The organism is Streptomyces sp. NPDC051664, assembly GCF_044453545.1.
Lineage (GTDB): Bacteria > Actinomycetota > Actinomycetes > Streptomycetales > Streptomycetaceae > Streptomyces.
In genome coordinates this window covers 193,699-308,526 of sequence record NZ_JBITCU010000007.1, presented here as the reverse complement: position 1 = coordinate 308,526, position 114,828 = coordinate 193,699, and the positions used below count along the sequence as shown (strand labels likewise).

Here is a 114,828-nt window from a genome sequence, read left to right as displayed (position 1 = left end):
TCTCGTCCATGAACATCTGGGGTGGGTGGCCGTGAGCGCGTTGCACCGGCGGCTCGGCATCCCGGCGGGGGTGACGGCGGTGCTCACGGTGGCGCTGATGCTGGGGCTGGCGTGGCTGCTGCACCGGTACGTGGAGCGGTGGTGCACCCCGCTGCTGCGCCGATCCCTGACGGGCGGGTCGGGCCGCCCGGCCTGACCACCGATCAGCGCACCCCGTACCGCGCCTCGATCCCTGCGACGATCAGCCGCAGGCCGTCCTCGAACCGCTCCTCGTAGTGGGCGAAGATCTCGGCGCCGGCCGCGGCGGCGAGCGGGTACTGCACCATCCGCTCGGCGCGCTCGCCGATGTCGTAGCCGTCCCGCCGTTCGCCCGGCATCGGGTGGACGCCCTGCTCCTCGCTGACGAAGCCCATCGTGTACGCGTACGCGGTGGTGCCCGCCCGGACGGCCTGCCAGAGTTCGAAGCCGGCGTCGACCATGGTCCGCAGATGGGCCTCCAGGCCGTCGGCATGGTCGGTGCCGGTGAACCTCGCACCGCCGTACACCTTCGCCCCGTCCCGGTAGCGCAGCAGCACGGCGCGCAGGGCGCTGTGGTACGCGACCAGCTGGTCCTGCCAGCGGTCCGGGGCCGGGCCCGGCAGATCCTCGTCGAGCATCCGGCGGTACATCACCGTGGCCATCTCGTCGAGCAGTGCCTGCTTGTCCTTGAAGTGCCAGTAGAGCGCGGGCGCCTTGACGTCCAGCTCCTTGGCGATGGCACGCAGGGTGAGCCCGTCGAGGCCCACTTCGTTCAGCAGCCGCAGCGCGGTGTCGGCCACCCGCGCCCGGTCGATCTTCGTCGTACCCACCTTGACAATTTAACAGTGTTAAGCACACACTCCCGACCATGGAACTTAACAGCGTTAAGGAAACCGAGGTGCTGATCGTCGGCGCCGGCCCCTGCGGCCTCGCGCTCGCCTGCGATCTGACCCGCCGCGGCGTGCGCGCCCTCCTCGTCGAGAAGGCGTCCGCGCTCTTCCCCGGCTCCCGTGGCAAGGGCATCCAGCCGCGCACGCGAGAGGTCCTCGACGATCTCGGAGTCGGCGACGCGGTGCGTACGCATGGCGGCCCGGCACCGGTCGGGATCGTCTGGCAGGACGGGCGGCGCCAGGGTGAGCACGACATGTTCCGCCGGGCGGCGCCGACAGAGGCCGAGCCCTACGGGGAGCCGTGGATGATGCCGCAGTGGCGCACGCAGGAGATCCTGCTGGCACGTCTGCGCGAGCTGGGCGGCGACGTCGCCTTCTCGACCGCGCTGACCGGACTCGACCAGGACGCGGAAGGTGTCACGGCACACCTGTCCACCGGCCCGGTGCGCGCCTTCTACCTGGTCGCGGCGGACGGCGGCCGGAGTACGGTCCGGCGCGCGCTCGCCGTCACGATGACCGGTGAGACCGTGGACCCGGCGCCGATGCTGGTCGCCGATGTCCGGGTCGCCGAGGATGCTCTCGACCGGCTCAACTGGCACGTCCTGATGAGTGACGCGGGCTTCGTCACTCTCTGCCCGCTGCCCGGCACGGCGGACTTCCAGCTGGTGGCGCAGTTCAAGGAGGGCGAGCCGGACACCTCCGTCGAGGGTGTACGCGCTCTGGTCGCCGCCCGTACCCACCTCGACGTGGACGACATCACCGAGGTGCGCTGGTCCTCCGACTTCCGGCCGCGCGCCGCGCTGGCCGACCGGTTCCGGGAGGGCCGCGTCTTCCTGGCGGGCGACGCCGCCCATGTCCACTCCCCGGCGGGCGGCCAGGGGCTCAACACCAGTGTTCAGGACGCGTACAACCTGGGCTGGAAGTTCGGCCAGGTACTGCGGCACGGCGCGCCGGTCGCGCTGCTCGACAGTTACGAGGCGGAGCGCCGGCCGGTCGCAGCCGACGTGCTGGGGCTCTCCACGCGCATCCACCGCGGTGAACAGGAGCGCGGCGCGGCAGCCCAGCAGCTGGGGCTCGGCTACCGCGAGGGCCCGCTGTCGGCCGGCCGTGCGGGCGCGCTGGTGGCGGGCGACCGGGCCCCGGACGGACCGGCCGGAGACGGCCGACGGCTCTTCGACGTGTTCCGGGGACCGCATTTCACGCTGCTGATCGTCGGCACGGACGCGGAACCCCCCGCGTTCGACGGCTCGTCGAGCGCCGCGGTCCACGTCCACCGCACCGACGCCTACGAGGCGTACGGGAAGGGCCTGTTCCTCATCCGCCCCGACGGCTACATCGGCTGGGCGGGCGAGGACGCCTCGGGGCTCGGCGCATATCTGGCACCGCTCGGCCTCGGTCTCCAACGGGGTTGAGTTCCCGCGTTCGAGGCCGTGGAAGGACGAGCGCGGGGATCCACCGGGAGATCCCGGACGAGGAGTACGTGGGCGCCCTCAAGCTCCTGCAGCGCATGATCCACAACGTGGGCGACGACGCGTGGCACCGGTGAACCGGCCCGCCCGCCTCACACGCTGCTGAACGAGAGCTTCGCCGCGAAGCCGAGGAACAGCACACCGGCAGCCGAAGTCGCACCCGCCGACAGCCGATTCCGGCGACGGAACGCGGCGGACAGCCGGGTGCCGCCGAATATCAGCGTCGACAGGTAGAGGAAGCTGGCGATCTGCAGCAGCGTGCCCAGCAGCAGGAAGGACAGCGCCGGATAGGCGTACCCGGGGTCGACGAACTGCACGAAGAAGGAGATCAGGAACAGGATCGCCTTCGGGTTGAAGAGGCTCACCACCAGCGCCCGCCGGTACGGCCGCTCCACCGCCCCGGCCGCCGTCCTCGCCCCGCCCGGTCCGGCCGCGTCGTCGGTCAGCTCGGCGATCTGCCGGTGCCGCTCGCGCCACATGGACACCGCGGCCCGCAGCATGCCTATCGCCAGCCAGGTCAGATAGCCCGCGCCCGCGTACTTGACGATGGCGAAGAGCACCGGCGTGGTCTGCAGCAGGGAGGCGGCGCCGAGCGCGGACAGTGTCATCAGCACCGTGTCACCGGTCCACACACCGGCCGCCGCCACATACCCGGTCCGCACACCGCGGCGGGCGGCGACGGAGAGCACGTACAGCGAATTCGGCCCCGGCAGCAGAACGATCAGCACGAGGCCGACGAGGTAGGTCGGAAGATCAGTGACACCCAGCATGAGAAGGAGTGTCGCACGCGGGTACGACACTCTCCTCGGCTGGTGTTCCCGCCCGGTGACCGTCCGGACGGATCAGAACGCGTCCGTCGGCACGTACGTCCCCCACACCTCCCGCAGTGCGTTGCACACCTCGCCGACCGTCGCCCGCGCCGCCAGCGCGTCCTTCATCGGGTAGAGGACGTTGTCCGTCCCCTCGGCCGCCTTCTTCAGCCGGCCCAACGCCTCGTCGACCGCGCCCTGGTCGCGCTCGGCCCGCAGCTTCGCCAGCCGGGCCGCCTGCTGGGCCTCGATCGCCGGGTCGACACGGAGCGGCTCGTACGGCTCCTCCTCGTCGAGCTGGAAGCGGTTGACGCCGACGACGACGCGCTCCCCGCTGTCCGTCTCCTGGGCGATCCGGTAGGCGCTGCGCTCGATCTCGCTCTTCTGGAAGCCGCGCTCGATCGCGTCGACCGCCCCGCCCATGTCCTCGACCTTGAGCATGAGGTCCCTGGCCTCGGCTTCGACGGCATCCGTCATCGATTCGACGACGTACGAACCTGCGAACGGGTCGACGGTGGCCGTGATGTCCGTCTCGTACGCCAGGACCTGCTGGGTGCGCAGGGCCAGCCGCGCGGACTTGTCGGTCGGCAGCGCGATCGCCTCGTCGAACGAGTTGGTGTGCAGCGACTGCGTACCGCCGAGAACCGCGCCGAGCCCCTGGACGGCGACGCGCACCAGGTTGACCTCGGGCTGCTGGGCGGTCAGCTGGACACCCGCGGTCTGGGTGTGGAAGCGCAGCATCAGCGACTTGGGGTTCTTCGCACCGAACTCCTCCTTCATCACCCGGGCCCAGATCCGGCGGGCGGCGCGGAACTTGGCGACCTCTTCGAGGATCGTCGTACGGGCGACGAAGAAGAAGGAGAGGCGTGGGGCGAAGTCGTCGACGTCCATGCCGGCCGCGACGGCGGTACGGACGTACTCGATGCCGTCCGCGAGGGTGAACGCGATCTCCTGCGCGGGCGAGGCACCGGCCTCCGCCATGTGGTAGCCGGAGATCGAGATGGTGTTCCACTTCGGGATCTCGGCCTTGCAGTACTTGAAGATGTCGGCGATCAGCCGCAGCGAGGGCTTGGGCGGGAAGATGTACGTACCGCGGGCGATGTACTCCTTCAGGACATCGTTCTGGACGGTGCCGGTCAGCCGGTCGGCCGGAACGCCCTGCTCCTCGCCGACCAACTGGTACATCAGGAGGAGCAGCGCGGCGGGCGCGTTGATCGTCATCGAGGTGGAGACCTTGTCGAGCGGGATTCCGCCGAACAGGATCCGCATGTCCTCGACCGAGTCGATCGCCACCCCGACCTTGCCGACCTCTCCGGACGCGATCGGCGCGTCGGAGTCATGGCCCATCTGGGTGGGCAGGTCGAAGGCGACGGACAGGCCCATCGTGCCGTTGGCGATCAGCTGCTTGTAGCGGGCGTTCGATTCGGAGGCCGTGCCGAACCCGGCGTACTGACGCATCGTCCACGGCCGGCCGGTGTACATCGACGGGTAGACACCGCGGGTGAAGGGGTAGGCGCCCGGCTCGCCCAGTTTGTCGTCGGCGTTCCACCCGTCGAGTGCGTCCGGCCCGTACACCGGCTCGATGGGCAGTCCCGACTCCGACTCGCGCGTCATCTGCTGTGCCTCCCGCTGGAGCTACTTACTGGTAACCGACGGCCCTCGCGACGGACTGTAGCGGCGGGCGTGCGACCGATGGAGAGGCACGGGCTGGGACCTTGCTCACAAGGTGCGTCCTACGGCCTTCCCCACCGCACTCACCATCATGCGCGGGCTTTGGCAACCGAGCAGAGCGGGAATTCGTCCCAACAGATACCGAAGGAAGCAGGGGGCCGAGGATGACACACAGAACCGGGCACGGTGCAGGAACGATTGGCCGGACAGCAAGGCACCCGGGCGGTGCAGCGGTGGCGGCCGTCGCCCTCCTCGCTCTGACCGTCACCACCGCGGGCTGCAAGGCACAGCCCGCCAACGGGTCCCCGGCGGCCACGTCGTCACCGCCGAAGACCTCCGCCCCGGCGACCGACGACGCCAAGCCCGCCGCGACCGCCTCGAAGCCGACGGCCTCACCGACACCGTCCGCCACGCCGAAGCCCGACCCGCAGGGCAAGACGCTGATGGCGACCGGCTCCCAGGGCAAGCAGGTACGGGAACTGCAGGCCCGGCTCCGTCAGATCGGCCACTTCGACCGCACCCCCACCGGTTACTACGGCACTCTCACCGTGGCCGCCGTGCAGTCCTTCCAGGGCAAGCGCGGACTGTCCCGTACGGGCAGGACGGACACGCTCACCTGGCAGAAGCTGCTCGCCATGACCCGGAAGCCGACGGCCGCCGAGCTGAACCCGCCGGCCTCCCGCCCCGTCGCCAAGCCCGACAAGCGCTGCCTCACCGGCCGGGTGCTCTGCATCAGCAAGAACAGCCGGACCCTGTCCTGGATGATCGACGGCCATGTCGTCTCGACGATGGACGTACGGTTCGGCTCGCAGTACACGCCGACCCGCGAGGGCACCTTCTCCATCTACTGGAAGTCCCGGCACCACGTGTCGACGATCTACCACACGGCCATGCCGTACGCGATGTTCTTCAGCGGCGGCCAAGCCGTGCACTACTCGGCGGACTTCGCGGCCCGGGGCTACAGCGGCGCCTCGCACGGGTGTGTGAACGTCCGGGACGAGGGGAAGATCGCGGCACTCTTCGACCAGGTCCGCACCGGCGACAAGGTCGTCATCTACTGGTGAGGGCGAAGAAGGGAAAGGGGCGCGGGCGGGACCGGGGGAACGTGTCCCGCCCGCGCCAGGTGCGCTGAGCCGAAGGTACGGGGGGAACCCCGGCTCTGTGCGCTGCCGATGACCAGTCGGCTCACTCTCTACTGCGCCGACGGCTCAGAAAATGTCACACCCGGTGGCAGCGGAGCGGCCGGCGCGGCTCAGCGAGTGGACGCAGTGGTGCCCGGGACGACCGAGAGCACGGGGGCCGACGGCGGCGCAGTGGCGGGTTCGAACCAGAGCGACCGGACCGCGTCCGGACCGTCCTTGCCCGTCCCCTCGCCGGAACCGCTGCCGTCGCCGCTGCCCTGTTGCGCGTCACCGCCGTCACCGTCGGGCCGCTCCAGGACGCGCTTGCAGAATCGGTCCAGGTTGCCGGCGCCCCTGGCCATCACTACGAGCCGGCGCCTGCGGTCGGCGTCGAGGTCACCTTCGCGGTAGTCGCGGCAGGCCCTGACGGTCCGGCCCAGCCATTTGCCGGACGTGCCGTCCCGGCCGCCGCCGGAGGTGCTGTCGCGGGCGGTCCCGTCACCGGAACGGGGGGCGGCGTCGACGTCATTCCCGTGACCGTCGCCGTCCGTGCCGCCCCGACCGTCCTGGTCGTTCGCACCCCCGTCGCCCGTGCGGGTTCCGTCGCCGGGGGCGGACGGGACGGCCGGGTCCGGGGAGGAGTCCGGGCCCGGGGAAACCGGCGACGGGACGGGCGTCCTGTCGGACGTGGGCCCGGATCCCAGCTCCCCCGGGGAGGCGGGCGCCGACACGGAGGAGGCGGGCAGCGGGTCGGCGTGCCCGCCGAACGGCCCCGGAAGCACGCCCGTACCCGCGGCGACGGCGACCCCGCCGAGCGCGAAGCCCGCGAGAGAAGCGGCAAGACCGAAGTGGAGGGGCCGTCTCCAGCGCCGCGGACGCATGCCGCCGCCGGAGGAGGCGAAGAAGGACGAGGAGGACTGGGCGGAGGAGGCGGGGCGGATACGGATCGCTCCGAGCGTCTCGGGCAGTCCCGGATGCACACCTCGTCCTGGCTGCCCCGTCTGCTCCGGCTCGCTGCTCTGCGTGGCGTGCCCCGTCGCCTGCGCCGTCCCGGCCGCCTGCGTCTCGGACCGTGCCCGCGTGCGGGAGGCGCGCGGCACTGCACGGAAGGCGGCCAGCGCGGCGGCCTCACCCGGCAGTTCGCCGTCGGCCGGCCGGGCTCCGCGGGCGGCGGCCAGTGCGGCCATGAGCCGCGCGGCCTCGGTACGCGCGTGGCCGTCGACGGGATCGACCGGTTCGCCGCGGAGCAATCTCTCCGCCGCGTCCTTGTCAAGCCATTCGTACTGTTCGTCGGCCATCACATGTTCCTCTGCGTCCACGGACGCGAATGCGTCACACCGGCGGACGCCCTCAGTCCGGTGCGCGAGACGCGCTGCGCGGGTACGGCATCGAGCTCCACCGCCTGCCCTGCCGCGCTCCCGAGCGGGTGGGAAACGCCGCGCCCGTCGCCGTTCGTGCCGGTCTCGCCGCTGTCGGCATGGAGCAGTTCCGCCAGCCGTTTCAGCCCGCGGTGCGCCGCCGTACGAACCGCCCCCGGCCGCTTGCCGAGCGTCTGCGCCGCACTCTTCGCGTCCAGGCCGACCACCACTCGCAGCACCACGGCCTCGGCCTGGTCCTGCGGCAGCTGGGCGATGAGGGACATGGTGCGGCCGGTGGCCAGGGCCTCCATCGCCTCGTCGGCGGTGTCGGACTCGGCCGGCTTCTCGGACAGCTCCGTCTCGTCACCGCCCACCGCGGGGCGCCTGCCGCGCATCCGCAGATGGTCGAGGGCGCGGTTGCGGGCTATACGCGCCGCCCACCCCCGGAACCGGTCGGCGTCGCCGCTGAACCGGTCGAGGTCCCGCGCTATCTGCAACCAGGACTCGGACGCCACGTCCTCGGCGTCCGGCTCCCCCACCAACGTCCGTATGTAACCCAGCAACCGCGGCTGCACTGCGCGGTACACAGTACGGAAAGCGTCTTCGTCCCCGTCCTGTGCCGCGAGCACCGCGGCGGTCAGCTCCGCGTCGTCCCCCAGCACTCCCTCAACCTGCCCTGCTGTCCTGAATCGCAGCTGGTCACCACTGCCGCGCCACCCTGCGCGACTCAGCACGCTACGTCCTTCGAAGGGGCCACGTCCATGACTTGTACAACCCGCAACCTTTCAGGGACATCGTGCGGTGTGACAGAAAACGCAGTCGCGGCGCTGAGATGAGTACGGGGTCGCCCTGCGGCCCCGCGGAAGACGACCGGGGCCTCTCCTGTGGGGGGTGGCGGCCCCGGTCGTCCTCGTCAACTTCGCGAGCGTGTGCGGCACTCCGTCGCCCGAGCGGGCTCGATCACGCCGGCCCGCGCCCGCGCGCCCGCCGCGACGTCGCCGCACGGAGCACCCGCTGTCCCTCGGTCGAGACGTCAAGCACCTGGCGCAGCCCCGCCCCCGCGGTCTCCGCCAGCATCTCCAGGATCCGGATCTGCCGGCGCACCTCCCCGGCGACCAGCGGCCCGGCCCCGGTCGGACCGTCCTCGCGGCAGCGTCGCAGCAGATCGTCCCCGGCAGCGGGCCTCGCGTCCTGCCCGAGGTGGACCTCCAGGACCAGGAGCGAGCAGGCATCCGCCCAGGCCCGCAGCCCCGGATCCGTCCGCTCCGCAGGCGCGTCACCGAGCAGCTTCCGTATCGCCGGTACGGTCCCGTCCGCCCCGGACGGCACGTCGTTCAGCGCCGCGCGGGCCTCGGCCAGGCGGTCCGGCCATTCGTCACCGTTGGCGCAGCCCGCCCAGAGCGGACGCAGGGGGTCGGGGTCGGCGCCCCCCGCAGGCTGCGGCAGGCATCGGTCGAGGCAGGCGATTCCACTCGCGACCAGGGCCCGCTCGTCCGCGGCGGCGATCAGTTCCAGCAGGCTCATCGGCTTCTCCCCCGTCGGCCTGTCCCCGTCCGGGTGCACGGGGACGCGGCGCTTCCCGCTGCCGCATACCGCTTACAGCGTCGAATGGCTCAAAATCGTCACTGCTGGAGTCCGGAATCGCCCCCCAACGGGGGTTCATCCCCGCTGAGGCTCAGCCGGTTCGTCCTCAGCTGAGCGGATACACGCCCAGCGCCGCCCGCTCCCCCTGCATCCGGGTCAGTTTGCGCACGAAGAGGATTGCGAACACCGCCGCCACGATGCCGAACGCATCGGCAGCCAGCATCTGGCCGGCCGCGTCCATGACCTCCTGCGCCTCCTCCGCCTTCATGTACTGCTGGGAGGAGTAGCGGGAGAAGAGCACCGAGCAGACCCAGGCCCCCCACCACAGATTGACCGGGGCAGCGGAGACGGTCCGCCAACTGCCGTCGGTGTGGGTCTGGGCGCTCGCGGTCCAGATGCCGCCGGCGATCCGACGCGGCAGCACCAGGTTGGCGAGCGGGACGAACCAGGCGCCGACCGCCCATCCGGGCTTCATCTGCTGCATGCTCGCGTCGAACACCTCGGCGTTCAGCCGCACCCGCCGGAACCAGAGGATGAAGACGACGCCGGTGGCCAGCATCACCAGGAGCTGGAGGACCCCCGAGGCCGCGTACAGGTTGTCGGCGCGATCCGCCTCGGCGTCGTCGAGCGTGGCGAGGCCGCTGCCCAGCGCATCGCCGAGCAGGCTGCGGATGTTCAGCCCCGCGAGCACGGCAAGCAGGTCGGCCGCGGCGGAGACCACGAGCAGGATGACGACGGCCTTCGCGAGCCCGTCGGGTGAGCGCAACTGCTGCTGCGGGGACGCGAAGGGTGGAGCCGCAGGCATCGGCGCCGGCGCCCCGGCCGGCCCGGCGCACAGGATGCAGAGCCCCTCCGCGGTGACCGGCGGTCTGATACGGCAGGTTGAGCACAGCATGAAGTGGACCCCCCAGGATTCTGGTCTTTCCGCAAGAACGCGCGCCTCTTCCCCAGGAGCGCGCGGCAAGCGGAATGTAGCCCCGGCCCACCGTGATGTCCATCGACATCCGGTACGGCCCGCTCAGCCCGTCTTGTCGATCGCCCCGGCAAGCGCCTGGAACTGACCCCAGCTCAGCGCCGGCTTCCGCGGATCCCAGAGTTTCTGGGCCGTGGCCCGCAGTGGCATCCGGATCCCCGCCGCGACCTGCGCCTGGGTCTGCGCCTGCGGCAGATCGCCCCAGACCGCGAACCGGCCGCCCAGGATCTGACTCGAGTAGCGGGCCGGGACCGGCTGGGTGCCGCGCAGGACGAGCGGCGTCCACAGCTCGTAGATGCGCTTCCCCGTCGGGTAGACGAACGCATTGGGCTGGCCCAGCACGTAGTAGAGGAACTCGTCGTTCAGGTTCACCACCCGGCGGCCCTCGCTCAGGTACTCCTCCGGTGGCCGGGCGCCGTACTCCTTGCCCGTCCAGTACTCGACCTCGATGCCCTTGTCGGCCCGGACGATTCCGTCGCGGAAGAAGCCGTCGTTCCAGGCCTTGGGCTGCAGGCCGTGCGGGCGCACCACCGCCGCCCGGTCGTTGAGCCATCCGGTGGCGAGGTCCTTGATGCCGGCCGCCGCGCCGTACTTCAGCTGGGCGGCGCGCTGCAGCTGCGGGTACGAGGCGGCGGGGTTCTGGACCGTCAGCGCGCGGTACTCGTCGCCGCCGAGATGCCAGTACCTACCGCCGAAGAGCTCCGCGAACTCGCCGATCAGCTGGTCGATGAGTTTCGCCGCGTCGGGACGGGAGATATCGATCGACCCGGTCGAGCGCACGCCCGCCGTGTTGCGCAGCTGGAGTTCGGGGTGGGCGCGCAGGACGGCGCCGAGATGGCCCGGGGAGTCGATCTCGGGCACGACATCGATGTGCAGTCGGCCGGCGAGGGCGAGGATCTGGCGGACCTCCGCCTTGGTGAGATGTTCCGGCGACACGATCTCGGGGTGGGTGTCGGACTCGATCCGGAATGCCTGGTCGTCGGAGAAGTGCAGGCCCAGCTGGTTGAGCTTGAGGTCGGCCATCTCGCGCAGCCGGTCCTCGATCCACCCCACGCTGTAGTACTTGCGCGCGATGTCGAGGTTGAGCCCGCGCTGCGGCCGGTCGGGGCGGTCACGCACCTCCCCCTCGGGCATGGTGCCGTCGGCGCGCAGCGACTGTTTCAGGGTGCGGGTTCCGTAGAAGACGCCCGCCTGGTCGGGGCCGGTGATGGTGACCCGCCCGTCGTGGGTCTTCAGGGTGTACGACTCGGGGGCGCCCTTGCCGGGAGCTCCGAGGGCCAGCTCGACATCGCCCGCACGGGCGGGGACGGCACCCCGGTAACGGATCTTCAGCTCCTCGGCGAGCAGCTGCGCCTCGTCCGCGAGCGCCCCGCTGCCGTCGCCGATCACGACGGAGCTGGCCGGCCCCGGCTGCCAGCCGGGGCCCCGGGCGGGGATGTGTTCGCGCACGGCGGGGATGGTGCGGGGTGCGGTGGAGAGCGGGTAGCTACGGGTCGGCGAAGGGGACGAGTGCGACGGCGTGCTGGCCACGGCCGTCCCCCCCTGGCGTCCGGTGTCGGATACGTCCGGCCAGACGACGACGGTGAGCGTCACCGCGGCCGCCGCGGTGAGGGCAGCGCCGGCCACGAGCGCACCGCGTGAGGGCGACATCGGTCAGAAACCTCCGGTATAGGGGGCAATCAGGCAAAAGCGTGGAGATAGCCGGGCATTCTCCTCGGGGATTCGTCCATCGGGCGTTCCGAAACTCTCACTTCCGGGTGATATTCGCGCATCCGTCGGACGGCCGTTACCCAGCCTCGCTAGCGTTGGATCACATTCATCTCTCCCTCACCCTGCGTCCCCTGGCCTCTCCCGTCCCATCACCCCAGGGTCACAGATGCCGATGATCCGAGGAGCCCACGCTGTCCAGGCCCAGCGAGTCCCACGCCGGCCTCCCCGAACCACCGCCACGACACGACGTCCGGCCCGCCGTGCCCGTCCAGAACAGCCGTCCGGCCCCGGCCCGCGTCAGCGCCCCCTCGCGCGGCCTCGACCGGTTCAACACCACATCACCCGCCGCCGCCGAAGCCGCCATGCTCGGCTGCTGCGGCAGCCACCGCTGGGCACAGCGGCTGGCCGCCCACCGCCCGTATCCCGATCTGGGCGCATTGCTCGCCGCAGCCGACGAGGCGGGGTACGACATGGCCCCGGCCGATCTCGCCGAGGCACTCGCCGCCGAGGACTCCCCCGGATTGCACCACGCCGCACCACCGTCCGCACATCTCGCACTGAGTGCCGCGCATGCCGCGTACGAGTGCCGCTTCGGCCATGTCTTCGTGATCTGCCTGGACGCCTTTCTGCCCTCCGAGCGCCCGGACCAGGTGCTGGCCGGCATCCGGGCCAGGCTGGGTCACGAGCCGGACGAGGAGCGGGTGGTCACGGCGGACGAGATGCGCAGACTGGCGCGGGGCCGCATCATCGAGCTGGTGACGGACAAGGACCCGGCGGACACGCCCTGAAGGCCGGGGATCTTTCGTTTGGATCGGGCTGGATCAGGGAGTGGCCCGCCGCGGAGCGGCTGATGTCACCGTGGCGCGCGCAGCCGCAAGGCGGAGGAAGGAGCCCACGCGGAGCGAATGAGGTCTCCCCTGCTCGAGCGAAGCCGAGAGCTCGGGGAAAACCGACGACAACGCCGCAGATACGCGTGCCGGACCCCGCGAGCCCAGCATGATCCGAACGAGAGGCCCTAGCCCGTCCGTGCCTGTTTGATTGCCACTTTGATCACACCAGAGGCCCCCGCGCGAACGAACCGACAAACCGTCGCTACGATGGCCGGGGCCGGTGGACCGTACCCGGCCGGGTCAGACCGACAGTCAAGCCGGCCGACCCCAATCCCCGCTCCCGGAGGGTTCTTCCGTGCCGGCTGGAACGCTGTACCGCGGCCGGGAAGGCATGTGGTCCTGGGTGGCTCATCGAGTCACCGGTGTCCTCATTTTCTTCTTCCTGTTCGTACACGTCCTGGACACCGCTCTCGTCCGCGTCTCCCCCGAGGCCTACGACGACGTCGTGGCCACGTACAAGACGCCGATCGTCGCGCTCCTCGAATACGGCCTGGTGGCCGCAATTCTCTTCCACGCGCTGAACGGTCTCCGCATCGTCGCCGTGGACTTCTGGGCCAAGGGCCCGCGCTACCAGAAGCAGATGCTCTGGTCCGCCGTGGGTATCTGGGTCGTGCTGATGGTCGGGGCCCTGTACCCCGTCCTCGGCCACGCCGTACGCGAAGTCTTCGGGAGCTGAGGCCAATGTCCACCGAGTCCTCCGCCGCGATCGGCTCCGTCGAAGGCGTCAGCCTCTACGACGTCGACCACCCGGCCCCGCTCATCGAGCCCCCGCGCAAGCGGACGGGCAAGAGCCCCAAGGCTTCGCGCACCAACTTCGAGATGTACGCCTGGCTCTTCATGCGCCTGTCGGGCATCGTTCTTGTCGTCCTGGTCATCGGCCACCTGCTGATCCAGCTCGTGCTGGACGGTGGCGTCTCCAAGATCGGCTTCGCCTTCGTGGCGGGCCGCTGGGCCTCGCCGTTCTGGCAGGTCTGGGACCTGGCGATGCTGTGGCTGGCCATGCTCCACGGCGCCAACGGCCTCCGTACGGTCATCAACGACTACGCCGAACGGGACAACACCCGCTTCTGGCTGAAGATGCTCCTGTACACCGCCACGGTGTTCACCGTCCTGCTGGGCACGCTGGTGATCTTCACCTTCGACCCGAACATCCGCTAGGCGCCGGGCCAGAGGGACCAGAGGAAATCATGCAGATCCACAAGTACGACACCGTCATCGTCGGCGCCGGCGGCGCCGGCATGCGCGCGGCCATCGAGTCGACGAAGCGCAGCCGTACCGCCGTGCTCACGAAGCTGTACCCGACCCGCTCCCACACGGGCGCCGCGCAGGGCGGCATGGCCGCCGCGCTCGCCAACGTGGAGGAGGACAACTGGGAGTGGCACACCTTCGACACGATCAAGGGTGGCGACTACCTGGTCGATCAGGACGCCGCCGAGATCCTGGCGAAGGAGGCCATCGACTCCGTTCTCGACCTGGAGAGGATGGGCCTGCCGTTCAACCGCACACCCGAGGGCAAGATCGACCAGCGTCGCTTCGGCGGCCACAGCCGTAACCACGGCGAGGCCCCGGTCCGCCGGTCCTGCTACGCCTCGGACCGCACCGGCCACATGATCCTCCAGACGCTGTACCAGAACTGCGTCAAGGAGGGCGTGGAGTTCTTCAACGAGTTCTACGTCCTGGACCTGCTGCTGCAGGAGGACCCCGAGACCGGGCTGAAGAAGTCGGCGGGCGTCGTCGCGTACGAGCTGGCGACCGGCGAGATCCACGTCTTCCAGGCGAAGGCGATCATCTTCGCCTCCGGCGGCACCGGCAAGTTCTTCAAGGTGACGTCGAACGCCCATACCCTGACCGGTGACGGCCAGGCCGCCGCGTACCGCCGCGGTCTGCCGCTGGAGGACATGGAGTTCTTCCAGTTCCACCCGACGGGCATCTGGCGCATGGGCATCCTGCTGACGGAGGGCGCCCGTGGTGAGGGCGGCATCCTCCGTAACAAGGACGGCGAGCGCTTCATGGAGAAGTACGCGCCCGTCATGAAGGACCTCGCGTCCCGTGACGTCGTGTCCCGCTCCATCTACACGGAGATCCGTGAAGGCCGCGGCTGCGGTCCCGAGGGCGACCACGTCTACCTCGACCTCACGCACCTGCCGCCGGAGCAGCTGGACGCGAAGCTCCCGGACATCACCGAGTTCGCGCGTACGTACCTCGGTATCGAGCCCTACACGGACCCGATCCCGATCCAGCCGACCGCGCACTACGCCATGGGCGGCATCCCGACCAACGTCCAGGGCGAGGTGCTGGCCGACAACACCACCGTCGTCCCGGGCCTGTACGCCGCCGGCGAGGTCGCGTGTGTCTCCGTGCACGGCGCCAACCGCCTGGGCACCAACTCGCTGCTCGACATCAACGTCTTCGGACGCCGGTCGGGCATCGCCGCCGCCGAGTACTCCGCGAAGAACGACTTCGTCGAGCTTCCCGAGAACCCGGCGCAGCTGGTCATCGACCAGGTCGAACGGCTGCGCAATTCGACGGGCACCGAGCGGGTCGCGACGATCCGTCTGGAGCTGCAGGAGTGCATGGACGCCAATGTGATGGTGTTCCGTACCGAGCAGACCATCAAGACGGCCGTCGACAAGATCGCCGAGCTGCGCAAGCGCTACCTGAACGTGTCCATCCAGGACAAGGGCAAGCGGTTCAACACGGACCTCCTGGAGGCCATCGAGCTGGGCAACCTGCTCGACCTGGCCGAGGTCATGGCGACCTCCGCGCTGGCCCGCAAGGAATCCCGCGGCGGTCACTACCGCGAGGACTACCCGAACCGCGACGACGTCAACTTCATGCGCCACACCATGGCGTACCGCGAGGTCGCCGACGACGGCACCGAGTCGATCCGGCTCGACTACAAGCCGGTCGTCCAGACCCGCTACCAGCCGATGGAGCGTAAGTACTGATGGCAACCCCGACTCTGGACAAGGTGGAGGCGGAGTCCGCCGCCTCCCCGTACATCACGGTCACCTTCCGGATCCGCCGCTTCAACCCCGAGGTCTCCGACGAGGCCCAGTGGCAGGACTTCCAGATCGAGATCGACCCGAAGGAGCGTGTTCTCGACGCCCTTCACAAGATCAAGTGGGAGGTCGACGGCACGCTGACGTTCCGTCGCTCCTGCGCGCACGGCATCTGCGGCTCCGACGCGATGCGGATCAACGGCAAGAACAGGCTCGCCTGCAAGACGCTGATCAAGGACATCAACCCGGAGAAGCCGATCACGGTCGAGGCCATAAAGGGCCTCACGGTCCTCAAGGACCTCGTGGTCGACATGGACCCGTTCTTCCAGGCCTACCGCGATGTCATGCCGTTCCTCATCACCAAGGGGAACGAGCCGACGCGCGAGCGTCTGCAGTCCGCCGAGGACCGCGAGCGGTTCGACGACACCACCAAGTGCATCCTGTGCGCCGCGTGCACCTCGTCGTGCCCGGTCTTCTGGAACGACGGCCAGTACTTCGGCCCGGCGGCGATCGTCAACGCGCACCGCTTCATCTTCGACTCGCGTGACGAGGGCGGCGAGCAGCGCCTGGAGATCCTCAACGACCGTGACGGTGTGTGGCGTTGCCGCACCACCTTCAACTGCACGGACGCGTGCCCGCGTGGTATCGAGGTCACCAAGGCGATCCAGGAAGTGAAGCGCGCCCTGATCACGCGTCGCTTCTGACCCTTCCGCTACGCCAGTTTGCACTGGAGGCCCCGCTTTTCCGCGCCAACGCCGCGGGAAGCGGGGCCTCTTGCTGCGCTCTTCGGGCCTTGACGGTACGGTCGTGCGGAACCGGACACCGGTTCGCCGCCCCCGGCGCAGCAAGGCGCGGGGCGCACAAGCTTGATCGAGAGCGGGGAACGTTGAGCGATCCGAATCCGTACGCGGACGACTCAGACAAGTGGGGACCTCCCCAGCAGCCGGGCAATCCGCCCACCGTCCCGGACGCCCAGGGGTACGGCTACCCGGGTGCGGGCACGCCGACGTACGGCTACCCGCAGCAGCTGCCCGACTCCGCGGCCCACCAGGGCCCCGGTTACGGCTACCCGAACGCGAATCAGCCGGCCGTCCAGCCGCCCCTGCCCGGTTACGGTTTCCCGCCGCACCAGGGCCCGGGTCCCGGCGGCGGTGCGCCGATGCTGTCGTTCGGTGACATCACCGTCATGAACGACTCGATCGTGACGCCGTCCGGCACGATGCCCCTCAAGGGTGCGGTGTGGACGGCCACCGACATGTCGCGCACCGAGGAGAAGATCCCGACGGTCGCGATCGTGCTCGCGATCATCTTCGCCCTGCTCTGCCTGATCGGGCTGCTCTTCCTCCTGATGAAGGAGAAGAGGACGACCGGCTTCATCCAGGTCTCGGTGACCAGCGGTGGCCGGCACCATTCGACGGTGATCGCGGCGACGGGCCCGGAGACCTTCCAGATGGTGATGGCCCAGATCAACACGGCGCGTTCGCTGAGCATCTGACGGTCAGTACGCGGGGGCGACACGGGGGCGGGGCCGGGCACCGGCAACGCCCCTGCCGACGTTGCGACGCAGTGCCGTTCAGGCAGCATGGGCCCCGACGGCACTCAGGCCCACCGGGCGCCGTCCCGGTCCTCCGCGACGACCATGATGCGCCGCAACATGTCGTTGAGCAGGGTACGTTCGTCCCGGTCGAGGACGCCGAGCAGCCGGTACTCCTCGTGGCCGAGGAAGTCCATCGCGCCGAGCCAGGTAGAACGGCCCTCCTCGGTGAGTTCCACGTTGACCCGTCGCCGGTCCGTGGTCGACGGCGTACGACGCACGAAGCCGCGCCGTTCGAGCGCGTCCAGCCGGCCGGTGACGGAGGCGGGGGCCAGGTCGAGGTCGGCGGCGAGCTCGGAGGGGGCCGCCCTTCCGCCGCGTCCGGCGAGCTTGTGGAGCGTGTCGAACTCCTGGCGGTCCAGGTCGAAGTCGACCAGGGACTGTTCGCGCACCCGGCGCAGATGGACCGAGAGCTTCTTCATGCGGGTCACCGCGCCCTCGACATCGGGATCGAGGTCGGGAAGCACGGGCTTCCACCGCTCCACATGTCCGTCGGTCCAGTCGCTTCGCTCCATGAGGAAAGGGTACGCCCGGAGCCCCGGCATACTTCGGTACCGGATATTTCGTTGGCGAATAGTTTGATGCCGAAATAGGTTCCTGCGCATGTCGCATCCCCTGCGCACGCGCGCCTTCCGCCTGCTCTTCATCGGACGCACCCTCTCCCTCCTCGGCGACGCCGCCATCCCCACCGCACTCTCGCTCGCCGTCTACCTGGCCACCGGCTCGACCGCCGCTCTCGCCCTGGTCCTGGCGTGCGCGATGGTGCCCAGGCTGATCCTGCTGCCGCTCGGCGGCGTCGTCGGCGACCGCTTCAACGCCCGTACGGTCGCGCTCACCACCGATCTCGTACGGTGCGCGACCCAGCTCTTCGTCGGGCTGCAGCTGCTCGACGGCGCGCCCCAGTTGTGGCAGATCGCCGTCGCCGAGGCGATCGGCGGGGCGGCGAGCGCGTTCGCCATGCCGACCGCTTCGCCGCTGATCATCGGAACCGTGGAAGCGCCGGCACTCCTGCGCGCCAACTCCCTGATGGCCGTCGTGAACAGTGCGACCCGAGTGGCCGGCCCCGCCCTGGGAGGGACCCTGATCCTCACCGCAGGTCCGGGCTGGGCCTTCGTGCTGGACGCCGCGAGCTTCGCGGTGAGCGCCGCGCTGCTGTCCGCCATCAAGGTCCGGCACGTGCCGATCCCGCACCGATCGGTACTCAGCGACCTGAAGGAGGGCTGGAGTGAGGTCCGCGGCCGAGACTGGTACTGGACGAGCCTGATCGCCCACGCGGCCTGGAACGGCGCGGCGGCCGTGCTGATGACCCTGGGCCCGGCCCTCGCCGTACGGGAGATGGGCGGCAAGACCGTCTGGATCGCACTGCTCCAGACCGGTGCGATCGGCCTGCTGCTCGGCTCACTGCTGGCCGGCCGCGCCCGCCCACGCCGCCCGGTCCTGGTCGCCAACCTGGGGCTCGCCACCTACGCGCTCCCGCTCGGCCTTCTCGCGGCGGGCGCGCCGGCTGTGCTGACCATCGCCGCGTACGGCGTCGCGCAGGCGGGTCTCGGCTTCCTCGGCCCGGTCTGGGACACCTCGGTCCAGTCCGCCGTGCCCGCGCACGCACTGGCCCGCGTGACGTCGTACGACTGGCTCCTCTCCCTCGCCGCAATGCCGCTCGGCTACGCCCTGGCCCCGCTCGCCGCCTCGGCCTGGGGGGCCGAAGTCCCGCTCGCCGTCGCCGCGGTGGCGGTCGGCGCAGCCTGTCTGGCCACCGCGGCAGTACCGGGCGTACGGCACTTCAGGGCGTCGGCCACGAAGTCCGGGACTGCCCAGGAGGACCATCCCGGGCTACCCGCTTGAACATGTTCAAATACAGGTCTACAGTCCATGACAACAGCTTTTGAACGCGTTCAAGGGAGGGTGGGGCATGGACCTCACTGTTGTCGCGTACGTCATCTACCTACTGATCAGCGTGGCGCTCACCATCTGGGTCGCCCGCACACTGAGCCGCAACGGCAAGGTCTTCCTCGCCGACGTCCTGCACGGAAACGAAAAGCTCGCCGACGCCGTCAACCACCTGCTGGTGGTCGGCTTCTACCTGGTCAACCTGGGCTTCGTCACCCTGTACCTGAAGAACTCCGACGCGGTCGCCGACGCCCGCGGGCTCTTCGAGGCACTCTCGGTGAAGGTCGGCGTCGTCCTGCTCGTCCTCGGAGTGATGCACCTCGGTAACGTCTACGTACTCAACAAGATCCGCCGCCGCGGTCTGATGGAGCGCGAGCAGACCCCGCCCGTACCGCCGCAGGGCTGGACAGGCCCCACCGGCCAGGGCCCGTGGGCCACACCCGCCACCGGCCGGTGACCAGGCAGGTCACGGCCCCGTTCGACGGGCGGCTGACGCCCGTCGAGCGGCTCACCGTGCTCTACGACGCGCAGTGCTCGCTCTGCGTCCATGTGCGCCACTGGCTGATGAAGCAGCGTCAGCTCGTCCCGCTCGATCTCGTCCCGGCGGCCTCCGAGGAGGCGCGGCGCCGTTTCCCCCGACTCGACCACGCCGGGACGCTCTCCGAGATCACCGTGATCGGCGACCGGGGGCAGATCTACCGCGGGACCTCCGCCTGGATCGTCTGTCTCTGGGCGCTGGCCGAACACCGGCCCAAGGCCAACTGGCTGGCCACCCCGGCGGGCCTGCCGTTCGCCCGGGCGTCGGTGCTGGCCGCCGCGAAGTTCCGGTCGGTGACGGCCGCACCCTGCGGGCCCGGGGACGAGGCCTGCCAGGTCCCGGACCTCGAAGGCTAGGCGCACATCCCCCGGTCCGGGCGGATACCCTCGGGGCGTGGTGAAGGAAGTGAAGGACGTGAAGGAAGTCAAGGCTCCCAAGAGCGAGCAGACCCGCACACTCATCCTCGAAACTGCGCTCCGGCTCTTCGAGGAACGCGGTTACGACAAGACGACGATGCGAGCCATCGCGCAGGAGGCCGGGGTTTCCGTCGGAAACGCCTACTACTACTTCGCCGGCAAGGAACACCTCGTCCAGGGCTTCTACGACCGGCTCGCCGCCGAGCACGAGGCGGCGGTCCAGCCGGTCCTGGCCGGTGACAAGGATCTGGCCGTGCGCATCCGCGGGGTGCTGCTCTGCTGGCTCGACGTGGCCGAGCCGTACCACCGCTTCGCCGCCCAGTTCTTCAAGAACGCCGCCGACCCGGAAAGCCCCCTCTCCCCGTTCTCGAAGGAGTCGGTCGCAGCCCGGGAGGCGGCGATCTCCATTCATGAACGGTGCCTGGCCGGTTCCAGCACCAAGACCGACCCCGACATGGCGGAAGAGCTGCCGCAGTTGATGTGGCTGATACAGATGGGTCTGGTGCTGTTCTGGGTGTACGACCGGACGGAGGGCGCCGAGCGCAGCCGCCGTCTCGTCGAACGCACTGCCCCGATCGGCGCACGAGCCATCGCGCTCTCCCGGTTCCGGGTGCTGCGACCGCTCGTGCGTCAGGTCCACGACGTACTGACGGAGTTCCTGCCCGGGACGGCCGGGTGACCGGCCGCGGGCCCCGCGAACCCAGCGTGATCCGAACCGGAGGCCCTAGATCCAGCTGAGTTCCCACAGCCGCCAGATGCCCGTGCCGTCCGACAGGTACTGCGAGCCGGAGACCTCGGTCGTGCTGACGACGTAGTCCTTCTTCTGCCACAGCGGTACGAGCGGCACGTCCTCGCCGACCAGGGCCTGAAGGTCCTTGAAGTCCCCCGAGGTGCGGCTGCGGTCGCTGTACTGCAGCGTGGCCGAGATCAGCTGGTCCATCCTCTTGCTCGTGTAGCCGTTGTGAAGGCTGGTGTCGCGGCCGACGAGCGGCTGGCTGAAGGTGTCGGGGTCCGGGTAGTCGGGCAGCCATCCGACGGTGTACGCGTCGTACTTGCCCGCCGCGTACCCCTTCTGGAACTCCTGCCATTCCACAGCCTTGACCGAGACCTTGAACAGTCCGTTCGCCTCCAGCTGGCGGCGCAGCTCGGCGGTCTCCTTGGTGTACGCGTCGTCGGCACGGTAGGCGAAGTTGATGTGCAGCGGGATCTGCACCCCGGCCTCCTCCATCAGCTTCCTGGCGCGCGCCGGGTCGGGCGTCGGGTAGTCGTCGAAGAACGGCGTGCTGTGCCCGATGTAGCCCTGCGGGATCAGCGAGTAGAGCGGCTCGACGGTGCCCTTGTAGACGTCGGTCACCAGCGGTCCGCGGTCGATGATCGACGCGATGGCCTGCCGGACCTTCTTGTTGGCGAGCGGTGCCCCGGGGCGCACGTTGAAGACCAAGTTGCGGATCTCGGCGCTGTCCGCCTCGGTGATGTGCATGTCGGGGTCGCCGGGGTTGAGGTCGGCGAGCGTGGCGGGCGGCAGCTGCCGGTGCGTCACATCGATCTGCCCGGACTTCCAGGCCGCCAGGAGATCGTCCGACTGCTTGTAGTAGCGGACGTCGACCGGGACTCCGGTCTTCTTCAGTGCGCCCTTGTACGTGGGGTTCGGGACCAGTTCGGCCACGGTGCCCGGCTCGTACGACTTCAGGATGTACGGCCCCGAGCCGTCGACCGTGTTCCCGGTACGGAGCTTGTCCGCCGGGTACTGGTCGCGGTCGACGATCGAACCGGCCCCGGTGGCGAGCTTCTGCGGGAAGGTCGCGTCACGCGAGGAGAGGTTGAAGGTGATCATGCGGCCTTCGGACACCACGTTCTTCAGGCTGGGGAACAGCACGGAGGGGCCGACGTCCGTCTTGATCCTCATCATGCGTTCGATGGAGTACTCGACATCGGCGGCGGTGACCTTGCGACCACTGGAGAAGGTCAGATCGTCGCGCAGCTTGCACTGGTACGTCTGCAGCTTCTGGCCGATGAACCCACAACTCTCGGCGGCGTCCGGCTCGGGGACGATCGCCCCGGACTTGAACGTCATGAGGGACTGGTAGATGTTGCTGTACATCGCCCAGGAACCGGCGTCGTAGGCACCCGCTGGGTCGAGTGAGGTCACCTCGTCCGTCGTGCCGACCGCGATCGGGTCCTTCTTCGCCTCGTCCGAGGGGAGCAACTGCCAGGCGCCGACGCCTGCGATGACCAAAACCGCGAGAATCGCGAGAATCCGTACCCGGATCGACCGCATTGCCGTGCTCTCCCTTACCAGCCCCACCCGGGCAGATGTGCTCAGAAACGCACATCACCACATGCGCGAACTCAGCCAATCACACGACTTTCACATCCGGAAGAGGAAATCCGCACCTCTTAGCCAAGTCTTTGGCAGTTGAAACCTCTGATGGGTCGAACGGCCGAAAAAGATGGAGGTGCTGTGTGGTTGTGCCGGGCAGTTGCACATGCGGTCCCGCGGGGCCCTGATGCGGTGCGGCAGTGCGGTGGCGCGCCGGTGAGGTTCCGTCCGCGACTACGCCTGTCGGGAGGCGAGCTGCACGACGGTGATGTCGGAGGGGGCGCCGACCCGCACCGGCGGCCCCCAGGCGCCCGCGCCCCGCGAGACGTACAGCTGGGTGTCGCCGTAGCGTTCGAGCCCCGCGACCGTGGGGTTGGCCAGTTCGGCGAGGTAGTTGCCCGGCCAGAGCTGGCCGCCGTGGGTGTGGCCGGAGAGCTGGAGGTCCACCCCGTGCGCGACCGCGTCGTCGATGACGACGGGCTGGTGGGCGAGGAGGACGGAGGCGCGGGTACGGTCCCGGTCGCCGAGGGCGCGCTCGAAATCGGGTCCCTGCCCCTCGCTCTCCCCGGCGATGTCGTTGACCCCGGCCAGATCGAATCCGCCTGTCTCGACCCGCGCGTTCTCCAGCGGGTGCAGCCCCAATTCCCTCACGTGATCAACCCATTGGGCCGCGCCGGAGAAGTACTCGTGATTGCCGGTGACGAAGAACGCCCCATGACGGGCGGTCAGTCCCGCCAGCGGTTCGGCAGCCGGGCCGAGGTCGGCGACGGTTCCGTCGACGAGATCGCCGACGACAGCGATCAGATCGGGCTGGGTCCGGTTGATCGTGTCGACGATCCGCTGGGTGTGGGCTCGGCCCAGGATGGGGCCGAGGTGGATGTCGCTGACGACGGCGATCCGGAAACCGTGCGCGGACCGGGGCAGCTTGGCGAGCGGGACGGTGACCCGCTTGACGCGCGGGCCGCGGAGCACGCCGTAGGTGCCGTATCCGACGGTACCGAGCCCGGCGACGGCGGCAGCGCCCCCCACGGCCCGCGCCACGAACAGGCGGCGGGACGGGTGGACGGCCGCCGACAGCGGCGCGGGGGCTTCGATGACGAGGGTGGCCGAGGCCGCAGCGACCCCACTCGCGGGCGCTTCAGCGGGAGATGAGCCTATTTCAGCCGCATCGCTCCCGGCAGCGGCACCGGCCCTGCCGGCCGTACCGCCATCCGCCGCGCGGCGCGCGAGCGCCCACCGCAGAACCGGCCGTACCGCCTCGCCCACCAGCAGAGCGAGCGTCAGATACAGGAGCGCCGCCAGCCAGAGAAAGCCCGGCCAGGCCAGCGTCTGCTGCAGCCGGAACGGCGCGCCCGCGCGCCCGGAGACCAGAGCACCGATGCTCAGCAGCGGCAGCAGCCAGGCTGCCACGGTGCCCGCCCGGCGCAGCGCGCTGCCCGGCGCCGTCGTGTCACCGACAAGACGACGCCACACATAGCGGTGCACGCCGACCAGCAGTGCGAGGACCGCGACCGCCACCAGAACGAAGACCACTGCCACTTGCGCTCCCACTCCGGTTCCGCACGTCTGTGTTTCGTACGCCTATGTCCGGTCGCCGCACGGCCGGTTATGCACGTTCGCGTCGCAGAGCCCTGAGCCCGCGCAACCCGATCACACCGACCGCCGTCCCCAGAAGAAAGGACGTGATGGCGAGCAGCAGATGCACCCAGAAGTACGCAGTCGGGTCACCCGCGTCGTCGAAGGCAAGTCCACTGCCGTCTTTCCATAGATTCTTGGCGAAAGTGACCCAAATGCACCAGCTCCACACCCCGAAGGCGAGCAGGAACCAGGAGACGGGACGGGTGAGCTTCATGAATCCAGTATCGCCACCGAGCTCCGGCCGGGGCGCTCGGGGTGGGCTGTCCCGGCGGTCCGGGCGGCCGGTCCGGCGGTCCGCATCCCCCTGCACATCATCTGCCTGTACGTTTCCGACCGTGCCTGCTCTGAAAAAGACCGTGTTGACGGTCACCTCTGCCGTCCTGCTGTCCACCTTTGTCGTCGGCCCCGCGTCGGCGGTCAGCAAGGACACCACCGACGACCCGAAGCCGACCGCCCCGATGTCGAAGGTCGGCGGCGGGCGGCTGGGCCTCGTCGGCACCCAGGTCGATCTGGGGCCGGGCGCCCCGGTGCTGCCGAAGGACCTCACCGGACGGTCCTGGATCGTCGCGGACGCGGAGAGCGGCGAGGTGCTCGCCTCGCACAACTCGCACTGGCGGCTGCCCCCGGCCTCCACGCTGAAGATGCTGTTCGCGGACACGGTCATGGACGCGCCCGAGCTCCAGCCGAAGACCCTGAAGCACAAGGTGACGAACAAGGACCTCGCCGACGTCGGCGAGGGCAGCAGCCTGGTCGGCGTCAAGGAGCGCCTGACGTACACGGTCCACGACCTGTGGCTCGGCGTCTTCCTGCGCTCCGGCAACGACGCGGTGCACGTGCTGTCCTCGATGTACGGCGGCGTCCCCAAGACCGTCAGCGCCATGCAGGAGCACGCCGAGGAGCTGCAGGCCCTCGACACACACGTCGTGTCGCCCGACGGCTACGACGCCCCCGGCCAGGTCTCCAGCGCGTACGACCTCACGCTGTTCGCCCGCAGCGGACTGCAGAAGGAAGACTTCCGCGAGTACTGCTCGACTGCCACGGCCGAATTCCCCGGCGAGAAGAAGGCCGGCAAGAAGCGCGAGGCCTTCCAGATCCAGAACACCAACCGGCTGCTCACCGGTGACGTCGGCGTCGAACCGTACAAGGGCATCGCGGGCGTCAAGAACGGCTACACCACTCACGCGGGCAACACCTTCACCGGTGTCGCCGAGCGCAACGGCAAGGTGCTGCTCGTCACTGTCATGAACCCGAAGTCCGACGAGAAGCACGCCGTCTACAAGGAGGCCGCGAGCCTGCTCGACTGGGGCTTCGACGCGGCCGGCAAGGTGACCCCGGTCGGCGAACTGGTCCCCCCGAAGTCCGCGGAGACCGGAACGGGCAAGGGCATGGAATCGGGCGGCGGACAGAGCTCGACCGGCGCCAACGGCGCGGCGGACGAGGGCAAGCACGGTACCGGCACCACCAAGGCGGCCTCGGCCGGTACGGGCTCCAGCGGGGTCGGGATCGCGCTCGGGATCGTCGGCGGGGTCCTGGCGCTGCTGGCCGGCGGGGTGTTCCTGGTCAACCGGCGCTGGCCGCTGCCGGACCTGGTGCGCCGCCTTCCTCGCCGCTGACGTCCCCGGCGCCCTCCTTCGTCTGCCGCCTGCTCGGCGTCGCCGTCCAGGCGGCGCAGAACAGCAGCAGTCTCGCGGTGAAGTTGATCCACAGCAGGAGGGCGATCGGCACGCCGAAGGCGCCGTACATGCTCTTCGACGCGACGCTCTTCATATAGCTGCCGAGCAGCATCTTGAGGAGTTCGAAGCCGATCGCGCCGATCACCGCGGCCGTCACCAGCCGGCGGTGCGGCGGCTGGACGCCGGGCAGCAGCGTCAGCAGATAGAGCAGCAGCAGGAAGTCGGCCAGGGCGGCCACCACCAGGGCGGCGGTCTGCAGCAGCACCCCGCCGGCCCCCCGGTCGGAGATGCCCACCAGTCGGGCGGTCCAGCCGACCGCGGTGGAGCCGGCCGTGGAGGCGGCGAGGGTGACGAGCGCCGCCCCGCCGAGGCCGACCAGCAGTCCGGCGTCCTTGAGCTTACGGACGACCGGATTGCCCTGGTCCGTGTCGTCCATCTCCCAGACCGCGCGCAGACAGTCGCGCATCGCACCGATCCAGCCGACACCGGTGAGGAGCAGCAGTACACCGGCGACCAGCCCGACCGTCCCCGCGTGGGCCACCAGACCGGCGATGCCGAGCTGGTCGGAGATGCCGGGCACCTGCTCGGCGACCTTGTCCTCGATCTTGTGCAGCTGCTCGGTGGAGAGCATCGCCGCGCCGATCGCCGCGCCGACCGCGATCAGCGGGAAGAGCGCCAGGAAGCTGATGAAGGTGATCGCAGCGGCGAGCCTGGTCCAGTGGACCCGGTCGAGCGTTTCGTACGAGCGCCAGGCGTGCGTCGTCATCAGCCACGAGACAGGTGGCCCGATGACGGGGAGTTTCTTCAGCCAGTCCATGACGTGCGCGTACCCTCCTGGGCGCGAAAAACCGGTGAGCGGTCCTCACTGCGCTCTTCCGATCGGCGGCGGACGGTTTGCATCCTGAATGGATGACATCCTTTCAAACACCCATTTCGGTGAGTGTTGTAACAAATCCCTCAAAGGTGTTTTCCCTGGCGATACGGTCACCATCATGTCCGTCGACACCGTGTCCCTGACCGGCTGGGGCCGCACCGCCCCGACGACCGCACTGCGGTTCCGCCCCCGTACGTACGAGGAGGCGGCGGTCGCGGTACGCGGCTGCGGACCCCGGGGTTCCATCGCCCGCGGCCTCGGCCGGGCCCACGGCGACGCGGCGCAGAACGCGGGCGGCTCCGTACTCGACATGACCGCGCTGAACCGGATCCGTACCATCGACGCCGCAGCCGGCCTGGTGGTGTGCGACGCGGGCGTGAGCCTGCACCGGCTGATGGAAGTGCTGCTGCCGCTCGGCTGGTTCGTGCCGGTGACCGCCGGGACCCGTTACGTCACGGTGGGCGGCGCGATCGGCGCCGACATCCACGGCAGGAACCAGCACGTCTCCGGCTCCTTCTCCCGACACGTACGGGCCATGGAGGTGCTCACCGCCGACGGCACGATCCGGACGGTGCGGCCCGGCACCGACCTCTTCGACGCGACCGCGGGAGGCCTGGGACTGACCGGGGTGATCCTGTCGGCCACGCTCCAGTTCCACCCCGTCGCGACGTCACTCATGTCGGTCGACACCGAACGGACCGTCGATCTGGACGACTTGATGGCCCGGCTCACCTCCTCCGACCACCGCTACCGCTACTCGGCCGCCTGGATCGACCTCCTCGCCCGCGGCCGGGCGACCGGGCGCTCCGTACTCACCCGCGGGGAGCACGCACCCCTGCATGTGCTCCCGGCGCGCGACCGGCGCACACCGCTCGTGTTCCGCCCGGGCCGGCTGCCCGCGGCGCCTGCGTTCGTACCGGACAGGCTGCTCGGCCGTACCTCCGTCGCCCTGTTCAACGAGCTCTGGTACCGCAGAGCCCCCAAGTTCCGCACCGGTGAACTCCAGAGGCTGTCCACGTACTTCCACCTGCTGGACGCCGTACCGTACTGGAACCGGGTCTACGGCCGCGGCGGCTCCGTGCGGTATCAGTTCGTCGTCGGACACGGGCAGGAGGAGGCGTTGCGCCGGATCGTCCGGCGGATCTCGCAGCGCCGCTGCCCGTCGTTCCTCGCCGTGCTCAAGCGCTTCGGGGACGGTGATCCGGGCTGGCTGTCCTTCCCGATGCCGGGCTGGATGCTCGCCCTCGATCTGCCTGCCGCCCTGCCGGGCCTGGCCCGCTTCCTCGACGGGCTGGACGAGGAGGTGGCAGCGGCGGGCGGCCGCGTCTGCCTGGCGAAGGACTCCAGGCTGCGCCCCGAGACGCTGGCCGCCATGTATCCGCGACTGCCCGAATTCCGGGCGCTGCGCGCCGAGCTGGACCCGAACGGGGCGTTCTGCTCGGACCTTTCCCGGCGCCTCGCGCTCTGAGCCCGTGCTACGCCCGCCGGCTCTCCTTCCCCCGCCTCTCACCAACTCGCGGTCCGCCGCCCCCGCTAGGAGTGTTTTCGTGAAGGATGCCTTCGGTGCCCCGCAGTCCCTGCTCCTGCTCGGTGGCACGTCCCGGATCGGGCTGGCGACCGCGCGCCGCCTGATCGCCCGCCGCACCCGCACGGTCTGGCTGGCCGGACGCCCCTCGCCCGGACTGGAGTCGGCCGCGGCGGAGCTGCGTGCCCTGGGCGCCCACGTCCGTACCGTCGACTTCGACGCCCTGGACTCCGAGTCCCACGAGACCGCCCTCGGCAAGGTCTTCACCGAGGGCGACATCGACATGGTGCTGCTCGCGTTCGGCATCCTCGGGGACCAGGAGCGCGACGAGGAGGAACCGCTCTCCGCGGTACGGGTCGCCCAGACCAACTACACGGGGGCCGTCTCCGCCGGCCTGGTGTGCGCCGGCGCACTCCAGGAGCAGGGTCACGGATCGCTGGTGGTGCTGTCCTCGGTGGCGGGCGAGCGGGCCCGCCGCGCCGACTTCATCTACGGATCGAGCAAGGCGGGACTGGACGCGTTCGCCCAGGGGCTGGGCGACGCCCTGCACGGCACCGGGGTGCATGTGATGGTCGTACGCCCCGGCTCCGTACGGTCGGGGACGACGGCGGGGATGGCCGGGGCGCCGCTCGCGACGACCCCGGAGGCGGTCGCGGACGCGATCGTGACGGGGCTGCGGCGGCGCTCGGAGACGGTGTGGGTACCGGGGGCGCTGCGGGTCGTGATGTCGGCGCTGCGCCATGTGCCGCGGCCGCTGTTCCGGCGTCTTCCGGTCTGAGCGGCGCGGTTACGGGGCCCGGCAGACCGCGGCAGCACGGTCGGCCGGCGCCTGAGGCCTCAGGGCTGCAGGGACGGCTCGTCCACGGAGCAGCCGCCCTGCGCGGGTACCGCGGGAGCAGAGCCCTCCGCTCTGAACGGGAACTCGTTGATCTTGCGCCAGACGGCGTCCGGACCCTGCTCGTACAGCGCGAAGGAACCGCAGGTCCAGGACGCCTCGTAGTCGGAGAGCTCCGCGTACGCCCGGTCCATCGCCTCCTCGGCGATGTCGTGCGCCACGGTCACATGCGGGTGGTACGGGAACTGCAGCTCGCGCATCAGCGGGCCGGAGGCGTCCCGCACCCGCTTCTGCAGCCAGCCACACGCCGACGCGCCCTCGACGACCTGGACGTAGACGACCGGCGACAGGGGGCGGAAGGTCCCCGTCCCGGACAGCCGCATCGGAAAGGGGCGGCCGCCGGTCGCGATCTGGGCAAGATGCCGTTCGACCGCGGGCAGGTCGGCCGCCTCCGCCTCGGTCGGCGGGAGAAGGGTGACGTGGGTGGGAATGCCGTACGCGGCAGGGTCCCCGAAGCTCGCGCGCCGCTCCTGGAGCAGGCTGCCGTAGGGCTCCGGGACCGCGATCGAAACGCCGAGCGTTACGGTCCCCACGTCGTTCTCCTCAATCTTCGAAGGTCGATGGCCGGCTTCGCGCCGTCACCGGAGTCGGTTTTCCCTTCGCCAGTGTGCCGCCTGCGGCCACCGTCCCGCCAGGGTCCTTGGACTCAGTGCTTCGCGGGCAGAAAGCCCATCCGGTCGTAGGTCAGCGCCAGGGTCTCGGCGGCCACCGCTCGGGCCTTCTCCGCGCCCTTGGCCAGGATCGAGTCCAGCGACTCGGGGTCGTCAAGATATTCCTGGGTGCGGGTCCGGAACGGTGTGACGAACTCGACCATGACCTCTGCGAGGTCGGTCTTCAACGCACCGTAGCCCTTGCCCTCGTACTTCTGCTCCAGATCCCCGATGCCGGATCCGGTGAGGGTGGAGTAGATGGTCAGGAGGTTGCTGACGCCCGGCTTCTCGGCGCGGTCGAAGCGGATGACCGTGTCCGTGTCGGTGACCGCGCTCTTGACCTTCTTGGCCGTGGCCTTCGGCTCGTCGAGGAGGTTGATCAGCCCCTTCGGGGTGGCCGCCGACTTGCTCATCTTGGACGACGGGTCCTGAAGGTCGAAGATCTTCGCCGTCTCCTTGAGGATGTACGGGTCCGGGATGGTGAAGGTCTCACCGAACCGGGCGTTGAAGCGCTCGGCGAGGTCGCGGGTGAGCTCGATGTGCTGACGCTGGTCCTCGCCGACCGGGACCTGATTGGCCTGGTACAGCAGGATGTCCGCGACCTGGAGGACCGGGTAGGTGAAGAGGCCGACGGTCGCCCGGTCGGCGCCCTGCTTCGCGGACTTGTCCTTGAACTGGGTCATCCGGGATGCCTCGCCGAAGCCCGTGAGGCAGTTCATCACCCAGCCGAGCTGGGCGTGCTCGGGGACATGGCTCTGGACGAAGAGCGTGCAGCGTTCCGGGTCGAGTCCGGCGGCGAGCAGCTGGGCGGCGGCGAGCCGGGTGTTCGCACGAAGCTCGACGGGGTCCTGCGGAACGGTGATCGCATGCAGGTCCACGACCATGTAAAAGGCGTCGTGGGACTCCTGCAGCGCCACCCACTGGCGGACCGCACCGAGGTAGTTGCCGAGGTGGAACGAGCCTGCGGTGGGCTGGATTCCGGAGAGCACGCGGGGGCGTTCAGAGGCCATGAAACTCATTGTCTCAGGTACGGAACCGATCTCCGGCAGCCGGTGTATGAAAGGTGTGAGGACGCAGGAGGGGGCCCTGCAGAGGGGCCGGGAGGGGGGCCGTGCCGTCGACGACGGGGGTACGGACCGCGCTCTCGGGCGTGCCGAGGGGCAGATCGAGGGACGGGCCGGGCAGCAGGCCGGGACTCGGGCCGAGGCGACAGCGAGAGCGCCGGCCGAGGGCGAGGCTGCGGTGATCGCTCGTGTGCGCGCCGGGGAGGCGGAGGCATACGCGCAGTTGGTGCGCGCCCACACGGGCGCCGCCCTGCGGGCCGCGGTCACCTTCGGGGCGAGGGCCGACGCGGAGGATGTGGTGCAGTCGGCCTTCTTGAAGGCGTACCAGTCGCTGGGCCGTTTCCGGGAGGGGGCGGCATTCCGGCCGTGGCTGCTGCGGATCGTGGTGAATGAAACGAGGAACACGGTCCGGTCGGCGGGCCGGGCGCGGGCGGTGGCCGGGCGCGAGGCGATATTGCGGGGCGCCGATCCGGCGATACCGGAGTCGGCGGATCCGGCGGTGGCGGCGCTCGCGGAGGAGCGGCGGGCGCTGCTGACGGCCGCGCTCGACGAACTCAGCGAGGACCACCGTCGGGTCGTCACGTACCGCTACCTGCTGGAGATGGACGAGGCGGAGACGGCACAGGCCCTGGGCTGGCCACGGGGGACGGTGAAGTCCCGGCTGAACCGCGCCCTGAAAAGACTGGAGAAGAAGCTCGGGACGACTACGGACGGTCGAGGGGCGGACAAGCGAGGGGCGGGAGGGGGTGAGGGGCATGAGTGACGCGGAGCGGGGGCGTGGCGGTGACCGGGCGCGCCTGCGGGCCGAGCTGCTGGCACTGGGACGCGGGATGGATGTGCCCGCGCGGGATCCCGAGGGCGCCGGACCGACGATGGCGGAGCGGGTGCTGGCGCAGATCGTCGCGGAGGCGGTTCCGGTGCCCGTCCCCGTTCCTCCGGGGCGGCTGAACCGGGCCGGGGCGTGGGTGCGGAGGCGGGCCCGCCTGTTGGCCGCGGCCCTCTCGGGGGTCCTGGTCGTGCTGGTGCTCACGCCTCCGGTGCGGGCGACGGTCGCGGACTGGTTCGACTTCGGCGGGGTCGAGGTGCGGTACGACCCGTCCGCGCCGGCCCCCGAGCGGCCGGGTGCGCCGGTGCCGGGCTGTGACACCCCGGTGACGCTGTCGGAGGCGGCGCGGCAGTCGGGCTTCCGGCCGGTCGTGCCGCCGGCGCTCGGCGCACCGGAGGCGGTGGCCGTGACGGGACTGCCGGAGGGCCGGTCCATGGTCACCCTGTGCTGGTGGGAGAACGGGCGGACGATACGGCTCGACGAGTTCTTGTCGAGACTCGATCCGTACTTCACGAAGCAGGTGCGGGAGCAGCCGGAGTGGCTGACGGTCGACGACGGCCGCGGCGGCCGGGTGGACGGGCTGTGGTTCGCCCGGCCGCATGTGCTGCGCTTCGGCATGATCGACGGGGACGGCAACCGGCGGACGCGGTCCCGACGGACGGCTGGGCCGACCCTGTTGTGGGTCGAGGACGATCGGCTGACACTGCGGCTGGAGGGCGTGGACGTGCGGGAGCGGGCCCGCGCGGTCGTCAGGTCCACGCTCGGACGGGCCGGCGAACGATAGTCCTGGGATCGGTGGGCGCCGGAGCGGAACCTGCGGGGCTCGAGCGGTGTACCAGAAGTGACGCGGTACGGACGGGCCGTAACGCACAGTGCGACAGCACAAAGGGGGACGGCATGGGAAAACCGCCAGTTGACGCGAGGGCCGCGGGTGCGTTCCGTGCAACGGCAGGAGGGTCGGGCCAGGCGGCGGCCGGGGGCCCGGTTCCTGCAGAGCTCGGCAGTGCTGGCGGTGGTGTGGGGGTTGTGTCTCTGCCTCGCGCCGAGTGCGGTGGCAGGCGGATCGACGACCGTGCTCGTCTCTTCGCCCGACAGCGGGGAAGCGACCGCACTCTCCGTCTCGGATCCGAGATATGCCGAGCTGGAGGCCCTTCTGGGTCCGGCCGGAAAGGGCGCCAAGCAGCGGCCGCAGAGCATGGACGGGGCGATGGGGACCCGGCAGATCAATGTGACGTGGATGGTCCTGGATCTGGAGCCGATGCGGACCGACCGCGTCTTCCCGGGCGACGATCCGGACACCATATGGATACACACGGCCTCCGAAGTCCCCTATACCTTCCGCGGGTACTGGCACCGGGCGAAGAATCCGGCGGGGCTGGTCAAGCTGTTCACGGAGCTCGGGCTGATGGGGAAGACGAACAACCAGGACGCGTACGCGAGGTTGTTCCCACAGGCCTGGGACAACAGGAAGATGTCCGCCCCGATGGACCCGCTGGCCGGCCTCGCACCGGAACCGGAGACTTCCCCGTCGGCTTCTGCGGTCACCGCCAGGGCCGCCGGCTCCGCCGGCCGCTTCGACGGCGTGTGGTGGGCCGTACCCGGACTGGTGGCGGGGGCGGCGCTCGCTCTGGCCCTGCGCCACCTGGCAGCCCGGCAGCGTGGTGGCGGCGGGGAAGGCGGAGGCTGGGGCGGCCGCGAGAGCGGCCCACGGCAGGAGCTCCTGGACCTCTGACTGCGGTATCTCACGGGCGCGCCATGGATTGAAGGTTTCCTCCCCGGAGATCCGACCGACGATACAAAGTGGGCACCACCCCAGCCCACGCCGCACGACGAACGGAGATCCCGTGTCGACCACGGAAACCGCCATCGCCTCCGCAGAGGCGCACAGCGCGCACAACTACCATCCGCTTCCGGTCGTCGTCGCCTCGGCGGAAGGCGCCTGGATGACCGATGTCGAAGGCCGGCGCTACCTCGACATGCTCGCGGGCTACTCGGCGCTCAACTTCGGCCATGGCAACCGACGCCTGATCGAGGCGGCCAAGGCACAGCTGGACCGGGTGACCCTGACCTCGCGCGCCTTCCATCACGACCGGTTCGCCGACTTCTGTACGCAGCTCGCCGAGTTGTGCGGCATGGAGATGGTGCTGCCCATGAACACCGGGGCGGAAGCCGTGGAGACCGCGGTGAAGACCGCCCGCAAGTGGGGTTACCGGGTAAAGGGCGTCCCGGACGGCATGGCGAAGATCATCGTTGCGTCGAACAACTTCCACGGCCGGACGACGACCATCATCAGCTTCTCCACGGACCAGGAGGCGCGGGCGGACTTCGGCCCGTACACGCCGGGGTTCGAGATCGTGCCGTACGGGGACCTGACCGCGCTGCGTGCGGCGATGACGGACAACACCGTGGCGGTGCTGCTGGAGCCGATCCAGGGCGAGGCCGGGGTGCTGGTGCCGCCGCCGGGCTACCTCCCACGGGTGCGCGAGCTGACCCGCGAGCGGGATGTGCTCTTCATCGCGGACGAGATCCAGTCGGGTCTGGGCCGGACGGGCAAGACCTTCGCCTGCGAGCACGAGGGTGTCGTGCCGGACATGTATGTGCTCGGCAAGGCGCTGGGCGGCGGCGTGGTGCCGGTGTCGGCCGTGGTCTCGTCGGCCGCGGTGCTCGGGGTGTACCGGCCGGGTGAGCATGGCTCGACGTTCGGCGGCAACCCTCTCGCCTGCGCGGTCGCGCTGGAGGTCATCGCGATGCTCCGCACCGGCGAGTTCCAGCAGCGGGCCGCGGAGTTGGGCGACCACCTCCACCAGGAGCTGGGGCTGCTGGTGGGTGGCGGCGCGGTGGAGACGGTGCGGGGCCGCGGGCTGTGGGCGGGAATCGATATCGCCCCGGGTCATGGCACGGGGCGGGAGATCTCCGAGAAGCTGATGGACCGCCGGGTGCTGGTCAAGGACACCCACGGCTCGACGATCCGGATCGCCCCGCCCCTGGTGATCAGCAAGGAGGACCTGGACTGGGGCCTGGAACAACTGCGGGAGGTACTGCGCGGCTGACGGCGCCGGGTCGGTGGGCCGGGTCGGTGGAGCCGGGTCGGTGGAGCCGGGTCGGCCGGCCCCACCGGGGTCGCTAGAGGATGACGTGGGGCAGGAAGCGTGCGTACTCGTCCGTCACCAGCCCCGCAGATTCCCGGATGCCGAGCCCCGCGGACTCGTCCTCGACGACCCAGGCGCCCAGCACGACCCGGTTGCCGTCGAAGTCCGGCAGCGGGGCCAGCTCCTGGTAGCAGCACGGCTCGTCCCGTATCACCACGGGGCTTCCCGGCTCATGGATCGTGACGCCGGCGCCCTCACGGCCGAGCAGTGGCTTGGCGACATAGCCGATGCCACCGCCACCGTTCCCGTCCCCGGCCAGTTCGCGAGGACCGTCGAGATAGGAGGGCAGCAGATTCGGGTGACCCGGATAGAGCTCCCAGAGGATGGCCAGCAGCGCCTTGTTGGAGAGGAGCATCTTCCAGGCGGGCTCGATCCAGCAGGTGGTGCCCGTGCCGCCGCCGTTGTCGAGGGTGTCCAGGACATGAGGGCCGAAGCTATCGGTCGCCAGCCACTCCCACGGGTAGAGCTTGAAGCAGCTACGGATGAAGCGGAGCCGATCGTCGACGAACCGTCCGGTCAGCCGGTCCCAGCCGATCTTTTCCACGGAGAGTGCCTCCGTGTCGATCCCGGCCTGTTCGGCGGTCTCGCGGAGATACGCGACCGTCATCAGGTCCTCGCCGAGTTCGTCCCCCTCGGAGTGGACGAAATGCAGCGGTCCCGGTGGCAGCAGTGCGGCCTGCCGCTTCCATGCCTCGACGAGACGTTCATGAAGGGAGTTCCACTGGTCGGCGTCCGGGAAGCGGTCCTCCATCCAGAACCACTGGGCACTGGCCGCCTCCACGAGTGAAGTGGGGGTGTCGGCGTTGTACTCCAGCATCTTCGCCGGGCCGGTTCCGTCGTAGCGCAGATCGAACCGGCCGTACAGGGACGGAAGTTCGGCGCGTCGCCGCCACGACTCGGTGATCAGAGCGGCCAGTCGCCGGTCGGTGATGCCGAGGTCGGCGAAGCGGTCCTGCTCGACGATGTGCGCGGCGGCGGCCAGGCACATCGTGTGCAGTTCCTCGACCACGTCCTCCAGCGCCTCGACCTCGGGCAGCGAGAAGACGTAGTACGCGCTCTCGTCCCAGTAGGGGCGCAGCGATCCGTCCGGGTAACGGGTCAGCGGATAGACGATCCCCTGCTCCTCGACGATCTCCTGCCAACCGGGACGCGGTTCGGTGGTGCGGCGTTCCATGACCGGTCAGCCGCCGCCCGTACCGGAGCAGCCGAAGCCGCCGCGATCGACGGCGGACTTGTCGAAACTTCCGCCCTGGACCTTGCCGCCCTTGGAGCTGCCGCCGTAGTAGTAGGTGCCGTGGCCGCTGCTGCTCTTGCACTCGTAACTCGGCAGCTTGGAGTGGGTCACCGGGTCCACACACCGCTTGTCCGGCTCCGATCCGCACGAGGTGATCGCCGCCGCGAGAACCCCCATGGAACCGAGCACCACCGTGCTCGACCTCAATCTGCGCTTAGCCATGCTTCCGTCTCCCCCATCGTTCCGTTCCAGCCATAGGACCCGTCCGTCAGATTAGATGGCCGCCCGGGAAGGCGGGAACCGGGTGCGGTGCAGACCGGCCCGCGGAGTCCACATGTGCCTTTGGGCTGATCTGCGCACCCGATTCCGCGGTGTGCTTCGGTACGGCCTCCGTTCTCCAGGCCGTTGCAGCGGGGGCCGCCGCGGGGCGGGGCCGAGGTCCGGAGCGGGTGTCGATCCGACGCTGTCGCTGCCCGCGGTGCGGGGGTGGCGCTGTGCCGCCGGACACGCGCTCGACGGCTTCGGCTTCGAGGTGTCCTGCCGATCGGCGCGGCAGCCGGACGGCTGCACGCGAAGCCGCGCACCCCGCTGCTGGGGCTGGGGAGGGATGCGGTTTCGGGGTGGTCGAGGTCGCGACGACGGAGCACACGGATGCGGGCGGCAGGACGCGCGGACGGCGGGTGCGGGCGAGGGTTGGGGTCCCGGTTCCTACGACAGCGCTCGGCAGAGTGCTTCCAGAGCGCCCGCCCAGGCGCTGTCGGTCGGGGCGCCGTAGCTGATGACCAGTGCGTCGTTTCCCGCCACCGCGTCCGCGTGCCGGAAGCGGGCCATGCCTTCCAGGGCCAGCCCCTGGAAGGCCGCGGCCTGGATCACCGATCGCTCGCTGCCGTCCGGGAGTTCGAGGACGGCGTGCAGGCCGGCGGCGATCCCGCTGATCCGCAGTGCGGGGGCCTGTTCCGCGAGCGCCGCGACGAGCTGGTCGCGGCGGCGCCGGTAGCGCAGCCTCATCGAGCGCACATGTCGGTCGTACGCACCGGACTCGATGAACTCCGCGAGCGTCAGCTGGTCCGGCGCGCTCGACACCCAGTCGATTTCGCCCTTCGCCTCCGCCACCTCCTTCACCAGCTCCTGCGGCAGCACCATCCAGGCCAGTCGAAGCCCCGGCGCCAGGGACTTGCTGGTCGTCCCCATATAGACGACCCGTTCCGGGTCGAGGCCCTGGAGGGCGCCGACCGGCTGCCGGTCGTAGCGGAACTCGCCGTCGTAGTCGTCCTCCAGGATCAGACCGCCCGTACCCCGTGCCCAGTCCACGGCCGCGGCCCGCCGGTCGGGATGGAGCGGTACCCCAGTCGGGAACTGGTGAGCGGGAGTCATCAGCACTGCGCCCACCCCGCGCATCCCGATCAGCTCCCCGGTCCGGGAGCCGAGTCCGTCGAGCGGCAGGCAGGGCGTGCGCAGGCCGGCGTCCGCGAGCAGATTCCAGTGCACATCCAGTCCGTACGACTCGACAGCCACCCCCCGCACCCGCCGCTTCCGCAACACCTTCCCCATCAGCATCAGCCCGTGGAGGAAGCCGGAACAGATCACGATCCGCTCCGGGTCTGCGTACACCCCGCGGGCCCGCGCCAGATAGTCGGCCAGTACGGTGCGCAGCTCGATGCGTCCGCGCGGATCGCCGTACCCGAAGGCGTCGTTGGGCGCGGCGGTCAGGGCGCGCCGGGCCGCCTTGAGCCAGTCGGCGCGCGGGAACGTCGACAGGTCGGGCGAGCCGGGCATCAGGCTGTAGGCGGGCCGGCCCCGCACCGGCCGGGAGCGCGGGGCCGTCGCAGCCGGTCGACGTGGCTCGGCCCGCTGCGCGACCCGGGTGCCCGAACCCTGCCGGGCGGTGAGCCAGCCCTCGGCGACCAGCTCGGCGTAGGCGTCGGCCACGGTGTTCCTGGCGATCCCCAGGTCGGCGGCGAGCGTGCGGGACGACGGCAGCCGGGTTCCGGGCGTCAGCCGCCCGGTCCGTACGGCCTCCCGCAGCGCGTTCATCAGCCCGGTCCGCAGCCCCGCCGCGCCTGCCGGGTCGATGTGCAGGTCGGCTCCGAAAGTGGCCCAGGAATCCGTCATGGAAATGGACCATACTCCTGCGCCATCCGCCCCGTAGCGTCGTACCCATGACGACGAACGAGCACAACCACCCGACCTCCGACTACGCCCCCGAACACAGCCCCCGTCTGCAGTGGGCCGAGCTCGCCCCCGATGTCTTCAAGGCCATGGTCCGGCTGGAGACAGCGTCCCGAAAGGGCCTGGACCCGGTCCTCGCCGAGCTGGTGAAGATCCGTTCCTCGCAGCTCAACCACTGCGCGTTCTGCCTCGACATGCACACCAAGGACGCGCTCGCGGCGGGCGAGTCGGTCGAGCGGATCGTCCAGCTCAGCGCGTGGGAGGAGTCGCAGCACTTCTACACGGAGAAGGAGATCGCGGCGATCGAGCTGACGGAGGCCGTGACGGTCCTGACCGACGGCTTCGTGCCGGACGCCGTGTACGAGAAGGCCGCAAAGCACTTCGAGGAGGCCGAGCTGGCCCAGCTGATCGCCGCCATCACGGTGATCAACGCCTGGAACCGTTTCTCCGTGGCCACTCGCATGGTCCCCGGCCACTACGCTCCCAGCGACACGAAGCACTGACCCGGACCGAGCCGCGTCGCCGCCCCGCCACCCCTCTCCTCCGCCTCGCCCTTCCCAGGAGTCCCGCGATGGCCGTCTCCGTCTTCCGCGACCTGCACCACGGCCGCACCCCCGGAGACCCGCTGGTCCTCCCCGGCCCATGGGACGCCGCGAGCGCCCGTGTCTTCGCCGACGCCGGCTTTCCGGCGCTCGCCACGCCGAGCGCCGGGATCGCGGCCTCGCTCGGGTACGAGGACGGGGCGACACCCGCCGCCGAGATGTTCGCGGCCGTGGCCCGGATCGCGCGCGCCGTTCCCGTACCCGTCTCGGCGGACATCGAGGCCGGTTACGGGCTGCCGCCGAAGGAACTCGTGGAGCGGCTCCTCGGCACCGGTGCGGTCGGCTGCAACCTGGAGGACTCGGCCGACGGCGTCCTGAATGACCCGCAGCGGCAGGCCGACCGGCTGGCGGAGGTACGCGCGGTCGCGGGCGATCAGCTCTTCGTCAACGCTCGCGTCGATACGTACGTACACGGTGTCCCGGACGGCACCGACCCGGAGGCGGAGACGATCGCCCGCGCCCGGCTGTATGCGGCAGCCGGTGCGGACTGCGTCTACCCGATCGCCGCACCGCCCGAGTCCCTTCCACGCCTTGCCGCCGCCATCCCGGCCCCCCTCAACGTCTTCGCCCTGCCGGACGGCCCGACCCCGCGCCGCCTCGGCGAACTGGGCGCCACCCGCATCACGTTCGGCCCCGGGCTGCAGCGCCAGGCCATGGCAGCCGTCCGCCGGATCGCCGACCGGCTGCACGCGCTGTAGCCTCCCGCCGCCCGCGCACCAAGGCCGCCAGGCCCTAGGGCCTCTCGTTTGGATCAGGCTGGGCTCGCGGGGTCTGGCACGCACATCTGCGGCGTTGTCGTCAGTCGCCGACGCTCCGCGTGGGCTCCTTCCTCCGCCTTGCAGCTGCACGCACCAGACCCCGCTCCCTGATCCAGCCTGATCCAAACGAAAGACCCTAGCCGTGGACCTGTCTGCCCCCGAAGGCAGCCAGGGTCCGTTCCAGCATCGGCATGGCCCGCACCACGTTGCGGGAGCGGATCAGGGCGTCCCAGGCGGGTTCGAACTTCTTCCAGCCGCCCGCGTACGCCAGGTGCCTCAGCCGCTCGTGCGTGCCCGGCTGTGCGGCCGCGCCGCGCCAGATGTTCGACCAGCGGTAGAAGTCCCGGTACGCACGCCAATAGCCGTCCTCCAGCTGACGCGAGGTCATCCCCTTCGGACGGTGGACGACATGCCGGGTGTCGTAGAGATCCCAGTCCCGGTGGACGATCCGGTCCTCGGCCTCCATCTGCTTCCACAGGCCGGTGGACGGATACGGCGTCATGATGTGAAAGGTGGCCGTCTCGATGCCCTGCTCGACGGCCCACTCCACCGTCCGGTCGAAGACGTCCGGGCCGTCGTGGTCGAGGCCGAAGACAAAGCTGGCGTTGACCATGACACCCGCGTCATGGAGCCGGCGGACGGCGGCCGCGTAGTCCTTGCCGATGTTCTGGTCCTTCCGGCGTTCGGCGAGATTCGCACTGTTGACGGTCTCGAAGCCGACGAACAGGCTGCGCAGTCCCGCGTCCACGGCCCGCTCCAGCAGGTCCGGCTGGAGTACGGACTTCACGGTGCCGGCCGCCTGCCAGAGCCGTCCCGTTCCGGCCATCCCGTCGAAGAGCGTCTCGGCGAAGCGCCGGTTGCCGAGCAGATGATCGTCGAGGAAGTACAGGTGCTTGCCGGGCAGCCGCTCGATCTCGGCGAGAGCGTCGTCCACGGCCTGGGTGTAGAAGGACTTGCCGCCCTCGAAGAACGCGTCCTTGTAGCAGAAGTCGCAATGGTGCGGGCAGCCGCGCGAGACGACGATCGAGTTGGGCACCAGATACAGGTTCCGCTTGATCAGGTCCCGTCGTACGGGCGGCAGTCCGGCCAGTGTGCGCAGCTTGGAGTCGTACCGGCGGCCCGGCACACCGTCCCGGAACTCCTTCAGGAACAGCGGCCAGGTGTCCTCCCCCGGCCCGGTGAAGACCGTGTCCGCGTGCGCCGCCGCCTCGTCCGGGAGCGAGGTCACATGGAGACCGCCCATGGCGACGTGGACACCCCGGGCACGGAAGTGGTCGGCTATCTCGTAGCTGCGCCGGGCGGAGGTGATGTACGGCTGGACGACCAGCAGATCGGGGCTGTCGAGCGCCTCGATGTCGACCCGTTCGACATGCTCGTCGAGGAGGGTCACCTCGTCGTCCGGATCCAGGTAGCCGGCGAGGGTCGCCAGGCCGAGCGGCGGGAAGAGCGAGTACTTGATGGGCCGGAAGAGCGGGCTGGTCGCCTCGGTCAGGGCCGGAAGAATCATCGTCACGCGCATGACAGCCCAGACTGTGCGCCCCGTGTCCGCAGTTCCCACCCACGGCCGTTCCTGCCGGCGGCCATGTGCGAACGCAGCCGCCCCCGGCAGCGACTGCTGCCGGGGGCGGTGAGGTACGCACCAGGAGGCGTACGGATCAGATCAGACCGAGCTCGCGAACCGCGTCGCGCTCCTCGGCGAGCTCCTGCACCGACGCGTCGATACGCGTGCGGGAGAACTCGTTGATGTCCAGGCCCTGGACGATCTCGTACTTGCCGTCCTTCGTGGTGACCGGGAAGGACGAGATGAGGCCCTCGGGCACGCCGTAGGAGCCGTCCGACGGGATACCCATCGAGGTCCAGTCGCCGGGGGCGGTGCCGTTGACCCAGGTGTACACGTGGTCGATGGCGGCGTTGGCGGCCGAGGCGGCCGAGGACGCGCCACGGGCCTCGATGATCGCGGCGCCGCGCTTGGCGACGGTCGGGATGAAGGTGTCGGCCAGCCACGCCTCGTCGTTGACGAGCTCGGCGGCGTTCTTGCCGGCCACCTCCGCGTGGAAGATGTCCGGGTACTGGGTCGCCGAGTGGTTGCCCCAGATCGTCAGCTTCTTGATGTCGGAGACGGCGGCGCCGGTCTTGGCGGCCAGCTGCGAGATCGCGCGGTTGTGGTCCAGGCGGGTCATCGCGGTGAAGCGCTCGGCCGGTACGTCCGGGGCGGCGGCCTGCGCGATGAGCGCGTTGGTGTTGGCCGGGTTGCCGACGACGAGGACCTTGATGTCGTCCGCGGCGTTGTCGTTGATGGCCTTGCCCTGCGGCTTGAAGATGCCGCCGTTGGCGGAGAGCAGGTCGCCGCGCTCCATGCCCTTCGTACGGGGGCGGGCACCGACGAGCAGAGCGACGTTCGCACCGGCGAAGCCGACGTTGGCGTCGTCCGTGATCTCGATGTTGCGCAGCAGCGGGAAGGCGCAGTCGTCGAGCTCCATCGCGGTGCCCTCGGCGGCCTTCAGGCCCTGCGGGATCTCCAGGAGACGCAGGTTGACCGGCACGTCCGGGCCGAGCAGGTGGCCGGAGGCGATGCGGAAGAGCAGCGCGTAGCCGATCTGGCCGGCTGCGCCGGTCACGGTGACATTCACGGGAGTGCGGGTCATGGCGATCTCCGTTAGACAGCTGGCGGTGGGGGTCCCTGCCCCTGGTGCTGGATATCCCTGAATCTTGATGTGAAGAGATATCCAGCGATCAGGCTATCCGACCCGGAACCTCCCGGCCGCCCGGCCCCCTGTGGCACCGCACACAACCGGTCACGCACCGCTCACCGCGACCGCGTCTCACCCGGCAGCGTCGGTGCATCCCTTCGTCCCGGACGCGAGCGTCGCGCAGGCCCTGGCGTCCGCGGCCTTCTTGGCGGCGACCATGGGGGTGTACGCGTCCGTGTCCGTGCCGGCGTCCACCGCGCCGTGCTGCCCCGCGGCCCCGCCTGCGGTGATCCGGACCGTGTCGCCCGGGGTGGCCCTGGTGATCCGCGCCCACGCCGCGGCACACGTCTCGCTGTAGCGCACCTCGACGAGACTTCCGCCGACCGTGACGCTCGCGGCCGTACGGGCGAACCTGCCGCCGCACCCCATGCCCTCCGGATCCTTCCCCGTGCAGTCGGCACCGCTGCATCTGACGCCGTCGGGCAGCTCGGGCGCGCTCGGGCTCGGCGACGCCGACGGGGCGGCCGGGTCCTTCCTGTCGTTGTCGTCACCGCCCGGGCCGGTCAGGAGTACCGCGGCGGCTGCCACCACCAGCGCGCCCACCACGCCGGCGAGGAACACGGTCAGCTTGCGGCGGTCGACCGGCTTCCGCGGACCGCCGCCGTGCTGCGGCCGCGACGGCTGTGGCGGCCGCCCTCCTGCAGTGGATCCGTATGTGTCTGTGTATCCGGCACCCGGGAGCGTCTGTGACTGCTGCGGCACGCGCGGGGAAGTCCCGCGCTGAATCGGTACGGACGGTGCGCGGCCCCCGTCGTGCCCACCCGCACCCCGATCCGTGCCCGGGTCCGTGGCTGTGCCGACGCCCGTACCGGTGACCGCTCCGGCGGAGCGGCGGCTCCCGTCATAGCCCACCGGGCTCGGCCCGAACTCGCCGAGCGCCGCACGCGCCTGGGCGATGCGGATGCCCTCCATCGTCATGTCGTGGCGCATCTCGGCGCGGCTCCAGGCCCGCTCCGCCAGCTCCCACATGGTCGTCAGATGCGCCTCATCGGTATCCGTGACCTCGGAGAGAGCGATGATCGCCCCCTTCGGCGCGAGCAGCCGACCGTTCAGATAGCGCTCCCACGACGTCTTGCTGTAGCCCGTGCGGTCAGCAACCGCGGCGATGCCCAGACCACTGCGGTCGATGAGTCTGCGAAGCTGGCCGGCAAACTCCCTCAGCTGTGGGTCGAGTTCCTCCGGTAGTGCCTTCCAACGAGGCATTAGGTCCCCCTCAGTTCCCCCGAACGTGCCTGATGTACCCCGCTCTGTCGTTCCCCCCTTGTCCCGGTACGGCGGTCTACCGTTCCGGACTACCCAGGAGGATGTACGAAGGCAGGCGGTCAGTTCCTGGAGAGAGAGCGCACCGAATCATTCGGGAGTTCGGCTCGCACCGTCGCGCGCCCCCTGCCCTGCGTTGCCATGCCGGTCCGCCGCCGTTGCGCGGCGATCACACCGTGGCGGAACGGTCACTTCCGTGCCACAGGCCACAGGGTTTCCTTGAAGCGTCGTCCCTCGTCGACGAGGCTGGATCCAGGTCAGGGCAAGGCCGCTCAAGTCACCACTTTCCGGAGCTCCTTCGCTCCTGTGGGCCCCGGCCGCAGGTGTCCGTCCCTTATCGGGGGAGGGGACGGACACCACCTGCTGGGCGGAAGGCCACCGCACAGAAGGCCGCCGGGCCGAGCTCAGGCAGAACTCAGCCGGATGCCATCTCCTTCTGGAGGTTGACGTCCAGCGCGTCCAGGAACTGTTCCGTGGTCAGCCAGGGGGCGTCCTCGGAGATCAGCAGCGCCAGATCCTTTGTCATCCGGCCTCCCTCGACGGTCTCGACGCAGACTCGCTCCAGCGCCTCGGCGAACGCAATTACCTCGGGCGTGCCGTCCAGCCTGCCGCGGTGCGCGAGACCGCGGGTCCAGGCGAAGACCGACGCGATCGGGTTGGTCGATGTCGGCTTGCCCTGCTGGTGCCGGCGGTAGTGACGGGTGACCGTGCCGTGCGCGGCCTCCGCCTCGACGGTCCTGCCGTCGGGCGACATGAGGACCGACGTCATCAGGCCGAGCGAACCGAAGCCCTGCGCGACGGTGTCGGACTGGACGTCGCCGTCGTAGTTCTTGCACGCCCAGACGTAGCCGCCCTCCCACTTGAGCGCCGAGGCGACCATGTCGTCGATCAGGCGGTGCTCATAGGTGAGTCCGGCCTTCGCGAACTCCGCGCCGAACTCGGCGTCGAAGACCTCCTGGAAGATGTCCTTGAAGCGGCCGTCGTACTTCTTGAGGATCGTGTTCTTCGTGGACATGTACACCGGGTACCCACGGTCCAGGCCGTAGCGGAACGAGGTGCGCGCGAAGTCGCGGATGGACTCGTCGTGGTTGTACATCGACAGTGCGACACCGGCGTCCGGGAACTCGTGGACCTCGACCTCGACCGGCTCGGAGCCGTCCTTCGGGGTGAACGTCATGGTGAGCGTGCCCGGGCCCGGGATCTTCAGGTCGGTGGCACGGTACTGATCGCCGAAGGCGTGACGGCCGACGACGATGGGCCTGGTCCAGCCCGGGACGAGCCGCGGCACGTTCTCCATGATGATCGGCTCGCGGAAGACGACGCCGCCGAGGATGTTGCGGATCGTGCCGTTCGGCGAGCGGTACATGGCCTTCAGGCCGAACTCCTCGACCCGGCCCTCGTCCGGGGTGATCGTGGCGCACTTGACCCCGACGCCGTACTGCTTGATGGCGTGGGCGGCGTCGACCGTGACCTGGTCGTCGGTGGCGTCGCGGTGCTCGATGCCCAGATCGAAGTACTTCAGCTCGACATCGAGGTACGGGAGGATCAGCTTGTCCTTGATGAAGGACCAGATGATGCGGGTCATCTCGTCACCGTCGACCTCGACGACGGGGTTGACCACCTTGATCTTGACCATGGAGTGGAACGTCCCTTCCGCGCTTCGGTCAATTTATCTCGATGCCAAGATACTCGACGTCGAGATAAATGACCACGGTCTGCTGCGCAAAAGCCGCGGCCCCCTCGCACCCGGGGTGGGTGCGAGGGGGCCGGTTCGGCGCTACGAGGAGTACGTGGCGTCCTGGACGCATTCGGCGCCGGACTTACTCGACGTCATACGGGAGTCAGCGGATCGTGAAGCGGACCGCATGCTCCAGGAACGGTACGTCCAGCCACGGCTTGGGCTGCGCCACGAGTGCGAGCAGCACGATCAGAACGCCCAGCAGTCCGTACGTCACCAGGTCGGTGAACCGGGAACGGACCGCCAGCATGCCCACCGAGGAAACCACGCAGCGCAGCACGGCTCCGCCGATGAGGGCGACGCCGATCAGTATCGTGCCGATCCTGAAGGCCTGGGCGAAGGGGTTGACGGCAACGATCAGCAGGCCGATCCCTGCCGTGCAGAGCACGGCGAGCAGCGGCCACTGGCGGGCCGGGGCGGGCGCGTCCCCGGACGCCGCCCTGCCGCCGCCCTCGGGGCGCGCAGTGTCCCGGGTGAACGAGGGGAACCGTCGCGACGGGCGGGGCTCGACACGCGGGCCACCGCTGGGGGCGGAGTCGCCGGTGACGGGTTCGACGTCAGCGGGATCGCTGCTGCCGGAGCCGACGCCCGCGGCTGAGGCCGTCGCCTCGGCAGCGGTTTCGCCATCCGCGGCTTCGGCATCCGTAGCCTCTTCGCCCGCAGGCCCGGCGTCCGGGCCCTCGGCACCGGCGCCCTCGACCGCAGCGCTCACACCCTCGCCCGGCACATCCTCGGCACGCTCATCCGCACCGCGCGCACCTCCGCCCGGCGCCACCGGAATCGCCCGGTCCGCCGCGGCGGCCGGGTCGGCCGGACTCGTACCAGCACCCATGAGGTTCCTTCCGGATCAGGTCGGTCGGCTCAGTCGGCGGAGACGGAAGCCGCGGCAGCCGCATCGTGCTCGGCCGCCTCGACCACATTGACGAGCAGCTGGGCACGGGTCATCGGGCCAACACCGCCCGGGTTCGGGGAGATCCACGCGGCGACCTCGGCCACCCCGGGGTGCACATCGCCGACGATCTTCCCCTCCTCGTCCCGGCTGACGCCGACGTCGAGCACGGCCGCACCCGGCTTCACGTACTCGGGCCTGATGATGTGCGGCGACCCCGCGGCGGCGACGATGATGTCGGCCTGCTTGAGCTGGGCGGCGAGGTCACGCGTGCCGGTGTGGCACTGGGTGACGGTGGCGTTCTCGGACTTACGGGTCAGCAGCAGCGGGATCGAGCGGCCGATGGTGACACCGCGGCCGACGACCACGACGTGCGCCCCGTTGATCTCGACGTCGTGGTGGCGGAGCAGCTGGACGACGCCCTGCGGGGTGCACGGCAGGGGGCCCGCCTCGTTCAGGACGAGCCGGCCGAGGTTCATCGGGTGCAGACCGTCGGCGTCCTTGGCCGGGTCCATCAGTTCCAGGACACGGTTGGTGTCGATGCCCTTGGGGAGAGGAAGCTGCACGATGTATCCCGTGCAGTCGGGGTTGGCGTTGAGCTCCCGTACGACGTCCTCGATCTCCTCCTGGGTGGCGGTGTCGGGGAGTTCGCGCTGGATGGAGCCGATGCCGACCTGCGCACAGTCACGGTGCTTGCCGTTCACGTACCACCTGCTGCCCGGGTCGTCCCCGACGAGCAGGGTTCCCAGGCCAGGGGTGATGCCCTGCGCCTTGAGGGCCGCCACGCGGACGGTCAGATCGGACTTGATCGCGGCTGCGGTGGCCTTGCCATCGAGAATCTGGGCAGTCATGGTGCCCATCCTCGCGGATGACCCCACCCGCATACCAATTCTGGGTCCGCACGGTGGCCACCAGATTGCGCTTGCACAACACATACGGCAATCGACTGGACAAAAAGCCGACGTCAAGACCACGATGAGCCGCGCAGTACCGCGGGCAGTGTCGGGGGGACAGACCGTTCTGATTGCGCATCATTCCTCCGCCCGGACCGCATCGTCCCCGCACTTTCGCAACGGAGGAATTTCGCCATGAGCAACGGCGACCCGAACAACCCCTACGGTCAGCAGCCGGGCGGACAGCCGGGCTACGGCTACCCCCAGCAGACCCCGCAGGGCGGGCAGCCGGGCTACGGCTACCCCCAGCAGGCCCCGCAGGGCGTGCCCCAGCAGGGCTACGGCTACCCCGCGGCCCCGCCCGTCCCGCAGTTCGGCGCCGCAGGCTTCGGCGGGGGCCCGCTGGAGATGCCGGGCGGCGTCAAGGCCGCCCGCGTCATGCTCTACGTGATCGGCGGCCTGCAGCTCATCGGCGCGATCCTCTTCGTCCTCAGCGCCGTGGCCGTGAACGCCGCCAAGAACGACGCGACACTCCAGGACGACGTCCAGTTCCAGCAGCTCGCCGACTACTCCGGCGGCGCACTGTGGGGCCTCTCCGTCCTCGTGCTGCTGTGGGGTGTCCTGGCCGTGTTCCTCGCCGCGAAGTTCGGCAAGGGCGGCAACGGAATCCGCATCACCGCCATCGTCTTCGGCTCGATCACCGCGCTTCTCGGTATCTACCCGTTCATCGTGGTCGGCCTCGTCCACACGGTTCTGTCGATCCTGGTCATCGTCTTCGTGGCGCGGGCCGACGGCAGCGCCTGGTTCAACCGTCAGCAGCAGCCGCAGTACTGAACCTGCCGGTCTGTCGTTCCCGCAGGGGAACAGGAAGGCCGTAAACCCGCACGCGCGTGGGTTTACGGCCTTCGGCGTTTTCCGGGTGCCGACCGACCCGCTCCGGGCGCGGCTCCCCGAACGGTCAGCGGTCAGCGCCGACGGCGTCTCCCGGAAACCGGCTCCAGGAGACGCCCTCGGCGTTCGTTCATACGGCTCGTTCGTTCATGCTGCTCAGTGGAAGAAGTGCCGCGTACCCGTGAAGTACATCGTCACGCCCGCCTTCTTCGCGGCCTCGACGACCAGCTCGTCACGGACCGAACCGCCGGGCTGGGCCACGGCCTTGATGCCGGCCGCGGTCAGGATCTCCAGGCCGTCCGGGAACGGGAAGAACGCGTCCGAAGCGGCGTACGCACCGCGCGCACGCTCCTCGCCCGCCCGCTCGACGGCGAGCTTCGCGGAGTCGACGCGGTTGACCTGGCCCATGCCGACGCCGACCGAGGCGCCGCCCTTGGCGAGCAGGATCGCGTTGGACTTGACCGCGCGGCAGGCCTTCCAGGCGAAGGCGAGCTCGGCGAGCTCGTCCTCGGAAAGCGCCTCACCGGTGGCGAGGGTCCAGTTGGCCGGGTCGTCGCCGTCGGCCTGGAGCCGGTCGGTGACCTGGAGCAGTGCCCCGCCGTCGATCGGCTTGACCTCGACCGTGGAGGTCGGGGCGTCGGGGCAGCGCAGCACGCGGATGTTCTTCTTGCGGGCGAGGATCTCGACCGCGCCGTCCTCGTACGCCGGGGCGACGATGACCTCGGTGAAGATCTCCGCGACCTGCTCGGCCATGGCGACGGTCACCGGGCGGTTGACGGCGATGACACCGCCGAAGGCCGACAGCGGGTCGCAGGCGTGCGCGTTGCGGTGCGCCTCGGCGACGTCGTCCGCGATCGCGATGCCGCACGGGTTGGCGTGCTTGATGATCGCGACGCACGGCTCGGCGTGGTCGTACGCGGCACGGCGCGCGGCGTCCGTGTCGGTGTAGTTGTTGTACGACATCTCCTTGCCGTGCAGCTGCTCCGCCTCGGCCAGGCCGCCGGTGCCGGAGGTGTAGAGCGCGGCGGGCTGGTGCGGGTTCTCGCCGTACCGCAGGACGTTGCTGCGCTCGTACGTCGCACCGAAGAAGTCGGGGAAGCCCGTGTCGTCGGCGGCGGCGTAGTCGTCCGCGAACCAGGAGGCGACGGCCACGTCGTACGCGGCCGTGTGCTGGAACGCCTCGGCGGCGAGCCGCTTGCGGGTCGTCAGGTCGAAGCCGCCCGCCTTGACCGCGGCGAGGACGTCGGCGTACCGGTCGGGGCTCGTGACGACGGCCACGGACGGGTGGTTCTTGGCCGCGGCGCGGACCATCGACGGGCCGCCGATGTCGATCTGCTCCACGCACTCGTCGGCGGAGGCGCCGGAGGCGACGGTCTCCTTGAACGGGTACAGGTTGACGACGACGAGGTCGAAGGGCTCGACACCGAGCTCGGCGAGCTGCTCGCGGTGGGCGTCCAGGCGCAGGTCGGCGAGGATGCCGGCGTGCACGCGCGGGTGCAGCGTCTTGACGCGGCCGTCGAGGCACTCGGGGAAGCCGGTGAGCTCCTCGACCTTGGTGACCGGCACGCCGGCGGCGGCGATCTTCCCGGCGGTCGAGCCTGTGGAGACGAGCTCGACGCCCGCCTCGTGCAGACCGCGGGCGAGGTCTTCGAGCCCCGTCTTGTCGTAGACACTGACCAGGGCGCGGCGGATGGGCTTATTCACCGACATGACCGAGATGAACCTTTCGTCCCTCAATGCGATAGCCGTTACGGGCGAGCCGCCCCACGACCTCGACGAGCAGCTTGCGCTCGACTTCCTTGATGCGTTCATGGAGAGCGGCTTCGCCCTCCGGCGTGTCCTCTTCGGTCACCTCGACCACGCCCTGCGCGATGATCGGACCGGTGTCGACGCCGTCGTCGACGAAGTGGACGGTGCACCCGGTGACCTTCGCGCCGTACGCGAGGGCATCACGCACCCCATGGGCACCGGGAAAGCTGGGGAGCAGGGCGGGGTGGGTGTTGACGAACCGGCCGCCGAACCCGGCGAGGAACCGCTTGCCCACGATCTTCATGAAGCCCGCGGACACCACGAGGTCCGGGCGGTGCGCGGCAGTGGCGGCGGCGAGCGCCGCGTCCCACTCCTCGCGGCTGGCGTAGTCCTTGACCTTGCAGACGAAGGTCGGCAGCCCGGCGCGCTCCGCCCGTTCCAGACCGACGATGTTGTCGCGGTCGGCGCCGACCGCGACAACCTGGGCGCCGAAGCCCGCAGGGTCGTCGCCGATCGCATCGAGCAGGGCTTGGAGGTTCGTACCGGAACCGGAGACCAGCACGACCAGGCGGGCCGGAGCGGTGGAGGGGGGCGGGGAGGCCACGGCTGGGCCCTTTCTCGCGTGGTGAAGCAGAGCGACGCTGTTTGTAGGGTCGTTATTTGTAGGGTCGTACGAAAGAATCGCGCCCCGCGATACGGGGAACTCTACGAAGGAGCCGACCGTCAGCAACGATACCGGCACATCGGGGGACCCCCACGGGACGGGGGTGAGGGGCCGGATCGCGGGGAGATCCGAGGGAGATCGAGGGGGAGATCGCAGGGGGAGTGGGTCTCGCGCGGCAGATATCGGCCTCCGGCGTCGCGCTCCCAGCTTTCGGCCCCTCCTGGCCGGGAGGTAGCGTCAGGGGACAGCGACCGTCCGTCAGGGCGGAAATGACGAGATGGGGAAGACGTTCACCATATGCCGGACCGACGCCGCCGCACCGCCTTCCGCCACCCGCTGCCCGAGCGGACCTCACTGCTGCTGCGGGAACGCCAGTCCCCGACGGGCTCCTCCTCGTCCTCGGATCCTTCGGATTCGCCGGATTCCTCGAACAAGAAGGACGACAACCCTTTCGCCGCACCGCCGGAGAACCGCCCCGACCAGCCGTGGCGGCCACGCCACCAGTCGCCCGGCACGAACGGGAACGGGAGCGGGGGCGACGGTTCGAACGGGAACGGTGAGGGGTCGCCCGAGGGCGGCTCGTCCGACGACCGGCCGGCCTGGGGCAGCCAGTGGAGCAGCCACCAGCCGGGCCGCCAGAGCGGCGGCTTCGGCGGCCGTCCGGGGGGCCAGGGCGGGCCGAACGGCCCAGGCGGTCAGGGCGGCCCCGATGGCGGCCCCGGCGGACTGCGCTGGGACCCGACCGACCCCGCCCAGCGGCGCGCCCGCTACGCGCTGCTGGGCGGAATGTGGGCCTTCTTCTTCGCGATCTTCGACTTCCCGGAGATCGCCCTGCTGCTCGGCGCACTCGCCGTGTACTGGTCGATCAGCTCGCTGCGCGCCAAGCCGAGGACTGCAACGGCGACGGAGAGCGCCGACCGGGCTGCCGCTGCGGGTTCCGGTTCCGCTCCGGCCGGGGGGCCGGCTCCCGGAGCCAGGACCGCCGCCCCGTACGCACAGGGCCAGGGCAGGCCGCAGACGACCGCTGCGGTCAGCGGTCTCGTCACGGCGCTGCTCGCGCTCTCGATCGTCGCAATGACGTTCACCGTGCAGTTGGTCTACCGCGACTACTACACCTGCGTGAACGACGCCCTCACCAAGTCCGGACAGCTGGCCTGCAACGACCTGCTTCCGAAGCCGCTGGAGCCGTTCTTCGGCGTCAAGAGCTAGCGCTTTCCGGACTGCTCGCCGGCCCAGCCTCCGGAGGCTGGGCCGGCGGCGTCCCGGGGTCCCTGGAGAGCGCTGCCCAGAGGAAACCCCCGGAGGTCCAGGGGGAATCCCCGGCCGGCCGCTCGTGCCACGGGTCGGTCGGCAGAAAGTCGTACGGCTCAGCGCCCGCATCCTCCTCGTACCAGGACGCCGCACCGGGCACGGGCGCGGACGCCGCGGGTGGCGAAGACGGAGACACGGATACGGAACCGATCCCGGCCGGGGATCCGGTTCCGGTTTCCGTGCCCGTTCCGGTGCCGGGTCCTGGCTCCGACGCCTCGGCCGCATCCTCGCCCCCACGCCTGCGCCACCACCGCCGACCGCTCCGCTGCCGCTCCGAAACCTCCACATCGGCCAGGAAGTCGAGCACCGACCCGGTCTCCCCTTCCCCGCTCCCGACCTGCCGCAGCCGCCAGGCCCTCAGCAGCAGCGCCCCGGGGACACCGATCAGTGCCGTCCACGCCGGCGCCGCCGCCCCCGTGAGCCACCAGACCGGGCCGAACTCGGCCAGCGCCCCGGTGCCCAGCGGTCCGCCCGCCGCAGCGGTCAGCGCCGCCGTCCCGACACCGCATCCCACCGCCGCCAGGGCTGCCGTCAGCGCGGTCTCCCACGGACTGCACGCCTCCCCGTTACGTCCGGTGAACCGAGCGATCACCACCCCGGCCGCGACCGGCACCGCCGCGGCCGCCCAGTTCAGGACCGTCCCGGGGCCGTGGGCCGGTACCGCTGCCAGTAGGGGGAAGGCCGGCAGCGCCGGTCGCCCGGTGAAGGCGAGCGGGGTGACCGTGGACGCCGTACCGAGTGCGAAGCCGGGCCCGAGCCCATAGGCAGCACCCCACACCGCCGCGTTCGGCACGAGCGCCGTCGCCAGCAGCAGCACCGCGAACCGGCCCGCCCAGTCGTCGGAGAGCCCCAGGAACGATGCCTGCACCTGCTCCGCATGCCACACCAGTGACGCCGCGACCAGCAGCGCGCCGCCGCCCAGCAGCACCGCCGTCCCGGCCGCCGCCGCCCGGAACACCGCCTCCGCCCGCCCCGCGAACCGGGTCCGTGCCATCGCCTCGTGCAGCCGAACCGGCGCCCAGGACGGTGGCGCGATCGGACGCCCGGCCGCCGTCCACACCCCTGCCCCCGCCGCACCCGCCACCGCGGGAACCAGCGGGAACAGGAGCGAAGACGGCCGCGCAGCCATCGAGCCGCTCTTCGCGTAGAACGCGACAACCGCCGCGACCAGCAGATATCCGCCCGTCACCAGGCAGAAGGCGCTCCAGGCCGAGGGCGGGGTGCGCCTCTCGTCGTCGGGCTCCATCACATCGCGGGCCGCCCGATGCACCAGCCACATCAGCACCGCGGTGAGCAGCAGCGGGACAACACCGACGGGGGCGGGGGCGCCGCTGAGGGTGTCGGTTCTGACGAGTTCCGCACCGTGCGCCAGCATCCAGATCCCCGCTGCGGCATGGAGGGCACCGCCGGGGCCGCTGTCGGAGGCCGGGGAGCTGATCCACACCATCATGACGAGCACAGCCAGCGAGCCGAGCCCGAGCCCCCCGGCAAGCATGCCCCGCAGAAAGGCGGAGACCAGCACGGCGGACCGGCCCTGCTCAGCCGACAACGGCGGGGTGCGTTCGGTCATTTGGGTCACATCGCAATGCTCCCAACGACACGCACTTTTTTCGTGTAACGGGCGAATAGCCGCTGTGTCGCTCAATATACGTTTATGTACTTTTTGGTCCAGCGTGGGTCCGCCAGGGGGCCTTCATGACTCACGGCGCCACCGATGCGGCCACCCCCTCCCCGCTGCCCTCCTCCTAGGAGCTACGCAGTCTCCGGCCGCCCGAACCCAAGCCACCGGGAGCACCACCATGGCCCCGACCGACCCCGGCACCACCCGGGACCAGCCCACCCCACCCGTCTCCTCCGCCCCCACAGCCGCCGCGGTCTCTACCTCGCTCGGCCCTACCCCCGCCGACGCGTTCGATGCCCTCTACGTCGGCCTCGCCACCGCCCTCTTCCGGCAGACGTATCTGCTGACCGGTCGCCGGAACCTCGCCAAGGAGTCCGTCGAACGGGCCTTCGAGCAGGTCTGGCAGCGCTGGCCCGAGGTAGCGGTCGACCGGGATCCGGCCGGCTGGGTGCGAGCGGCCGCGTACGAGTACGCGATGTCGCCCTGGCACCGGCTGCGCCGCGCCCACCGCCACCCCGACCCGCAGTCGGCAGCCGATCCCGGCTCGCGCGCCCTGCTCGACGCGCTGCTCGACCTGCCGCCGGCGTACCGGCGCACCCTGCTGCTCCACGACGGTGTCGGCCTGGACCTGCCGGATACCGCAGCGGAGACGGAGGCGAGCACCGCTGCGGCGGCGGGCAGGCTGGTGACCGCGCGGGCCGCGATCGCCGAGCGGATGCCCGAATCGGCGACCCCGCGCTCGCCCGACGAAGAGTCCGCGCTGCTGCACGAACAGCTGGGCACGCTCGCTCACGCCCAGCCCGTGGCCCCGCTGCTCACTCCCCATGCGGTCCGCACCAGCAGCGAGAACAAGGCCAGACTCTGGACGCAGGGGGCCATCGCCCTGACGGCAGTGCTCGTCTGCCTCGCGGCGGTCACCATGGTGACCGCTCCGCCGCGGTACGAGGCACCGCCGTCGCCCGCCGAGCAGGTCGGGGGCGTGCCGCCCCGCGGTGGTCCGCAGCGGCTGACGACGCAGGACCTGGAGATGCAGAGGAAGCTCGACGACGAGCTCGTGCACGGCCCCGCGCGGCTCGTCCCCGAAGTACGGTGACCGACCCGCATCACACCCGGATCGAACCCGAATCAGAACGGCGCGGGCCCGTACCCCCGAAGAGGGGTACGGGCCCGCGCAGTACACGCAGTATCAGCGATACAGCGGATCAGCTGCGATGCAGCTGTCAGGCACCGAGGATCTCGCGCGCCAGCTTGGCGGTCTCGGTCGGCGTCTTGCCGACCTTGACGCCGGCGGCCTCGAGGGCCTCCTTCTTCGCCTGGGCGGTGCCGGAGGAGCCGGAGACAATGGCGCCGGCGTGGCCCATGGTCTTGCCCTCGGGGGCGGTGAAGCCCGCGACGTAGCCGACGACCGGCTTGGTGACGTTCTTCGCGATGAAGTCCGCCGCACGCTCCTCGGCGTCGCCACCGATCTCGCCGATCATGACGATCAGGTCGGTCTCGGGGTCGGCCTCGAACGCCTCCAGGGCGTCGATGTGCGTCGTGCCGATGACCGGGTCGCCACCGATGCCGACGGCGGACGAGAAGCCGATGTCACGGAGCTCGTACATCATCTGGTAGGTCAGCGTGCCGGACTTCGACACGAGACCGATGCGGCCGGGCTTGGTGATGTCGCCCGGGATGATGCCGGCGTTGGACTGGCCGGGGGTGATCAGGCCGGGGCAGTTCGGGCCGATGATCCGGGTCTTGTTGCCCTTCGAGCCGGCGTACGCCCAGAAGGCGGCCGAGTCGTGGACGGCGATGCCCTCGGTGATCACGACGGCGAGGGGGATCTCGGCGTCGATCGCCTCGACGACGGCGGCCTTGGCGAAGGCCGGCGGCACGAAGAGGACGGACACGTTCGCGCCCGTCTTCTCCATCGCCTCGGCGACGGAGCCGAAGACCGGCACCTCGGTGCCGTCGAAGTCGACGCTCGTGCCCGCCTTGCGCGGGTTCACGCCACCGACGATGTTGGTGCCGTCGGCGAGCATGAGCTTGGTGTGCTTCATGCCGGTGGCACCGGTCATCCCCTGGACGATGACCTTGCTGTCCTTGGTGAGGAAGATAGCCATGGTGTTGGAGTCCCTCGTCCTTACTTCGCAGCCGCGGCGAGCTCAGCGGCCTTGTCGGCCGCGCCGTCCATGGTGTCCACGCGCTGCACGAGCGGGTGGTTGGCGTCGGAAAGGATCTTGCGACCCAGCTCCGCGTTGTTGCCGTCGAGGCGCACGACCAGCGGCTTGGTGACCTCTTCGCCCTTCGACTTCAGAAGCTCCAGGGCCTGGACGATGCCGTTGGCGACCTCGTCACACGCGGTGATGCCACCGAAGACGTTGACGAAGACGGACTTGACGTCCGGGTCGCCGAGGATGATCTCGAGGCCGTTCGCCATGACCTCGGCGGAGGCGCCGCCACCGATGTCGAGGAAGTTGGCGGGCTTCACGTTGCCGTGGTGCTCACCGGCGTACGCGACGACGTCCAGGGTCGACATGACCAGACCGGCACCGTTACCGATGATGCCGACCTCGCCGTCGAGCTTGACGTAGTTGAGGTTCTTGGCCTTGGCGGCAGCCTCGAGCGGGTTGGCCGCGGCCTTGTCCTCGAGGGCCTCGTGGCCGGGCTGACGGAAGTCGGCGTTCTCGTCGAGAGACACCTTGCCGTCCAGCGCCAGGATGTCGCCGGAGGCGACCTTGGCGAGCGGGTTGACCTCGACGAGGAGCGCGTCCTCGGCGACGAAGGTGTCCCACAGCGTCACCATGACCTCGGCGACCTTCTCGGCCACCTCGGCCGGGAAGTTCGCCTGGGCGACGATCTCGCGGGCCTTCTCGATCGTGACTCCGGTGTTGGAGTCGACCGGGACCTTCGCGAGGGCCTCGGGGCTCTTCTCCGCAACCTCCTCGATGTCCATGCCACCCTGCACCGAGGCCATGGCCAGGAAGGTGCGGTTGGTGCGGTCGAGGAGGTACGAGACGTAGTACTCCTCAAGAATCTCCGGCGCGGTCTCGGCGATCATCACGTTGTGGACCGTGTGGCCCTTGATGTCCATGCCGAGGATGTCGGTCGCACGGGCGACCGCCTCGTCGGGGGTGGCGGCCAGCTTGACGCCGCCGGCCTTGCCGCGGCCGCCGACCTTCACCTGCGCCTTGACGACAGACTTGCCGCCCAGCCGCTCGGTCGCCTCGCGGGCTGCCTCAGGCGTGTCAATGACTTCACCGGCCAGCACCGGTACACCGTGCTTGGCGAAGAGGTCCCTCGCCTGGTACTCGAACAGGTCCACGCGCGTCCGTCCCTTTTCAGTGGTCTCGCGGTTCGTTTTCTGCGTGGGCGTGCCGCGAGGGGCAACGTGACTAGCTCTGTCACAAGGAAAGCGCACACGGTGTCCGGGTACGCGGCATGTCCATCCCGCAGGTTATCCCCGAGCTCCACAGGACCCTAAATCGCGGCTCACACCTGGGCGGTGATTACGGTCACAGATCGTGCTGGTAGCCGGGTCGCAGTGGACAAAACGGCACGTGAGTGGTGGTGGAGAGAGGGGACCCGGGGCCGGGCGGTTCCCGCGGTCCGGACGGAGTGGTCCGAACACGACGGGGAACCGCCCGGCGACGGGCCGGGGACTGCCCTCAGAGGTCCGAGAGGTCTCAGATTTCCTGGGCCGGGTACTCCGGAGCGGTGAAGGACGGCACCACGTCGGTGACGAAGTCGGGGGCGACCGACGTCAGACCCTGTGCACCGTGCGCCACGTTGTCGACGGCCGGGCGCGCGTCGCCGCCCGCCGTGCCCGCGAGGCCGCCCGCGAACGGCTGCACCCGCGCGCCGACACCCTGCGCCAGCGGCATCACCTGGGTCGCGACGCCCTGTGCGAACGGGGCGACCGCGTCCCCGGTCAGCCCTTGAGCCAACGGCTGCACCTCGGAGACAACGCCCCCCGCGAACGGCTGCACGTCGGAGACGACTGCTCCGGCGAACGGCTGCACCTCGGAGACGACGCCCCCCGCGAACGGCTGCACGTCGGAGACAACACCCCCGGCGAACGGCTGCACCGCGCCGACCGCGCCGTACGTCAGCGGCTGGACCTCGGCCGTGACGCCGTACACGAAGGGCAGGGCGGCCTGCCCGACGACGCCGTCGGCGAACGGAGCGACCTCGGAGACCACACCCTGAACCAGGGTGCCGACATCTCCGAGCGCCTGGTCGACGACCGGCAGCACCGCGGAGACCGCCTCGGCCACGATGGGCGGGAGCACGGCGTCGGAGGTCTGGCCGACGACCGGCCCGGCCTCTGTGAGAGCACCCTGGGCGGTGCCCTGCGCGGTGGTCGCGGCGCCGCCGGCGGTGCTCTGCACGTAGCCGGGGATCTGGTCGATCGGGCCGAAGAGGTAATCGATCGGTGCGTCGGGCGCGGCCGGGACGTCGTGGCCGGGGAGGCCCTGCAGGTCCTGCAGGGCATTTGTGCCGGACAGACCGGACAGGTCCTGCACGGCCTGTGCGTCCTGGACGTCCACGCCGTCGGCGCGGTCGACGGCGCCCGTGAGCTTGCCTGTGACGCCGGTCACCCGGTGCTCGAGGCCGCCCGTCACGCGGTCGACCTGCCCCGCGGCTTTGGCGCCCGGGCCGGACGTCGCCTGCGCGACCACGGCCCCGGCAGCTGCCTTCGCCCCGGCGGTCTCCTTCTGCACGGTGTCCTTGAGCTCCGCGACCCCGTCTACCGCGTCGGCCGCGTTGTCGGGAGTGGAGAGCGGAACGGAGACAGGCAGCTCGTCCGCACTGGCTACGGCGGTCCCGAGGGCCCACATTCCGGTGGCCGTGGCGGCGACTGCTATGGAACGGCGGATGTTCTGGTGCATGTGTGTCAGATCCTTCGAATGCGTTTCGACGGTCCGGAGTCGTCCGGACAGCGGGCAGACCTGTTCCGCCCCCGCGCGGCAGGTCGAGGCGGGGGAACGGCCTGCCCTAGCCGGGGAATTCGAGGATGTCGCCGGACCTGTCGCGCATCGGGGCGACGGTCGCCGGAAGACCGGCACCGCGTATGAGCCCGAAGGAGGCACCGCCCGCGAACGGAATGGCCTGCTGTTCGCCGCCGCGCGGCCCATGGGCCTCGGTGGTGGAGGGGTGCCCGAAGCCACCACGGGGATCGAGGGGCGCCCGCTCGGGCGCCGGCCCGTACCGCGGCGCGGGTACTCGGCTGTCCGTCCCGCTCGCGGAGGTGCCGCTCAGCATGGTGACGAAGTTTCGGCCCTGGTCGGCCTCAGAGGTGTACCCGCAGACCGGACGCGGTGCGGGTGCGGCAGCGCGCGCGGCTCCGCCGCCGGAGGAACCGTGGCCGGGACGCCCATCGGCAGGGGCATCGACGGCTGTAAGGGGAAGCAGCAGCCGGGCGGGCAGCGCCCACACGTCCGGGAGCACGACGGCAGCGCTGTCGACGGCCGTGCCGACCCCCTCTACCGCCACGCCGACCGGCCGGGCGAGATACCGGACGGTGTCCCGCGTCGTCCTGACAACCGACCGGGCACCGGCAACGGCGACGGACGTCGCGGAGTCGGTGGAAACGGAGGTCGTGGTGGAGGTAGCGGAGGCGGCGGACGCGGAGGCGCTGGAAGCCGCGGAGGCACCGGAAACCGAAGTGGCGGACGCGGAGGCGGTGGAAGCGGCCCTCGGCCTGGCGCGCGTTTCAGTAGCCGGCGCGCCCGGTGGCGCTGCGGCCGGAACCGGAACGTGCGTCGGCGCCGGGGCGGAGGCGTCCGGAACCCCCGTCGCCGCTTCGGCCTTCGGGACATCCACGGGCTCGGCTGCCGCATCGGCACCCCTGTCCGTCGCCCCGGCCCCGTGCACAACTGTCTTCCCCGCGGCGGGAAGCGACGGAACGGGTGGCTGCGCCGCGTGTGCCTCGGCTCCGAAGACGAGGCCGAGGGCCAGCAGTCCGCCGAGGAACAGCACCACCTGCAGCGCGCGTCGGCCGACCGGCCCGCGCACCGGGCGCGGGTCGGCGACAGAACGAACAGCTGCAGCGGTCACGTCGGAGTGAGCCCTCCCAGATGGCGCGGGGTGCGGAACGCAGTCCTCCGCGGACGACGGGACGATGCTTGCACGACCCTCCCGGGTTGACGCAAGTCCCTTGTTACTGATGGGTCTCCTTGTCCGGTATGGGCAGTGGCCTCTTCTCCAGTGCGGCGGCCATCACCTCCGGGAAAAGATCCGGGGTGCACGCGAACGCCGGTGCGCCCAGTGCGCCGAGCGCCGCCGCGTGTTCACGGTCGTAGGCGGGAGCGCCCTCGTCGGAGAGGGCGAGCAGCGTCACGAACTGCACACCGGAGGCCTTCATCGCGGCGACGCGCTTCAGCATCTCGTTGCGGATGCCGCCCTCGTAGAGGTCGCTGATGAGGACGACGACCGTCTCGGCCGGGCGGGTGATCCTGGACTGGCAGTAGGCGAGTGCCCGGTTGATGTCGGTGCCACCGCCCAGCTGGGTGCCGAAGAGCACGTCGACGGGGTCGTCCAGCTGGTCCGTGAGGTCGACGACGGCCGTGTCGAAGACGACGAGCCTGGTCCGCAGCGTCCGCATGGAGGCGAGCACCGCGCCGAAGACGGAGGCGTAGACGACGGACGCGGCCATCGATCCTGACTGGTCGATGCAGAGGATGACGTCCTTCTTCACCGCCTGCGCGGCCCGCCCGTACCCGATGAGCCGTTCGGGGACGACCGTGCCGGCTCCGTCCCCGCCCGGAAGCGGCAGGTAGTTCTTGAGGTTGGCCCGGATGGTGCGGTCCCAGTCGATGTCGCGGTGGCGGGGCCTGTTGATCCTCGCCGAGCGGTCGAGCGCGCCCGTCAGGGTGGCCCTCGTGCGGGTGGCGAGCCGCTTCTCCAGGTCGTCGACGACCTTGCGTACGACGGCTCGTGCCGTCTCCTTCGTCGTCTCGGGCATGGCTTTGTCGAGCGAGAGCAGCGTTCCGACGAGATGGACGTCCGCCTCGACGGCCTCCAGCATCTCCGGCTCCAGCAGCAGTGCCGACAGACCCAGCCGGTCGATCGCATCGCGCTGCATGACCTGGACGACGGAGCTGGGGAAGTACGTACGGATGTCGCCGAGCCAGCGGGCGACGGAGGGGGCGGAGCCGCCGAGCCCGGCCGAGCGGTCGCTCCCGCCCCGGCCGCCAGGCCTGCCCCCGCCGCCGTACAGCGCGTTCAGTGCGCCGTCCATCTCGGCGTCCCGTCCGGTGAGGGTGCAGCCGGTGGTCTCGGCGCTGTCCCCGCCGAGCACCATGCGCCAGCGCCGCAGCCGTTCGTCGTCCGCCGCGCCGCGTCCGGCCCCTGCCCCGGTCCTCGGTGTGGCTGTGTCCGTGGCCGTCGTCATCCTGTTGCCCCCAGCGGTTCCATGGCGTTGCCGACGGTGTCCGCGTCGGCACCCTCTGCGTCCCCGGCGTCCATGCCCAGCAGCAGCCGCAGTACGGGCACCACCGCCTCCGCCCGTTCCTCGTCGAGGGCGGGGCCGAAACCGGGGGCTGTCGTGCCGGTGACGGTCCCGGCCTGCCCGCCGGTGGCCGGGCCGCGGCGTACGAGCTCGCCCAGCGTGCGCCGTACGCCCGGTTCGTAGGCCGAGAAAGTGCGACGCAGCAGCGGCAGTACATCGGTGAACGTGTCCGCGGGGACGCGGGCCAGCCAGGCGTCGACCAGGCCGAGCAGCCGCTCGTCGTGGACGAGGAGCATGCCGCCCCCGCCGGCCCCGCCGACGAAGCCCTCGATCCAGGCCGCCGCTTCGGCCGGGGGCGTGCCGGGCGACAGGGCGAGGCCCATCAGCCGTGCCGCGTCGTCCTCTTCGAGCCGCCCCTCGTCGAGCAGCAGCCGGGCCGCACGGCCCCGGATGACGCCGGCGACGGTGTCCCGGGCGGCCAGCTTGTGCAGCACGGCCGTCCAGCGCTCACGGAGCCCGTCCGCCGGTACCGCACCGGCGAGCAGCCCGATCGCGGTGTGCACCCCGTCCACCTGCCGGCGCAGTTCGGCGGCGCCGTCGGCGTCAAGTCCGGTACAGGCGGGCGGCAGCCCGACGCAGATCCGCTCGGCGAGCCCGGCCGCGACCTCGCCGAGCGCCGCCGTGTCGGTGGACCGTACGTCCCCGTACCGCAGGGTCCGGGCCAGGGCAGGCAGCGCGTCGGCCAGGTGTCCCACGTCGGCGTCGAGCGCGGCCCGGTCGGCGAGCGCCCGCATCACGACGGGCAGTGCGTCAGGCAGTTCGGCGAGGAGGCAGCGCTCGGCGAGCGCGGTGACCTCGGCGAGCGCGGTCGCCGACACGGCCTCAGATTCCGCTTTGGCGGTCGCGGCGGTCAGCACGGTGGTGCCCCAGATCCCGGCCTCGGCGACCTGCACGTACAGCTCGGGCTCCCACCGCAGCCGCCAGCTCTCCCGGAACGTGCCGGTGCTCCCCCGGCCGGCGGCCGGTTCGCCCCAGCGGACGGCGAGGAGCCGGAGCCGGTGCAGCAGGCGGCTGCGGGCCGCGTCGGTGTCCTTGCGGAGGTCGAGCTCCAACTCGCGGTCCAGCGCCTCCGGTTTGAGCCGCAGCGCGCGCTGGAGCCGGGCGAGGTCGCGCTGCAACGGCACGGCGGGGGCGGTGTCCGGCACCTCTCCGAGCGTCTCGCCGACGATGAGCCGGTCCTGTACGAGCGCGAGCGGCACGTCGGAGCCCTCGCACATCACGGCCCGGATCGCGTCGGTCGTCTCGCTCAGCCCGGCGAGCGGTCGGCCGCGCAGGGCGGCGAGGGTCCCGGCGAGCCGCACAGCCTCGATGACATGGGCGGACGACACGAAACGGTCCTCGTCGCGCAGGAGTCCGGCGACCTTGGTCATCCACCGTTCGATCGGGCGGTCGGGGGCGCAGAAGAGGTGCCCGTACCAACCGGGCGAGTCGATCCCCGCCCCGTAACCGCTGTGCCGGGCGAGCCGCCGATGGGTCCAGGGCACCCAGGTCAGCTCGGTCTTGACCTTGGGCAGCCCTTTGAGGAGGGCCTTGTCGGCGGTGACGGTCGTCCTCGCGCCGAGCGCGGGCACATGCCAGGCTCCGCAGACGACGACCACATCGTCCCCGAACTCCTTTCGCGCGGAACGCAGTTGGATCCGCATGTACGCCTCGCGGACGGCGTCGCGGGGGTGCCCGCCGTCCCCGTACACCTCGCGCAGTGCCGCCATCGCCTCGCCGAGCGCGGCGAACGGGGCCCGCGGGTCGACGAGCCGCCCGTCCGGTGCGCGGTGCTCGACGACGTCCTCCCACCAGCGCTCGGGGTCGTCGTACCCGGCGGCCTCGGCAAGGACCCCGATGGGGTCGATCGGAGGTGCGGCCACCGCCCCGGCGGCATCACCGTCACCTGCTCGTCCCTGTTCCTGGTCGTGGTCGTGGTCGTGGTCCGGTCCCGGGGCCGGGGAGTCCGTCATGGCCAGGGAGTGCGCCGCGGGCAGGTCGATGAAGCGGACCGGCACGTCGTGGCGGAGCGCCCAGCGGATCGCGACCCACTCGGGCGAGAACTCGGCGAGCGGCCAGAACGCCGCCCGGCCCGGGTCGTCCACCGCATGGGCGAGCAGCGCCACTGGCGGCCGCATCCGCTCGTCGGCGGCGAGCGGCAGCAGTGCGTCACCCTCGGGCGGCCCCTCGATGAGGACGGCCCGAGGTCCGGCGGCGTCCAGTGCGGCACGGACCGCGCGGGCCGATCCGGGACCGTGGTGCCGGATCCCGAGCAGCAGCGGCCCGGCGGCGGGCGCGTCCCCGGTCACGCGGAGACCTCGCGGCAGACGCGGTAGAAGTCCTTCCAGCCGTCCCGCTCACGGACCACCGTCTCCAGGTACTCCTGCCAGACCACCCGGTCCGCCGCAGGGTCCCGGACGACGGCGCCGAGGATGCCGGCCGCGACATCGCCGGGGCGCAGCACCCCGTCGCCGAAGTGGGCGGCGAGCGCCAGGCCGTTGGTGACGACGGAGATGGCCTCGGCCGTCGACAGCGTGCCCGAAGGGGACTTGAGCTTGGTGCGGCCGTCGGTCGTGACGCCGTCGCGCAGTTCACGGAAGACCGTGACCACCCGGCGGATCTCGACCATGCCGTCGGGGGCGGCCGGCAGGTCGAGCGAGCGCCCGATCTGGTCGACGCGCCGGGACACGATGTCGACCTCGGCGTCGGGCGTGGCGGGCAGCGGCAGCACGACCGTGTTGAACCGGCGGCGCAGTGCGCTGGACAGCTCGTTGACCCCGCGGTCGCGGTCGTTGGCCGTCGCGATGACGTTGAACCCGCGGACGGCCTGGACCTCCTGGCCCAGCTCGGGGAGCGGAAGCGTCTTCTCCGACAGGATCGTGATGAGCGAGTCCTGCACATCGGCAGGGATGCGGGTGAGCTCCTCGATCCGCGCGGTCATGCCCTCGGACATCGCACGCATCAGCGGGCTGGGCACCAGTGCGTCGCGGCTGGGCCCGTGCGCCAGCAACTGCGCGTAGTTCCACCCGTAACGTACGGCTTCCTCGGGCGTGCCCGCCGTGCCCTGGACCAGCAGCGTCGAGTCGCCGCTGACGGCGGCCGCGAGATGCTCGGAGACCCATGTCTTGGCGGTGCCGGGAACGCCGAGGAGCAGCAGGGCGCGGTCGGTGGCGAGCGTCGTCACGGCGACCTCGACGAGGCGGCGCGGGCCCACATATTTGGGTGTGATCACTGCCCCGTCCGGCAGAACGCCGCCGAGCAGGTAGGTGGCCACGGCCCAGGGCGACAGGTTCCAACGCTCGGGCCGCGGGCGGTCGTCGGCGGCCGCGAGCGCCTTCAGCTCGACGGCGAAAGCGTCCTCGGCGTGCGGGCGCAGAGCCTCTGCGCGGACGCCTGCGGTGGTTTCGGACACGGTCATGGATCCCCCTCCAGATCGGTCGACCGGATGTGGTTCCCACCGTGCACCACGCCACTGACAATCGGCCCTTCCCACAGCCTTTCCGCAGGTCGGAGCGATTGTCAGTGCCGCGCCCTACCGTCGTTGCCATGCTGCTAACTCACGGGGGAGAACCCATGCGCACCGCGGCTCCGGTGGTGCGCTGGACGGTGGAGCAGGTCCTGGCCCTGGCTCCTGACGAGTCGTCACGCAAGGCCGGCGGCAGGCTCGGTTCGGCCGGTCCGTGGTCCGGCGCGGGATGCGACGGATCGGGTGCGGTGTGGGGGCTGTGCAAGGGAAGCGGGAGCAAGCCGTACCGGACGGTGGTCGATACGACAGGCCCGGCGTACAAGTGCAGCTGCCCCAGCCGGAAGTTCCCGTGCAAGCACGCGCTGGGGCTCCTGCTGCTCTGGGCGTCGGACGAGGCGGCGCCCGGACCGGCGGAGGTGCCGGACTGGGCCGGGGAGTGGCTGGACGGCCGTCGCAGACGGGCGGCGCAGAAGGCCGAGCCGGCCGGGGGCGGCGCGGTCGGCACCGGTGCGGGCCCGGCCGACCCGGCGGCCGCGAGGCGGCGAGCCGAGCGCCGGGCCGAGCGGATCACCGGCGGCGCCCAGGAGTTGGAGCAGCGGCTGACAGATCTGCTGCGCGGAGGCCTGGCGGCGGCCGACCAGTCGGGGTACGGGCTGTGGGAAGAGACGGCGGCTCGCATGGTCGACGCCCAGGCGCCCGGACTGGCGGGCCGGGTGAGGGAGTTGGGGGCGATCCCGGCGTCCGGTCCCGGCTGGCCGGTGCGGCTGCTCGAGGAGTGTGCGCTGCTGCATCTGCTGGACACCGCGTGGCTGGGCATCGACCGGCTGCCGGAGCCGCTGGCGGCGACGGTCCGCACGCGGGTGGGGCTGACGGCCCCCGCCGACGGCCCACCGGTCCGCGACCACTGGCTGGTCCTCGCCCAGTACGACACCCCGGACGGCAAGATCGTCACACGCCGGATCTGGCTGCACGGAAGGGACTCGGGCCGCACCGCACTGCTGCTGTCCTTCGGGGCGGCCGGACGCTCCCCAGGCCAGGCCCTGCCGGTGGGCGTCACCGTCGACGCCGAGGTCACGCCGTATCGAGGGGCCGGGCAACTGAGGGCGGAGCTGGGCGGGCAGTTCGGTGCGCCGGTGCCGACCGGCACTCCCCCGCCGGGCTCCACGGCGACGGCCGCGGTCGCCGCGTACGGGCGCGCCCTGCGGGACGACCCCTGGCTGGAGTCCTGGCCGGTCACCCTGCGCGGGGTCGTACCGGTGCCGTCGGGCGACGGCTGGCAGCTGGTGGACGCGGCAGGCGATACGGCCCTGCCCGTCGCCCCGTCGGCACTGTCCCGGCCGGGTCTGTGGAAGCTCGTGGCGATCTCCGGCGGCGCTCCGGTCACGGTCTTCGGCGAATGCGGCCACCGCGGCTTCGACCCGCTCGCGGCCTGGGCCGACAGCTCCGACGACGGTGCGGCCGAGACCGTGCCGCTCATCTGACCCCTTGAGGAGGACCGATGCCCGGTACAGAACCGATGCCCAGTACGACCACCGCATGGGAAGAGCTCGTCACATCGGCGCTGCTCGGCACCGACCACCGACCGCTCGCGGCGGGAGCCGGGCCGGGGCCGATCGCGCTGCTGGATGCGGCGGCGCTGCACACGGTGCGACGCAGAGCCGGACTGCGGCCCGCCGCTGCGGCCGCCCGGCCCGGGACGGCGCCCGCCGACCCGCGGCCGCCCCTGCCGCCCGCCGCACGCCGCAGGCTCGCCCAGCTGCTCGCCGACCGGTCGGCGCCGAGCGGTGCGGGCGGCCGGCGCGGCGCGGCGCCCGATCTCACGGAGCTGATCCCGCAGTGGCTGGCCGCCGCCGATCAGCGCGGTTTCCGGGCCCCGGCGTCGCTGCTGCCATCCCTTCTGGACGCGGCCCGGGCACGTACCGACCTGCGGCCGCAGGCTCTGGCGTTCGCCGGGCCGCGCGGGCTGTGGCTGGCCGGGCTGAACCCCGAGTGGAAGTTCGCGCTGCGCGGCTCGTCGGGAAGCTCGCTGCTGCCCGATGTGACCGACGCCGATGCGGTGCACCGGCTGTGGGAGGAGGGTCTGTTCGCCGAGCGCGTAGGCCTGCTCGGGGCCGTACGGGCGCACGATCCGGGTGGTGCGCTCGCACTGCTGACCAGCACGTGGCCGACGGAGCGCGCCGAGGACCGGCTGATGTTCCTGGACTCGTTGCGCGCCGGGCTGTCCGCCGCGGACGAACCCTTCCTGGAGCAGGCCCTCTCCGACCGCAGCCGCAATGTGCGCGCGACGGCCGCCGAGCTGCTGTCCGCACTGCCTGAGTCGGCGCTGGCCGGGCGGATGGCGGCCCGCGCTTCGTCGTGCGTGAACCCTGACCTGACAGCGGGCGCCGCGACCGTCGCCGTGGAGGCGCCCCACGAATGCGACGCCGCGATGCAGCGCGACGGCGTGGTGGCGGTGCCGCCGTCCGGACGGGGCGAACGATCGTGGTGGCTCGGCCAGTTGGTGGAGGCGACCCCGCTGTCCGTCTGGCCGGCGCGGTTCGGCGGGCGTACGGCGCAGGAGATCGTCGCCCTGCCCGTCGCCGACGGCTGGGGTGAGGAGCTGCACGCCGCCTGGTGCCGGGCGGCGGTGCGGCAGCGCGACCCGCAGTGGGCGCGCGCACTGCTCGGCGCCCCTTCGCTCCCCCCGTCGAACGGGCCCGGTACGGCGTCGCTCGCCGAGCGGTCGAAGCTCCTCACCACGCTGACCGGTACGGAACGGGCCGCATGGGTGGCCGACTTCGTCGCCGCGCACGGCCTGTCGGAGGCGTTCCAGCTCCTGGGCGTCTGCCCGGTCCCCTGGGCGGAGCCGCTCGGCAGATCGGTCGTCGACGCGCTCGACATCGCCCGCGACGCCGGTAGTTACCCATGGAGCTTCAGCGGCGTCATGGGGCTGGCCGAGCGCTGCCTGAACCCGGCGGAGGCCGACCGCCTGGAGGTCCTCACGACCACCCCGGCCGAGCCGGAAGACGCGTCACCGGGCGCGGCCGGCTACTGGTCGGAGGCATTCCGGCGCCTCGTCTCCACGCTGCGGCTGCGCGCGGCGATGGATGCGGAGCTGGGGGTGGAGAGGGCGTAGGCAGCCCTGGTGGGCCGGTGCGGACGGGAGGGCGGCAGGTTTGCGCGGGGCGCGCGGGCCCCGAACTTCTCCCCAGGGACACAGGGCCGCCGGACCGCGTGCCGCGGGAGACGCGACAGGCGGGCCGGGGGGCGGGCGTCGACCCGGCCGGGACGGGCCTGGACCGCCCTCGGCCGGGGTCAGGCTTCTGCGGGCTGGCGGACGTTCGCATTCACCCAGTCGACGATCGATGCCGTCGTCGCTCCCGGGGTGAAGATCGCCGCGACGCCCTGTTCCTTCAGCGGCGCGATGTCCGCCTCCGGAATGATGCCGCCGCCGAACACCTTGATGTCCTCCGCGTCGCGCTCCTTGAGCAGCTGGATCACCTTGGCGAAGAGCGTGTTGTGCGCGCCGGAGAGGATCGAGAGGCCGATCGCGTCGGCGTCCTCCTGGATCGCGGTGTCCACGATCTGCTCGGGCGTCTGGTGGAGCCCGGTGTAGATGACCTCCATACCGGCGTCGCGCAGTGCCCGCGCGATCACCTTGGCGCCGCGGTCATGGCCGTCGAGGCCCGGCTTGGCCACCACCACACGGATCGGACCGGTCACACCCATCACTGCCTCCACATGCGTCTCCCGTGCCTGAAAGGGCCAGGGATGTGAACGAACGTTATCGACAGCATCCCGCAACCCGCCGTTTCGCGGTGGACCGGGAGGGGGAAATCACACCTGGGACATGTTCGCCAGGCTCCGTTCCCGCATCACGGCACACCCGCCGCGCGGGACGGACGCCAGGGGAGCCGCTACGAGGCCGCCGTACCACCGCGCCGCCAGCCGCACGGCACGGCGGTACGGCACCAGGGGCCCGACCAGCCCCCGCCCACACCTCTGCCACGGCGCCCATGAGGGCATACGGGGACCGGAGCCGCCTCCCCGTGCGCCGAGCAGGAGGTCGGCCATGAGGGTCATGAAGGTCCTGCCTTTCCTTCCATCGATGCTGCGCGAGCCGTGCCTGCGCCGCACCTGGCTGTCATCGGCGCTGCTGAGGGCCACCGCACTGGAGCTGATCGTGCTCGCCGGGCATGTCCTCCTCTACCCCGCGGGCATCACCAGCGAGCGACGGGACCCCGCACGCCCGTCCGAACCGCCCTTCGAGCCGTCCACCGCACCGGCCGGTACCCCGGTCCTTCCCGTCGAAAGCCCCGACCGGCCGCCCGTCGTCCTGCTCCACGGGTTCATCGACAACCGCTCCGTCTTCGTCCTGCTGCGCCGCTCCCTCACCCGGCACGGCTGGCACCATCTGGAGTCCCTCAACTACTCGCCGCTGACCTGCGACATCCGTACGGCCGCCGAGCTGCTCGGCCGGCACGTCGAGGAGATCTGCGGCCGCACCGGGCACCATGAGGTCGACATCGTCGGGCACAGCCTCGGTGGCCTGATAGCCCGTTATTACGTGCAGCGACTCGGCGGTGACCGACGGGTCCGCACCCTGGTCACTCTCGGCACCCCGCACGGCGGCACGGCCGTCGCCCCGATGGCCAGTGCGCACCCGATCGTGCGCCAGATGCGCAGCGGTTCCGCCCCGATCGAGGAGCTGCGCCGGCCTGCGCCCGGCTGCCGGACCCGGTTCGTGAGTTTCTGGAGCGAGCTGGACCAAGTGATCGTCCCGGCCGAGGCGGCCTGCATCGACCATCCGGATCTCGATGCCCAGAACGTACGCGTCAGCGGGATCGGCCATCTCGCACTGCCGGTCCACCCGGCGGTCGCCGCCGGGATCCGCCAGGCGCTCGAGTCCCCGGAAGCGGCCCCCGGACTTGTGGGTACCGCGTCAGTGGCCTGAGAAGGACCGGAATCCTCACCGCGCAAGGCCGCCACGCCGCGATGAGAGTCGCCCACGGGCACTCCGGGCCGCCGGGACGGGCCCATAAATAGAACGCGTTTCGAACATAGAGCCAAAGCTCTGTGCACAGTCCGTCGAAAGGCGGCCGATTGCCCGTTTCCTGAGCGGCCAAAACCTGACGAAGATTGTCGGCGTCGCATACCGACGGGTACAGTCGCGGCCACTGCTTTCCCCCTGGGATCCCCCACCGGACCCAGACCCCAGGTCCTGCTGCCGAGGCGAGAGAGAAGTTGGTGAACGACCAGCACCCCCACGCCGGGTATGTCGGTTACGACAGCCACTCCACGGGCAGCTTCGACAACGACCCGCTCTTCGGCTCCCTCCCGGGCAGCTACGACGGCACGTACGACACCACCGGCCACAACGGTGGTTACGACGGCGGTTACGACGCCGGACAGGCCGGATACAACGGCCAGTACGACGCAAGTCAGTGGGACGCCGGCGCGCATCAGACCGCCGCCTACGACCCCTATGCCGCATACGGGACCCAGCAGCCGCAGCAGTACGCCACCACCGCGACCTGGATGCCGGACGCCGGCGGCATTCCCGCACAGGGCGGCGCCCCGGATTCGTCGGGCCAGTGGAACACCAACGGCTGGTATCAGGACGGCCAGTGGGCGACAGCCGGGACAGCCACCTACGACACCGGCGCGTACGACGCCACCGCCTGGAACACCGGCGCCGCGCCCGAGCACGATCAGCAAACTGCGCATACCGCGCAGGAGTCGTACGAACCCGAACAGACCGCCCGCGGCGCCCAGGAGCCGTACGAGGCGCATGAGTCGTACGAGTCGTACGCGGACCAAGGCTCCTACGATCCGTACGAGCCCTACCGCACCGCCGAGTTCAGCCTGCCCGACACGGACCTGCCCGGCGCCACCGGCATCGTCGACGACAGCGACGCTGACCGCGAGGACAGCGACGGCCTCGACACGGACCGCGCGGCGGGCCGCAGCGACGGCGACGTCCCCCGTCCCGTAAGCCGCCCCAGCACCCGTGGCGGCAGCCGCAGTCGGCGCCGCTCCCCCGCGAAGCGTTCCGCACTCCTCACCGTCGCCGTTCCCTCCGCCTGCGTGATGAGCGTCGCCGGTATCGCCGCCGCCTCCGTCGGCGGGCTCGGCAGCGGCGAGGAGAAGGACGACACGACGTCGATGGCGGCCGCCGATCCCGGCACCGTCAAGCCGGTCGCCGCCAACAACAAGCTGGACACCCAGCTCGCCAACCTCAGCGCCGACGCGGAGAACTTCGCCGACCGCGCCAGCCGTACCCAGGAGCGCATCGACCTGAAGGAGCGGCAGGCGGCCGAGAAGAAGAAGCGGGAGGAGGAGGCCGCGCGCAAGGAGGCTCTGCGGCCCAAGTTCCTCCTGCCGGTCGCACAGCACGGCCTCAGCGCCTACTTCGGCCAGGCCGGCGTCAACTGGATGTCCGTGCACACAGGCATCGACTTCCCCGTCTCGTACGGCACTCCGGTGATGGCCGCGACGGACGGCACCGTACGCACCCAGTGGAACAGTGCGTACGGGAACATGGCCATCGTCACCATGGCCGACGGCACCGAGACCTGGTACTGCCACCTCAGCAGCACCAAGATCCGCTCGGGCCCGGTCAAGGCCGGTGAGGTCATCGCGTTCTCCGGAAACTCCGGGAACTCCACTGGCCCGCACCTGCACTTCGAGGTCCGGCCCGGTGGCGGCGCGGCCATAGACCCGCTGCCCTGGCTCCGCAGCCACGGCCTCGACCCGACCTGAGCAGCCGCAAGGATCCACGGCGAGAGGCGGCAGGCGCCCTCCCGGTGGCAGGCACCCCGCGCCCGCCACCACCGCCGCCAGTGCCCCAGGGGCGTCCTAGAGCTTCTCCACCGGCGCGTATCGCAGCAGCAGTTTCTTCGGCCGTTCGTCCCCGAAGTCGACCGTCGCCTTCGCCTGGTCGCCGATCCCCTCGACCGCCGTCACCGTGCCGAGCCCGAACTGGTCGTGCGTGACCCGGTCCCCGACCACCAGCGTGATCGTCGGCTTGTCCGAGGTGCGCCGGGTCGCGAAACCCGAGGGGCCCGAGCGCGAGCGCGAGGAGGACAGCGACGACGTGATCCCCGACGTCGGTCCGGCCGGGGCCGCCATCGGTCCGGTCCGCTTCCACTGCAGATGCCGGTCCGGAATCTCCTCGAGGAACCGCGACGGCGGGTTGTACGAGGGCTGCCCCCACGCACTGCGCATCGCCGCCCGGGTCAGATAGAGCCGCTCACGGGCCCGGGTGATCCCGACGTAGGCGAGGCGCCGCTCCTCCTCCAGCTCCTTGACCTGTCCCAGCGCGCGCATGTGCGGGAAGACGCCGTCCTCCATGCCGGTCAGGAACACCACCGGGAATTCGAGACCCTTCGCGGTGTGCAGTGTCATCAGCGTGATGACGCCGGAGCCGTCCGTGTCCTCGTCGGGGATCTGGTCGGAGTCGGCCACGAGCGCGACCTTCTCCAGGAATTCGGCGAGCGTGCCCGCACTCGCGCCTTCCCCTGCGTCGGACTCCCCCCGTTCCTGCTCGAACTCTAGCGCGACGGCGGCGAGTTCCTGCAGGTTCTCGATGCGGGTCTCGTCCTGCGGGTCGGTGGACGCCTGGAGTTCCGCGAGATAGCCGGTCCGCTCCAGGACCGCCTCCAGCACCACGGCGGGGCCCGCGCCCGACTCGACGATCGTGCGCAGCTCCTCCATCAGCGTGTTGAACCGCTTGACGGCGTTGGCCGAGCGGGCCGCCATGCCGTACGCCTCGTCGACGCGGCGCAGCGCCTGCGGGAACGTGATCTTCTCGCGCAGCGACAGGGCGTCGATCATCGCCTCGGCGCGGTCGCCGATGCCGCGCTTCGGCACGTTCAGAATGCGGCGCAGCGGGACGGTGTCCTCGGGGTTGGCGAGGACCCGGAGGTAGGCCAGGATGTCCCGGACCTCCTTGCGCTCGTAGAAGCGCACGCCGCCGACGACCTTGTAGGGCAGGCCGACGCGGATGAAGATCTCTTCGAAGACACGGGACTGTGCGTTCGTCCGGTAGAAGATGGCGACATCGCCCGCCTTGGCGTCGCCCGCGTCGGTCAGCCGGTCGATCTCGTCGGCGACGAACTGCGCCTCGTCGTGCTCGGTGTCGGCGACATAGCCGGTGATCCGGGCGCCCTCGCCCGCGTTCGTCCAGAGGTTCTTGGGGCGGCGGCTCTCGTTGCGTTCGATGACCGCGTTGGCCGCGGAGAGGATCGTCTGCGTGGAGCGGTAGTTCTGCTCCAGCAGGATCGTTGTCGCGTTCGGGTAGTCCTCCTCGAACTGGAGGATGTTGCGGATGGTCGCACCGCGGAAGGCGTAGATCGACTGGTCCGCGTCACCCACGACGCACAGCTCGGCGGGGGCGTCGGCCGGTCCGGCCGGGCCCACCAGTTCGCGTACGAGCGTGTACTGCGCGTGGTTGGTGTCCTGGTACTCGTCGACGAGGACGTGCCGGAAGCGGCGGCGGTAGTGCTCGGCGACATCGGGGAACGCCTGGAGCAGGTGGACCGTCGTCATGATGATGTCGTCGAAGTCCAGTGCGTTGGCCTCGCGCAGCCGGGACTGGTACATCGCGTAGGCCTGGGCGAGCGTCTTCTCGAAGCCGTCCGCGGCCTGCCCGGCGAAGGTCTCCTCGTCGATCAGCTCGTTCTTCAGGTTCGAGACCTTCGCCGTGAACGACTTCGGCGGGAAGCGCTTCGGATCGAGGTCCAGATCGCGGCAGACCAGGGCCATCAGCCGCTTGGAGTCGGCGGCGTCGTAGATCGAGAACGACGAGGTGAAGCCGAGCTTCTTCGACTCGCGGCGCAGGATCCGTACGCAGGCGCTGTGGAACGTCATGACCCACATGGCGTTGGCGCGCGGTCCGACGAGCTGCTCGACGCGCTCCTTCATCTCGCCCGCGGCCTTGTTGGTGAAGGTGATCGCCAGGATCTGGCCGGGGTGCACCCCGCGCTCGGCCAGCAGATGGGCGATGCGGTGGGTGAGCACCCGGGTCTTGCCGGAGCCGGCCCCGGCGACGATGAGCAGCGGCGACCCAGCGTGCACGACGGCGGCGCGCTGCTCGGTGTTCAACCCGTCGAGCAGGGCGGCAGCGTCGATGACGGGGCGGTGGGCGCCGTCCCGGTAGTACGCGTCCCTGGGCGGCGGGGGCACGTCGAACACGCCCGCGAAGAGGTTCTCCGGCACCGCTTCGGGTGCGGAGTCCTCGGGGGGCGGCGGGGGCTCTTCCTCCGAGTGCTGGAGGCCGGCCAGGAAGCTGTCGTCAAAGAGGCTGCTCATCGCTTGACGAGTCTAGGCCGCCGCACCGACACCGTGCGGCCGCATGGCGAACCGCACCCGGCGCACGGGCACATACGGAGAGCGCACAGCCACACCGCGTAAGGGAGGAGGGGTCGCCCGGCCCGCATCCCCATCCCCGTCGCCAAGGTCACGAAAATGTATCGGGCATATCGAACATCAACCTTCACAGCAGCACCACGGGTTGGCTAGCGTGCTCGGTCGGGCGGCCCGTACCCCCTGAGGCGAACCACGCCGAGCGGGCTCCCGCGCCGAATCCGGGCTGCCCTCGCGGAAGTTCGGAGCCGGGGACCCACACGCATCACCGGGGTGAATCGGTCCATATCTACACATCCGGACCGTAGGGCAGCCTTCCGTTCCGCCCGAACCCGACAGCTAACCCGGTAGGCGGTCCACGGAAGGAGATGCCGGCCTTGGCGTCGCATCGCAAACCGCGCACCCGGGTGCGCTCCACCACGCCCGCCGTCGGGCTCACGACGGCCGCCCTGGCGGGTGTGACCCTGCTCTCCACGCAGAGCGCCACGGCCGCCCCGGCCTCGCCGAAGCCCAGCATCGAGGACGTACAGAAGAAGGTCGACGACCTCTACCGGCAGGCGGGCACCGCGACCCAGCAGTACAACCAGGCGAAGGAGGCCTCCGCCGCACAGCGGGGCAAGGTCGACGCGCTGCTGGACGAAGTCGCAAAGCGTGCCGACAAGCTGAACGATGCGCGCAGGACGCTCGGAAACTACGCGGCGGCGCAGTACCGCACCGGCTCCATCGCACCGAGCGCCACCTTCTTCCTGGCCGACGACCCGCAGTCGTACTTCGACCAGAACCAGCTGATGGCACGGATGGCGGGCCGGCAGCAGAAGGCGGTCACGGACTTCCGTACGCAGCAGGCCGCGGCGTCGAAGAAGCGCGCCGAGGCGACGAAGAGCCTGGAGACGCTCACCGAGTCGCAGGCCACGCTGCGGACCAGCAAGGAGAACGTCCAGAAGAAGCTGGGCGAGGCCCGCGCGATGCTGTCGAAGCTGACGGCCGAGGAGAAGGCGCGGCTCGCGGCGCTGGAGCGCAAGAAGGAAGCGGAGGCCAAGCGCAAGGCCGAGGAGCTGGCCCGTCAGCAGGCAGCCGCCAAGGCCGAGGCGGACCGCAAGGCCGAGGAGGCCGCGAAGCAGGCCGGAACGGGCGGCGATACGGGAACGGCGACCGGATCGGACAGCAGCGCCACCACGAAGGCCGACAAGGTCCTCACCTTCGCCCGCGCCCAGTTGGGCAAGCCGTACGTCTGGGGCGCGACGGGTCCGTCGTCTTACGACTGCTCGGGGCTGACCCAGGCCGCCTGGAAGGCGGCAGGCGTCGACATCCCCCGTACCACCTGGGACCAGGTGGAGATCGGCACACGGATCGCGACGGCGGATCTGCAGCCGGGCGACCTCGTCTTCTTCTACGACGACATCAGCCACGTCGGCATCTACAAGGGCGACGGCATGATGATCCACGCTCCGAAGCCGGGCGCGAACGTCCGCGAGGAGTCGATCTACTACATGCCGATCTACGGCAGCGTGCGGCCCGCGTAGCCGCGGCCCCGGACAGCAACGAGCCCCCGCCGGAAGGATCCGGCGGGGGCTCGCGCCATGAAGGACAGGGACCGGCCCGGGCGGCAGCGGTCGGCTCAGGTCCAGAGTGTCGCGATGAAGATGTTGGCGACCGTCAGCCCGCCGACCGCCGCGAAGGCGCCCTTCTCGACCTTCTCCTCGTCCCGCTTGACGTACACCAGCGCGAGGATCACGACCAGGACCGCCAGCTTCACACCGATCTTGATGTTGTTGACCGGCTGGTCGTCCGCCTGGTTGAGCCCGACCAGTGCGATACCGGTGACCAGCATGGTCAGCGCACCGTGCAGCATCGCCGGGACGAAGCGGGCCGTGCCCGCCCCCATCGCCTTCATCTGGGTCAGGAAGCCGCCCAGGAGTGCGGCGATACCGATGATGTGCAGCGCGACGAAGACATTGATGAGTACGTCCATGGGGCCGCAGCCTAGCCGGGGCCATAGCACCGCTCTCCGGCGAGGTGGGGGCTCCTTGGTGTTTCACTTATATCTGCACCAATTGCCTGACTTTGGTGCGTTTTCTCCGATCACTTGATGACATCGCCGCGCCAAATTCGGGCAATAGCCGTCATTACGACTCTTCCTCGTGCCCCGGGTTTAGCGTCCCTATCCAGGTGACCGGCTTCACCGGCGCTCCGCACCCGGGCGGCGGCCCGGTCACCCCGCCGAAGAGTCCGGCGGCGCGCGGCTCCCCCTGCCGGCGTCGCCGCCGGACCTCCGCGGGCCCGCCGGTAGGCCCCGACGGGCAGTCGACAGCAAGGAGCCCCGCCCCCGTGGCAGCGCATCGGAAACCCAAGCAGCGCCCGTGTACCGGCTCTGCTGCCCGCACCGCAGCCACCCTCGCGTTCGCCGGGGCCGCAACCGCTGCCGCCCTGCCGGGCGCCGCACACGCCGATCCGCAGCTCACCCCCGCCCAGGTCAAGGCCAAGGTGGACCGGCTGTACCACGAGGCGGAGGTCGCCACCGAGCAGTACAACGGCGCGAAGGAGAAGGCGACCGCCACCGTCAAGTCCCTGGGCGCGCTGCGCGACGAGGCCGCCCGCAGGACCGAACGCCTCAACGCCTCCCGCAACGCACTCGGTTCGCTCGCCGCCGCGCAGTACCGCACCGGAGGCATCGACCCCGCCGTACAGCTGGCGCTCTCCTCCGACCCCGACGAGTACCTGCAACGGGCCTCGTACGTGGACCGGATCGCTGACCGACAGGCCACCGAGGTCTCCAAGGTGCAGCGGCAGGTCACCGAGATCGCCCAGCTGCGCGCCGAGGCGAAGGAGGAACTGGCGGCACTGGGCACCCGCCAGGCCGAACTGAAGAAGCACCGCACGACGGTCAGGGCCAAACTGGCCGACGCCCAGCGGCTCCTGGACACCCTGTCGCCCGCGCAGCGCGCCGCGTACCAGCAGTGGGACACTGCACGCTCCGCCGCCGGCCACGCCGATCGCAGCAACCGCCGCGCCGGTGCCGCGCAGGCCGCCCCCAACGCCCGCGCCGCGGAGGCCGTCGCGTTCGCCTACGGGGCGCTGGGCAAGCCGTACGTCTGGGGCGCGACCGGTCCGACCTCGTTCGACTGCTCCGGGCTGACCCAGGCCGCCTGGCGCTCCGCCGGCGTCTCGCTCCCGCGCACCACGTACACGCAGATCAACGCCGGACAGCGGATCTCCCGCTCCGAACTCGCCCCGGGCGACCTGGTGTTCTTCTACTCCGGCGTCAGCCATGTCGGCCTGTACATCGGCGGCGGCCTGATGATCCACGCGCCGCACCCCGGTGCACCGGTCCGCGTCGCGCCGATCGACGAAATGCCCTTCGCCGGGGCGACCCGGGTGGCATAGGCTCCCGGCTGCCGCAGCCCCCGAGTCCCACCGGACCGGTCGAAGGAGACTCGCACATGCCCATGGACGCAGACGTCCAGAGCCACACCCGTACGCTCGCCCTGCGCTCCCCCGACCATCTGCGGATCGGCCCGTTCACCGTCCGCCACAACCCCGACTGGCAGCTGAAGTACGCCAACTACGCGATCCCGGACCAGGGGGCCGAGCCGACGGCGGCTGATGTGCAGGCGCTGATCGCCGCGTTCCGCGAACGGGACCGGATGCCGCGTCTGGAATATCTGCCCGGTGGGGCACCCGCGGTCGAACCCGCGCTGCTGGCCGCCGGTTTCACCGTCGAGAACAGGGCCCCGATCCTGGCCTGCGCCCCCGGCGACCTCCTGCCGCCGAAGCCGGTGGACGCCCTCGTCATCGCCGAACCGGCCACCGACGCGGAGTTCGACGCCGCCGCCCGCGTGCAGCACCACGGCTACGGCGGCACGGGCGAACCCGAGGGCGGCGAGGCGGCCTGGCTGCGCAACGCGGCAGCGGGCGGCGGCGTGGCAGCCCTCGCCACCGTGGACGGCGTCCCGGCGGGCGCGGGCGGCTGCTCGGTCCCCGTCGACGGCCTCACCGAACTGGCCGGTCTCGCCGTCGCCGAGACGTTCCGCCGCCGCGGCATCGGCGCCGTGCTCTCCGCCCACCTGACCGCGACCGCGTTCGCGCGGGGCTGCCGGGTGGTGTGGCTGGAGCCCGGCGACGCCGACGTGGAACGGATCTATGCGGGCATCGGATACCGCAGGATCGGCGAGAAGCTGAACATCTCGCTCGACCCCGCCTGAACACCACCGGAGTCTCGGCCCGCCGGAACGCTTCCGGAGTTCAGACCAGCCGTCGGGCCGTCGCCCACCGCGTCAGCTCGTGCCGGTTCGACAGCTGGAGCTTCCGCAGCACCGCCGAGACATGCGACTCGACCGTCTTCACCGAGATGAACAGCTGCTTGGCGATCTCCTTGTACGCATAGCCGCGGGCGATCAGCCGCAGCACCTCGCGCTCGCGCTGCGTCAGCCGGTCCAGGTCCTCGTCGACCGGCGGCGCGTCCGTCGAGGCGAACGCGTCGAGGACGAAGCCGGCCAGCCTGGGCGAGAACACGGCGTCGCCCTCCTGGACCCGGAAGACGGAGTCGATCAGGTCGGTGCCGGTGATCGTCTTGGTGACATAGCCGCGGGCGCCGCCGCGGATGACGCCGATGACATCCTCGGCGGCGTCCGAGACGGACAGCGCCAGGAAGCGCACCGGGTTCTCGACCGCGCCCATCAGCGGGGCGCAGCGGCGCAGCACCTCGACGCCACCGCCGCCCGGCAGGTGGACGTCGAGGAGGACGACCTCGGGGCGGGTCGCCGTGATGACGGTGACCGCCTGGTCGACGTCGGCGGCCTCGCCGACGACCTCGACGCCGGTCTCCTCGGTGCGGCCGATCTCGGCCTGCACCCCGGTGCGGAACATCCGGTGATCGTCGACGAGCACGACCCGTACCCGGCGCTCCGGGCCCCCGGTTGCCTCAGTGGTGTCCGTCATCGCTCGTCCTCTCCATCTCCAGCTCGACTTCCGTGCCCCCGCCGGGCACCGAACGCAGCCGCGCCGTACCGCCGTTGCGCTGCATCCGGCCGATGATTGATTCTCTTACGCCCATTCTGTCCGCCGGTACGGAATCCGGATCGAACCCCGGCCCCCTGTCCCGTACCGAGACGAAGACCGTACGGCCCTCGACCTCCGCGTAGACCTGCACGGCGCCGCCCTCGCCACCGTACTTCGCGGCGTTGACCATCGCCTCGCGTGCGGCCTGCATCTGGGCGGCGAGCTTCTCGTCGAGCGGGCAGTCGCCGACGACGACGACCTCAAGCGGGACGCCGTGCTTGTCCTCGACCTCGGCGGCGGCGCGCTTGACCGCTTCGGCGAGGGTCTCCGGTTCGTCGCCCTCGTCCTTGCCGGTGCCCTGGGGGTTGTACAGCCAGTTGCGCAGTTCGCGTTCCTGGGCGCGGGCCAGCCTGCGTACCTCGCCCGGGTCCTCGGCGTTGCGCTGGATCAGAGTGAGGGTGTGCAGCACGGAGTCATGGACATGGGCGGCGACCTCGGCGCGCTCCTGGGCCCTGATACGCATCAGGCGTTCCTCGGAGAGGTCCTGGGTCATGCGTACGAGATAGGGGCCGGCCAGCAGCGCGATGCCGGTGAGGACGGCGATCGCCGCGGTGAGGACATTGCCGAGCTGAGCCGCGGAGCCGCGTACCACCATGAAGCCGGCGAGACCCAGGCCGACCAGGGCGACCCCGGCCAGCCCACGGGCCAGATGCAGCACCCGGCGGCGGCTGCCGACCTCCATCCAGCGGGCCCGCCGGGCGTTGTCGGCCTGCCGCCACACCAGGACGGAGCCCGCACCGATCAGCAGCGTCGGCCAGATGTAGCGGTCGGCCTTGCTGCCCATGTCGACGTTGCCCACGAAGACGGCAGCCCCGATCAGCAGCGCTATGAGGGCGAAGACCTGCCCCTTGTCGGGCTTGCGGAGCCGACGCCGGCCGTCGGCTCCGGTCTCGAACACGGAGCGCGGCGCCTCGACCCCGCCGACACCGAGCGGGACGACGATCCAGAACACGGCGTACAGCAGCGCACCGAGGCCGTCCGCGAAGAACAGGCCGAGGAAGACGAACCGCACCCAGGCGACGGGCAGCCCGAGATGCCCGGCGAGTCCGCGCGCGACGCCGCCCAGCATCCGCCCGTCGGCGCTGCGGTACAGCTTGCGCAGCGGTGGCTCCTCCGGGTCGGCGCTGCGGGAGCTTGCGGCTCGGGGCGTGGCGGCTGGCATGCTCCGATCGTCACATGTCGGGGTGGGCGGCGGCATCAGGGTCGGCCCCCACTCGACCCTGAGACGGCCGGTAGTGCGGAGACCCGAGGGCCTCCCTTCAGGGTCCGGCGCGGTCAATATCAGGGATCGGCCAGGGTCGGCGCGGGTGCCGCGGGCGCCCACTGCCCGTCACCATGGAGCCATGACCGTTCCCCAGGACGCCGCCCCCGGCGTCGCGCCGCCCGCCGCACCTGGTCCGCAGCTGCAGCGCAGCGCGCGGCAGAAAGTGGTGGCCGGGGTGTGCGGTGGGCTCGGCCGGTACTGCGACGTGGACCCGGTGATCTTCCGGATCGTGCTCGGTGTCCTGTCGGTGACCGGTGGCCTGGGCCTGATCTTCTACGGCTTCGCGTGGCTGCTGATCCCGCTGGAGGGCGAGGAGGAGAACGAGGCGCGCAGGCTGCTGTCCGGCCGGGTCGAAGGGGCGTCGCTGATCGCGGTGCTGTTCGCGCTGATCGGCTGCGGGCTCTTCCTCTCCATGCTGGGCAACGGCGGCACGCTGGCGTTCTCCGCGATGCTGACGCTCGCGGTCATCGGCTGCTGTGTCTGGACGCAGCGCCGCAGGACCACGGCCCCCGAGGACCCGCTGCACCCGGCGGCCGCACAGGCGGCGGCGGACGCGCCGCCGGAGGTGAAGGCGCCGCCGTCGCCGGCCGGCCCGTCCTGGTGGCGGGATCCGATCATCAAGGACGGCACCTCGGGGCCGGTGGGCGCCGGCTATCTGTGGGGTCCGGCGGACACGGTGCTCGACGAGGGCACGGTACGGCCTCCCCGCAGGGCCGCGGCGGACGCACCGTTCCGCGCGCCCGAACGGATGCGGGCGGACCAAGGGCCGCACTCGATCGGCGGCCTGGTCTTTCTGTTCGCGCTGATCGCGGGCGGTCTGTCCACGGGCCTCAGCTGGGAGACCCATCCGCTCGGTACGAGCCTGCAGTTCGGTCTGGCCGCGGCGCTCGCCGTGTTCGGTGCCGGCATGGTGGTCAGCACGCTCCTCGGCCGGACCGGGTTCGGCACGCTGCTGCTGTCGGTGATCACGGCGGTGCTGCTGGCGGGCGCGGCCGCGCTGCCGAAGGACATCAGCACCCGGTGGGTGCGCGAGGAGTGGCGCCCCGCCTCGGTCGCCGCGGTCCAGCCGCGGTACGAACTGGGCTCCGGGGTCGGCACGCTCGACCTCACAAAGGTGCCGGTGCCGAAGGGCGACACGGTCAGCACCCGGGTACGGGTCGGCGCCGGCCGGGCGGCCGTCGTGGTACCGAAGGCGGTGACGGTCCAGCTGCGGGCGGAGGCCGGACTCGGGGACATCCGGCTGCCGGCCGATCCACCGGGCGATGTGGACATCAGCCCGGCACGGAACGAGCACCGGACGATCGCTCCGCCGGCCGGCGTCACCCCGGCCGGCACGGTCGAGCTGGACCTGGAAGTCGGTATCGGACAGGTGGAGGTCACTCGTGCTGCGTCATGAGATCCGGCCGGGGCGCGCGGTGGCGGGCGTCGCGATGCTCGCCCTGGCGGCCGGCTACGCGGCGGACGCTGCGGGCAGCTGGGACGCCCCTTGGACCTTCTTCTTCCCGGTGTTCTTCGGCGGCCTCTGGCTGGCCGCCACCACGACGTGGGTGAGCTACCGGATGCGGCGGCGCCGCGACGCGAAGAAGGCGTCCACGGAGAAAGATGCGGCGCCGGCGAGCACGAGCGGCAACCAAGCCATGAGGTAGGCCAGGTCGTTGCCGAAGTAGTACGGATCGGCCTGCCAGCTCACGGTCAGCCACAGGCTCAGCGAGATCAGTGCCCCGCCGAGTGCGGCGAGCCGCGCCCACAGCCCGATCAGGGTGCCGATGCCGACGGCGAGTTCACCGAAGGCGATGGCGTACCCGAACGCTCCGGGGTTCTTCAGCGAGAGGTCGACGAGGGCCGGGATCGCGGACGAGTCGCGTACCGCGTGCATCATCTCGCCGACCGAGCCCGACCCGGAGGCGCGGAAGAAGGCGCTGTCCGTCAGTTTGTCGAGCGCGGCATAGATGAAGGTGACGCCGAGAAATATGCGCAGCGGCAGCAGCGCATGCTCCCGTGCCAGCTCCCGCAGGCTCCTCGTCTCGCCCAGACCACGTGTATTCGTGCCGTACCCATGCATAGCGACCCCGCCTTCCGTCGACCCGTTACCAGACCATACGTACGCGGTGAACGCGCTGCTCACCAGCCCTACGGTTCGATCAGGCGCAATCGGCGGGGATCCGGCCGGCCGTTCAGTCCGTGACGTCGATCTCGACCCGATTCGTCTCCACCCCGGCGGCCGTCACGACCTGTACGTCCACCAGTCCCGGTTCGACCTCCACCGGCACCGGCACGGTGAGCACGGTGTCCGCCGGGTTGGCGAAGCCGCCTGCCACCGGGACCAGCGGGACATGGACATGAACCCGGCCGATCCGGACGACCACGCGGGCCAGCCGGTCCGGGGCCCCGGCGCCGGGCGGCACGAAACCTGCACCGCGGATCTCGATGTCGTCGCCGGTACGGATCGGCGCGTCCAGATCCCCGGGCTCCCGGGCCCGTACGACGGACAGCACGACCGGGCGCCCGCCCTCCGTGTACTTGCCGGCGAAATACGTCGCCGCGGAGACGGCCACCAGCAGGGCCAGCCCCCAGGGCAGATCGGGCAGTTGCTCGGGCCGGCGGGCCAGCCGGACCACGGCGAAGAGTACGGAGACGGCGCTCACCAACACGTACTGCACGTCGGTGAAACTGCCCCGCCCGGAGTCGTCGGTGAGCAGATCGGCGGCGCGCGGCCGGTCGGCGCGCAGCTTCTGCAGACGCCCGGCGAGGGCGCGTACGGTCACCACCCGGCGCACGACCACGGCAATGGCGCACACCAGCGCCAGCGCGGTCAGCACCCCGGCGCCACGCGCCAGCTCCAGACCGTCGATCAGCGCGTCGCGCTCCGCATGGCCGGAGGCGCCCGCCAGCTGGAGGGCGAGGACGAGTACGGAGAAGACGGCGAGCAGCACCCAGGCCACGGCCACCGCACGGGAGGTGGAGAGCCGGTTGTCCTCGCCGATCAGCGGGGCGAGGACACCGCCGCGGGCCCGGTGGAAGCGGGCGGCGCCGGTCAGCAGCCCGGCGGTGACGAGCGCGGCGACCAGACCGGCGGTACGGGCCGTCGACCAGCCCGCACCGATGGCGGTGCCGGCCTCACCGATGGCGAGCAGGGCGACGCCTCCCCAGACGACGGTCAGGGTGCGCACCCACACCTGGTGAAGCCAGGCGTCGCCCGCCTCCCGGTTGCGCTCGGCGACCGTACGGGCCGACTCGGTCAGCTCGTCGGAGACCCACTGGCGGGTCGCGGACGCGGACTGGGCGACGCCGGTCGGCAGCCCCTGGCCCGCGGCGAGTTCGTCCCGCTTGGCCAGGAAGGCGGCCACCGCGCGCCGGTGTCCCTCGCGCGCTCCGTGCGGGCAGTCGCCGCACGTACAGCCACCGCCGTGAGTGCCTTGTCGTGCCTCGTCCAACGCCACGGAGAACGCCGCCCTTTCCCGCCCACGTACTGCCAACTGACCACCGATTGCTGCGAATTGTGCCGTACGGGACGGGCCTGCCCCGCATCGGGGCCGCCGGGGCGCGCGGATCGTCAGAATGTTCGGGAGATCCTGTTCCACAGGGGCTGGTAGTTGATCCAGGCCACCAGGTCGCTGCCGAGCTGTTCGCGGGTGGCCACCGCCTCACGGTGCTCGATCAGAACCGGCTTCCCGGCCGCCCGCGCGGTCAACTGCACCTGGCAGGAACGCTCCATCGTGACGAACCACCAGGCGGCCGCGTCCACCGAGTCGCCGACCGTCAGCAGCCCGTGGTTGCGCAGGATGATCGCCTTGCGGGTGCCGAGCGCGGCCGCGATCCGCCGCCCTTCCTCCTCGTCGACGACGACCCCGGTGTAGGCCTGGTAGACCGCGTGGTCCTCGTAGAAGGCGCAGGACTCCTGGGTGATCGGCTCGATGAACTCACCGAGCGCCGACAGCGCCCGCCCGTGCAGGGAGTGCGTGTGCGCGACGGCGACGACGTCCGGGCGGGCCCGGTGCACCTGGGCATGGACGGCGAACGCCGCCTGGTTGACGTGGTGGCGCCCCTCGACTACCTGCCCGTCACCGTTGACCAGGATCAGCTCGTTCGACAGGATTCCGTCGAAGGGGGCGCCGAACGGGTTGACCCAGAAGCAGCCGGTGTACTCCGGGTCCCGCGCGGTGATGTGACCGGAGACGCCGTCCTCGTACCCGTACGCCGCGAACAGCCGCAGCGCCCCGGCCAGCCGCTCCTTGCGGTACGCGCGTTCCTCGTAGACCGACTGATGGACGGGCGGCATCGCGAACTGCAGCTGTTCCACGGGTATCGGTGTGGGCTCGGGCATGGCGACTCCTCGGGGCTCCCAGGGCGTACGGGACCGGAAGTTACCGCCGGTCGCCGCAGGTGGCCAGAGCGATCACGCACCGATTCGGGAACGGTCAGGCGCTCAGCACGAGGTAGGCGAGGGTGAAGTCCCCGCGGTAGCCGCCGTAGTAGCCGGTGCGGCGGGCGTCGACCTCGGCGATCACCTCGTCGTACAGCGGATGCCCGGGGTTCTCCAGCGCCCAGCGCTCACCCCGTCCGATCGGCCCGTTCGACTCGAAGAGGTCCCATTCACGCTGGTCGGCGACGGTCACCTGGAGTGCGCGCAGCCCGACGGACTCGGCGAGCCTGATCAATTCGAGCAGCGATCCGAAGTCGCCGGGTTCGGCCCCGATGCCGGCGAGTGCGGCGGGGGACGGCTCCCTCAGCCAGATCCCGTCGCCGTACAGCACCCGCCCGCCGGGCCGGACGGCGGCGCTCAGGGCCTTCAGCGCCTCGGCCGTCGAGCCGGGCCAGGCATGGGCGGAACCGATGGACACGGCGAGGTCGTAGCCGCTCTCGGTCCACTCGGTGGCGGGCGTCGCGTGGAACCGTACGCGCTCCGCGAGCCCCCGCTCCTCGGCGAGTGCCCGCCCGCGCGCCACAGCGTCGGGGTCGGTCTCCACACCGTCGCCGGTGCTGCCGGGCGCCGATGCCACCAGTCGCATCAGCAGTTCACCCCAGCCGCTGCCGATGTCCACGATGCGCGCCCCGGGGGCGGGTGCACAGGCCGAGATCAACTGTGCGGCGTGCTCCTCGGAGAGCGGGGTGTTCCAGGTCAGTCGGGAGTTGTGAGGCGCGGAGATGATCGGGCGGATCTCATCGGCAGACATGGTCGCGGAGCCTCGCACAGACGTGCAGGCGGTGCAATCGGTTTTCTCAGCCGGTACGACGATGCCGCCGCTCAAACGAATGAGCGACGGCATCACGTTGACTCTGCGGGGGAGGGCTACTCCCACTCGATGGTGCCCGGCGGCTTGCTCGTCACGTCGAGGACGACGCGGTTGACGTCGGCGACCTCGTTCGTGATGCGGGTGGAGATCTTCGCCAGAACCTCGTACGGCAGACGCGACCAGTCGGCCGTCATGGCGTCCTCGGAGGAGACCGGGCGCAGGACGATCGGGTGGCCGTAGGTGCGGCCGTCGCCCTGGACGCCGACCGAGCGGACATCGGCCAGGAGGACAACGGGGCACTGCCAGATGTCACGGTCGAGTCCGGCCGCGGTCAGCTCCTCGCGGGCGATGGCGTCGGCCTCGCGCAGCAGGTCGAGCCGGTCCTTGGTGACCTCGCCGACGATCCGGATACCGAGTCCGGGGCCGGGGAACGGCTGGCGCTGGACGATCTCCTCCGGCAGGCCGAGCTCCTGGCCGACCATCCGGACCTCGTCCTTGAACAGCTGGCGCAGCGGCTCGACGAGCTGGAACTCGATGTCGTCGGGAAGACCGCCCACGTTGTGGTGGGACTTGATGTTGGCGGTACCGGTGCCGCCGCCGGACTCCACGACGTCCGGGTAGAGCGTGCCCTGCACGAGGAACGCGACGTCCTCGCCGGCCGCGCCCGCCTCGGCGACGAGCTCGGCCTGGGCCTGCTCGAAGACACGGATGAACTCGCGGCCGATGATCTTTCGCTTCTGCTCGGGGTCGGAGACCCCGGCAAGCGCCTTCAGGAACCGTTCCTCGGCGTCGACGACCTTCAGCTGGACGCCGGTGGCGGCCACGAAGTCCTTCTCGACCTGCTCGGTCTCGCCCTTGCGCATCAGACCGTGGTCCACGTACACGCAGGTCAGCTGGGAGCCGATGGCCTTCTGCACGAGGGCTGCGGCGACCGCGGAGTCCACGCCGCCGGAGAGCCCGCAGATGGCGCGCTTGGTGCCGACCTGCTCGCGGATCAGCGCGATCTGCTCCTCGACCACGTTGGTCGTGGTCCAGGTCGGCTCGATGCCGGCGCCGCGGTAGAGGAAGTGCTCCAGGACCTGCTGGCCGTGCGTGGAGTGCAGCACCTCCGGGTGGTACTGGACGCCGTACAGCTTCTTCTCGTCGTTCTCGAAGGCGGCGACCGGCACGACGTCCGTGGACGCGGTGACGGTGAAGCCCTCGGGGGCGGCGGAGCAGGCGTCGCCGTGCGACATCCACACCGACTGCTCGGCGGGCGTGCCCTCGAAGAGCGTGGAGCCGGTCTTGGAGACGGTCAGCGGGGTGCGGCCGTACTCACGGGCACCGTTGTCGTCGACGGTCCCGCCGAGCGTGGTGGCCATCAGCTGGAAGCCGTAGCACATGCCGAAGACCGGGACCCCGGCCTCGAACAGCGAGCGGTCGAGGCTGGGCGCGCCCTCCGCGTACACCGAGGAGGGGCCGCCGGACAGGATGATCGCCCGGGGATTCTTGGCCAGCATCTCGGCCACCGGCATCGTGGACGGGACGATCTCGCTGTAGACCCGGGCCTCACGGACGCGTCGGGCGATGAGCTGGGCGTACTGCGCGCCGAAGTCGACAACAAGGACCACGTCGGGTGCGGTGTCGGGGGCGGCGGGGGGTGCTGCTGGCACGGGCGGCCTTCCGGCGGTGAAGGGGGGTCGGTCCTCCCGATTCTACCGGGGATGCGAGGGAGACCCTGTTCGCGTCCGACGGGACGGGTCGTCGGCCGCCGTCACCACGGCGTCTCACCATCCGGGCGCCGCGTTGGACCACCGGCGGGGGCGGGTCCATACTGAGGGCATGCGTCAGCACACGACCTACGTCTTTACCTATGGCACCCGGCCCGCCGGCTGCCATGGTCGTGCTGCTTGAGCCACTGACAAGCAACGTTCCAGGCGCCCCGGGCCGACAGGCCCGGGGCGTTCTGGCATTCCGGGTCCGATCGCTCCGGGGGGCCGCACCCCACCAGGACATCAGGAGTCACGGAATGAACAGCACCGCCGTCGCCGCGAAGAAGCTCGCCGAGAAGACCCCCACCGAGAAGACCGGTGCGCACACCGACGAGGCCGCCGCGCTGATCGCCGGAGCCCGAGAGCGCATCGATTCACTGGACGACCGGATCATCGGGCTCGTCCAGGAACGGATGGCCGTCTCGGCCGTCATCCAGGAGGCCCGGGTCACCTCCGGTGGCCGCCGGGTCAACCTCTCCCGCGAGATGGAGATCCTCGGCCAGTACCGGGACGCGCTCGGCAAGCCCGGCACCTCGCTCGCCATGACGCTGCTGGAGCTGTGCCGCGGCCGCGTGTGAGACCTGCGCGGCTGCCGCACCGGCCGCGGGGCGTACGGGCGTATCTGCGTTCGGGCCGACTCTCACCCGTACGGCGCGTGACCGGGCGGACGGTGACTTCGTTGGTCCCGGTGTCCGTGCCAGCCAGGGGCGGCTTTCGAAGTAACCACGCGTGGCTCCGCTGGAGCGTGTGGCGTACTGCAGGTACGCCGTGGGACCGCGCCCCAGCGTGCGTGACCGGTCGGCAGGGGACAGCAGCCCGGTCACCCCAAGAACGGTCGGCTTCGGGGACGCCCGGAGCCGGCCGTATCCGGTCGAAACGGTTGCGCAAGGCGCAGCCCGTCCAGCACGACGCGTAGGGCACGCCTCCCCCCATTTCGCACCACCTCTGACTTGGGTGGACGCCACTCCTGCGCCCCCGTACGCCGGGGGCGCAGACCCGATGCACCTCACTCTGCGACGATCCCCGGCACCGCTTCTCGGTACCGGCGCCGTCCTGACACCGGTGCTGATCCACAAGGGCCCCATGGACCGGTTCACGGCCCACGGGGCCCTTGGTCATGTCGTGACCCTCTCGTGGCTGCCGGCCCCTGGAGGCGCAGCGGAGCCGTCGCGTCAGCAGGGCGACGACGGCGGCACCACAGGTACCGGAGGGGCCACAGGGGGAGGCGTGACGGGCATCACATAAGGATTCTGTGAGTATCCGGACAACCATTACCCCGGACCACGGGTCATGCATGCAGGACACCGGCCCCAGCCGTGACCCGGCCACGCGGAAGGCCTGGCACGCTCGCCGAGACCGGTTCGTCCTCCGCAGTGCCGATGTTCGCCCTCGCGGGCGGCGCGGCCGTAGTGCTCGGTGGCCGGTGCGATGTTCGTCGTGCGGCGCCGCAGGAACGGTGACGCCGCCGCGTAACGGGCGACATCACCGGTAGGCGTGAGGGGCTGCACTCGGAGGGGGGTGCAGCCCCTTTCCGCTGCCCTGTTTCTCTTCTACTTGTCTGCGTTCTTCTTCGGCGGGACCGCGGGAAGGCCCAGGAACGGCAGCTTGAGCGCGCCGAAGGCCTCCTTCGGCACCGCCGGCGCCTTCGGTTCGACCGCGGCCAGCCGCTCGTACGCCTCGCCCTGCGCCGGACGCGGGTCCGCCTCGCCCTTGTTGGGCCAGAACGACATGGCCCGCTCCGCCTGCGCGGTGATGGTCAGCGACGGGTTGACGCCGAGGTTCGCGGAGACCGCCGAGCCGTCGACGACCGAGATACCCGGGTGCCCGTACAGCCGGTGGTACGGGTCGATGACCCCCTCCTCGGCGTCGGCACCGATCGGGCAGCCACCGAGGAAGTGCGCGGTGAGCGGGGTACCCATGAGTTCCCCGACGTTCGAACCGGCGAACCCGTTGATCTCCTCGGCGAGCAGCGAGGCGCTGCGTGTGGCCTCCTCGATCTGGGTCGGGTTCGGCGCGCCGTGCCCCTGGCGGGCGGTGAGCAGGCCCTTTCCGATACCGCCCGGCTTGCGGTACGTCGTCAGGGAGTTGTCCAGCGACTGCATGACGAGGCCGATGATGGTCCGCTCCGACCAGCGCCGATTGGAGAGCGATCGCACGGCGAGGGCCGGGTGCCTGGCCATGTTGCCGAGCCAGCCCAGCACCCGGCGGCCGCCGTACGGCACCTGCAGGATCGACATCGCGCCCATGGCGTTGGAGCCCTTGCCGTAGCGGACCGGCTCGATGTGGGTGTTCTCGTCGGGGTGGATCGACGAGGTGATGGCGACGCCCTGGGTGAAGTCGGCCTTCGCGGTGCCGTGCTTCTTTCGGTAGCGGCGGTCGCTGGTCTGCGAGCCGACGAGCGCCTCGGAGTTGGTACGGGTCAGCTCGCCGAGCCGCGACGACAGCCGGGGCAGCAGCCCCTGGTCCCTCATCGTGTGGAGCAGGGTCTGGGTGCCGTACGTACCCGCCGCCACGACCACCTCGCGAGCGCGCAGCAGCGTCGGCCTGCCCTTCCTGCGGCGGTCCGTCGGGACGGTGGTGACGTGGTAACCGCCCTCCGGGTCATCCGTGATCGCGACCACGGAGGTCATCGGGTGGATGACCGCTCCGGCCTTCTCGGCGAGGTGGAGGTAGTTCTCGTTGAGGGTGTTCTTCGCGCCGTGACGGCAGCCCGTCATGCATTCCCCGCACTCGGTGCAGGCCTTGCGGGCGGGCCCCGCGCCGCCGAAGTACGGGTCGGCGACCGTTTCACCGGGCTTCGCCCTCGCCGTACCGTCGGCGTCCTTGCCGTCGCCGAAGAAGACGCCGACCGGGGCGAGATGGAAGGTCTCGCCGACCCCCATGGTCTGCGCGGTCGCCTTCAGATGGACGTCGGACGGGGTCATCGTCGGGTTGAGCCGGACTCCGAGCATCCGCGTGGCCTGGTCGTAGTACGGCGCCAGCTCGTCCTGCCAGTCGGTGATGGCGGCCCACTGCCGGTCCTCGAAGAACGGTGCCGGGGGTACGTACAGCGTGTTGGCGTAGTTGAGCGAGCCGCCGCCGACACCCGCGCCGGCGAGCACCATCACATTGCCGAGCAGATGCACACGCTGGATGCCGAAGAGCCCGAGTGCGGGGGCCCACAGGTAGTTCTTGATGTCCCAGGAGTTCTTGGGGAGGGTGCCGGGGGTGAAGCGGCGGCCCGCCTCCAGGACCCCGACCCGGTACCCCTTCTCGGTCAGCCGCAGGGCCGACACCGCACCGCCGAAGCCCGAGCCGACGACAAGGACGTCGTAGTCGTACGCCGCGTCGTCATCGGTCTCGTCGGCCGGTACGGCCTGATTCTGGGCAGGGCTGTCCTGGGACATGGCTCTCCTCGGTACGAAAAGGGCAGAAGGTGCCGCGGTGTTACGGGGGTCAGCGCAGGCGGAACGCCTTCATCGCCTTCAGGCTGCGGCTCATGAACGCCGCGTACTTCTCGTCGTCCATCCCGAAGGACGGGGCGAGCGGGATCAGCCTCTGCTGGGCGACGGTCTGGGCCTCCGTGTACTTGAGGATGCCCTCGGAGCCGTGCCGCCGGCCGAGGCCGGAGTCCTTCATGCCGCCCATCGGGGACTGCACGCTGCCGTACGCGGGGGCATACCCCTCGTTGATGTTGACCGTGCCGGTGCGCAGCCGGGCGGCGACCTCGTGACCGCGCCTGGAGTCCTTGGTCCAGACGCTGGAGTTCAGGCCGTACGGGGTGGCGTTGGCGAGGGCGATGACCTCGTCCTCGTCGGAGAAGCGGTAGACGGAGACGACCGGGCCGAAGGTCTCCTGGGTGCAGACGGCCATCGGCGCCTCGACGCCGTCGAGGATGGTCGGCTCGTAGAACAGCGGGCCGATGTCGGGGCGGGCGACACCGCCGGCGACGAGCGTGGCGCCCTTCTCCACGGCCTCCGCGACATGCTGGGTGACGGTCTCCAGCTGGCGCTCGCCGACGAGCGAACCCATGTCGGCGCCGTACGCGAGGGAGTTGCCGAGCCGCATGGCCTTCGTGCGGGTGGCGAACCGCTCCACGAAGTCGTCGGCGACCGACTCGTGGACGTACAGCCGCTCGATGGAGATGCAGAGCTGTCCGGCGGAGGAGAAGCAGGCGCGGACGGCACCGGCGGCGGCCTTCTCCACGTCGGCGTCCTTGAGGACCAGCATGGCGTTCTTGCCGCCGAGCTCCAGCGAGACGCCGACCAGGCGGGCGGCGGCACCCTGGGCGACCTCGCGGCCGGTGCGCGTGGAGCCGGTGAACGAGACGTAGTCGGCGTGCTTGACGACCTCGGGCCCGACGACCGGTCCGTCACCGAGGACGACCTGGAACACCTCGGCGGGCAGCCCGGCCTCGATCAGCAGGTCACGGGCCCAGAGCGCGGTCAGCGCGGTCTCCGTGTCAGGCTTCATCACGAGGGCGTTCCCGGAGACGAACGCGGGCAGCGCATCGCCGACGGAGAGCTCGAACGGGTAGTTCCACGGCGCGATCTGGCCGATGACACCGCGCGGCTGCCGCAGCTCGGTGACCTTGGTCAGCGTCGGCACGACACCGGTGTGGCGCTTCGGCTTCAGGTACGAGGCCGCCCTGCGCCCGTAGTGCCGGGCGGAGACGGCGACCGCCTGCACCTCCTCGTGGGCGTGCAGCCGGGCCTTGCCGGTCTCCAGCTGGATGAGGTCGAGGACCTCCGCCTGCCGCTCGAGCACGAGGTCGTGGAAGCGGAGGAGGACGGCGGCCCTGGTCCGGACCGGGGTGGCGGCCCAGGCGGGCTGGGCGGCGCGGGCAAGCTCGAAGGCTGTCGCGACGTCCTCGGGCGTGGACTCGGGCAGGTCGGCCAGCTTCTCCCCGGTGAACGGGGTGTGGTTCGCGGTACGGCCGGAGCCGACGACACCACGGGTGAGCTGGGCGATCACCTCGGGTGTCACCACATCGGCAGCCGTGCGCACACCCGCGGGGGCGGCGACCACGGGGTTGGTACCGAGGGGGGCGGCAGATGCCTGTGAATCCGTCGAGTCCGTCATGAGGGCGAGGGTATGTCCACCCCACCGCTTTGGGTACCCGTCGGTAATAGGTTTTCACACTCCCCACAAACGAGCCAGTGATCACTGGCAACAAAGCCCCTGATCAGGGAGCTACTGCGGTTTGTGGCCGATGGAATCCCGGCAGTCTCAGCCGGTGCCGGCCGGTGCACGCCAGCCGCGCAGCATCGTGTCGAACTGGTCCCGGGTGGTGTCCCAGTCGTCGGCCGGACCCGTCATGTACAGCGCGTACTCCGGGCCGCCCTCCTCCTCGTAGTACATCTGGTCGATCGCGTGGCGCGGGCCCGGGTGATCCTTGGACTCGGTCCAGGTGAACTCCCAGAGGGAACCCGGCCGATCGCGGTAGTACTTGGAGTGCAGGGTCTTGCGCTCGTACCCGGGCAGCCGCCCGGCGAGGTCCCTCTCCATGTTGAGCATGTGCATGTACGAGTTCTCGAAGTCGGGCTCCGGGTCGACGCTGATCCGGATGTAGTGGTTGCCGTCGTCCGGGGTGTAGTCGACGTTCTGCCTGTCCGCCCGGCGCTTCCAGCCGTCCGGTACGACCAGGCTGAACCCCTCGGGGTCGTCCTCCCGATGCCAGCCGTCGGGCACGACCGCGGTGGACGGTGGGCTCTTCGATGTCTCCGCCGAAGGCCGCGGCGAAGTGCTGCTGCCGTGCAGCGAACCGCTCCCGGCGGAGTCCGCCCCCGAGTTGTCGCCGTACTTCATCGCGGCCAGTCCGGCGCCGCCGCCGACCAGCGCCGCGAGGGCGACGACCAGGATCGTCGTACGCCAACGGCCGCGGCTGCGGCGGGTCACCGGCGTGGCGGTGAACTGCGGGACGGTGACGCGTGCTTCCGCTCCGGTGCCGACCGTGCCGTCCGGGCCCATCGAACGCAGGGCTTCCTCGGACACCCGCTGGGTCGGGACGTAGGCCTGCGCCGCCCGGGGCTCGCGGCCCTCCATCGCCTGCAGCAGCATCCGCTCCGTCTCGGCCGCCGACGGCCGGTCCGCCGGGTCCTTGCGGAGCAGTGCAGTGATCACCGGTGCCAGCACCCCGGCCCGGGCGGGCGGCGGTGGTTCCTCGGTTACGACGGCCTGCATGGTGGAGATCGGGGACGTACGACGGAACGGCGAACACCCCTCGACCGCGGTGTAGAGCGTGGCGCCGAGGGACCAGAGGTCGGACGCGGGGCCAGGGTCGCCGCCCCGTACCCGCTCGGGCGCCAGATAGTCGATGGAACCGACCAGTTCACCGGTCCTGGTGATCGTCGAGTCGCCCTCTATCGCGGCGATCCCGAAGTCGGTGAGCAGCACCTGCCCGTCACGGGCGAGGAGTACGTTGCCGGGCTTCACGTCCCGGTGCAGCACACCGGCGCTGTGCGCGGCGCGCAGGGCACTCAGGACATGGAGGCCGATCCTGGCCGCCTCGCGCGGCGCGATCTCGCCGCTCTCCTTGGCGGCGTCGGCGAGTGACGGCCCGTCGACGTACTGCATGACGATCCAGGGCCGGTTGTCGTACTCGACCACGTCATGGACGGTGACCACGCCGGGATGGGTGATGCGGGCCGCCGCCCGGGCCTCCTTCTGGGTACGGGCATGCAGCACCACCCGGTCGGCCTCCGCGACGTACAGCCCGGCGGTCAACTCCTTGACAGCCACCGTGCGGTGCAGCACCTCGTCGTGGGCACGCCAGACCTTGCCCATGCCTCCGCGCCCGAGGACTTCACCGAGCCGGTATCTTCCGGCCAGTACCAGCCCCGCGCCCGTTTCCTGTGATCGGTCCACTTGTCCCCGCCCCGTTTCCTTCGGCTGCCAGGTTACGGAGGGAAGGTACGGCCACGGAACCTCGCATCGCTCACGAGATCGCACTGTGATGCTTGTCGCGCGGCCGACCGCGTTCCTGCCGCCGATTCAGGAAGTCACGCGGTAGGAGGCGATGGCCTGTTCGTAGATGGCTGTCACCTTGTCACGCTCACTGTCCGGGCCGATCACCTGGAGCACGTGGTAGCGGCCGTCGACGATCATCGCGAGGTTGCGGACATAGACCTCGCGCCCCGTGTCGTCCTGCCAGGTGAACTGGCCCTCCGCCATGGCCTGTCGGCCGACGTCGATACGGCGCAGCCCCGTCGCAGAGGACCAGCTGGAGTCCCGGAAGGGCTGCAACTCCCGCTCCTTGTCGCGCTGGTAGACCAGCGGGTCAGCACCGTTGGCCCGCACGGTGTCACGCCCCGGCACGACCAGCAGACTGAACCCGTCACTGCCGTACCGTATCTGCCGGTCCGCGTCGGCGGGGCTGCGCTGCCAGCCCTTCAGCACGCCGACCTCGAAGCCCTCCTCGTCCTTGCGCAGGGTGTATCCGGGGGCGAGCGCGACGGCGGAGCGGCTGGTCTGCGGCTTCTGGGTGCCGGGCGACGACCGGGGCGACTGCGACGGCGCCTTCCCGTCGGACGTGCCGGGGGCGCCGGTGTCCGTGGCGGCCGGGCCCGATCCCTTCGAGTCGGATCCGGTGCCGGCCTTGGGCATGAACATCACGGCGTACGCGATGGCCGCGGCCAGGGCCAGCAGGATCAGCACGAGCAGCAGGCGCCCGAGCCACCGCGGCGCGCGCCCGTCGCCCTGCTGCGGACGGGGCGGGGTGCGCAACGCCTTGGGCCCCTTGGGCTCACGCGGGGCCCTGGGCGCCCTCTCGACCCGCGGCCGCTCGTACCGGCCGGGCCTCTCCCTCGTCTGGCGGTGGCGGCCGTGCGCCGAGGCGCTGCCCAGGCGGCCGCGACGCTTACGGACCAGCTCGCCCCGGCGGCGTACGACGGGCAGCCGGGTGTCGTCGCCGGACGGCACGGGCACGACATCGAGACCGGCCTCGGGCTCGGGCGCCGACCGAACGAGAGAGCGCAGCCAGCCGCGCAGCTCCTCGAAGTCCGGCCGCTCGGTGGGGTCCTGGCGCAGCAACGACTCGACGACGGGGCGCAGCGGACCGCACTCCTCGGCGAAGGCGGGCGGCTCGCCGCAGACCATCTGGACGAGCTCGGCCGCGTTCTCCTCGGGGTACGGGGCATGGCCCTGGACGGCTCGGTAGAGCAGGGCGCCGAGCGCCCAGAGGTCGGTGGCGGGGCCGATGGGCGGCGCCAACTGCCAGTTCTCGTGGACCGGTCCGGCCTGCTCGGGCGCCCAGCGCTCGGTGACGGCACCGACGACGGCGATCCGGGTCTGCCGGGCGCGCTCGGCGGCCAGGGTGGTGGCGGGGCCGCGGTAGGCGGAACTCCCCCGGTCACCGGCGACGATGTCGTCCCAGCGGCCGGAGGTGACCTGTTGCGGCTGCTGGTGTCGGTGTTCCGCTGCGGAGGTGGTGCCATGGCGCCGTGCGTCGGCGCGCAGGGCATCCTCGTTGGAGCCTCCGGCGGGAACGGGGCGCCCGAAGTCGGCGCCGTCGCCCCAGGTGCCGGTCAGGTGCATCCGCCGGCCGGGCGGCCCCTGCCCGCGGTGACCGCCGTCGCCGTCGTCGCCCCTGTCGCTGCCGTACGGGATGCCGTACCCGTTGTCGTCCTCTTCGCCGCCCTCGTCGTCGTACGGGTCGTCGGCGGTGGGGCCCCAGCCTCCCGTGGGCTGCACCCGGCCGGTGTCGGGCCGTCCGGGGCGCTGCACGGGAAGGACGCCGGTCTCCTCCGCTTCCGCCGGCTCACTCGTCCCGGCCTGTCGCCGCTCCTCGCTGACGCGTGCGGCGGCGCGGGTGCCCGCCCGGTAGGCGGCGATGGCTCCGGCGCGTGCGGCCCGCAACTCCGCGGCGCCGCCCGCGTCGTGAGTGTCGGGGTCCGGCGGCCGGCGTACGGCTTCCAGCTCACCGGCGGGGTGGCGCGAGGCCGGCAGCCCGACCGGATCGACGGACTCGACCGGATGATCGATGGCCTCGCCCGGACCGGCGATCCCGGCCGGACCGGAGGGCGACAGCGACGCGGTGGGCGGAACGTACGGACCGGTCGGGCCCGACTCGACCGCGGGCTGCCCGTACGCGTCCTCGTCGTCGGGCTGCGGCGTCGGCATGTACCCGCACAGCGCCTCCTCCGCCGCCCCGGCCGCCAGGCCGGTCAGCACGACGCGCCCGTCGTCGCAGATCAGCACCGTACGAACGGTGATGTTCCGGTGGGTCCAGCCGTGCGCGTGGAGCACCCGCAGGGCCGTCAGCACATCAGAGCCGATCTCGGCGGCCCGGTACGGATTCAGCGGCCGCTCGGCGAGCAGCGCGGCCAGCGGGCGGGCAGCGACCAGCTCACTCACGATCCAGAGCGACCCGTCCTCGGCGAACACATCGAAGACCTGGTCGAGCCTCGGATGGTCGGGCACCTGGGCGGCGGCCTGTGCGGCCTCTATCGCGCGCCGGACCGCGGGGTCCGTGGACCGCCGCACCGCGCGCCCGGTGGTCCGCCGGGCCGTCGAGGGCAGCCCGTCGGCGTCGAGCACCTCGGCGTCCACGACCTCCGGCAACGGCAGCTGACGCACCAGGACTTCCTGACCGCTGGCCGTGTCGAACGCCCGGGTCTCGACCAGTTCGTACTCGTCCGACGGAGGCAGCGGCAGGCGGTAGCGGTCGGCAAGCACCCGACCCGCATAGTCGTCCACGACGCCTCCCCAGAGCGCGCTGTCCCCCCGGCCACAAATCCCGTACCAACCCGTCAATTGCGGTCACTTACCGTGCAATTGACCTATGCATTCGGCTGCGTACGGTTCTCAAGCTCTCACAATACGTGGCAAGTGCCGACCGTGCGGCAGGTCGCCGCAACCCGGCGCTCAGTCCTTGGGCTTGAACGTGGCGAAGGCCGTCTCGCGCAGCGTCCGGCACTCCTTGCCGTTCCACTCGCTCGCCTTGCAGCTGATCATGATCGAGTAGCCGTGCGTGTCGTCGGCCCGGAAACCACGGTTCAGCACCCGGACCCGCTGGCCCTGCTGCGTACGCTCGAACTCCCAGTCGGCGACGGTCGGGTAGCCGTTGAACTCGACCTTCCTTATCCCGAGGTGCCGGTAGCCGTCACTGCTGGCCGCGACCGCGCTCCTCGCGGCGTTCCAGGCGGCAGCGGCATCCTTCCCGGGCGAGCTGTTGTAGTCGATCTGGACGCGCGGGAATCCACCGTCGACGGCGTAGATCTGACCCGAGTTACTGCCCGCGATCTTGTAGCGCGTGAAGTTCTTGGGCATCGCCATCGCGAAGTGGAACTGCTTGTTGGTGACCGTCCTGTACCCGGCGGGCAGCGCGTCGCCGGCCTTCGAACTCCCGGTCCCGGAGTCGTCCGACCCCTTGCCCGAGTCGTCGTCCTTGTCCTTGCCCTCGCCCTTGTCCTTGCCCTGACCGTTGCTCGGGTCCTGGCCCTGGTCCTTGCCGCTTGCGTCGCCCTTGTCCGTGTCGGCAGAGGCGCCGCCCGCCGAGGCGGAGGTGCCGCCCTTGGCGGAACCGCTGCTCCCGTTGTCCTTGTCACCCCCGCCGAGCGTGAGCGCAAGGACCGTGCCGAGCACGGCGAGCACGATGACGACCGCGATGATCGCCAGGGTGCGGCGGGGCACCACGTCCGTGATGGACGCCCGGACCGGCGCGTTCGACGACCCGCCCGGACGCTGCGGGGGTACGCCGCCGACGGCGGAGGCCGGCGAAGCCGTGGGCCGGGCCGGAGCCGAAGGAGCCGTCCGCGGCGCAGGCGAGGCGGCAGGAGCGGACGTCGAGGCGGCGACAGCCACACCCGCACCGGCGCCGGGCGCCGCCTTCGCGTTCCGCACAGAGCGCAGCGCGCCACGCAGGCGGTCACGCGCACCCTCCCCGGCCTCCCCGAGCTTCTTCGACGCCCCCTTGGTGCGGGGGCCCACGACGCGGCCGGGCAGCGCCATCACCTGGGTGGAGTCGGCCGGCGGGGGCACCACAGGGGCGGGCTTGTCGGCTGCGTGGATCACATCGTTGAGCAGGGCCCGCGCACCCGCGTCGTCGAGCCGCTGCTCCGGGTCCCTGGCGAGCAGGCCGTAGATGACCTCCTCCAGCGGCCCCGCGTTCTTCGGCGGGTCGAGCGGCTCGGTCATCACCGCGGTCAGGGTCGCGATCGCCGACCCCTTGTCGTACGGCGGGCAGCCCTCGACGCTCGCGTACAGCAGTCCGCCGAGCGACCACAGGTCGGCGGGCGGTCCGGGCTTGTGCCCGCGGGCGCGTTCCGGCGAGATGTACGAGGGGGCGCCGACGAGCATGCCCGTCGAGGTGACGGACGGGTCGCCCTCGACCTGTGCGATGCCGAAGTCGGTCAGGACGACCCGGCCGTCCTCGGAGATCAGCACGTTGGACGGCTTCACGTCGCGGTGCAGAATGCCCTCGCGGTGCGCCAGACGCAGCACGTCGAGGATGGCAAGGCCGACCTCGGCCGCGCGCTTCGGCGTCAGCACACCGTCCTCGCGCACCGCCTCGGCCAGCGACTTGCCCTCGATCAGTTCCATCACGATCCACGGCCGGTCGTCCTCGTCGACCACGTCGTAGACCGTCACCGCGCCGTTGTTGCGGATCCTGGCGATCGCCTTCGCCTCGCGCAGTGTGCGAGTGATCAGCCGGCGCTTCTCGTCGTCGTCGATGGCCGACGGGAACCGCAGCTCCTTGACCGCCACCGTGCGGCCCAGCGTCTCGTCGACGGCACGCCAGACCGTGCCCATACCGCCCCGGCCCAGCACCTCCCCGAGCCGGTACCTACCCGCAAGGAGACGTCCATCCGTGTCCCGTTGGGGCTCCCGTGCCTGCTCCGCCTCCGACATGCGTCCCCTCTGCGATCAACCCGCCCTGGCAGAGCGTTCATTGTCCCTCACCCCGGGACCGGTCATGGTGCCGGGTCCGTGGTCCGTCATGATGTGGCCGGAGGAAGGGACTCCCTGCCATGCCGATAATCAGGTCGCTGCTCATCACCCCGTTGGTGATAATGCTGCTCGGCCTCGGAACAGCGAGCCTGCCCAGCGAACCACATCTGACTCCCGCAGCCTCCTACCTCCCCCGGCTCGTCGCCCAGGGCGGCGCTCCGACTGCGGCCCTTCTGGCCCATCGAGCCTCCGCCACCCCGTACGACACCTACCGTTCGACAGGATCCGGCATCCGGCGGCAGGACCGGTTCCGGGCGGGCAGCATCACCAAGACCTTTGTCGCCACGGTCGTCCTCCAACTCGCCCGGGAGCACAGGCTGCAACTGTCGGACACCGTGGACCGGCATCTGGCAGGACTGGTCTCCGGACACGGCAACGACGGGCGCCGCATCACCCTGCGCGCCCTGCTCACCCACACCAGCGGCCTGTACGACTACACAGCCGACACGGATGCCCACCCCGTCACCGCCACCGCCGCCGTGCGAGCGGCCGTCGCGCACCACCCCACGAGCGCCACCGGCGGTTTCGCCTACTCCAACACCAATTACGTCCTGCTCGGCCTCGTCGTTCAGCACGTCACCGGACACAGCTACGCCACCGAGATCCGCCGCCGCATCATCAACCCCCTCCATCTCACCGGCACGTCGCTTCCCGGCGCCCGCACCGCGCTGCCCGCACCGCACGGCCGCGGCTACTCGCGTGACCCGGCCGACGGCAGCCTCCGCGATGTCACCGACCTCGACCCGCGCACCGCGGGCGCCGCGGGCGAACTCATCTCCACACTCGCCGATCTGAACCGCTTCTACGCTGCCCTGCTGAGCGGGCGCCTGCTCCCGCCCGCCCAGCTGAACGCCCTGCTGAGCACCGGTACGGCGGACGGGATCTACGGCATGGGCATCTACCCGCAGAAGCTCTCCTGCGGCACCACTGTCTGGGGCCATAACGGCCATATAGCGGGCAGTTACGTCCGCACGGCCGCCACCCGCGACGGCCGGCACACCCTGACGTTCCGCATCAACACGGACAGCCTGTCCGATGCCACGCTCGAACCGGCCCTTCTCGACGCCGAGTTCTGCCGGCCTCACCAGGGGCTGTCCGGCACGTCACGGCCGGGCCGCGGACCGGCTCAGACCGGCACTATGTCCGGTGCGCCGAGCCGCGCCGCGTCCGCCGTCTGGTCGTCCGGCTGACGCTGCGACTCCCTCTCCGCCTGTACCCGCTTCTCGTAGTGCTCCACCTCCCGCTCGATCTGGCTCTTGTTCCACCCCAGCACCGACCCCATCAGCTCCGCGCAGAGCCCTGCGCTGCGGGTGCCCCGGTCGAAGGTCTCGATGGAGATCCGGGTCCGCCGCGTCAGCACGTCGTCGAGATGGCGGGCCCCCTCGTGCGAGGCGGCGTAGACGATCTCGGCCTTCAGGTAGTCGTCCGCCGCGGGCAGCGGCTCGCCGAGCGAGGGGTCGGCGACGATCAGTTCGAGGATCTCCTCGGTCATGGATCCGAACCGGTTCAACAGATGCTCCACTCGGGCGACATGGAGCCCGGTGCGGGCCGCTATCCTCGCCCGCGCGTTCCACAGGGCCCGGTATCCCTCCGCGCCCAGCAGCGGGATGTCCTCCGTGACACAGTCCGCCACCCGCTGGTCGAGGCCGTGGACCGCCTCGTCGACGGCGTCCTTCGCCATCACCCGGTAGGTCGTGTATTTGCCGCCCGCGACGACCACGAGGCCCGGCAGCGGATGCGCCACCGTGTGCTCGCGCGAGAGCTTGCTGGTCGCGTCCGACTCACCGGCCAGCAGGGGACGCAGCCCGGCATAGACACCCTGAACGTCGTCCCTGGTCAGAGGGGTGGTCAGGACCGAGTTGACATGTTCGAGCAAGTAGTCGATATCGGCGCTGGACGCCGCCGGATGGGCCTTGTCCAGGTCCCAGTCGGTGTCCGTCGTCCCGACGATCCAGTGGCGCCCCCACGGGATCACGAACAGCACGGACTTCTCGGTCCGCAGGATCAGACCGGTCGAGGAGTGGATGCGGTCCTTCGGGACGACCAGATGGATGCCCTTGGACGCCCGGACATGGAACTGTCCGCGCTCGCCGATCAGCGCCTGGGTGTCGTCCGTCCACACCCCGGTGGCGTTGACCACCTGTTTGGCCCTGACCTCGTACTCCCCGCCTGCCTCGACGTCCTCCACCCGCGCGCCGACGACCCGCTCGCCCTCCCGCAGGAAGCCGATCACCCGTGCCCGGTTCGCCACGTGCGCGCCGTAGCCGGCGGCCGTGCGCACCAGCGTCGCCACGTAGCGGGCGTCGTCCATCTGGGCGTCGTAGTACTGCAACGCTCCGACCAGCGCGTCCTTCTTGAGCGCGGGCGCGACCTGCAGGGCGCGGCGGCGGGAGAGATGCCGGTGCACGGGCAGCCCGCGACCGTGTCCCGACGACACCGACATCGCGTCGTACAGCGCGACACCCGAACCGGCGTAAAGCCGCTCCCAGCCCTTGTGCTGCAGCGGATAGAGGAACGGCACGGGCTTCACCAGGTGCGGGGCCAGCCGCTCCAGCAGCAGCCCACGCTCCTTCAGCGCCTCCCGTACGAGCGCGAAGTCGAGCATCTCCAGATAGCGCAGCCCGCCATGGATCAGCTTGCTCGACCTGCTCGACGTGCCGGAAGCCCAGTCGCGCGCCTCGACCAGCCCGGTCGAGAGTCCTCTTGTGGCCGCATCCAGCGCCGTCCCGGCGCCGACCACGCCCGCTCCCACGACCAGCACGTCCAGTTCGCGCTCGGCCAGCGCGGCGAGCGCCTCGGCACGCTCCGCGGGTCCCAGTGTCGCTGTCCTCACTGCTGCCTCCCGGTAGATCGGGGTGGTCCGGCACAGGGATGCGGTCCGACCGCGGGGTCGGGTGCCCGTGCCCACCACTCGATTCTGTCCGCGGTCCGCGACTTCAGCCACTGCCTGTGGACAACACCCGGTCGACGAGAGCCGCACAATGCGACATATAGGTCATATTTACGCCTAGTGTGACATTGCACTGTCCCCAGCGGTTGCGCTTTCTGCCTTCATGGTCTTAGGGAAGGACGGCCACCCACATGCCCGCAGACCTCGCCATCATCGGACTCGGTCACCTCGGCCTGCCCCTCGCCCAAGCCGCCGTAGCCGCCGGTATCCAAACCGTCGGCTACGACACCGACCCCCGCCCGTTCGCCGAGCTCTCCGCCGGCCGCACACCCGTCGAAGGCTCCCTCACCGCTTCGGAGATCCGCCGGATGCTCTCGGGGGGCTTCCGGCCCACCGCCGACCCGGCCGAGCTCGGCCGGGTCCGTACCGCCGTGATCTGCGCGCCCACCCCCCTCGGCGCCGACCGCACCCTCGACCTCACCGCCGTCGGCGACGCCGCCCGCGCCCTCGCCGCCCGGCTGCGCCCGCACACCACCGTCCTGCTCGAATCGGCCGTGCCCCCCGGCACCACCGAGAACTTCGTGCGCCCCCTCCTCGAAGAGGGATCGGGGCTGTGCGCCGGCCGCGACTTCCACCTCGCGTGCTCCCCCAGCCGCCTCGACCCCGGCAACCGCACCCACGTCTACAGCAACACCCCCAAAGTCATCGGTGGCCTCACCCCGGCCTGCACCGAATCGGCCGCCACCTTCTACGGCCGGCTCACCGACAAGGTCGTACGGGCCCGGGGGCCGCGCGAGGCCGAGATGACGAAGGTTCTGGAGACCAACTTCCGGCACGTCAACATCGCGCTGGTCAACGAGATGGCGGTGCTCTGCCACGACCTCGGCGTCGACCTCTGGGACGTCATCCGGTGCGCCGAGACCAAGCCGTTCGGCTTCCAGCCGTTCCGCCCGGGCCCCGGCGTCGGCGGCCACTGCCCCCCGGTCGACCCGGGCTTCCTCCCGTACAGCAGCCGCACCCCCGGCCACCCGCTGCGGATGGTCTCGCTCGCCCAGGAGATCAACGACCGGATGCCGAGCTACGTGATCCAGCGCTGCGCCACCCTGCTGAACGAACACGGCAAGTCCGTCCGCGGCGCCCGGGTCCTGCTCCTCGGCGTCACCTACAAGCCGGACCTGGCCGACCAGGAGGCCTCCCCTGCGCGGGAGATCGCCAACCGGCTGATGGACATGGGTGCGCAGATCGGCTACCACGACCCGCACGTCCTGGACTGGCGCGTTCGCGAACTGCCGGTGCCGCGCGCGGACTCACTGTACGAAGCGGCGTCGAGCGCGGACCTGACGGTGCTGCTCCAGCACCACCGTACGTACGACCTGCAGGGCCTCGCAGTGAAGGCCCAACTCCTCCTGGACACCCGGGGCGCGACCCCGGCGGGAGCCGCGCACCGGCTCTGATCAGCGCTCCACGCTACGGCGCTGTCGGAGCGTGCTGCTGATGTCCGAGAACTCGTCGCACGCTCGTGCGACGAGTTTCGTACCTTCGGTGAACCCCATCTGGGTCAGCCCGGTCCGCCACCATCCGGCATTCCGCAAGCCCTCGCCTCCCGGCTGAGCGGCCTGGTCCAGGCGTGGAGTGAGCAAGCAGGCTTCATAGCCGTCGCCTTTCTCGGTATCGCCGGCTACGAGGGATTCGCCATCGCGAGGGAGGCAGCGGGTTGGTCAGCGGGGGCCCGGCACAATAGGTGCCGGGCCCCCACCCTGTACCTACTTCGCGGAATGCGTGTAGTGGTAGCCAATGGCCTTTCGGGCCACTCCCTTGCCGACAAGCTTGCCGTCAAACTTGCCATAGGCCTCGAAGGAGTAGGCCTTGTAGACCGGATACGCCTTCAGAGTCCCGAACTTCCTCTTCGGAACAACCCAGCTACCGGACATGCTCTTCGCCCGCGACTTGGTGACGTCGAAGCCGACCGCCGCCGAGACCGCTCCGGCAGTGACATCGAACTTGGAGCTCTTGGTGTTGCTCACGGTCTCGATGTTCGTGAGCGTCAGCGTCATGGGGCCGCGCCCCCGGACGATCGCGATGTAGTTCTTGCCTGTCTGCAGACCGATGTACTTGACCTTCTTGATGTTGCACAAGTTATAGGCCTTGGGGTGGCCGAATGTGTCCTTGTAACGCGCAGCGCAGCTCTTCTGGGCTGCGGAGCTGGGTCCCGCTGCCATGCCCAGACTTCCAGCCACCAGAGCCAGAACCACGACGGAGCTACGGCCCGCACGAGCCCACGAAAAAGAACTCCTGGTCAAAATTCCCCCTCGTCTCCCATCGCTCCGCCGACAGAAGCGGCAGAAACGACAGAGACATCAGTCGAAAACGACTGACGGCCTCGTGTTCCCCTAAGCCCGTTAGTCGTCCTGTACAGATCAAAACTAACAGTGACCGAATGGGAGCCGCTGCCGAAGCGGGCGAGTTTGATCAAGATCTGAGCCTTCGCAATCCCAGGGCACCGTCCACCCGCACAACAGCCGGCACATGACAGGCAGCCGGACATGGAACGGGGCCTGAAGCACCTGATCGGTGCTTCAGGCCCCGGAGGCCGGACCGTGTCAGCGGCGGTGCTGCGAGTCCGCCACCGTCACCTCGACGCGCTGGAACTCCTTGAGGTCGCTGTACCCCGTCGTCGCCATCGCCCGGCGCAGTGCACCGAAGATGTTCATCGAGCCGTCAGGGGTGTGCGAGGGGCCGGTGAGGACCTCCTCCGTCGTGCCGACGGAGCCCAGGTCCACCAGCTTGCCGCGCGGCACGTCCTCGTGGACCGCCTCCATGCCCCAGTGCCGGCCGCGGCCGGGCGCGTCCGTCGCACGGGCCAGCGGGGAGCCCATCATCACGGCGTCGGCGCCGCAGGCGATGGCCTTCGGCAGGTCGCCGGACCAGCCGACGCCGCCGTCCGCGATCACGTGCACATACCGGCCACCGGACTCGTCCATGTAGTCGCGGCGGGCCCCGGCCACATCGGCGACCGCGGTCGCCATCGGGACCTGGATACCGAAGACGTTGCGCGTGGTGTGCGCGGCGCCGCCGCCGAAGCCGACGAGGACACCGGCCGCGCCGGTGCGCATCAGGTGCAGGGCCGCGGTGTAGGTGGCGCAGCCGCCGACGATCACCGGGACGTCCAGTTCGTAGATGAACTGCTTGAGGTTGAGCGGCTCGGCCGCACCCGAGACGTGCTCGGCGGAGACCGTCGTACCGCGGATGACGAAGATGTCGACGCCGGCGTCGACGACGGCCTTGGAGAACTGGGCGGTGCGCTGCGGCGAGAGCGCGGCGGCGGTGACGACACCGGAGTCGCGCACCTCCTTGATGCGCTGCCCGATCAGCTCCTCCTGGATCGGCGCGGCGTAGATCTCCTGGAGGCGGCGGGTCGCCGACTCCACAGGCATCTCGGCGATCTCGTCGAGGAGCGGCTGCGGGTCGGCGTGCCGGGTCCACAGGCCTTCGAGGTTGAGGACGCCGAGACCACCCAGCTCACCGATCCGGATCGCGGTCTGCGGGGAGACCACGGAGTCCATCGGAGCGGCCAGGAACGGCAGCTCGAACCGATAGGCGTCGATCTGCCAGGCGATCGAGACCTCCTTCGGGTCGCGGGTGCGACGGCTCGGCACGACGGCGATGTCGTCGAAGGCGTACGCCCGGCGGCCGCGCTTGCCGCGCCCGATCTCGATCTCAGTCACGATGGTGTGGCCTTTCAGTTCCCTAGGCGTACTGTCTGCGTTTTCCAGTATCCCCGACACACAGGTGAGGGGCGGTCCCAGTACGCCCGGGCCGCCCCTCACCTGTTCTGTTGCGTTACTTCCTGCTGTAGTTCGGCGCTTCGACCGTCATCTGGATGTCGTGCGGGTGGCTCTCCTTGAGCCCCGCCGAGGTGATCCGGACGAACCGGCCGTTGGCCTGGAGCTCCGGGACGGTGCGGCCGCCGACGTAGAACATCGACTGGCGCAGACCGCCGGTGAGCTGGTGGACGACCGCCGAGAGCGGGCCGCGGTACGGGACCTGGCCCTCGATGCCCTCGGGGACCAGCTTTTCGTCGGAGGCGACGCCCTCCTGGAAGTAGCGGTCCTTGGAGAACGACTTGCGGTCGCCACGCGTCTGCATCGCGGCGAGCGAACCCATGCCGCGGTACGACTTGAACTGCTTGCCGTTGATGAAGAGCAGCTCACCCGGGGACTCCTCGCAGCCCGCCAGCAGCGAGCCGAGCATCACGGTGTCCGCACCGGCCACCAGGGCCTTGGCGATGTCTCCGGAGTACTGCAGACCGCCGTCGCCGATGACCGGGACACCGGCCGCCTTGGCGGCGAGCGATGCCTCATAGATCGCGGTGACCTGCGGAACGCCGATTCCGGCGACCACGCGGGTGGTGCAGATGGAGCCGGGGCCGACGCCCACCTTGATGCCGTCGACGCCGGCGTCGATCAGCGCCTGGGCGCCGTCACGGGTGGCGATGTTGCCGCCGATGACGTCGACACCCGACGCGTTCGACTTGATCTTGGCGACCATGTCGGAGACGAGACGGGAGTGGCCGTGCGCGGTGTCGACGACGATGAAGTCGACGCCCGCCTCGACGAGTGCCTGGGCCCGCTCGAAGGCGTCGCCCGCGACACCGACGGCGGCTCCGACCAGCAGCCGGCCTTCCTTGTCCTTCGCGGCGTTCGGGTACTTCTCCGCCTTGACGAAGTCCTTGACGGTGATGAGGCCCTTGAGAACCCCGGCGTCGTCGACCAGCGGAAGCTTCTCGATCTTGTGGCGCCGCAGCAGCTCCATGGCGTCCACGCCGGAGATGCCGACCTTGCCGGTGACGAGCGGCATGGGCGTCATGACCTCGCGCACCTGGCGCGAACGGTCCGCCTCGAAGGCCATGTCACGGTTGGTGACGATGCCGAGGAGCTTGCCCGCCCCGTCGGTCACCGGCACGCCACTGATGCGGAACTTGGCGCACAGGTCGTCGGCGTCGCGCAGGGTCGCGTCCGGGTGCACCGTGATCGGGTCGGTGACCATGCCGGACTCGGAACGCTTCACCAGGTCGACCTGGTTGGCCTGGTCCGCGATGGAGAGATTGCGGTGCAGCACACCGGCGCCACCCTGGCGGGCCATGGCGATCGCCATGCGGGCCTCGGTGACCTTGTCCATCGCGGCGGACAGCAGCGGGATGTTCACCCGCACGTTCTTCGAGATGTACGAGGAAGTGTCGATCTGATCGGGCGCCATGTCGGACGCGCCGGGCAGCAGCAGCACGTCGTCGTATGTCAGCCCGAGCGACGCGAACTTCTCGGGCACTCCGTCGACGTTTGCAGTCATGACACCTTCCCCAAATGGCCTTGATCGGTGCGGATGTCCATGCTAACGGCCTCCGGAGGTGTCTCATTCCACGAGCAAGATCACCTAGAGGTTCTGTAGCTTCGTACGGAACTCCGTTCCGGGGTGAAGCCGGTGCCGCTCACTGCCCGGCGAGGGCCCGCAATCTGCTCAGCGCGCGGTGCTGGGCGACCCGGACGGCGCCCGGCGACATGCCGAGCATCTGCCCGGTCTCCTCGGCGGTCAGACCGACCGCGACCCGCAGAACCAGCAGCTCACGCTGGTTCTCCGGGAGGTTGGCGAGGAGCTTCTTTGCCCAGGCGGCATCGCTGCTGAGCAGCGCACGCTCCTCGGGCCCGAGCGAATCGTCCGGCCGCTCCGGCATCTCGTCGGACGGCACGGCGGTCGATCCCGGGTGCCGCATGGCGGCGCGCTGGAGATCGGCGACCTTGTGGCCGGCGATGGCGAAGACAAAGGCTTCGAAGGGTCTGCCGGTGTCCTTGTAGCGCGGCAACGCCATCAGCACCGCGACACAGACCTCCTGCGCCAGGTCCTCCACGAAGTGGCGGGCATCACCGGGCAGCCGGTTCAGCCGGGACCTGCAGTAGCGCAGCGCGAGGGGATGGACATGGGCGAGCAGATCATGGGTGGCCTGCGCGTCGCCGTCGACGGCACGGTGCACCAGAGCACCGATCACCGTCGTCTCGTCGTCGCGCATCGGACCATGGTGCCTCGGTGCCGCTTCATCCGTGGCACCGCGTCCGTAGTTGTGCACCGAAGCGTTATGAGCGGGTGCGCCGGAAGTCATGTCCTGCGCCCTCCCCTTCCGCTCGACCGAATCGTTCCCGAGGAACTCCACATCTCAAGGATGCGGCATCGGCCGGGAAGCGTCACATACCGCGGGGGCCCGGCTCCCGATCTGCGGCCCGGCACCCCCGTCGCCCCGTCCGCCCGAGGGCGGACGGGGACACCCCCTACCGGCCATCGCCGGTCATCAGCGCACCAGGCCCCAGCGGAAGCCGAGCGCCACGGCGTGCGCCCGGTCCGAGGCGCCGAGCTTCTTGAAAAGCCGCCGGGCGTGCGTCTTCACCGTGTCCTCGGAGAGGAAGAGCTCGCGCCCGATCTCCGCGTTGGAACGGCCGTGGCTCATCCCTTCGAGCACCTGGATCTCACGCGCCGTGAGCGTCGGCGCCGCACCCATCTCGGCCGACCGCAGCCGACGCGGGGCGAGCCGCCACGTCGGATCGGCCAGCGCCTGGGTGACGGTCGCCCGCAGCTCCGCGCGGGAGGCGTCCTTGTGCAGATAGCCGCGGGCACCGGCGGCGACCGCTAGCGCGACACCGTCCAGGTCCTCGGCGACGGTCAGCATGATGATCCGCGCCCCGGGGTCGGCGGAGAGCAGCCGCCGGACCGTCTCCACACCTCCCAGACCGGGCATGCGTACGTCCATCAGAATGAGATCCGAACGGTCGGCACCCCAGCGGCGGAGAACTTCCTCACCGTTGGCCGCCGTCGTCACACGCTCGACGCCGGGCACGGTCGCGACCGCGCGACGGAGCGCCTCTCGGGCAAGCGGGGAGTCGTCGCAGACGAGGACGGATGTCATGACCGTCCTCCGCAGCTGATGCGCGTCACCTTGAGCCTCCAGGCTGAATACAAGTCGTCACCTGTGCGGTTGACACTCTCGGACATCTGCCCGATCGCTTTTTCCGTCAACCGCCTCCGCACTCTCAACGACGGTCACTCGAAAGAGTTACGGGTCCGACGACCAGGTTCGGCACTCTACGTGAGGAGTCGTACACGGAGGAGAGCGGCGCGGATTGTCCAGTCGTCAATCGAAGCTTCACCTGAAGGTATGCCCCATTTAGCGGGTTTTCTTCCCTTTTGCTGGTGTCTGTGGATAGATTCGCAATCAGTCATATTTACATCTACTTACACCGTAGATGTACGGTCATGAGCACGGTCACCGACGAACGACTACCGCGTAGCCGACTCAGCATGGTTTCGAGGGGACAAGCAATGGCAGATTTCTCCCGCCTTCCCGGACCCAACGCCGATCTGTGGGACTGGCAGCTGCTGGCGGCCTGCCGTGGGGTCGACAGCTCGCTGTTCTTCCACCCGGAGGGTGAGCGCGGAGCGGCCCGGAGCGCCCGCGAGAACTCGGCGAAAGAGGTCTGTATGCGATGCCCGGTACGCGCCGAGTGCGCAGCGCACGCCCTGGCCGTGCGTGAGCCCTACGGAGTGTGGGGCGGGCTGACCGAGGACGAGCGCGAAGAGCTCATGGGACGGGCCCGCAACCGACTGATCGCGACAGCAGGGGCGCCATCGGGGTTGAGCGCCTCCTCGGGGCACGGCTGACCCTCGAACCGCGCGGAACAATCGAAGAAACGTTCCTGCACTCCCTAGCGGGCGGCCGCCAGGGAAAGCTGGTCCAGCGTGGCCGCGACGGCCGGGACCTGCGCCAGGTCCGGGAGCGTGAGCGCGACGATCTCACGCTCGACCGCCGGCTCCACCGTCACGGTGCGGGCCCCTTTGGGACGTACCGATTCGATCGCCAGCTCCGGCAGCACCGCCACCCCCAGGCCGGCGCCGACCAGGCCGATCACCGCCGGATAGTCGTCGGTGGCGAAGTCGATCCGGGGGGTGAAGCCGGACTCCTCACAGACCTCCACCAGTTGACGGCGGCAGCGCGGGCAGCCCGCGATCCAGGACTCGTCGGCCAGTTCACCGATCCCCACCGCATCCGCGCCGGCCAGCCGGTGCCCCTCGGGGACGAGGCCGATCAGCCGGTCGGTGAGCAGCGGACGTACGACCAGGTCGTCCCATTCGGCACCCGAGGTGCCGTAGCGGAACGCCAGCGCGATGTCGCAGTCCCCCTCCCGGAGCATCTCGACCGAGCGCGGCGGCTCGGCCTCGACCAGGGAGACCCTCGTACCGGGGTGGGCGGCGCGGAGGGCGGCGAGGGCGCCGGGGACCAGGGTGGAGCTGCCGCTGGGGAACGAGACGAGCCGGACCCGGCCGGCCCGCAGCCCGGCGATCGCGGCGATCTCCTCCTCGGCGGCGGTCAGCCCGGCGAGGATGCCGGAGGCGTGACGTACGAGCGCCTCACCCGCCTGCGTGAGCCGCATCTCGCGACCTGTGCGGATCAGCAGCGGGGTGCCCGCGGAGGACTCCAGGGCCTTCATCTGCTGGCTGACCGCCGGCTGGGTGCAACCCAGTTCACGCGCGGCGGCGGAGAACGAACCGGTTGCGGCCACGGCGCGCAGGACACGGAGATGACGGGCTTCGATCACCTTTCAACCATAAGGCCCTCTTGGGGAGGAAGCCAGTAGCCGGCCTGCGGCTTTGAGACGGGGTGGTTACCGTTGCTCCCCATGAAGCCGATGAAATTGCTGACCGTGAACGTGGGACGGCCCAAGGCGGTCGACTGCACCGACGCCCCCGGCGGCGTCACCGGGATCGACAAGCGGCCGGCCGACGGCCCGGTACGGGTCACCGATCCCGGCCCCAAGGGGACCGGCGGCAGCGGAGTCGCCGGCGACGCGGTCTGCGATCTGCGCCATCACGGCGGCACCGACCAGGCCGTGTACGCGTTCGCCCGCGAGGACCTCGACGCCTGGGAGAGCTCGCTCGGCCGCACGCTGGCCAATGGCGCGTTCGGCGAGAACCTGACGGTCTCCGGACTGGACGTGAGCGGCGCGAAGATCGGCGAGCGCTGGCGGATCGGCCCCGACCTGGTGCTGGAGGTGACGTCCGGCCGCATTCCGTGCCGTACGTTCGCCGGTCACCTCGACGAGAGCCGCTGGGTCAAGCGGTTCACGGAGGCGGCCGCTCCGGGTGCCTACCTGCGAGTGGTCGAGCCGGGCGAGATCCGGGCCGGGGACCCGGTCGAGATCGTGCACCGGCCGGACCACGACGTCACCGTACAGCTGGAGTTCCTGGCCGCGACGACGCGCCGGGAGCTGCTGCCGGAGCTGCTTCCGGCCCGGGACGCACTCCATCCCCGGACGCTGCGCTCCGCCCTGAAGTACGTGGCGTCGGAGGCCACGGGCGAGTGACCCCCGCGGTGGGCGTGGCACTAACGTGCCGCGTATGACGACTGCACTGATTACGGGCGCGACCGCGGGGATCGGGGCCGCCTTCGCGCGGCGGCTCGCGGCCGAAGGGCACAACCTGGTGCTGGTGGCGCGCAACACCGAGCGGCTCCGGGAGCAGGCCACCGAACTGCACGACCTGCATGGCATCGAGGCCGAGGTGCTGACCGCCGACCTGTCCGAGGACGACGGGATCGCCTCGGTCGAGGCGCGACTGGCGGACCGTCAGCACTCCGTCGATCTGCTGGTCAACAACGCCGGGTTCGGCAACAAGGGCCGCTATCTGGAGGTGTCGACGGCCGATGAGCTGAAGATGCTGAAGGTGCACTGCGAGGCGGTGCTGCGGCTGACCTCGGCGGCCGCGGCCGGAATGAAGGAGCGCGGGCGGGGCGGGGTCGTCAATGTGGCCTCGGTGGCGGCGTTCGTACCGCGCGGGACGTACGGCGCGTCCAAGGCGTGGGTCGTGCAGTTCACCCAGGGTGCGGCGAAGGATCTGGCCGGGTCGGGGGTGCGGCTGATGGCCCTCTGCCCCGGCTTCGTACGGACCGAGTTCCATGAGCGGGCCGGGATGGGGACCGGCAACATCCCGGGCTGGATGTGGCTCGACGCGGACAAGCTGGTGGCGACGGCGCTGGCGGATCTGGCGCGCGGCAAGTCGGTCTCGATCCCGGACGCGCGGTACAAGACGCTGATGGGTCTGGTGAAGGTGGCGCCGCGCGGCCTGCTCGGCGGGGTCACCTCCAAGACGGGCCGCAAGTACGGACCGCAGTGAGCGGGTTATTGCCGGATACCGCGGCCCGCACAGGCGCCCATGTCGGGAGCGACGGGCTTCGCCCTGTTGCCGAACCGGTCCTCGCCGCCGTTGTTCTCGATGACGGCACGGGCGGCGGGGGCGGGCCGGGCCGGAGGTCGCGGCACAGCCCGGGCCCCGGTGATACGCCGGGGCGCGCAGCACACCACCCGCTGTGACGGATATTCACTTTCCGTCCGGAACGGCGCCGTTGCACGGCCTGCCGAATGTTCTGCCGACTCCGTATGTCGCACCGTCGCTCAGCCGAGCGACACCGGTCGACAGGCCGGACGCTGGACAGGACGGCGCGGTTCGCGGCCGGCCCGCCCTCCGCGAAGCCGGTGCCCGCCGAGAAGCCTGAATCACTCGGTCCGACCGCTCCACCCGAACCGTCACGAACCCCGTATCCCAATAAAATGGAACCATCCCATCCAGGCTCGTGAGACCGGGAGACACCATGAGATTCGTACAGGTGATCGACTGCAAGACGGAGCGGTTCGATGACATGGACCGCCTCATGGACGAGTGGGTCGAACAGACCAAGGGCTCCCGGACCGCCACTCACAGCCTGATCGGCAAGGACCGCTCGGACGGGTCCCACTACGTGGAGATCGTCGAATTCCCGTCGTACGAGGACGCGGTGGCGAACTCCAGGCTGCCGGAGACCGACCGGATCTTCCAGGAAATGGTGGCGCTCTGCGACGGGACGCCCACCTTCACCGATCTCGACGTGGTCCGCGACGAACAGTTGAACCAGACACTGTCCCGCCGGTTTTTCCACGAGATCGCCGTCGGCGGCAACCTGGACGCCATCGACGAGGTGTTCGCGGTCGACTACGCCGACCACGACATCGCGAAGGAGGAGGACACCGTGATCGGATCCGGCAACCTCCGGGACGATCTCATCGGATGGCGGGCCGCCTTCGACTTCTCCTTCGACCTGGACCGGCAGATCTGCGAGGGCGACGACGTCGTGACGCTGTGGACCTGGACCGGCACCCACAAGGGCGACTTCATGGGCATACCGCCGACGGGCAGGCAGTGCATCATGACCGGCACCACGATCTTCCGGTTCAGGGACGGCAGGATCCAGGAGGGCTGGTGGCACGAAGACATCAGGGGCCTGATGCGCCAGCTCGGCGTGCTCGACTGAACCGGGCTCGACCGGGCGCCGAGGGACGAAGAAGACCGAAGGCCCCCTGTTCCCACCGCTGAGCAGCGGGGACAGGGGGCCTTCTACGGCTGTGCGCCGGTGCGGCTACACGTCAGTGCGAGTGACCGTGACCGCCGTGACCGGCCTCGGCCTCTTCCTCGGCCGGCTTCTCGACGACCAGGGTCTCGGTCGTGAGCAGCAGCGACGCGATGGACGCGGCGTTCTCCAGCGCGGAGCGGGTGACCTTGACCGGGTCGATGACGCCGGCCTTCACCAGGTCGCCGTACTCGCCGGTCGCGGCGTTGAAGCCCTGGCCCTTGTCGAGCTCGGCGACCTTCGAGGTGATGACATAACCCTCGAGGCCGGCGTTCTCGGCGATCCAGCGCAGCGGCTCGACGGCGGCGCGGCGCACGACCGCGACACCGGTGGCCTCGTCGCCGGTCTTGTCGAGGTTGCCCTCGAGGACCTTGACGGCGTGGACCAGAGCGGAGCCACCACCGGAGACGATGCCCTCCTCGACCGCGGCGCGGGTCGCGGAGATGGCGTCCTCCAGACGGTGCTTCTTCTCCTTGAGCTCCACCTCGGTGGCGGCACCGACGCGGATCACGCACACGCCGCCGGCCAGCTTCGCAAGGCGCTCCTGGAGCTTCTCGCGGTCCCAGTCGGAGTCCGTGGAGTCGATCTCGGCCTTGATCTGGTTGACCCGGCCCTTGACGTCGCCGGGCTCGCCGCCGCCGTCCACGATGGTCGTGTCGTCCTTGGAGACGGTCACGCGGCGCGCCGTGCCCAGCACGTCCAGACCGGCCTGGTCGAGCTTGAGGCCGACCTCCTCGGCGATGACGGTCGCACCGGTGAGTGCGGCGATGTCGCCGAGCATGGCCTTGCGGCGGTCACCGAAGCCCGGGGCCTTCACCGCGACGGCGTTGAAGGTGCCACGGATCTTGTTGACGACCAGGGTCGACAGGGCCTCGCCCTCGACGTCCTCGGCGATGATCAGCAGCGGCTTGGAGCCACCGGCCTGGATGACCTTCTCCAGCAGCGGGAGCAGCTCCTGGATCGAGCCGATCTTGCCCTGGTGGATCAGGATGTACGGGTCGTCGAGGACGGCCTCCATACGCTCCTGGTCGGTCACCATGTACGGGGACAGGTAACCCTTGTCGAAGGCCATGCCCTCGGTGAACTCGAGGTCCAGACCGAAGGTGTTGGACTCCTCGACGGTGATGACACCGTCCTTGCCGACCTTGTCCATCGCGTCCGCGATGAGCTCGCCGACCTGCGAGTCCTGCGCGGAGAGCGCGGCCACGGCGGCGATGTCGGACTTGTCGTCGATCGGTCGGGCGGTCGCGAGGAGCTCCTCGGACACGGCCTTGACCGCGGCGTCGATGCCCTTCTTCAGGGCGGCCGGGGACGCACCCGCGGCAACGTTGCGCAGGCCCTCGCGGACGAGCGCCTGGGCGAGCACGGTGGCGGTGGTGGTGCCGTCACCCGCTACGTCGTTGGTCTTGGTCGCCACCTCCTTCACCAGCTGGGCACCGAGGTTCTCGTACGGGTCGTCGAGCTCGACCTCGCGCGCGATGGTGACACCGTCGTTGGTGATGGTGGGAGCGCCGAACTTCTTGTCGATGACGACGTTGCGGCCCTTGGGGCCGATCGTCACCTTCACCGTGTCGGCAAGCTTGTTGACGCCACGCTCAAGGGCGCGACGGGCGTCCTCGTCGAACTTCAGAATCTTCGCCATGGGAGCTGAGCTGTCCTCTCAAACGAACTGCGCCCCCGACCACCGGCTAGTTATTTCGCAGGGGGCCAGGGGCGCAGAACAGAAGCAAACGTGGGTGAATTACTTCTCGACGATCGCGAGCACGTCGCGAGCCGAGAGGACGAGGTACTCCTCGCCGTTGTACTTCACCTCGGTGCCGCCGTACTTGCTGTAGAGCACGATGTCACCGGTGTTGACGTCGAGCGGAA

Annotated in this window: 99 protein-coding genes, 1 pseudogene and 1 riboswitch (2 of these 101 cut by a window edge); of the genes and pseudogenes, 41 read left to right on the top strand and 59 right to left on the bottom strand. The window is 70.5% G+C overall.

The annotated features are described in order from the left end of the window. A protein-coding gene (locus tag ACIA8E_RS16785) for an acyltransferase family protein (RefSeq protein WP_399298606.1) crosses the window boundary here: on the top strand, positions 1–196 show its 3' end. It extends 995 nt beyond the left edge of the window; only the last 196 of its 1,191 coding nucleotides appear in the window; its start codon lies beyond the left edge, outside the window; it ends in the stop codon at positions 194–196. 7 nt (positions 197–203) lie between these two features. Here ACIA8E_RS16785 and ACIA8E_RS16780 read toward each other — a convergent pair whose 3' ends face one another. Then, positions 204–848, bottom strand: a complete 645-nt coding sequence (locus tag ACIA8E_RS16780; protein WP_399298604.1) for a TetR/AcrR family transcriptional regulator C-terminal domain-containing protein — start codon at positions 846–848, stop codon at positions 204–206. Positions 849–886: 38 nt separating this feature from the next. Here ACIA8E_RS16780 and ACIA8E_RS16775 point away from each other — a divergent pair, with 38 nt between their 5' ends. Continuing rightward, a complete protein-coding gene (locus ACIA8E_RS16775; protein ID WP_399298602.1) occupies positions 887–2,320 on the top strand; it encodes an FAD-dependent monooxygenase in 1,434 nt (477 codons plus the stop codon). Positions 2,321–2,469: 149 nt separating this feature from the next. On the opposite strand, the gene leuE is transcribed toward ACIA8E_RS16775, so the two are convergent. Together leuE and ACIA8E_RS16765 are read right to left on the bottom strand one after the other, a co-directional pair. Further along, positions 2,470–3,147, bottom strand: a complete 678-nt coding sequence (leuE, locus tag ACIA8E_RS16770; protein WP_399298600.1) for a leucine efflux protein LeuE — start codon at positions 3,145–3,147, stop codon at positions 2,470–2,472. A gap of 72 nt (positions 3,148–3,219) precedes the next feature. Next, positions 3,220–4,800, bottom strand: a complete 1,581-nt coding sequence (locus ACIA8E_RS16765; RefSeq protein ID WP_399298598.1) for a methylmalonyl-CoA mutase — start codon at positions 4,798–4,800, stop codon at positions 3,220–3,222. 221 nt (positions 4,801–5,021) lie between these two features. Here ACIA8E_RS16765 and ACIA8E_RS16760 point away from each other — a divergent pair, with 221 nt between their 5' ends. Further along, positions 5,022–5,921 carry a L,D-transpeptidase family protein gene (locus ACIA8E_RS16760; RefSeq protein ID WP_399298596.1) on the top strand — a complete coding sequence of 300 codons (900 nt, stop codon included), beginning with the start codon at positions 5,022–5,024 and terminating at the stop codon, positions 5,919–5,921. 188 nt (positions 5,922–6,109) lie between these two features. On the opposite strand, the gene ACIA8E_RS16755 is transcribed toward ACIA8E_RS16760, so the two are convergent. From ACIA8E_RS16755 to ACIA8E_RS16735, 5 genes are all read right to left on the bottom strand, one after another. Continuing rightward, the gene (locus tag ACIA8E_RS16755; RefSeq protein WP_399298594.1) at positions 6,110–7,276 is read right to left on the bottom strand and encodes a hypothetical protein; all 1,167 of its coding nucleotides are present in this window, start codon (positions 7,274–7,276) and stop codon (positions 6,110–6,112) included. Beyond that, positions 7,276–7,998: an RNA polymerase sigma factor gene (locus ACIA8E_RS16750; protein WP_399298719.1), complete on the bottom strand. Its 723-nt coding sequence runs from the start codon at positions 7,996–7,998 to the stop codon at positions 7,276–7,278. The genes ACIA8E_RS16755 and ACIA8E_RS16750 overlap by 1 nt, the downstream gene beginning before the upstream one ends. Before the next feature lie 298 nt (positions 7,999–8,296). Next, a complete protein-coding gene (locus ACIA8E_RS16745; RefSeq protein WP_399298592.1) occupies positions 8,297–8,860 on the bottom strand; it encodes a hypothetical protein in 564 nt (187 codons plus the stop codon). A 166-nt stretch (positions 8,861–9,026) separates the two neighbouring features. After that, on the bottom strand, positions 9,027–9,725 hold the full coding sequence (locus ACIA8E_RS16740) for a DUF4328 domain-containing protein (RefSeq protein WP_399298589.1): 699 nt from the start codon (positions 9,723–9,725) through the stop codon (positions 9,027–9,029). A gap of 213 nt (positions 9,726–9,938) precedes the next feature. Beyond that, positions 9,939–11,543 carry a glycoside hydrolase family 20 protein gene (locus tag ACIA8E_RS16735; protein WP_399298586.1) on the bottom strand — a complete coding sequence of 535 codons (1,605 nt, stop codon included), beginning with the start codon at positions 11,541–11,543 and terminating at the stop codon, positions 9,939–9,941. A gap of 320 nt (positions 11,544–11,863) precedes the next feature. Between ACIA8E_RS16735 and ACIA8E_RS16730 the strand changes: the two genes are divergently transcribed. The 6 genes from ACIA8E_RS16730 (at position 11,864) to ACIA8E_RS16705 (ending at position 16,990) form a co-directional block, all read left to right on the top strand. Beyond that, a complete protein-coding gene (locus tag ACIA8E_RS16730) occupies positions 11,864–12,391 on the top strand; it encodes a 2-oxo-4-hydroxy-4-carboxy-5-ureidoimidazoline decarboxylase (protein ID WP_399298584.1) in 528 nt (175 codons plus the stop codon). Positions 12,392–12,788: 397 nt separating this feature from the next. After that, positions 12,789–13,169: a succinate dehydrogenase, cytochrome b556 subunit gene (sdhC, locus tag ACIA8E_RS16725; RefSeq protein ID WP_078852596.1), complete on the top strand. Its 381-nt coding sequence runs from the start codon at positions 12,789–12,791 to the stop codon at positions 13,167–13,169. A gap of 5 nt (positions 13,170–13,174) precedes the next feature. Next, a complete protein-coding gene (locus ACIA8E_RS16720; RefSeq protein WP_399298581.1) occupies positions 13,175–13,651 on the top strand; it encodes a succinate dehydrogenase hydrophobic membrane anchor subunit in 477 nt (158 codons plus the stop codon). Between the two features lie 29 nt (positions 13,652–13,680). Continuing rightward, positions 13,681–15,441, top strand: a complete 1,761-nt coding sequence (gene sdhA, locus ACIA8E_RS16715; RefSeq protein ID WP_399298580.1) for a succinate dehydrogenase flavoprotein subunit — start codon at positions 13,681–13,683, stop codon at positions 15,439–15,441. Further along, positions 15,441–16,199 carry a succinate dehydrogenase iron-sulfur subunit gene (locus ACIA8E_RS16710; RefSeq protein ID WP_030969061.1) on the top strand — a complete coding sequence of 253 codons (759 nt, stop codon included), beginning with the start codon at positions 15,441–15,443 and terminating at the stop codon, positions 16,197–16,199. The genes sdhA and ACIA8E_RS16710 overlap by 1 nt, the downstream gene beginning before the upstream one ends. Before the next feature lie 182 nt (positions 16,200–16,381). Continuing rightward, complete coding sequence (locus ACIA8E_RS16705) at positions 16,382–16,990, top strand: hypothetical protein (protein WP_399298578.1); 609 nt, start codon at positions 16,382–16,384, stop codon at positions 16,988–16,990. 104 nt (positions 16,991–17,094) lie between these two features. Here ACIA8E_RS16705 and ACIA8E_RS16700 read toward each other — a convergent pair whose 3' ends face one another. Continuing rightward, a complete protein-coding gene (locus tag ACIA8E_RS16700; protein ID WP_399298577.1) occupies positions 17,095–17,604 on the bottom strand; it encodes a MarR family winged helix-turn-helix transcriptional regulator in 510 nt (169 codons plus the stop codon). A gap of 88 nt (positions 17,605–17,692) precedes the next feature. Here ACIA8E_RS16700 and ACIA8E_RS16695 point away from each other — a divergent pair, with 88 nt between their 5' ends. The 4 genes from ACIA8E_RS16695 (at position 17,693) to ACIA8E_RS16680 (ending at position 20,609) form a co-directional block, all read left to right on the top strand. After that, positions 17,693–18,931, top strand: coding sequence for an MFS transporter (locus tag ACIA8E_RS16695; RefSeq protein ID WP_399298574.1), 1,239 nt, complete (start codon positions 17,693–17,695; stop codon positions 18,929–18,931). 67 nt (positions 18,932–18,998) lie between these two features. Next, the gene (locus tag ACIA8E_RS16690; protein WP_399298572.1) at positions 18,999–19,433 is read left to right on the top strand and encodes a hypothetical protein; all 435 of its coding nucleotides are present in this window, start codon (positions 18,999–19,001) and stop codon (positions 19,431–19,433) included. After that, positions 19,430–19,870: a thiol-disulfide oxidoreductase DCC family protein gene (locus tag ACIA8E_RS16685; RefSeq protein WP_399298570.1), complete on the top strand. Its 441-nt coding sequence runs from the start codon at positions 19,430–19,432 to the stop codon at positions 19,868–19,870. Before ACIA8E_RS16690 ends, ACIA8E_RS16685 begins: the two co-directional genes overlap by 4 nt. Positions 19,871–19,907: 37 nt before the next feature. Beyond that, positions 19,908–20,609 carry a TetR family transcriptional regulator gene (locus ACIA8E_RS16680; RefSeq protein WP_327126452.1) on the top strand — a complete coding sequence of 234 codons (702 nt, stop codon included), beginning with the start codon at positions 19,908–19,910 and terminating at the stop codon, positions 20,607–20,609. A 45-nt stretch (positions 20,610–20,654) separates the two neighbouring features. Here the strand turns inward: ACIA8E_RS16680 and ACIA8E_RS16675 are convergent, their stop codons facing one another. The 3 genes from ACIA8E_RS16675 to ACIA8E_RS16665 form a co-directional block, all read right to left on the bottom strand. Then, the gene (locus tag ACIA8E_RS16675) at positions 20,655–22,208 is read right to left on the bottom strand and encodes an ABC transporter substrate-binding protein (protein ID WP_399298568.1); all 1,554 of its coding nucleotides are present in this window, start codon (positions 22,206–22,208) and stop codon (positions 20,655–20,657) included. Between the two features lie 276 nt (positions 22,209–22,484). Beyond that, positions 22,485–23,789: a metallophosphoesterase gene (locus ACIA8E_RS16670; protein ID WP_399298566.1), complete on the bottom strand. Its 1,305-nt coding sequence runs from the start codon at positions 23,787–23,789 to the stop codon at positions 22,485–22,487. 67 nt (positions 23,790–23,856) lie between these two features. Continuing rightward, a complete protein-coding gene (locus tag ACIA8E_RS16665) occupies positions 23,857–24,102 on the bottom strand; it encodes an SCO4848 family membrane protein (RefSeq protein WP_030969050.1) in 246 nt (81 codons plus the stop codon). Between the two features lie 121 nt (positions 24,103–24,223). Here ACIA8E_RS16665 and ACIA8E_RS16660 point away from each other — a divergent pair, with 121 nt between their 5' ends. Next, positions 24,224–25,501: a D-alanyl-D-alanine carboxypeptidase family protein gene (locus ACIA8E_RS16660; RefSeq protein WP_399298564.1), complete on the top strand. Its 1,278-nt coding sequence runs from the start codon at positions 24,224–24,226 to the stop codon at positions 25,499–25,501. Here the strand turns inward: ACIA8E_RS16660 and ACIA8E_RS16655 are convergent. Beyond that, complete coding sequence (locus tag ACIA8E_RS16655) at positions 25,449–26,378, bottom strand: YihY/virulence factor BrkB family protein (RefSeq protein ID WP_399298562.1); 930 nt, start codon at positions 26,376–26,378, stop codon at positions 25,449–25,451. The two genes, ACIA8E_RS16660 and ACIA8E_RS16655, sit on opposite strands and share 53 nt — an antisense overlap. Before the next feature lie 175 nt (positions 26,379–26,553). Between ACIA8E_RS16655 and ACIA8E_RS16650 the strand changes: the two genes are divergently transcribed. Both ACIA8E_RS16650 and ACIA8E_RS16645 read left to right on the top strand, forming a co-directional pair. Continuing rightward, the gene (locus tag ACIA8E_RS16650) at positions 26,554–27,903 is read left to right on the top strand and encodes an FAD-binding protein (protein WP_399298560.1); all 1,350 of its coding nucleotides are present in this window, start codon (positions 26,554–26,556) and stop codon (positions 27,901–27,903) included. Between the two features lie 79 nt (positions 27,904–27,982). Next, positions 27,983–28,738, top strand: a complete 756-nt coding sequence (locus ACIA8E_RS16645) for a decaprenylphospho-beta-D-erythro-pentofuranosid-2-ulose 2-reductase (RefSeq protein WP_399298557.1) — start codon at positions 27,983–27,985, stop codon at positions 28,736–28,738. Between the two features lie 59 nt (positions 28,739–28,797). Here ACIA8E_RS16645 and ACIA8E_RS16640 read toward each other — a convergent pair whose 3' ends face one another. Next, positions 28,798–29,388 carry a 2'-5' RNA ligase family protein gene (locus tag ACIA8E_RS16640; RefSeq protein WP_399298555.1) on the bottom strand — a complete coding sequence of 197 codons (591 nt, stop codon included), beginning with the start codon at positions 29,386–29,388 and terminating at the stop codon, positions 28,798–28,800. Between the two features lie 113 nt (positions 29,389–29,501). Next, entirely contained in the window at positions 29,502–30,515 is a 1,014-nt protein-coding gene (gene trpS, locus ACIA8E_RS16635) for a tryptophan--tRNA ligase (protein WP_313938820.1), read from the bottom strand. A 232-nt stretch (positions 30,516–30,747) separates the two neighbouring features. Between trpS and ACIA8E_RS16630 the strand changes: the two genes are divergently transcribed. From ACIA8E_RS16630 to rocD, 4 genes are all read left to right on the top strand, one after another. Next, on the top strand, positions 30,748–31,332 hold the full coding sequence (locus ACIA8E_RS16630) for an RNA polymerase sigma factor (protein ID WP_399298717.1): 585 nt from the start codon (positions 30,748–30,750) through the stop codon (positions 31,330–31,332). Further along, a complete protein-coding gene (locus ACIA8E_RS16625; protein WP_399298552.1) occupies positions 31,325–32,179 on the top strand; it encodes a hypothetical protein in 855 nt (284 codons plus the stop codon). Before ACIA8E_RS16630 ends, ACIA8E_RS16625 begins: the two co-directional genes overlap by 8 nt. Positions 32,180–32,467: 288 nt before the next feature. Beyond that, positions 32,468–33,127, top strand: a complete 660-nt coding sequence (locus ACIA8E_RS16620) for a hypothetical protein (RefSeq protein WP_399298549.1) — start codon at positions 32,468–32,470, stop codon at positions 33,125–33,127. A gap of 112 nt (positions 33,128–33,239) precedes the next feature. Next, positions 33,240–34,445: an ornithine--oxo-acid transaminase gene (gene rocD / locus ACIA8E_RS16615; RefSeq protein WP_399298547.1), complete on the top strand. Its 1,206-nt coding sequence runs from the start codon at positions 33,240–33,242 to the stop codon at positions 34,443–34,445. A gap of 73 nt (positions 34,446–34,518) precedes the next feature. On the opposite strand, the gene ACIA8E_RS16610 is transcribed toward rocD, so the two are convergent. Together ACIA8E_RS16610 and ACIA8E_RS16605 are read right to left on the bottom strand one after the other, a co-directional pair. Continuing rightward, entirely contained in the window at positions 34,519–35,718 is a 1,200-nt protein-coding gene (locus ACIA8E_RS16610; RefSeq protein ID WP_399298545.1) for a glutathionylspermidine synthase family protein, read from the bottom strand. A 6-nt stretch (positions 35,719–35,724) separates the two neighbouring features. Continuing rightward, the gene (locus tag ACIA8E_RS16605; RefSeq protein WP_399298543.1) at positions 35,725–36,000 is read right to left on the bottom strand and encodes a hypothetical protein; all 276 of its coding nucleotides are present in this window, start codon (positions 35,998–36,000) and stop codon (positions 35,725–35,727) included. 125 nt (positions 36,001–36,125) lie between these two features. Between ACIA8E_RS16605 and ACIA8E_RS16600 the strand changes: the two are divergent. Then, positions 36,126–36,307, top strand: a pseudogene (locus tag ACIA8E_RS16600) (hypothetical protein); the annotation flags it as partial. 179 nt (positions 36,308–36,486) lie between these two features. On the opposite strand, the gene ACIA8E_RS16595 reads toward ACIA8E_RS16600, so the two are convergent. Further along, entirely contained in the window at positions 36,487–37,890 is a 1,404-nt protein-coding gene (locus ACIA8E_RS16595) for a PLP-dependent aminotransferase family protein (protein WP_399298541.1), read from the bottom strand. 47 nt (positions 37,891–37,937) lie between these two features. Between ACIA8E_RS16595 and ACIA8E_RS16590 the strand changes: the two genes are divergently transcribed. Next, positions 37,938–38,450, top strand: coding sequence for a carboxymuconolactone decarboxylase family protein (locus tag ACIA8E_RS16590; RefSeq protein ID WP_399298539.1), 513 nt, complete (start codon positions 37,938–37,940; stop codon positions 38,448–38,450). Positions 38,451–38,518: 68 nt separating this feature from the next. Further along, the gene (locus ACIA8E_RS16585) at positions 38,519–39,247 is read left to right on the top strand and encodes an isocitrate lyase/phosphoenolpyruvate mutase family protein (RefSeq protein ID WP_399298537.1); all 729 of its coding nucleotides are present in this window, start codon (positions 38,519–38,521) and stop codon (positions 39,245–39,247) included. A 196-nt stretch (positions 39,248–39,443) separates the two neighbouring features. Here the strand turns inward: ACIA8E_RS16585 and ACIA8E_RS16580 are convergent, their stop codons facing one another. The 6 genes from ACIA8E_RS16580 to ACIA8E_RS16555 all read right to left on the bottom strand — a co-directional run bounded on the left by ACIA8E_RS16580 (position 39,444) and on the right by ACIA8E_RS16555 (position 46,795). Further along, positions 39,444–40,826 carry a B12-binding domain-containing radical SAM protein gene (locus ACIA8E_RS16580; protein ID WP_399298535.1) on the bottom strand — a complete coding sequence of 461 codons (1,383 nt, stop codon included), beginning with the start codon at positions 40,824–40,826 and terminating at the stop codon, positions 39,444–39,446. Between the two features lie 136 nt (positions 40,827–40,962). Next, positions 40,963–41,952, bottom strand: a complete 990-nt coding sequence (locus ACIA8E_RS16575; RefSeq protein ID WP_030914454.1) for a malate dehydrogenase — start codon at positions 41,950–41,952, stop codon at positions 40,963–40,965. 177 nt (positions 41,953–42,129) lie between these two features. Further along, entirely contained in the window at positions 42,130–43,260 is a 1,131-nt protein-coding gene (locus ACIA8E_RS16570) for a DUF2690 domain-containing protein (RefSeq protein ID WP_399298533.1), read from the bottom strand. 472 nt (positions 43,261–43,732) lie between these two features. Next, complete coding sequence (locus ACIA8E_RS16565; protein ID WP_399298531.1) at positions 43,733–44,953, bottom strand: NADP-dependent isocitrate dehydrogenase; 1,221 nt, start codon at positions 44,951–44,953, stop codon at positions 43,733–43,735. A gap of 205 nt (positions 44,954–45,158) precedes the next feature. Next, on the bottom strand, positions 45,159–45,887 hold the full coding sequence (locus ACIA8E_RS16560) for a DUF3017 domain-containing protein (RefSeq protein WP_399298529.1): 729 nt from the start codon (positions 45,885–45,887) through the stop codon (positions 45,159–45,161). 29 nt (positions 45,888–45,916) lie between these two features. Then, complete coding sequence (locus tag ACIA8E_RS16555; RefSeq protein WP_383955606.1) at positions 45,917–46,795, bottom strand: bifunctional methylenetetrahydrofolate dehydrogenase/methenyltetrahydrofolate cyclohydrolase; 879 nt, start codon at positions 46,793–46,795, stop codon at positions 45,917–45,919. A 237-nt stretch (positions 46,796–47,032) separates the two neighbouring features. Here ACIA8E_RS16555 and ACIA8E_RS16550 point away from each other — a divergent pair, with 237 nt between their 5' ends. Next, complete coding sequence (locus tag ACIA8E_RS16550) at positions 47,033–47,671, top strand: hypothetical protein (RefSeq protein ID WP_399298526.1); 639 nt, start codon at positions 47,033–47,035, stop codon at positions 47,669–47,671. A gap of 213 nt (positions 47,672–47,884) precedes the next feature. On the opposite strand, the gene purH is transcribed toward ACIA8E_RS16550, so the two are convergent. Continuing rightward, entirely contained in the window at positions 47,885–49,438 is a 1,554-nt protein-coding gene (gene purH, locus ACIA8E_RS16545; RefSeq protein ID WP_329161423.1) for a bifunctional phosphoribosylaminoimidazolecarboxamide formyltransferase/IMP cyclohydrolase, read from the bottom strand. Further along, positions 49,425–50,081 (bottom strand): phosphoribosylglycinamide formyltransferase, encoded by a 657-nt coding sequence (purN, locus tag ACIA8E_RS16540; RefSeq protein WP_399298524.1) that lies wholly within the window; start codon positions 50,079–50,081, stop codon positions 49,425–49,427. Before purN ends, purH begins: the two co-directional genes overlap by 14 nt. A 357-nt stretch (positions 50,082–50,438) precedes the next feature. Between purN and ACIA8E_RS16535 the strand changes: the two genes are divergently transcribed. Then, on the top strand, positions 50,439–51,350 hold the full coding sequence (locus tag ACIA8E_RS16535) for a hypothetical protein (RefSeq protein ID WP_399298522.1): 912 nt from the start codon (positions 50,439–50,441) through the stop codon (positions 51,348–51,350). On the opposite strand, the gene ACIA8E_RS16530 is transcribed toward ACIA8E_RS16535, so the two are convergent. Then, the gene (locus tag ACIA8E_RS16530) at positions 51,340–53,022 is read right to left on the bottom strand and encodes a DUF6350 family protein (RefSeq protein ID WP_399298520.1); all 1,683 of its coding nucleotides are present in this window, start codon (positions 53,020–53,022) and stop codon (positions 51,340–51,342) included. The two genes, ACIA8E_RS16535 and ACIA8E_RS16530, sit on opposite strands and share 11 nt — an antisense overlap. A gap of 229 nt (positions 53,023–53,251) precedes the next feature. Between ACIA8E_RS16530 and ACIA8E_RS16525 the strand changes: the two genes are divergently transcribed. After that, positions 53,252–54,166 carry a DNA-directed RNA polymerase sigma-70 factor gene (locus tag ACIA8E_RS16525; protein ID WP_399298518.1) on the top strand — a complete coding sequence of 305 codons (915 nt, stop codon included), beginning with the start codon at positions 53,252–53,254 and terminating at the stop codon, positions 54,164–54,166. 127 nt (positions 54,167–54,293) lie between these two features. Here the strand turns inward: ACIA8E_RS16525 and sucD are convergent, their stop codons facing one another. From sucD to ACIA8E_RS16490, 7 genes are all read right to left on the bottom strand, one after another. Continuing rightward, the gene (gene sucD / locus ACIA8E_RS16520) at positions 54,294–55,178 is read right to left on the bottom strand and encodes a succinate--CoA ligase subunit alpha (protein ID WP_399298516.1); all 885 of its coding nucleotides are present in this window, start codon (positions 55,176–55,178) and stop codon (positions 54,294–54,296) included. Between the two features lie 20 nt (positions 55,179–55,198). After that, positions 55,199–56,380, bottom strand: coding sequence for an ADP-forming succinate--CoA ligase subunit beta (sucC, locus tag ACIA8E_RS16515; protein WP_399298514.1), 1,182 nt, complete (start codon positions 56,378–56,380; stop codon positions 55,199–55,201). 361 nt (positions 56,381–56,741) lie between these two features. Next, positions 56,742–57,947, bottom strand: a complete 1,206-nt coding sequence (locus ACIA8E_RS16510; protein ID WP_399298512.1) for a hypothetical protein — start codon at positions 57,945–57,947, stop codon at positions 56,742–56,744. 106 nt (positions 57,948–58,053) lie between these two features. Beyond that, entirely contained in the window at positions 58,054–59,115 is a 1,062-nt protein-coding gene (locus ACIA8E_RS16505) for a hypothetical protein (RefSeq protein ID WP_399298510.1), read from the bottom strand. A 103-nt stretch (positions 59,116–59,218) separates the two neighbouring features. Further along, entirely contained in the window at positions 59,219–60,451 is a 1,233-nt protein-coding gene (locus tag ACIA8E_RS16500) for a VWA domain-containing protein (RefSeq protein WP_399298508.1), read from the bottom strand. Further along, the gene (locus ACIA8E_RS16495) at positions 60,448–62,856 is read right to left on the bottom strand and encodes a DUF5682 family protein (protein WP_399298506.1); all 2,409 of its coding nucleotides are present in this window, start codon (positions 62,854–62,856) and stop codon (positions 60,448–60,450) included. The genes ACIA8E_RS16500 and ACIA8E_RS16495 overlap by 4 nt, the downstream gene beginning before the upstream one ends. Next, positions 62,853–63,965: an AAA family ATPase gene (locus ACIA8E_RS16490; RefSeq protein WP_399298504.1), complete on the bottom strand. Its 1,113-nt coding sequence runs from the start codon at positions 63,963–63,965 to the stop codon at positions 62,853–62,855. The genes ACIA8E_RS16495 and ACIA8E_RS16490 overlap by 4 nt, the downstream gene beginning before the upstream one ends. 155 nt (positions 63,966–64,120) lie before the next feature. Between ACIA8E_RS16490 and ACIA8E_RS16485 the strand changes: the two genes are divergently transcribed. Together ACIA8E_RS16485 and ACIA8E_RS16480 are read left to right on the top strand one after the other, a co-directional pair. Then, on the top strand, positions 64,121–65,494 hold the full coding sequence (locus ACIA8E_RS16485; protein WP_399298502.1) for an SWIM zinc finger family protein: 1,374 nt from the start codon (positions 64,121–64,123) through the stop codon (positions 65,492–65,494). Positions 65,495–65,511: 17 nt separating this feature from the next. Next, on the top strand, positions 65,512–67,128 hold the full coding sequence (locus tag ACIA8E_RS16480; protein WP_399298500.1) for a DUF5691 domain-containing protein: 1,617 nt from the start codon (positions 65,512–65,514) through the stop codon (positions 67,126–67,128). Between the two features lie 179 nt (positions 67,129–67,307). Here the strand turns inward: ACIA8E_RS16480 and ACIA8E_RS16475 are convergent, their stop codons facing one another. Next, a complete protein-coding gene (locus ACIA8E_RS16475) occupies positions 67,308–67,721 on the bottom strand; it encodes a cobalamin B12-binding domain-containing protein (RefSeq protein ID WP_399298498.1) in 414 nt (137 codons plus the stop codon). Between the two features lie 352 nt (positions 67,722–68,073). On the opposite strand from ACIA8E_RS16475, the gene ACIA8E_RS16470 reads away from it, so the two are divergent. Both ACIA8E_RS16470 and ACIA8E_RS16465 read left to right on the top strand, forming a co-directional pair. After that, positions 68,074–68,946: an esterase/lipase family protein gene (locus ACIA8E_RS16470; protein WP_399298715.1), complete on the top strand. Its 873-nt coding sequence runs from the start codon at positions 68,074–68,076 to the stop codon at positions 68,944–68,946. A gap of 293 nt (positions 68,947–69,239) precedes the next feature. Beyond that, entirely contained in the window at positions 69,240–70,754 is a 1,515-nt protein-coding gene (locus tag ACIA8E_RS16465; RefSeq protein ID WP_399298496.1) for a M23 family metallopeptidase, read from the top strand. Between the two features lie 96 nt (positions 70,755–70,850). Here ACIA8E_RS16465 and pcrA read toward each other — a convergent pair whose 3' ends face one another. Next, positions 70,851–73,304 (bottom strand): DNA helicase PcrA, encoded by a 2,454-nt coding sequence (gene pcrA, locus ACIA8E_RS16460; protein ID WP_399298494.1) that lies wholly within the window; start codon positions 73,302–73,304, stop codon positions 70,851–70,853. A gap of 257 nt (positions 73,305–73,561) precedes the next feature. Continuing rightward, a riboswitch (cyclic di-AMP (ydaO/yuaA leader) is annotated at positions 73,562–73,728 on the top strand. Between pcrA and ACIA8E_RS16455 the strand changes: the two genes are divergently transcribed. Beyond that, complete coding sequence (locus ACIA8E_RS16455; protein WP_399298492.1) at positions 73,727–74,881, top strand: NlpC/P60 family protein; 1,155 nt, start codon at positions 73,727–73,729, stop codon at positions 74,879–74,881. Its footprint overlaps the riboswitch before it by 2 nt. Before the next feature lie 95 nt (positions 74,882–74,976). Here ACIA8E_RS16455 and ACIA8E_RS16450 read toward each other — a convergent pair whose 3' ends face one another. Beyond that, on the bottom strand, positions 74,977–75,330 hold the full coding sequence (locus ACIA8E_RS16450) for a hypothetical protein (protein WP_399298490.1): 354 nt from the start codon (positions 75,328–75,330) through the stop codon (positions 74,977–74,979). A gap of 356 nt (positions 75,331–75,686) precedes the next feature. On the opposite strand from ACIA8E_RS16450, the gene ACIA8E_RS16445 reads away from it, so the two are divergent. Both ACIA8E_RS16445 and ACIA8E_RS16440 read left to right on the top strand, forming a co-directional pair. Then, a complete protein-coding gene (locus tag ACIA8E_RS16445; protein ID WP_399298488.1) occupies positions 75,687–76,742 on the top strand; it encodes an NlpC/P60 family protein in 1,056 nt (351 codons plus the stop codon). Between the two features lie 56 nt (positions 76,743–76,798). Next, positions 76,799–77,560, top strand: a complete 762-nt coding sequence (locus ACIA8E_RS16440; protein WP_399298486.1) for a GNAT family N-acetyltransferase — start codon at positions 76,799–76,801, stop codon at positions 77,558–77,560. Positions 77,561–77,600: 40 nt separating this feature from the next. Here the strand turns inward: ACIA8E_RS16440 and ACIA8E_RS16435 are convergent, their stop codons facing one another. Both ACIA8E_RS16435 and ACIA8E_RS16430 read right to left on the bottom strand, forming a co-directional pair. Next, positions 77,601–78,296 carry a response regulator transcription factor gene (locus tag ACIA8E_RS16435; RefSeq protein WP_030968973.1) on the bottom strand — a complete coding sequence of 232 codons (696 nt, stop codon included), beginning with the start codon at positions 78,294–78,296 and terminating at the stop codon, positions 77,601–77,603. Beyond that, complete coding sequence (locus tag ACIA8E_RS16430; protein ID WP_399298484.1) at positions 78,280–79,578, bottom strand: PspC domain-containing protein; 1,299 nt, start codon at positions 79,576–79,578, stop codon at positions 78,280–78,282. Before ACIA8E_RS16430 ends, ACIA8E_RS16435 begins: the two co-directional genes overlap by 17 nt. A gap of 181 nt (positions 79,579–79,759) precedes the next feature. Between ACIA8E_RS16430 and ACIA8E_RS16425 the strand changes: the two genes are divergently transcribed. Next, entirely contained in the window at positions 79,760–81,076 is a 1,317-nt protein-coding gene (locus ACIA8E_RS16425) for a PspC domain-containing protein (protein ID WP_399298482.1), read from the top strand. A gap of 156 nt (positions 81,077–81,232) precedes the next feature. Here the strand turns inward: ACIA8E_RS16425 and ACIA8E_RS16420 are convergent, their stop codons facing one another. From ACIA8E_RS16420 to guaA, 5 genes are all read right to left on the bottom strand, one after another. Beyond that, positions 81,233–81,742, bottom strand: a complete 510-nt coding sequence (locus tag ACIA8E_RS16420; RefSeq protein ID WP_399298480.1) for a DoxX family protein — start codon at positions 81,740–81,742, stop codon at positions 81,233–81,235. A 112-nt stretch (positions 81,743–81,854) separates the two neighbouring features. Beyond that, positions 81,855–83,120 (bottom strand): hypothetical protein, encoded by a 1,266-nt coding sequence (locus ACIA8E_RS16415; protein ID WP_399298478.1) that lies wholly within the window; start codon positions 83,118–83,120, stop codon positions 81,855–81,857. A gap of 113 nt (positions 83,121–83,233) precedes the next feature. After that, positions 83,234–84,004: a class II aldolase/adducin family protein gene (locus ACIA8E_RS16410; RefSeq protein ID WP_399298476.1), complete on the bottom strand. Its 771-nt coding sequence runs from the start codon at positions 84,002–84,004 to the stop codon at positions 83,234–83,236. Positions 84,005–84,098: 94 nt separating this feature from the next. After that, a complete protein-coding gene (locus tag ACIA8E_RS16405; RefSeq protein WP_399298475.1) occupies positions 84,099–84,854 on the bottom strand; it encodes an SAM-dependent methyltransferase in 756 nt (251 codons plus the stop codon). Positions 84,855–84,970: 116 nt separating this feature from the next. Then, positions 84,971–86,566, bottom strand: coding sequence for a glutamine-hydrolyzing GMP synthase (guaA, locus tag ACIA8E_RS16400; protein WP_030968960.1), 1,596 nt, complete (start codon positions 86,564–86,566; stop codon positions 84,971–84,973). A gap of 356 nt (positions 86,567–86,922) precedes the next feature. Between guaA and ACIA8E_RS16395 the strand changes: the two genes are divergently transcribed. Next, positions 86,923–87,243: a chorismate mutase gene (locus ACIA8E_RS16395; RefSeq protein WP_327126410.1), complete on the top strand. Its 321-nt coding sequence runs from the start codon at positions 86,923–86,925 to the stop codon at positions 87,241–87,243. A 972-nt stretch (positions 87,244–88,215) separates the two neighbouring features. Here ACIA8E_RS16395 and ACIA8E_RS16390 read toward each other — a convergent pair. The 5 genes from ACIA8E_RS16390 to ACIA8E_RS16370 all read right to left on the bottom strand — a co-directional run bounded on the left by ACIA8E_RS16390 (position 88,216) and on the right by ACIA8E_RS16370 (position 98,494). Beyond that, on the bottom strand, positions 88,216–90,051 hold the full coding sequence (locus tag ACIA8E_RS16390; protein WP_399298472.1) for a GMC oxidoreductase: 1,836 nt from the start codon (positions 90,049–90,051) through the stop codon (positions 88,216–88,218). Between the two features lie 49 nt (positions 90,052–90,100). After that, a complete protein-coding gene (locus ACIA8E_RS16385; RefSeq protein ID WP_399298470.1) occupies positions 90,101–91,726 on the bottom strand; it encodes a succinic semialdehyde dehydrogenase in 1,626 nt (541 codons plus the stop codon). A 147-nt stretch (positions 91,727–91,873) separates the two neighbouring features. After that, complete coding sequence (locus ACIA8E_RS16380; protein ID WP_399298468.1) at positions 91,874–93,511, bottom strand: serine/threonine-protein kinase; 1,638 nt, start codon at positions 93,509–93,511, stop codon at positions 91,874–91,876. A gap of 126 nt (positions 93,512–93,637) precedes the next feature. Beyond that, positions 93,638–96,340: a protein kinase gene (locus tag ACIA8E_RS16375; protein ID WP_399298466.1), complete on the bottom strand. Its 2,703-nt coding sequence runs from the start codon at positions 96,338–96,340 to the stop codon at positions 93,638–93,640. Positions 96,341–96,508: 168 nt separating this feature from the next. Continuing rightward, on the bottom strand, positions 96,509–98,494 hold the full coding sequence (locus ACIA8E_RS16370) for a serine/threonine-protein kinase (RefSeq protein ID WP_399298464.1): 1,986 nt from the start codon (positions 98,492–98,494) through the stop codon (positions 96,509–96,511). Positions 98,495–98,613: 119 nt separating this feature from the next. Between ACIA8E_RS16370 and ACIA8E_RS16365 the strand changes: the two genes are divergently transcribed. Next, entirely contained in the window at positions 98,614–99,783 is a 1,170-nt protein-coding gene (locus ACIA8E_RS16365; RefSeq protein WP_399298462.1) for a serine hydrolase domain-containing protein, read from the top strand. Here the strand turns inward: ACIA8E_RS16365 and ACIA8E_RS16360 are convergent. After that, complete coding sequence (locus tag ACIA8E_RS16360) at positions 99,720–101,426, bottom strand: glycerol-3-phosphate dehydrogenase/oxidase (protein ID WP_399298460.1); 1,707 nt, start codon at positions 101,424–101,426, stop codon at positions 99,720–99,722. The two genes, ACIA8E_RS16365 and ACIA8E_RS16360, sit on opposite strands and share 64 nt — an antisense overlap. A gap of 248 nt (positions 101,427–101,674) precedes the next feature. Between ACIA8E_RS16360 and ACIA8E_RS16355 the strand changes: the two genes are divergently transcribed. After that, positions 101,675–102,937, top strand: a complete 1,263-nt coding sequence (locus ACIA8E_RS16355; RefSeq protein WP_399298458.1) for a nucleotide sugar dehydrogenase — start codon at positions 101,675–101,677, stop codon at positions 102,935–102,937. A gap of 309 nt (positions 102,938–103,246) precedes the next feature. On the opposite strand, the gene ACIA8E_RS16350 is transcribed toward ACIA8E_RS16355, so the two are convergent. From ACIA8E_RS16350 to ACIA8E_RS16330, 5 genes are all read right to left on the bottom strand, one after another. Continuing rightward, positions 103,247–103,702, bottom strand: coding sequence for a hypothetical protein (locus ACIA8E_RS16350; protein ID WP_399298456.1), 456 nt, complete (start codon positions 103,700–103,702; stop codon positions 103,247–103,249). A 381-nt stretch (positions 103,703–104,083) separates the two neighbouring features. Continuing rightward, a complete protein-coding gene (locus tag ACIA8E_RS16345) occupies positions 104,084–105,208 on the bottom strand; it encodes a GuaB3 family IMP dehydrogenase-related protein (RefSeq protein ID WP_030914322.1) in 1,125 nt (374 codons plus the stop codon). A 115-nt stretch (positions 105,209–105,323) separates the two neighbouring features. Beyond that, positions 105,324–106,829, bottom strand: coding sequence for an IMP dehydrogenase (gene guaB / locus ACIA8E_RS16340; RefSeq protein ID WP_399298454.1), 1,506 nt, complete (start codon positions 106,827–106,829; stop codon positions 105,324–105,326). Between the two features lie 139 nt (positions 106,830–106,968). Then, on the bottom strand, positions 106,969–107,544 hold the full coding sequence (locus ACIA8E_RS16335; protein WP_056796454.1) for a sigma-70 family RNA polymerase sigma factor: 576 nt from the start codon (positions 107,542–107,544) through the stop codon (positions 106,969–106,971). A 276-nt stretch (positions 107,545–107,820) separates the two neighbouring features. Then, positions 107,821–108,432 (bottom strand): response regulator transcription factor, encoded by a 612-nt coding sequence (locus ACIA8E_RS16330; RefSeq protein ID WP_003948568.1) that lies wholly within the window; start codon positions 108,430–108,432, stop codon positions 107,821–107,823. A gap of 413 nt (positions 108,433–108,845) precedes the next feature. On the opposite strand from ACIA8E_RS16330, the gene ACIA8E_RS16325 reads away from it, so the two are divergent. Further along, entirely contained in the window at positions 108,846–109,184 is a 339-nt protein-coding gene (locus ACIA8E_RS16325) for a WhiB family transcriptional regulator (protein WP_313938775.1), read from the top strand. Between the two features lie 44 nt (positions 109,185–109,228). Here ACIA8E_RS16325 and ACIA8E_RS16320 read toward each other — a convergent pair whose 3' ends face one another. Further along, on the bottom strand, positions 109,229–110,119 hold the full coding sequence (locus ACIA8E_RS16320) for a LysR family transcriptional regulator (protein WP_030979615.1): 891 nt from the start codon (positions 110,117–110,119) through the stop codon (positions 109,229–109,231). Positions 110,120–110,209: 90 nt separating this feature from the next. Here ACIA8E_RS16320 and ACIA8E_RS16315 point away from each other — a divergent pair, with 90 nt between their 5' ends. Then, complete coding sequence (locus tag ACIA8E_RS16315) at positions 110,210–110,884, top strand: MOSC domain-containing protein (protein WP_399298713.1); 675 nt, start codon at positions 110,210–110,212, stop codon at positions 110,882–110,884. A gap of 34 nt (positions 110,885–110,918) precedes the next feature. Then, positions 110,919–111,692 (top strand): SDR family NAD(P)-dependent oxidoreductase, encoded by a 774-nt coding sequence (locus tag ACIA8E_RS16310; RefSeq protein ID WP_399298452.1) that lies wholly within the window; start codon positions 110,919–110,921, stop codon positions 111,690–111,692. Positions 111,693–111,697: 5 nt separating this feature from the next. Here ACIA8E_RS16310 and ACIA8E_RS16305 read toward each other — a convergent pair whose 3' ends face one another. Beyond that, positions 111,698–111,838 carry a hypothetical protein gene (locus ACIA8E_RS16305; RefSeq protein ID WP_399298450.1) on the bottom strand — a complete coding sequence of 47 codons (141 nt, stop codon included), beginning with the start codon at positions 111,836–111,838 and terminating at the stop codon, positions 111,698–111,700. A 329-nt stretch (positions 111,839–112,167) separates the two neighbouring features. On the opposite strand from ACIA8E_RS16305, the gene ACIA8E_RS16300 reads away from it, so the two are divergent. Further along, entirely contained in the window at positions 112,168–112,863 is a 696-nt protein-coding gene (locus ACIA8E_RS16300; RefSeq protein ID WP_399298448.1) for an ester cyclase, read from the top strand. A 112-nt stretch (positions 112,864–112,975) separates the two neighbouring features. Here ACIA8E_RS16300 and groL read toward each other — a convergent pair whose 3' ends face one another. Both groL and groES read right to left on the bottom strand, forming a co-directional pair. Continuing rightward, positions 112,976–114,601, bottom strand: a complete 1,626-nt coding sequence (groL, locus tag ACIA8E_RS16295) for a chaperonin GroEL (RefSeq protein ID WP_399298446.1) — start codon at positions 114,599–114,601, stop codon at positions 112,976–112,978. A gap of 99 nt (positions 114,602–114,700) precedes the next feature. Then, positions 114,701–114,828, bottom strand: the 3' end of a protein-coding gene (groES, locus tag ACIA8E_RS16290) for a co-chaperone GroES (RefSeq protein ID WP_030914297.1). It continues 181 nt past the right edge of the window; the window shows 128 of its 309 coding nt (coding positions 182–309); its start codon lies beyond the right edge, outside the window; its stop codon occupies positions 114,701–114,703.

Coding starts and splice junctions, on each gene's coding strand:
- ACIA8E_RS16775 (WP_399298602.1), top strand. CDS start 887: ATGGAACTTAACAGCGTTAAGGAAACCGAGGTGCTGATCGTCGGCGCC.
- leuE (WP_399298600.1), bottom strand. CDS start 3,147: ATGCTGGGTGTCACTGATCTTCCGACCTACCTCGTCGGCCTCGTGCTG.
- ACIA8E_RS16765 (WP_399298598.1), bottom strand. CDS start 4,800: ATGACGCGCGAGTCGGAGTCGGGACTGCCCATCGAGCCGGTGTACGGG.
- ACIA8E_RS16760 (WP_399298596.1), top strand. CDS start 5,022: ATGACACACAGAACCGGGCACGGTGCAGGAACGATTGGCCGGACAGCA.
- ACIA8E_RS16755 (WP_399298594.1), bottom strand. CDS start 7,276: ATGGCCGACGAACAGTACGAATGGCTTGACAAGGACGCGGCGGAGAGA.
- ACIA8E_RS16745 (WP_399298592.1), bottom strand. CDS start 8,860: ATGAGCCTGCTGGAACTGATCGCCGCCGCGGACGAGCGGGCCCTGGTC.
- ACIA8E_RS16740 (WP_399298589.1), bottom strand. CDS start 9,725: ATGCCTGCGGCTCCACCCTTCGCGTCCCCGCAGCAGCAGTTGCGCTCA.
- ACIA8E_RS16735 (WP_399298586.1), bottom strand. CDS start 11,543: ATGTCGCCCTCACGCGGTGCGCTCGTGGCCGGCGCTGCCCTCACCGCG.
- ACIA8E_RS16720 (WP_399298581.1), top strand. CDS start 13,175: ATGTCCACCGAGTCCTCCGCCGCGATCGGCTCCGTCGAAGGCGTCAGC.
- sdhA (WP_399298580.1), top strand. CDS start 13,681: ATGCAGATCCACAAGTACGACACCGTCATCGTCGGCGCCGGCGGCGCC.
- ACIA8E_RS16710 (WP_030969061.1), top strand. CDS start 15,441: ATGGCAACCCCGACTCTGGACAAGGTGGAGGCGGAGTCCGCCGCCTCC.
- ACIA8E_RS16700 (WP_399298577.1), bottom strand. CDS start 17,604: ATGGAGCGAAGCGACTGGACCGACGGACATGTGGAGCGGTGGAAGCCC.
- ACIA8E_RS16695 (WP_399298574.1), top strand. CDS start 17,693: ATGTCGCATCCCCTGCGCACGCGCGCCTTCCGCCTGCTCTTCATCGGA.
- ACIA8E_RS16690 (WP_399298572.1), top strand. CDS start 18,999: ATGGACCTCACTGTTGTCGCGTACGTCATCTACCTACTGATCAGCGTG.
- ACIA8E_RS16675 (WP_399298568.1), bottom strand. CDS start 22,208: ATGCGGTCGATCCGGGTACGGATTCTCGCGATTCTCGCGGTTTTGGTC.
- ACIA8E_RS16665 (WP_030969050.1), bottom strand. CDS start 24,102: ATGAAGCTCACCCGTCCCGTCTCCTGGTTCCTGCTCGCCTTCGGGGTG.
- ACIA8E_RS16655 (WP_399298562.1), bottom strand. CDS start 26,378: ATGGACTGGCTGAAGAAACTCCCCGTCATCGGGCCACCTGTCTCGTGG.
- ACIA8E_RS16650 (WP_399298560.1), top strand. CDS start 26,554: ATGTCCGTCGACACCGTGTCCCTGACCGGCTGGGGCCGCACCGCCCCG.
- trpS (WP_313938820.1), bottom strand. CDS start 30,515: ATGGCCTCTGAACGCCCCCGCGTGCTCTCCGGAATCCAGCCCACCGCA.
- ACIA8E_RS16625 (WP_399298552.1), top strand. CDS start 31,325: ATGAGTGACGCGGAGCGGGGGCGTGGCGGTGACCGGGCGCGCCTGCGG.
- ACIA8E_RS16610 (WP_399298545.1), bottom strand. CDS start 35,718: ATGGAACGCCGCACCACCGAACCGCGTCCCGGTTGGCAGGAGATCGTC.
- ACIA8E_RS16605 (WP_399298543.1), bottom strand. CDS start 36,000: ATGGCTAAGCGCAGATTGAGGTCGAGCACGGTGGTGCTCGGTTCCATG.
- ACIA8E_RS16595 (WP_399298541.1), bottom strand. CDS start 37,890: ATGACGGATTCCTGGGCCACTTTCGGAGCCGACCTGCACATCGACCCG.
- ACIA8E_RS16590 (WP_399298539.1), top strand. CDS start 37,938: ATGACGACGAACGAGCACAACCACCCGACCTCCGACTACGCCCCCGAA.
- ACIA8E_RS16585 (WP_399298537.1), top strand. CDS start 38,519: ATGGCCGTCTCCGTCTTCCGCGACCTGCACCACGGCCGCACCCCCGGA.
- ACIA8E_RS16580 (WP_399298535.1), bottom strand. CDS start 40,826: ATGCGCGTGACGATGATTCTTCCGGCCCTGACCGAGGCGACCAGCCCG.
- ACIA8E_RS16575 (WP_030914454.1), bottom strand. CDS start 41,952: ATGACCCGCACTCCCGTGAATGTCACCGTGACCGGCGCAGCCGGCCAG.
- ACIA8E_RS16570 (WP_399298533.1), bottom strand. CDS start 43,260: ATGCCTCGTTGGAAGGCACTACCGGAGGAACTCGACCCACAGCTGAGG.
- ACIA8E_RS16565 (WP_399298531.1), bottom strand. CDS start 44,953: ATGGTCAAGATCAAGGTGGTCAACCCCGTCGTCGAGGTCGACGGTGAC.
- ACIA8E_RS16560 (WP_399298529.1), bottom strand. CDS start 45,887: ATGGGTGCTGGTACGAGTCCGGCCGACCCGGCCGCCGCGGCGGACCGG.
- ACIA8E_RS16555 (WP_383955606.1), bottom strand. CDS start 46,795: ATGACTGCCCAGATTCTCGATGGCAAGGCCACCGCAGCCGCGATCAAG.
- ACIA8E_RS16550 (WP_399298526.1), top strand. CDS start 47,033: ATGAGCAACGGCGACCCGAACAACCCCTACGGTCAGCAGCCGGGCGGA.
- purH (WP_329161423.1), bottom strand. CDS start 49,438: ATGTCGGTGAATAAGCCCATCCGCCGCGCCCTGGTCAGTGTCTACGAC.
- ACIA8E_RS16535 (WP_399298522.1), top strand. CDS start 50,439: ATGCCGGACCGACGCCGCCGCACCGCCTTCCGCCACCCGCTGCCCGAG.
- ACIA8E_RS16530 (WP_399298520.1), bottom strand. CDS start 53,022: ATGACCGAACGCACCCCGCCGTTGTCGGCTGAGCAGGGCCGGTCCGCC.
- ACIA8E_RS16525 (WP_399298518.1), top strand. CDS start 53,252: ATGGCCCCGACCGACCCCGGCACCACCCGGGACCAGCCCACCCCACCC.
- sucD (WP_399298516.1), bottom strand. CDS start 55,178: ATGGCTATCTTCCTCACCAAGGACAGCAAGGTCATCGTCCAGGGGATG.
- ACIA8E_RS16510 (WP_399298512.1), bottom strand. CDS start 57,947: ATGCACCAGAACATCCGCCGTTCCATAGCAGTCGCCGCCACGGCCACC.
- ACIA8E_RS16500 (WP_399298508.1), bottom strand. CDS start 60,451: ATGACGACGGCCACGGACACAGCCACACCGAGGACCGGGGCAGGGGCC.
- ACIA8E_RS16490 (WP_399298504.1), bottom strand. CDS start 63,965: ATGACCGTGTCCGAAACCACCGCAGGCGTCCGCGCAGAGGCTCTGCGC.
- ACIA8E_RS16485 (WP_399298502.1), top strand. CDS start 64,121: ATGCGCACCGCGGCTCCGGTGGTGCGCTGGACGGTGGAGCAGGTCCTG.
- ACIA8E_RS16480 (WP_399298500.1), top strand. CDS start 65,512: ATGCCCGGTACAGAACCGATGCCCAGTACGACCACCGCATGGGAAGAG.
- ACIA8E_RS16475 (WP_399298498.1), bottom strand. CDS start 67,721: ATGGGTGTGACCGGTCCGATCCGTGTGGTGGTGGCCAAGCCGGGCCTC.
- ACIA8E_RS16470 (WP_399298715.1), top strand. CDS start 68,074: ATGAAGGTCCTGCCTTTCCTTCCATCGATGCTGCGCGAGCCGTGCCTG.
- pcrA (WP_399298494.1), bottom strand. CDS start 73,304: ATGAGCAGCCTCTTTGACGACAGCTTCCTGGCCGGCCTCCAGCACTCG.
- ACIA8E_RS16455 (WP_399298492.1), top strand. CDS start 73,727: ATGCCGGCCTTGGCGTCGCATCGCAAACCGCGCACCCGGGTGCGCTCC.
- ACIA8E_RS16450 (WP_399298490.1), bottom strand. CDS start 75,330: ATGGACGTACTCATCAATGTCTTCGTCGCGCTGCACATCATCGGTATC.
- ACIA8E_RS16440 (WP_399298486.1), top strand. CDS start 76,799: ATGCCCATGGACGCAGACGTCCAGAGCCACACCCGTACGCTCGCCCTG.
- ACIA8E_RS16435 (WP_030968973.1), bottom strand. CDS start 78,296: ATGACGGACACCACTGAGGCAACCGGGGGCCCGGAGCGCCGGGTACGG.
- ACIA8E_RS16430 (WP_399298484.1), bottom strand. CDS start 79,578: ATGCCAGCCGCCACGCCCCGAGCCGCAAGCTCCCGCAGCGCCGACCCG.
- ACIA8E_RS16425 (WP_399298482.1), top strand. CDS start 79,760: ATGACCGTTCCCCAGGACGCCGCCCCCGGCGTCGCGCCGCCCGCCGCA.
- ACIA8E_RS16420 (WP_399298480.1), bottom strand. CDS start 81,742: ATGCATGGGTACGGCACGAATACACGTGGTCTGGGCGAGACGAGGAGC.
- ACIA8E_RS16410 (WP_399298476.1), bottom strand. CDS start 84,004: ATGCCCGAGCCCACACCGATACCCGTGGAACAGCTGCAGTTCGCGATG.
- ACIA8E_RS16405 (WP_399298475.1), bottom strand. CDS start 84,854: ATGTCTGCCGATGAGATCCGCCCGATCATCTCCGCGCCTCACAACTCC.
- ACIA8E_RS16395 (WP_327126410.1), top strand. CDS start 86,923: ATGAACAGCACCGCCGTCGCCGCGAAGAAGCTCGCCGAGAAGACCCCC.
- ACIA8E_RS16390 (WP_399298472.1), bottom strand. CDS start 90,051: ATGTCCCAGGACAGCCCTGCCCAGAATCAGGCCGTACCGGCCGACGAG.
- ACIA8E_RS16385 (WP_399298470.1), bottom strand. CDS start 91,726: ATGACGGACTCGACGGATTCACAGGCATCTGCCGCCCCCCTCGGTACC.
- ACIA8E_RS16370 (WP_399298464.1), bottom strand. CDS start 98,494: ATGTCGGAGGCGGAGCAGGCACGGGAGCCCCAACGGGACACGGATGGA.
- ACIA8E_RS16365 (WP_399298462.1), top strand. CDS start 98,614: ATGCCGATAATCAGGTCGCTGCTCATCACCCCGTTGGTGATAATGCTG.
- ACIA8E_RS16355 (WP_399298458.1), top strand. CDS start 101,675: ATGCCCGCAGACCTCGCCATCATCGGACTCGGTCACCTCGGCCTGCCC.
- ACIA8E_RS16350 (WP_399298456.1), bottom strand. CDS start 103,702: ATGGCAGCGGGACCCAGCTCCGCAGCCCAGAAGAGCTGCGCTGCGCGT.
- guaB (WP_399298454.1), bottom strand. CDS start 106,829: ATGACTGCAAACGTCGACGGAGTGCCCGAGAAGTTCGCGTCGCTCGGG.
- ACIA8E_RS16335 (WP_056796454.1), bottom strand. CDS start 107,544: ATGCGCGACGACGAGACGACGGTGATCGGTGCTCTGGTGCACCGTGCC.
- ACIA8E_RS16330 (WP_003948568.1), bottom strand. CDS start 108,432: ATGACATCCGTCCTCGTCTGCGACGACTCCCCGCTTGCCCGAGAGGCG.
- ACIA8E_RS16325 (WP_313938775.1), top strand. CDS start 108,846: ATGGCAGATTTCTCCCGCCTTCCCGGACCCAACGCCGATCTGTGGGAC.
- ACIA8E_RS16315 (WP_399298713.1), top strand. CDS start 110,210: ATGAAATTGCTGACCGTGAACGTGGGACGGCCCAAGGCGGTCGACTGC.
- ACIA8E_RS16310 (WP_399298452.1), top strand. CDS start 110,919: ATGACGACTGCACTGATTACGGGCGCGACCGCGGGGATCGGGGCCGCC.
- ACIA8E_RS16300 (WP_399298448.1), top strand. CDS start 112,168: ATGAGATTCGTACAGGTGATCGACTGCAAGACGGAGCGGTTCGATGAC.
- groL (WP_399298446.1), bottom strand. CDS start 114,601: ATGGCGAAGATTCTGAAGTTCGACGAGGACGCCCGTCGCGCCCTTGAG.